Source organism: Clavibacter sp. CT19 (genome assembly GCF_027858075.1).
In the GTDB taxonomy this organism is placed as follows: domain Bacteria; phylum Actinomycetota; class Actinomycetes; order Actinomycetales; family Microbacteriaceae; genus Clavibacter; species Clavibacter tessellarius_A.
Window position 1 is genome coordinate 1 of record NZ_JAQHYR010000004.1, and the last position, 114,419, is coordinate 114,419.

At 73.7% G+C, this 114,419-nt stretch carries 102 protein-coding genes, 4 tRNA genes and 1 riboswitch (1 of these 107 running past the window's edge); of the genes, 44 read left to right on the forward strand and 62 right to left on the reverse strand.

Features of this window, described 5'->3' with window-relative positions:
• On the reverse strand, window positions 1–579 hold a 579-nt coding region (locus PED38_RS05860), incomplete at its 3' end, for a TetR/AcrR family transcriptional regulator (protein WP_270980311.1).
• Between the two features lie 103 nt (window positions 580–682).
• On the opposite strand from PED38_RS05860, the gene PED38_RS05865 reads away from it, so the two are divergent.
• The 4 genes from PED38_RS05865 to PED38_RS05880 all read left to right on the forward strand — a co-directional run bounded on the left by PED38_RS05865 (window position 683) and on the right by PED38_RS05880 (window position 5,983).
• Window positions 683–2,329: an ABC transporter substrate-binding protein gene (locus tag PED38_RS05865; RefSeq protein ID WP_270980312.1), complete on the forward strand. Its 1,647-nt coding sequence runs from the start codon at window positions 683–685 to the stop codon at window positions 2,327–2,329.
• Window positions 2,326–3,390, forward strand: a complete 1,065-nt coding sequence (locus PED38_RS05870; RefSeq protein WP_063072769.1) for an ABC transporter permease — start codon at window positions 2,326–2,328, stop codon at window positions 3,388–3,390. Before PED38_RS05865 ends, PED38_RS05870 begins: the two co-directional genes overlap by 4 nt.
• A complete protein-coding gene (locus tag PED38_RS05875) occupies window positions 3,387–4,247 on the forward strand; it encodes an ABC transporter permease (protein WP_063072768.1) in 861 nt (286 codons plus the stop codon). The genes PED38_RS05870 and PED38_RS05875 overlap by 4 nt, the downstream gene beginning before the upstream one ends.
• Before the next feature lie 113 nt (window positions 4,248–4,360).
• Entirely contained in the window at window positions 4,361–5,983 is a 1,623-nt protein-coding gene (locus tag PED38_RS05880; protein ID WP_442870654.1) for a dipeptide ABC transporter ATP-binding protein, read from the forward strand.
• Window positions 5,984–6,026: 43 nt separating this feature from the next.
• Here the strand turns inward: PED38_RS05880 and PED38_RS05885 are convergent, their stop codons facing one another.
• Window positions 6,027–7,454 (reverse strand): helix-turn-helix domain-containing protein, encoded by a 1,428-nt coding sequence (locus PED38_RS05885; RefSeq protein WP_063072767.1) that lies wholly within the window; start codon window positions 7,452–7,454, stop codon window positions 6,027–6,029.
• 111 nt (window positions 7,455–7,565) lie between these two features.
• Between PED38_RS05885 and PED38_RS05890 the strand changes: the two genes are divergently transcribed.
• The 4 genes from PED38_RS05890 (at window position 7,566) to PED38_RS05905 (ending at window position 13,014) form a co-directional block, all read left to right on the forward strand.
• Window positions 7,566–9,521 (forward strand): phosphoenolpyruvate carboxykinase (GTP), encoded by a 1,956-nt coding sequence (locus PED38_RS05890; protein ID WP_270980314.1) that lies wholly within the window; start codon window positions 7,566–7,568, stop codon window positions 9,519–9,521.
• A gap of 135 nt (window positions 9,522–9,656) precedes the next feature.
• Complete coding sequence (valS, locus tag PED38_RS05895) at window positions 9,657–12,302, forward strand: valine--tRNA ligase (RefSeq protein ID WP_270980315.1); 2,646 nt, start codon at window positions 9,657–9,659, stop codon at window positions 12,300–12,302.
• Window positions 12,299–12,751, forward strand: coding sequence for a GNAT family N-acetyltransferase (locus PED38_RS05900; RefSeq protein ID WP_063072765.1), 453 nt, complete (start codon window positions 12,299–12,301; stop codon window positions 12,749–12,751). Before valS ends, PED38_RS05900 begins: the two co-directional genes overlap by 4 nt.
• Window positions 12,751–13,014, forward strand: a complete 264-nt coding sequence (locus PED38_RS05905; RefSeq protein ID WP_063072764.1) for a hypothetical protein — start codon at window positions 12,751–12,753, stop codon at window positions 13,012–13,014. Before PED38_RS05900 ends, PED38_RS05905 begins: the two co-directional genes overlap by 1 nt.
• A gap of 116 nt (window positions 13,015–13,130) precedes the next feature.
• Here the strand turns inward: PED38_RS05905 and PED38_RS05910 are convergent, their stop codons facing one another.
• Complete coding sequence (locus PED38_RS05910) at window positions 13,131–13,934, reverse strand: methyltransferase domain-containing protein (RefSeq protein WP_063072763.1); 804 nt, start codon at window positions 13,932–13,934, stop codon at window positions 13,131–13,133.
• A 39-nt stretch (window positions 13,935–13,973) separates the two neighbouring features.
• Here PED38_RS05910 and PED38_RS05915 point away from each other — a divergent pair, with 39 nt between their 5' ends.
• A complete protein-coding gene (locus PED38_RS05915; RefSeq protein ID WP_270980316.1) occupies window positions 13,974–16,037 on the forward strand; it encodes a M3 family metallopeptidase in 2,064 nt (687 codons plus the stop codon).
• A gap of 82 nt (window positions 16,038–16,119) precedes the next feature.
• Here the strand turns inward: PED38_RS05915 and clpX are convergent, their stop codons facing one another.
• Complete coding sequence (gene clpX, locus PED38_RS05920) at window positions 16,120–17,400, reverse strand: ATP-dependent Clp protease ATP-binding subunit ClpX (protein ID WP_063072761.1); 1,281 nt, start codon at window positions 17,398–17,400, stop codon at window positions 16,120–16,122.
• A 156-nt stretch (window positions 17,401–17,556) separates the two neighbouring features.
• On the opposite strand from clpX, the gene sfnG reads away from it, so the two are divergent.
• On the forward strand, window positions 17,557–18,699 hold the full coding sequence (sfnG, locus tag PED38_RS05925) for a dimethylsulfone monooxygenase SfnG (protein WP_063072760.1): 1,143 nt from the start codon (window positions 17,557–17,559) through the stop codon (window positions 18,697–18,699).
• Between the two features lie 66 nt (window positions 18,700–18,765).
• Here sfnG and PED38_RS05930 read toward each other — a convergent pair whose 3' ends face one another.
• The 4 genes from PED38_RS05930 to PED38_RS05945 form a co-directional block, all read right to left on the reverse strand.
• The gene (locus tag PED38_RS05930; RefSeq protein WP_012038151.1) at window positions 18,766–19,446 is read right to left on the reverse strand and encodes an ATP-dependent Clp protease proteolytic subunit; all 681 of its coding nucleotides are present in this window, start codon (window positions 19,444–19,446) and stop codon (window positions 18,766–18,768) included.
• A 36-nt stretch (window positions 19,447–19,482) separates the two neighbouring features.
• Window positions 19,483–20,070 (reverse strand): ATP-dependent Clp protease proteolytic subunit, encoded by a 588-nt coding sequence (locus tag PED38_RS05935; RefSeq protein ID WP_012038150.1) that lies wholly within the window; start codon window positions 20,068–20,070, stop codon window positions 19,483–19,485.
• 285 nt (window positions 20,071–20,355) lie between these two features.
• Entirely contained in the window at window positions 20,356–21,810 is a 1,455-nt protein-coding gene (gene tig, locus PED38_RS05940; protein WP_270980317.1) for a trigger factor, read from the reverse strand.
• 65 nt (window positions 21,811–21,875) lie between these two features.
• A tRNA-Pro gene (locus PED38_RS05945) sits at window positions 21,876–21,951 on the reverse strand.
• Between the two features lie 191 nt (window positions 21,952–22,142).
• Here PED38_RS05945 and PED38_RS05950 point away from each other — a divergent pair.
• Both PED38_RS05950 and PED38_RS05955 read left to right on the forward strand, forming a co-directional pair.
• A tRNA-Gly gene (locus tag PED38_RS05950) sits at window positions 22,143–22,216 on the forward strand.
• A 250-nt stretch (window positions 22,217–22,466) separates the two neighbouring features.
• Complete coding sequence (locus PED38_RS05955; RefSeq protein ID WP_270980318.1) at window positions 22,467–22,952, forward strand: Dps family protein; 486 nt, start codon at window positions 22,467–22,469, stop codon at window positions 22,950–22,952.
• Window positions 22,953–23,052: 100 nt separating this feature from the next.
• On the opposite strand, the gene PED38_RS05960 is transcribed toward PED38_RS05955, so the two are convergent.
• The 3 genes from PED38_RS05960 to PED38_RS05970 form a co-directional block, all read right to left on the reverse strand.
• The gene (locus PED38_RS05960; protein ID WP_270980319.1) at window positions 23,053–24,042 is read right to left on the reverse strand and encodes an Fpg/Nei family DNA glycosylase; all 990 of its coding nucleotides are present in this window, start codon (window positions 24,040–24,042) and stop codon (window positions 23,053–23,055) included.
• Between the two features lie 6 nt (window positions 24,043–24,048).
• Complete coding sequence (locus PED38_RS05965; RefSeq protein WP_270980320.1) at window positions 24,049–24,537, reverse strand: ribose-5-phosphate isomerase; 489 nt, start codon at window positions 24,535–24,537, stop codon at window positions 24,049–24,051.
• Window positions 24,538–24,652: 115 nt separating this feature from the next.
• On the reverse strand, window positions 24,653–25,279 hold the full coding sequence (locus PED38_RS05970; RefSeq protein ID WP_063072755.1) for a mycothiol-dependent nitroreductase Rv2466c family protein: 627 nt from the start codon (window positions 25,277–25,279) through the stop codon (window positions 24,653–24,655).
• A 154-nt stretch (window positions 25,280–25,433) separates the two neighbouring features.
• Here PED38_RS05970 and pepN point away from each other — a divergent pair, with 154 nt between their 5' ends.
• The 3 genes from pepN (at window position 25,434) to PED38_RS05985 (ending at window position 29,847) form a co-directional block, all read left to right on the forward strand.
• A complete protein-coding gene (gene pepN, locus PED38_RS05975; protein ID WP_270980321.1) occupies window positions 25,434–27,977 on the forward strand; it encodes an aminopeptidase N in 2,544 nt (847 codons plus the stop codon).
• A 167-nt stretch (window positions 27,978–28,144) separates the two neighbouring features.
• A complete protein-coding gene (locus PED38_RS05980) occupies window positions 28,145–29,452 on the forward strand; it encodes a mechanosensitive ion channel family protein (RefSeq protein WP_270980322.1) in 1,308 nt (435 codons plus the stop codon).
• On the forward strand, window positions 29,452–29,847 hold the full coding sequence (locus PED38_RS05985; protein WP_063072752.1) for a globin: 396 nt from the start codon (window positions 29,452–29,454) through the stop codon (window positions 29,845–29,847). The genes PED38_RS05980 and PED38_RS05985 overlap by 1 nt, the downstream gene beginning before the upstream one ends.
• Before the next feature lie 46 nt (window positions 29,848–29,893).
• On the opposite strand, the gene PED38_RS05990 is transcribed toward PED38_RS05985, so the two are convergent.
• On the reverse strand, window positions 29,894–30,589 hold the full coding sequence (locus tag PED38_RS05990; protein WP_063072751.1) for a hypothetical protein: 696 nt from the start codon (window positions 30,587–30,589) through the stop codon (window positions 29,894–29,896).
• Window positions 30,590–30,672: 83 nt separating this feature from the next.
• Between PED38_RS05990 and PED38_RS05995 the strand changes: the two genes are divergently transcribed.
• Window positions 30,673–31,587, forward strand: coding sequence for an acyl-CoA thioesterase (locus tag PED38_RS05995; RefSeq protein WP_063072750.1), 915 nt, complete (start codon window positions 30,673–30,675; stop codon window positions 31,585–31,587).
• Window positions 31,588–31,630: 43 nt separating this feature from the next.
• Here PED38_RS05995 and PED38_RS06000 read toward each other — a convergent pair whose 3' ends face one another.
• The 7 genes from PED38_RS06000 to msrA form a co-directional block, all read right to left on the reverse strand.
• Window positions 31,631–32,110 carry an acyl-CoA thioesterase gene (locus tag PED38_RS06000; RefSeq protein ID WP_063072749.1) on the reverse strand — a complete coding sequence of 160 codons (480 nt, stop codon included), beginning with the start codon at window positions 32,108–32,110 and terminating at the stop codon, window positions 31,631–31,633.
• A 4-nt stretch (window positions 32,111–32,114) separates the two neighbouring features.
• A complete protein-coding gene (gene ettA, locus PED38_RS06005) occupies window positions 32,115–33,797 on the reverse strand; it encodes an energy-dependent translational throttle protein EttA (protein WP_063072748.1) in 1,683 nt (560 codons plus the stop codon).
• Window positions 33,798–33,857: 60 nt separating this feature from the next.
• The gene (locus tag PED38_RS06010; RefSeq protein WP_063072747.1) at window positions 33,858–34,340 is read right to left on the reverse strand and encodes a DUF6993 domain-containing protein; all 483 of its coding nucleotides are present in this window, start codon (window positions 34,338–34,340) and stop codon (window positions 33,858–33,860) included.
• Window positions 34,337–34,906, reverse strand: coding sequence for a MarR family winged helix-turn-helix transcriptional regulator (locus tag PED38_RS06015; RefSeq protein WP_063072746.1), 570 nt, complete (start codon window positions 34,904–34,906; stop codon window positions 34,337–34,339). The genes PED38_RS06010 and PED38_RS06015 overlap by 4 nt, the downstream gene beginning before the upstream one ends.
• Window positions 34,903–35,256: a hypothetical protein gene (locus PED38_RS06020; protein ID WP_270980323.1), complete on the reverse strand. Its 354-nt coding sequence runs from the start codon at window positions 35,254–35,256 to the stop codon at window positions 34,903–34,905. The genes PED38_RS06015 and PED38_RS06020 overlap by 4 nt, the downstream gene beginning before the upstream one ends.
• A 121-nt stretch (window positions 35,257–35,377) precedes the next feature.
• Window positions 35,378–35,608, reverse strand: coding sequence for a hypothetical protein (locus tag PED38_RS06025; protein ID WP_270980324.1), 231 nt, complete (start codon window positions 35,606–35,608; stop codon window positions 35,378–35,380).
• A 106-nt stretch (window positions 35,609–35,714) separates the two neighbouring features.
• Window positions 35,715–36,242 carry a peptide-methionine (S)-S-oxide reductase MsrA gene (gene msrA / locus PED38_RS06030; protein WP_270980325.1) on the reverse strand — a complete coding sequence of 176 codons (528 nt, stop codon included), beginning with the start codon at window positions 36,240–36,242 and terminating at the stop codon, window positions 35,715–35,717.
• 170 nt (window positions 36,243–36,412) lie between these two features.
• On the opposite strand from msrA, the gene PED38_RS06035 reads away from it, so the two are divergent.
• Together PED38_RS06035 and PED38_RS06040 are read left to right on the forward strand one after the other, a co-directional pair.
• Window positions 36,413–36,649 (forward strand): hypothetical protein, encoded by a 237-nt coding sequence (locus PED38_RS06035; RefSeq protein ID WP_063072744.1) that lies wholly within the window; start codon window positions 36,413–36,415, stop codon window positions 36,647–36,649.
• Between the two features lie 87 nt (window positions 36,650–36,736).
• Window positions 36,737–37,435, forward strand: a complete 699-nt coding sequence (locus tag PED38_RS06040) for a hypothetical protein (protein WP_270980326.1) — start codon at window positions 36,737–36,739, stop codon at window positions 37,433–37,435.
• Between the two features lie 73 nt (window positions 37,436–37,508).
• Here the strand turns inward: PED38_RS06040 and nadE are convergent, their stop codons facing one another.
• From nadE to PED38_RS06060, 4 genes are all read right to left on the reverse strand, one after another.
• Window positions 37,509–38,330 (reverse strand): ammonia-dependent NAD(+) synthetase, encoded by an 822-nt coding sequence (gene nadE, locus PED38_RS06045; protein ID WP_270980327.1) that lies wholly within the window; start codon window positions 38,328–38,330, stop codon window positions 37,509–37,511.
• 40 nt (window positions 38,331–38,370) lie between these two features.
• Window positions 38,371–38,446 (reverse strand) — tRNA-Arg (locus tag PED38_RS06050).
• 14 nt (window positions 38,447–38,460) lie between these two features.
• On the reverse strand, window positions 38,461–38,760 hold the full coding sequence (locus PED38_RS06055; RefSeq protein ID WP_063072741.1) for a thioredoxin family protein: 300 nt from the start codon (window positions 38,758–38,760) through the stop codon (window positions 38,461–38,463).
• 41 nt (window positions 38,761–38,801) lie between these two features.
• Window positions 38,802–39,017, reverse strand: a complete 216-nt coding sequence (locus PED38_RS06060) for an SCO4848 family membrane protein (protein WP_063072740.1) — start codon at window positions 39,015–39,017, stop codon at window positions 38,802–38,804.
• 56 nt (window positions 39,018–39,073) lie between these two features.
• Here PED38_RS06060 and orn point away from each other — a divergent pair, with 56 nt between their 5' ends.
• The 3 genes from orn to PED38_RS06075 all read left to right on the forward strand — a co-directional run bounded on the left by orn (window position 39,074) and on the right by PED38_RS06075 (window position 40,288).
• Complete coding sequence (orn, locus tag PED38_RS06065; RefSeq protein ID WP_063072739.1) at window positions 39,074–39,694, forward strand: oligoribonuclease; 621 nt, start codon at window positions 39,074–39,076, stop codon at window positions 39,692–39,694.
• 44 nt (window positions 39,695–39,738) lie between these two features.
• A tRNA-His gene (locus PED38_RS06070) sits at window positions 39,739–39,814 on the forward strand.
• A 123-nt stretch (window positions 39,815–39,937) separates the two neighbouring features.
• On the forward strand, window positions 39,938–40,288 hold the full coding sequence (locus tag PED38_RS06075) for a metallopeptidase family protein (RefSeq protein ID WP_063072738.1): 351 nt from the start codon (window positions 39,938–39,940) through the stop codon (window positions 40,286–40,288).
• A 110-nt stretch (window positions 40,289–40,398) separates the two neighbouring features.
• Here PED38_RS06075 and PED38_RS06080 read toward each other — a convergent pair whose 3' ends face one another.
• The 6 genes from PED38_RS06080 to PED38_RS06105 all read right to left on the reverse strand — a co-directional run bounded on the left by PED38_RS06080 (window position 40,399) and on the right by PED38_RS06105 (window position 44,828).
• Window positions 40,399–40,671, reverse strand: a complete 273-nt coding sequence (locus tag PED38_RS06080; protein ID WP_063072737.1) for a hypothetical protein — start codon at window positions 40,669–40,671, stop codon at window positions 40,399–40,401.
• A 9-nt stretch (window positions 40,672–40,680) separates the two neighbouring features.
• Window positions 40,681–41,229 (reverse strand): AAA family ATPase, encoded by a 549-nt coding sequence (locus PED38_RS06085; protein WP_063072736.1) that lies wholly within the window; start codon window positions 41,227–41,229, stop codon window positions 40,681–40,683.
• Complete coding sequence (locus tag PED38_RS06090; RefSeq protein WP_081235146.1) at window positions 41,219–42,013, reverse strand: energy-coupling factor transporter transmembrane component T family protein; 795 nt, start codon at window positions 42,011–42,013, stop codon at window positions 41,219–41,221. The genes PED38_RS06085 and PED38_RS06090 overlap by 11 nt, the downstream gene beginning before the upstream one ends.
• A complete protein-coding gene (locus PED38_RS06095; protein ID WP_270980328.1) occupies window positions 42,010–43,566 on the reverse strand; it encodes an ABC transporter ATP-binding protein in 1,557 nt (518 codons plus the stop codon). Before PED38_RS06095 ends, PED38_RS06090 begins: the two co-directional genes overlap by 4 nt.
• Window positions 43,567–43,568: 2 nt before the next feature.
• A complete protein-coding gene (locus PED38_RS06100; RefSeq protein WP_270980329.1) occupies window positions 43,569–44,222 on the reverse strand; it encodes an ECF transporter S component in 654 nt (217 codons plus the stop codon).
• A 35-nt stretch (window positions 44,223–44,257) separates the two neighbouring features.
• Window positions 44,258–44,369: riboswitch (TPP riboswitch) on the reverse strand.
• Between the two features lie 126 nt (window positions 44,370–44,495).
• Window positions 44,496–44,828, reverse strand: a complete 333-nt coding sequence (locus tag PED38_RS06105; protein ID WP_063072733.1) for a hypothetical protein — start codon at window positions 44,826–44,828, stop codon at window positions 44,496–44,498.
• A gap of 203 nt (window positions 44,829–45,031) precedes the next feature.
• Here PED38_RS06105 and glgX point away from each other — a divergent pair, with 203 nt between their 5' ends.
• From glgX to PED38_RS06125, 4 genes are all read left to right on the forward strand, one after another.
• Complete coding sequence (gene glgX, locus PED38_RS06110) at window positions 45,032–47,236, forward strand: glycogen debranching protein GlgX (RefSeq protein ID WP_063072732.1); 2,205 nt, start codon at window positions 45,032–45,034, stop codon at window positions 47,234–47,236.
• Window positions 47,233–49,578 carry a malto-oligosyltrehalose synthase gene (gene treY / locus PED38_RS06115; RefSeq protein ID WP_270980330.1) on the forward strand — a complete coding sequence of 782 codons (2,346 nt, stop codon included), beginning with the start codon at window positions 47,233–47,235 and terminating at the stop codon, window positions 49,576–49,578. The genes glgX and treY overlap by 4 nt, the downstream gene beginning before the upstream one ends.
• Window positions 49,579–49,580: 2 nt before the next feature.
• On the forward strand, window positions 49,581–51,383 hold the full coding sequence (gene treZ, locus PED38_RS06120; protein WP_270980331.1) for a malto-oligosyltrehalose trehalohydrolase: 1,803 nt from the start codon (window positions 49,581–49,583) through the stop codon (window positions 51,381–51,383).
• Between the two features lie 157 nt (window positions 51,384–51,540).
• Window positions 51,541–52,854, forward strand: a complete 1,314-nt coding sequence (locus PED38_RS06125) for a UDP-glucose dehydrogenase family protein (RefSeq protein WP_063072729.1) — start codon at window positions 51,541–51,543, stop codon at window positions 52,852–52,854.
• A 15-nt stretch (window positions 52,855–52,869) separates the two neighbouring features.
• Here PED38_RS06125 and PED38_RS06130 read toward each other — a convergent pair whose 3' ends face one another.
• The 7 genes from PED38_RS06130 to PED38_RS06160 form a co-directional block, all read right to left on the reverse strand.
• Window positions 52,870–53,196, reverse strand: a complete 327-nt coding sequence (locus PED38_RS06130; RefSeq protein WP_270980332.1) for a hypothetical protein — start codon at window positions 53,194–53,196, stop codon at window positions 52,870–52,872.
• Window positions 53,197–53,290: 94 nt separating this feature from the next.
• The gene (locus PED38_RS06135; protein WP_063072727.1) at window positions 53,291–53,737 is read right to left on the reverse strand and encodes a hypothetical protein; all 447 of its coding nucleotides are present in this window, start codon (window positions 53,735–53,737) and stop codon (window positions 53,291–53,293) included.
• Between the two features lie 26 nt (window positions 53,738–53,763).
• The gene (locus PED38_RS06140; protein ID WP_270980333.1) at window positions 53,764–55,041 is read right to left on the reverse strand and encodes a DNA polymerase IV; all 1,278 of its coding nucleotides are present in this window, start codon (window positions 55,039–55,041) and stop codon (window positions 53,764–53,766) included.
• A gap of 93 nt (window positions 55,042–55,134) precedes the next feature.
• Window positions 55,135–56,133: an oxygenase MpaB family protein gene (locus tag PED38_RS06145; RefSeq protein ID WP_270980334.1), complete on the reverse strand. Its 999-nt coding sequence runs from the start codon at window positions 56,131–56,133 to the stop codon at window positions 55,135–55,137.
• Window positions 56,134–56,256: 123 nt separating this feature from the next.
• Window positions 56,257–56,790 (reverse strand): DUF1697 domain-containing protein, encoded by a 534-nt coding sequence (locus PED38_RS06150; RefSeq protein WP_063072724.1) that lies wholly within the window; start codon window positions 56,788–56,790, stop codon window positions 56,257–56,259.
• A 103-nt stretch (window positions 56,791–56,893) separates the two neighbouring features.
• Complete coding sequence (locus tag PED38_RS06155) at window positions 56,894–57,622, reverse strand: FAD-binding oxidoreductase (protein ID WP_270980335.1); 729 nt, start codon at window positions 57,620–57,622, stop codon at window positions 56,894–56,896.
• Window positions 57,623–57,654: 32 nt separating this feature from the next.
• A complete protein-coding gene (locus PED38_RS06160) occupies window positions 57,655–58,269 on the reverse strand; it encodes a sulfite oxidase-like oxidoreductase (protein WP_270980336.1) in 615 nt (204 codons plus the stop codon).
• A gap of 112 nt (window positions 58,270–58,381) precedes the next feature.
• On the opposite strand from PED38_RS06160, the gene PED38_RS06165 reads away from it, so the two are divergent.
• Window positions 58,382–58,888, forward strand: coding sequence for a metallophosphoesterase family protein (locus PED38_RS06165; protein ID WP_270980337.1), 507 nt, complete (start codon window positions 58,382–58,384; stop codon window positions 58,886–58,888).
• Between the two features lie 39 nt (window positions 58,889–58,927).
• Here PED38_RS06165 and PED38_RS06170 read toward each other — a convergent pair whose 3' ends face one another.
• The gene (locus PED38_RS06170) at window positions 58,928–60,145 is read right to left on the reverse strand and encodes a M20/M25/M40 family metallo-hydrolase (RefSeq protein WP_270980338.1); all 1,218 of its coding nucleotides are present in this window, start codon (window positions 60,143–60,145) and stop codon (window positions 58,928–58,930) included.
• Window positions 60,142–60,510, reverse strand: coding sequence for a hypothetical protein (locus PED38_RS06175; protein ID WP_063072720.1), 369 nt, complete (start codon window positions 60,508–60,510; stop codon window positions 60,142–60,144). The genes PED38_RS06170 and PED38_RS06175 overlap by 4 nt, the downstream gene beginning before the upstream one ends.
• 167 nt (window positions 60,511–60,677) lie before the next feature.
• On the opposite strand from PED38_RS06175, the gene PED38_RS06180 reads away from it, so the two are divergent.
• Window positions 60,678–61,607, forward strand: a complete 930-nt coding sequence (locus PED38_RS06180; protein ID WP_063072719.1) for an oxidoreductase — start codon at window positions 60,678–60,680, stop codon at window positions 61,605–61,607.
• Here PED38_RS06180 and PED38_RS06185 read toward each other — a convergent pair.
• Complete coding sequence (locus tag PED38_RS06185; protein WP_270980339.1) at window positions 61,595–62,926, reverse strand: MFS transporter; 1,332 nt, start codon at window positions 62,924–62,926, stop codon at window positions 61,595–61,597. The genes PED38_RS06180 and PED38_RS06185 overlap by 13 nt on opposite strands.
• Window positions 62,927–63,078: 152 nt before the next feature.
• Between PED38_RS06185 and PED38_RS06190 the strand changes: the two genes are divergently transcribed.
• The 3 genes from PED38_RS06190 to PED38_RS06200 all read left to right on the forward strand — a co-directional run bounded on the left by PED38_RS06190 (window position 63,079) and on the right by PED38_RS06200 (window position 67,321).
• Window positions 63,079–64,767, forward strand: coding sequence for a long-chain-fatty-acid--CoA ligase (locus PED38_RS06190; protein WP_270980340.1), 1,689 nt, complete (start codon window positions 63,079–63,081; stop codon window positions 64,765–64,767).
• Window positions 64,768–64,864: 97 nt separating this feature from the next.
• Window positions 64,865–65,863: an SDR family oxidoreductase gene (locus tag PED38_RS06195; RefSeq protein ID WP_063072716.1), complete on the forward strand. Its 999-nt coding sequence runs from the start codon at window positions 64,865–64,867 to the stop codon at window positions 65,861–65,863.
• 9 nt (window positions 65,864–65,872) lie between these two features.
• Window positions 65,873–67,321: a phytoene desaturase family protein gene (locus tag PED38_RS06200; protein ID WP_270980341.1), complete on the forward strand. Its 1,449-nt coding sequence runs from the start codon at window positions 65,873–65,875 to the stop codon at window positions 67,319–67,321.
• A gap of 16 nt (window positions 67,322–67,337) precedes the next feature.
• Here PED38_RS06200 and PED38_RS06205 read toward each other — a convergent pair whose 3' ends face one another.
• The 10 genes from PED38_RS06205 to PED38_RS06250 all read right to left on the reverse strand — a co-directional run bounded on the left by PED38_RS06205 (window position 67,338) and on the right by PED38_RS06250 (window position 74,857).
• Window positions 67,338–67,880 carry a hypothetical protein gene (locus PED38_RS06205; RefSeq protein WP_270980343.1) on the reverse strand — a complete coding sequence of 181 codons (543 nt, stop codon included), beginning with the start codon at window positions 67,878–67,880 and terminating at the stop codon, window positions 67,338–67,340.
• On the reverse strand, window positions 67,855–68,439 hold the full coding sequence (locus PED38_RS06210; protein WP_270980344.1) for a hypothetical protein: 585 nt from the start codon (window positions 68,437–68,439) through the stop codon (window positions 67,855–67,857). The genes PED38_RS06205 and PED38_RS06210 overlap by 26 nt, the downstream gene beginning before the upstream one ends.
• 318 nt (window positions 68,440–68,757) lie before the next feature.
• Window positions 68,758–69,276 (reverse strand): hypothetical protein, encoded by a 519-nt coding sequence (locus tag PED38_RS06215; protein ID WP_270980345.1) that lies wholly within the window; start codon window positions 69,274–69,276, stop codon window positions 68,758–68,760.
• 302 nt (window positions 69,277–69,578) lie between these two features.
• Entirely contained in the window at window positions 69,579–70,019 is a 441-nt protein-coding gene (locus PED38_RS06220; protein WP_270980346.1) for a hypothetical protein, read from the reverse strand.
• 88 nt (window positions 70,020–70,107) lie between these two features.
• Window positions 70,108–72,444 (reverse strand): hypothetical protein, encoded by a 2,337-nt coding sequence (locus PED38_RS06225; protein WP_270980347.1) that lies wholly within the window; start codon window positions 72,442–72,444, stop codon window positions 70,108–70,110.
• A complete protein-coding gene (locus PED38_RS06230; protein WP_270980348.1) occupies window positions 72,441–72,812 on the reverse strand; it encodes a DUF6507 family protein in 372 nt (123 codons plus the stop codon). The genes PED38_RS06225 and PED38_RS06230 overlap by 4 nt, the downstream gene beginning before the upstream one ends.
• A complete protein-coding gene (locus tag PED38_RS06235; protein ID WP_270980349.1) occupies window positions 72,793–73,164 on the reverse strand; it encodes a hypothetical protein in 372 nt (123 codons plus the stop codon). The genes PED38_RS06230 and PED38_RS06235 overlap by 20 nt, the downstream gene beginning before the upstream one ends.
• A complete protein-coding gene (locus tag PED38_RS06240) occupies window positions 73,161–74,165 on the reverse strand; it encodes a DUF6177 family protein (RefSeq protein ID WP_270980350.1) in 1,005 nt (334 codons plus the stop codon). Before PED38_RS06240 ends, PED38_RS06235 begins: the two co-directional genes overlap by 4 nt.
• A 17-nt stretch (window positions 74,166–74,182) precedes the next feature.
• Window positions 74,183–74,497 carry a pore-forming ESAT-6 family protein gene (locus PED38_RS06245; RefSeq protein WP_063072706.1) on the reverse strand — a complete coding sequence of 105 codons (315 nt, stop codon included), beginning with the start codon at window positions 74,495–74,497 and terminating at the stop codon, window positions 74,183–74,185.
• Window positions 74,498–74,515: 18 nt separating this feature from the next.
• A complete protein-coding gene (locus PED38_RS06250) occupies window positions 74,516–74,857 on the reverse strand; it encodes a WXG100 family type VII secretion target (protein WP_414146362.1) in 342 nt (113 codons plus the stop codon).
• 186 nt (window positions 74,858–75,043) lie between these two features.
• Here PED38_RS06250 and PED38_RS06255 point away from each other — a divergent pair, with 186 nt between their 5' ends.
• From PED38_RS06255 to PED38_RS06290, 8 genes are all read left to right on the forward strand, one after another.
• The gene (locus PED38_RS06255; RefSeq protein WP_270980352.1) at window positions 75,044–76,183 is read left to right on the forward strand and encodes an RDD family protein; all 1,140 of its coding nucleotides are present in this window, start codon (window positions 75,044–75,046) and stop codon (window positions 76,181–76,183) included.
• A complete protein-coding gene (locus PED38_RS06260; RefSeq protein ID WP_063072704.1) occupies window positions 76,173–76,430 on the forward strand; it encodes a hypothetical protein in 258 nt (85 codons plus the stop codon). The genes PED38_RS06255 and PED38_RS06260 overlap by 11 nt, the downstream gene beginning before the upstream one ends.
• Window positions 76,427–77,737, forward strand: coding sequence for an EsaB/YukD family protein (locus tag PED38_RS06265; RefSeq protein ID WP_270980355.1), 1,311 nt, complete (start codon window positions 76,427–76,429; stop codon window positions 77,735–77,737). Before PED38_RS06260 ends, PED38_RS06265 begins: the two co-directional genes overlap by 4 nt.
• 2 nt (window positions 77,738–77,739) lie before the next feature.
• A complete protein-coding gene (locus PED38_RS06270; RefSeq protein ID WP_063072702.1) occupies window positions 77,740–78,651 on the forward strand; it encodes a hypothetical protein in 912 nt (303 codons plus the stop codon).
• Window positions 78,648–82,586 (forward strand): type VII secretion protein EccCa, encoded by a 3,939-nt coding sequence (gene eccCa / locus PED38_RS06275; RefSeq protein WP_063072701.1) that lies wholly within the window; start codon window positions 78,648–78,650, stop codon window positions 82,584–82,586. The genes PED38_RS06270 and eccCa overlap by 4 nt, the downstream gene beginning before the upstream one ends.
• Entirely contained in the window at window positions 82,579–83,214 is a 636-nt protein-coding gene (locus PED38_RS06280; RefSeq protein ID WP_270980356.1) for a hypothetical protein, read from the forward strand. Before eccCa ends, PED38_RS06280 begins: the two co-directional genes overlap by 8 nt.
• Window positions 83,215–83,278: 64 nt before the next feature.
• A complete protein-coding gene (locus tag PED38_RS06285; protein WP_063072699.1) occupies window positions 83,279–83,725 on the forward strand; it encodes an SRPBCC family protein in 447 nt (148 codons plus the stop codon).
• Between the two features lie 97 nt (window positions 83,726–83,822).
• Window positions 83,823–85,511, forward strand: a complete 1,689-nt coding sequence (locus PED38_RS06290) for a long-chain-fatty-acid--CoA ligase (RefSeq protein ID WP_063072698.1) — start codon at window positions 83,823–83,825, stop codon at window positions 85,509–85,511.
• Window positions 85,512–85,597: 86 nt separating this feature from the next.
• On the opposite strand, the gene PED38_RS06295 is transcribed toward PED38_RS06290, so the two are convergent.
• Both PED38_RS06295 and PED38_RS06300 read right to left on the reverse strand, forming a co-directional pair.
• Complete coding sequence (locus tag PED38_RS06295; protein ID WP_270980357.1) at window positions 85,598–86,302, reverse strand: hypothetical protein; 705 nt, start codon at window positions 86,300–86,302, stop codon at window positions 85,598–85,600.
• 110 nt (window positions 86,303–86,412) lie between these two features.
• Entirely contained in the window at window positions 86,413–87,123 is a 711-nt protein-coding gene (locus PED38_RS06300; RefSeq protein WP_414748029.1) for a DedA family protein, read from the reverse strand.
• 140 nt (window positions 87,124–87,263) lie between these two features.
• On the opposite strand from PED38_RS06300, the gene PED38_RS06305 reads away from it, so the two are divergent.
• Window positions 87,264–88,904, forward strand: a complete 1,641-nt coding sequence (locus tag PED38_RS06305; RefSeq protein ID WP_270980358.1) for a hypothetical protein — start codon at window positions 87,264–87,266, stop codon at window positions 88,902–88,904.
• A gap of 29 nt (window positions 88,905–88,933) precedes the next feature.
• Here PED38_RS06305 and PED38_RS06310 read toward each other — a convergent pair whose 3' ends face one another.
• From PED38_RS06310 to gatC, 4 genes are read right to left on the reverse strand one after another with little or no spacing between them, the layout of a single operon-like run.
• Window positions 88,934–90,571: an ABC-F family ATP-binding cassette domain-containing protein gene (locus PED38_RS06310; protein WP_270980359.1), complete on the reverse strand. Its 1,638-nt coding sequence runs from the start codon at window positions 90,569–90,571 to the stop codon at window positions 88,934–88,936.
• On the reverse strand, window positions 90,568–92,070 hold the full coding sequence (gene gatB, locus PED38_RS06315; protein ID WP_063072694.1) for an Asp-tRNA(Asn)/Glu-tRNA(Gln) amidotransferase subunit GatB: 1,503 nt from the start codon (window positions 92,068–92,070) through the stop codon (window positions 90,568–90,570). Before gatB ends, PED38_RS06310 begins: the two co-directional genes overlap by 4 nt.
• Window positions 92,070–93,617 (reverse strand): Asp-tRNA(Asn)/Glu-tRNA(Gln) amidotransferase subunit GatA, encoded by a 1,548-nt coding sequence (gene gatA, locus PED38_RS06320; protein ID WP_270980361.1) that lies wholly within the window; start codon window positions 93,615–93,617, stop codon window positions 92,070–92,072. Before gatA ends, gatB begins: the two co-directional genes overlap by 1 nt.
• 7 nt (window positions 93,618–93,624) lie before the next feature.
• Window positions 93,625–93,993: an Asp-tRNA(Asn)/Glu-tRNA(Gln) amidotransferase subunit GatC gene (gene gatC / locus PED38_RS06325; RefSeq protein ID WP_081235143.1), complete on the reverse strand. Its 369-nt coding sequence runs from the start codon at window positions 93,991–93,993 to the stop codon at window positions 93,625–93,627.
• A gap of 56 nt (window positions 93,994–94,049) precedes the next feature.
• Here gatC and PED38_RS06330 point away from each other — a divergent pair, with 56 nt between their 5' ends.
• Window positions 94,050–94,541 carry an META domain-containing protein gene (locus PED38_RS06330; RefSeq protein WP_270980362.1) on the forward strand — a complete coding sequence of 164 codons (492 nt, stop codon included), beginning with the start codon at window positions 94,050–94,052 and terminating at the stop codon, window positions 94,539–94,541.
• Window positions 94,542–94,551: 10 nt separating this feature from the next.
• Here the strand turns inward: PED38_RS06330 and PED38_RS06335 are convergent, their stop codons facing one another.
• The 4 genes from PED38_RS06335 to PED38_RS06350 form a co-directional block, all read right to left on the reverse strand.
• On the reverse strand, window positions 94,552–96,012 hold the full coding sequence (locus tag PED38_RS06335; RefSeq protein WP_270980363.1) for an alpha/beta hydrolase: 1,461 nt from the start codon (window positions 96,010–96,012) through the stop codon (window positions 94,552–94,554).
• A gap of 93 nt (window positions 96,013–96,105) precedes the next feature.
• Window positions 96,106–98,577: an NAD-dependent DNA ligase LigA gene (ligA, locus tag PED38_RS06340; RefSeq protein WP_270980365.1), complete on the reverse strand. Its 2,472-nt coding sequence runs from the start codon at window positions 98,575–98,577 to the stop codon at window positions 96,106–96,108.
• 7 nt (window positions 98,578–98,584) lie between these two features.
• On the reverse strand, window positions 98,585–99,748 hold the full coding sequence (gene mnmA, locus PED38_RS06345; protein ID WP_270980367.1) for a tRNA 2-thiouridine(34) synthase MnmA: 1,164 nt from the start codon (window positions 99,746–99,748) through the stop codon (window positions 98,585–98,587).
• A complete protein-coding gene (locus tag PED38_RS06350) occupies window positions 99,745–100,950 on the reverse strand; it encodes a cysteine desulfurase family protein (RefSeq protein ID WP_063072691.1) in 1,206 nt (401 codons plus the stop codon). The genes mnmA and PED38_RS06350 overlap by 4 nt, the downstream gene beginning before the upstream one ends.
• Window positions 100,951–100,969: 19 nt before the next feature.
• On the opposite strand from PED38_RS06350, the gene PED38_RS06355 reads away from it, so the two are divergent.
• Window positions 100,970–103,027: a glycogen debranching protein gene (locus PED38_RS06355; protein ID WP_270980369.1), complete on the forward strand. Its 2,058-nt coding sequence runs from the start codon at window positions 100,970–100,972 to the stop codon at window positions 103,025–103,027.
• Between the two features lie 60 nt (window positions 103,028–103,087).
• Here the strand turns inward: PED38_RS06355 and glgP are convergent, their stop codons facing one another.
• Window positions 103,088–105,643, reverse strand: a complete 2,556-nt coding sequence (glgP, locus tag PED38_RS06360; protein ID WP_270980371.1) for an alpha-glucan family phosphorylase — start codon at window positions 105,641–105,643, stop codon at window positions 103,088–103,090.
• A 590-nt stretch (window positions 105,644–106,233) separates the two neighbouring features.
• On the opposite strand from glgP, the gene PED38_RS06365 reads away from it, so the two are divergent.
• Both PED38_RS06365 and glgB read left to right on the forward strand, forming a co-directional pair.
• Window positions 106,234–108,339: an alpha-1,4-glucan--maltose-1-phosphate maltosyltransferase gene (locus tag PED38_RS06365; RefSeq protein ID WP_270980533.1), complete on the forward strand. Its 2,106-nt coding sequence runs from the start codon at window positions 106,234–106,236 to the stop codon at window positions 108,337–108,339.
• Window positions 108,336–110,924, forward strand: a complete 2,589-nt coding sequence (gene glgB, locus PED38_RS06370; RefSeq protein ID WP_270980373.1) for a 1,4-alpha-glucan branching protein GlgB — start codon at window positions 108,336–108,338, stop codon at window positions 110,922–110,924. Before PED38_RS06365 ends, glgB begins: the two co-directional genes overlap by 4 nt.
• A 77-nt stretch (window positions 110,925–111,001) precedes the next feature.
• Here the strand turns inward: glgB and PED38_RS06375 are convergent, their stop codons facing one another.
• Together PED38_RS06375 and PED38_RS06380 are read right to left on the reverse strand one after the other, a co-directional pair.
• Window positions 111,002–111,988 carry a tetratricopeptide repeat protein gene (locus PED38_RS06375; protein ID WP_270980375.1) on the reverse strand — a complete coding sequence of 329 codons (987 nt, stop codon included), beginning with the start codon at window positions 111,986–111,988 and terminating at the stop codon, window positions 111,002–111,004.
• Window positions 111,985–113,835, reverse strand: a complete 1,851-nt coding sequence (locus PED38_RS06380) for a hypothetical protein (RefSeq protein WP_270980376.1) — start codon at window positions 113,833–113,835, stop codon at window positions 111,985–111,987. Before PED38_RS06380 ends, PED38_RS06375 begins: the two co-directional genes overlap by 4 nt.
• Window positions 113,836–114,127: 292 nt before the next feature.
• Between PED38_RS06380 and PED38_RS06385 the strand changes: the two genes are divergently transcribed.
• On the forward strand, window positions 114,128–114,419 hold the beginning of the coding sequence (locus tag PED38_RS06385) for a hypothetical protein (protein WP_063072685.1). The gene runs 1,478 nt beyond the window's last position; only the first 292 of its 1,770 coding nucleotides appear in the window; the start codon lies at window positions 114,128–114,130; its stop codon lies off the right edge, out of view.

The following is a 114,419-nucleotide window of genomic DNA, read 5'->3' on the forward strand; positions in this document are numbered from 1 at the left end:
GGCGACGCCGGACGCCGCCACGCGCACGGGGCCGTCCGACGCGCGTCGGCCGGTCGCCCGGGCGAGGGCCTGGGCGACCGGATCCACGAGCGGCGCGGCCCGCGCGACGCCCTCCCCCGCGACGTCGGCGCCGAGCCCCATGACCTCGTGCTGCGTGAGCGCGAGCGGCAGCCACCCCTCGCCCCGGCTCCGGGCGGCCGTGGCGATCGCCTCGACCACCGCGTCGACAGGGGCCCCGCCAGCACCCGTCGCGATCGCCTCGACCACCGCGTCGACAGGGGCCCCGCCAGCACCCGTCGCGATCGCCTCGACCACCGCGTCGACAGGGGCCCCGCCAGCACCGACGCCGGCGACCGCCGCGCCCGCCTCGCGCAGGGTGTCATCGAGGCCCGCCCAGAGCAGGTCGGCCTTGGAGGCGAAGTAGTTGAAGAAGGTCGCGCGGCTGACCCCGGCGCGCTGGGCGATCTGCTCCACGGTGGTCGCCGCGTACGTGTGCTCGAGGAAGAGCTCGGCGGCCGCCTCCTCCAGGGTCGCGCGCGACGAGCGGCGCGGGCGGCCGGCGGGACGGGCGGAGGTCATGCGCCCATCCTCGCGCACCGTCGTCGGCGGCCTCGCGTATTGTTGGACGCGGTACAGAAACCACCCGCACCAGCGCCCGTCGGCGCGCACATCGGAAGCACCCATGATCCCCACCCCGCGCGCCCGCGCCCTCGCGGGTCTCGGCGCCCTCGCCGCGACCGCCCTCGTCCTCACCGGCTGCACGACCGGCACCCCCGAGGCGTCCACGACCCCGGTCTCCGGCGGCACCCTCGTCTACGCCTCCGGCGACGCGGAGCCCGACTGCCTCGATCCGCACGTCGGCGGCAACTACCCGCAGGCGCTCGTGTCCTCGCAGTTCCTCGAGCCGCTCGTCTCCCTCGACGGGAAGGGCGGGATCACGCCGTGGCTCGCCGACAGCTGGACCTGGAGCGACGACGGCCTCCGCCTCACGCTCGAGCTCCGCCCGGGCGTGTCCTTCACCGACGGCACGCCGTTCGACGCGGACGCCGTGGTCGCGAACATCCGGCACGTGCAGGATCCCGCCACGCTCTCCTCCACCGGGTACCTCGCGCTGCAGGCCGTGACGGACGCGACCGCGGTCGACGCCGACACGGTGCAGCTCACGCTCCAGACGCCCGACAGCGCGCTGCTCGAGTCGCTCTCGCAACCGTGGCTCGCCATGGAGTCGCCCGCCGGCATCGCCCGCGGCACGGACGCGAACTGCGCGCAGCCCATCGGCACGGGTCCGTTCTCCGTCGAGCGCTGGGACCGCCAGCAGTCGGTCTCGCTCGTGCGGAATGACGCCTACTCCTCGCCGCCCGCGGACGCCGCCCACACCGGCGCCGCCTACCTCGAGCGCATCGACTGGCGCTTCCTGCCCGACGCCGCCTCGCGCTACGCGGCCCTGCAGAGCGGCGAGGTCGACGTGATCGACAACGCCCAGCCCGACGCCATCGCCTCCGCGACCTCCGGCGGCACGCTCGGCGAGCTCGACGCGCCGCGACCGGGGGCGTCCAACCGCATCGAGCTGAACTCCGGCCGGGCCCCCTTCGACGACGAGCGCGTGCGCGAGGCGTTCATCCGCTCGGCCGACGTCGACGCGGGCATCACGGCGCTGTTCCAGGGCACCGCGCAGCGCTCGTACTCGCCGCTCGCGAGCACGGAGCCCGCGGCCGTCTCCGACCCCGACCTCTTCGGCATCGACGCCGACCGCGCCGCCGCGCTCCTCGACGAGGCGGGCTGGTCCACGAAGGACGCCGACGGGATCCGCACGAAGGACGGGAAGCGGCTCACGCTGCGCTTCCCCGTGAGCACCAACCAGTCGATCCCCGCCGAGCAGTCGCTGTTCGAGCAGATCCAGGCCACCACCAAGCAGGTCGGGTTCGACGTGCAGCTCGAGCCGATGGACCTCGGTCGCTGGTACGAGGCGCTGGGCGACGACGCGTACGAGCTCGTGAGCGCGCCGTACACGAAGGCGGGGCCGGACGTGCTGCGGATCCTCTACGACACCTCGGGCATCACGCCCGCGCCCAGCGGCTACTTCGCGAACCACGCCAAGGTCTCCGTGCCCGAGATCGACCGGGCGCTCGCCGAGGCCCGCTCCACCACCGAACTCGACCGCCGCAACGCGCTCTACGCCGACGTGCAGCGGCGTGTGATGGCCGGGCACTGGATCCTGCCGCTCTACGACCAGCAGAACCACTTCCTGCACGGGACGGCCGTGCAGGGCCTCCGCGCGCTGCCGTCGGTGGCGACGCCCACGCTGTACGACACCTGGCTCGCCCGGTGACGCGGGGCCGCAGCCGGCCCGTGTCCGCCGCCCGCGCGCCCGCGCTCCTGCGGGCCGCGGGCGCGCGGATCGGCGGCGCGGTTCTCGTGCTGTGGGCGGTCGCGACCGTGACGTTCCTCGCGGTGCGCCTGATCCCGGGCGACCCGGCGCAGGCGATCCTCGGCGGCCCCGGCTCGCAGGCCCCGCCCGAGGCCGTCGCCGCCGTGCGCGCCGAGTACGGGCTCGACCAGCCGCTCCTCGTGCAGTACCTCGCGCAGCTCGGCCGCCTCGCGCAGGGCGACCTCGGCCGGTCCTACGCGCTCCGCGAGGACGTGGTCGCGGTGCTCGCGCGGCAGCTGCCGGGCACGCTGCTGCTCGCGGTGCTGGCGCTCGCCGTGGCGTGGATCCTCGCGCTCGCCCTGGCGTTCGTCTCCACCGGGGCCGGGCGGGTCGCCGCGGCGCTCGGCGCGGGGATCGAGATCGTCGCGGCGTCGCTCCCGCACTTCTGGATCGGGGTGGTGCTCATCCTCGTCTTCTCCACCGGCCTCGGCTGGCTGCCGGCGGTGAGCGGATCCTCTCCGGCGGGCCTCGTGCTCCCCGTGCTGACGCTCGCGATCCCGCTGGCCGGGTTCCTCGGGCAGATCATGCGCGAGGCGCTCCTCGAGGCGCTCGACTCGCCGTTCGCGCTCGCGGCCCGGGCGCGCGGGGAGTCCGAGTCGGGCGTGCGGCTGCGGCACGCGCTCCGGCACGCCGCGGCCCCGGGCATCGCCCTCTCCGGCTGGGCGTTCGGGTTCCTCATCTCGGGCGCGGTGGTGGTCGAGCAGATCTTCGCCCGCCCGGGCCTCGGCCGCACGGCGCTGTCGGCCGTCACGAGCCGGGACGTCCCGGTGATCGTCGGCGTCGTGCTGGTGGTGGCGGTCGTCTACATCGTGCTCACCGCGGTCACCGACCTGCTGGCGCGCCTCGTGGATCCGCGCCTCGTCGACGCGCGCACCGGGCCCGTGCCATCCGCGGCCCCTGCACCCCCGCTCGACTCGTCGACTCCCGCCGGCGCGCCCGCCCCGCAGGCGGCCGCGCGATGAGCGACCCCCGCGCCGAGACGCTGCTCACCGCGGCGCCGTCGCGTCCGCCCGTCCGGATCCTCGCGATCGCCGGCACGGCGGGCGCCGCCCTCGTGGTCGCGCTCCTCGTGGCCGCCGCCCTCGCGCCCGGTCTCCTCGCGCCCGGCGACCCGCTCGCCATCGCCCCCGCGGAGGCCTTCCGCGCGCCGGGGCCCGGCCACCTCCTCGGCACCGACGAGTCCGGCCGCGACGTGCTCACGCGCGTCGTGCACGGCGCCGGCCCGAGCCTCGTGATCGGGGTGAGCGCGACCGCGATCGGCCTCGGCCTCGGCGCGGTCCTCGGCCTCGCCGCCGCGCTCCTCGGCCGTGTCGCCGACTTCGCGGTCAACCGCGTCATCGAGGTCGTCTTCGCGTTCCCCGGGCTCCTCCTCGCGCTCTTCCTCATCGTGATCCTCGGGCCCGGCATCGGCAGCGCCACCCTCGCCGTGGGCGTCTCGGCCGCGCCCGGATACGCGCGCATCATCCGCGGCCGCGTGATGTCGGTGCGGCGGTCGCCGTACGTGGAGGCCGCGACCGTGCTCGGCCGTCCTCCGCTCGTGGTGCTCGCGCGGCACATCCTGCCGAACACCGCAGCGCCGCTCTTCGTGCTCGGGACCCTGGGCGTCGGCCAGGCCATCGTGTGGGCGTCGTCGCTCAGCTACCTCGGGCTCGGCACGGTGCCGCCGGATCCCGAGTGGGGCGCCATGCTCGCCGCGGGCCGCACCTACATCGGCTCCGCGCCGTGGCTGACCGTGGTGCCGGGCCTGATGATCGTGCTCACGGCGACGGCCTCCACCGTGCTCGGCCGCGCGCTCGAGCGACGGGTGCGCGAGTCGTGAGCGGCGGCCCCCACCCATCGGCGGACTCGGCGCCCGGCGCGCGCGTCGCCTCCGAGGCGCCCGTCGCGTCCCTCGCGCTCCGCGTCGAGGACCTGCGCGTCTCCTTCGGCGGCGTGCCCGTCGTGCACGGCGTCTCGCTCCGCATCGCGCCGGGCGAGTGCCTCGCGCTCGTGGGCACCTCGGGATCCGGCAAGAGCGTCACCGCCCGGAGCCTCCTCGGCCTCGCCGGCGCGGGCGCCCACGTGGAGGCGGACGCCCTCGAGATCGGCGGCCGCGACCTCCGCGCCGCCACGCCCCGCGAGTGGCGGCGCGTCCGCGGATCCGGCGTGGGCCTCGTCCTGCAGGACGCGCTCTCGTCGCTCGACCCGCTCCGCCCCGTCGGCCGCGAGATCGGCGACGCCCTGCGCCTGCACGGCATGCGGGACGCCCGCGCGCGGCAGGCGCGCGTCCTGGAGCTGCTCGAGCGCGTCGGCATGCCGGATCCCGGGACGCGCGTCCGCCAGCGCGCCGGCGAGCTCTCCGGCGGCCTCCGCCAGCGCGCCCTGCTCGCGGCCGCCATCGCCCTCGACCCGCCGCTGCTCGTGGCCGACGAGCCGACGACGGCGCTCGACGCGACGGTGCAGGCACGGATCCTCGACCTCCTCGGCGAGCTGCGCGGCGCCGGCCAGGCGACGCTGCTGGTGAGCCACGACCTCGCCGTGGTCGCCCGGCTCGCGGACCGCGTCGCGGTCATGCACGACGGCCGCGTCGTCGAGGAGGGCCCCACCGCGGACGTCCTCCGCGCGCCCGCGCACAGGCGGACGCGCGCGCTGGTCGCCGCCGTGCCGACGGGCGTGCCGCGCGGGGTGCCGCTCTCGGAGGAGCGGATCGCGGCGGCGGCCCCCGGCGCCCCGGCATCCGCCGACCCGGGCCGCGACGACCGCCGCCCCGCGTCCACCTCGCCGGAGGACCGCGGCGTCGCCCTCCGCGCCGCCGGCCTCACCCGCTCCTACCGCGACCCCGGCGGATCCGTCCGCACGGCCGTCGACGACGTCTCCCTCGAGGTCCGCCGCGGGCGCACGCTCGGGCTGGTGGGCGGATCCGGCTCCGGCAAGACGACCGTCGCGCGCCTCCTGCTCGCGCTCGAGGAGCCCGACGCCGGCACCGTGACCCTCGACGGGGCGCCGTGGAGCGGCATCCCGGAGCGGGAGCGCCGCGCCCGCCGCCCCCGCGTCGGCGCCGTGTACCAGGATCCGCTGGCCTCGTTCGACCCGCGCTGGACGGTCGACCGCATCCTGCGCGACGCCCTCGCCGTCGCCGACCCGCGCGGGCCGGACGACCGCGACTCCCCCGCCACGCTGCTCGCGCAGGTGGGCCTCGAACCCGCGCTGCTGCGCCGCCGCCCCGCGCGTCTCTCCGGCGGGCAGCGCCAGCGCGTCGCCATCGCGCGGGCCCTGGCCGCGCGGCCGGACGTGCTCATCTGCGACGAGCCCGTCTCCGCGCTCGACATCGCCGTGCAGGCGCAGGTGCTCGACCTGCTCGACGAGCTGCAGCGCCGCCTCGGCCTCGGGCTGCTGCTCATCTCGCACGACCTGGGCGTCGTCGCGCACATGAGCGACGAGGTCGCCGTGATGAGCGAGGGCCGCGTCGTCGAGCGCGGATATGCCGAAGACGTGCTCCAGCGTCCGGCGCATCCGGTGACGCGGGCGCTCCTCGACGCCGTGCCGAAGCTGGATCCGGGCGCCGCGCCGCGCTGACGGCCACCCGCCCGGACCCGCGGACGACCGTCGCGCGCCGGCGTCAGACGCCCGCGTGCCGGTCGAGGAACGCGTACAGCTCCCGGTCGTCGACCCCGGGGAACGAGCCGCGCGGCAGGGGCGCGAGGATGTGCGCGTGCAGCCGCGCGCTCGGCCACGCGCGGTCGCGCCAACGGCCCGCGTCCTCCGGATCCGCCCGCCGGCAGCACGACTCGTCCGGGCACCGCGACACGCTCCGCGCCGTCGTCTCCCGCCCGCGGAACCACTTCGCGTGCGCGAACGGCACCCCGAAGGAGATCGAGTACTCGCCCTCGGCCGTCGACCCGGTCTGCGTCGAGCACCAGAAGGTGCCCGCGGGCGTGTCCGTGTACTGGTGGAACTCGGTCGTGCGGTTCGTGCGGTCGAAGGCCCCGCGCGCCGCCCACTCCCGGCACACCGGCTGCCCCTCCACCGCGCCCGTGACGTCGACCGGCAGCGGCAGCCCGTCGTTCTCGTACGCCTTGTAGACCGCGCCGTCGCCGCCGACCCGGAGGAAGTGCACGCGGAGGTCGAGATGCGTGGTGCTGATGTTCGTGAGCCGGAGCGCCGCCGCCTCGTGCGTCACGCCGAACGCGTCGCGGAAGTCCTCCACGGCGAGGTCGCGCCTGGCCTTGGCGTCGCCGAGGAACTCGACCGACTGCGTGAGCGGCATGAGGCAGGCCGCCGCGAAGTAGTTGATCTCCAGCCGCTGCCGCAGGAAGTCGGCGTAGCTCGCGGGCTCCTCGTGCCCGAGCACGCGGTGCGCCATCGCCTGCAGCGCCATCGAGCGGAGTCCGTGTCCGCCGGGGATGGACGCCGGCGGCAGGTAGATGCGCCCCTCCCCGAGGTCGGTGACCGAGCGCGTCGAGCGCGGCAGGTCGTCCACGTAGATGAGCTCGAAGCCGAGGCCCTCGGCCATCCGGCTGACGCTCCGGTGCGAGAGCGCCCCGGCACGGTGGCCGACGTCGGCGAGCATCCGCTCGGCCAGCTCCTCGATCTCGGGGATGTGGTTGTCGCGCCCGCGCATCATCAGCCGCTGCTCGGTGTTCGCGCGCCGGGCCTCCTCGGGCGTCGCGATCGACTCGCGGGCGCGGCGCGCGAGCTCGCGGTGCAGGCCGACGAGCGCCTCGAGCGTCTCCTGCGGCAGCGCGCGGCTGGCGGGCACGGCCGGCAGCCCGAGCGAGCCGTAGAGGGAGGAGCGCTGGGCCCGGTCGAGCTCGATCTCGAGGGCCGAGCGGGCGTCCGGCGCGTCGGCCGCGAGCAGGTGCGTGACGTCCACCCCGAGCGCCCCCGCGATGCGCCCGAGCGTCGAGAGGCGGGTCTCGCGCCGGCCGTTCTCGATCATGCTCAGCTGGCTCGGCAGGATCCCCGCCCGCTCCCCCAGCGCCTGGAGCGTGAGCCCGGCCCCCTTCCGCGCGTGCCGGATGCGGCGGCCGATGACGAGCTGGTCCATTCCTTCACCTCTCCGTGAACATCGGCGCTTCTTCACGCCGATTGATCCCCGAACCCCATCCTGACCGGTCGCAGGCTGGAACAACAGACCGATCGACGAGGACGGACCGACATGACCACCATCCAGGACGCACCCCCGCTCACCGCCGCCGGACCGCGCGCGGCCGATCCCGCCGCCGCGGACGCCGCGGCAGCGCCCGCCGCGGCAGCGCCCGATGCCGCTCCCCTGCCGCCCGGCACGGCCGCCCCCGGGCTCTGCCGCGATCCCCGGATCGCCGCCTGGGTCGCCGAGGTCGCCGCGCTCACGCTGCCGGACCAGGTCGTCTGGTGCACGGGCAGCGTCGCCGAGTACGACCGCATCACCCGGCAGATGGTCGACGCCGGCACGCTCATCCGGCTGAACCCGGAATGGCGCCCGCACAGCTTCCTCGCCCGCAGCGACCCGGCCGACGTCGCGCGCGTCGAGGACCGCACCTTCATCTGCTCCGCGCAGGAGTCCGACGCCGGCCCCACGAACAACTGGCGCGACCCGGCGGAGACGCGCGCCGAGCTCCGGGAGCTGTTCGCCGGATCCATGCGCGGACGCACCCTCTACGTCGTCCCGTTCTCCATGGGGCCGCTCGGCGGCGCGATCTCGCAGCTCGGCGTGCAGATCACCGACAGCCCCTACGTCGTCGCGAGCATGGCGCTCATGACCCGGATGGGCGACGACGCGCTCCGCCTCATCGGACCGGACACCGCGTGGGTCCGCGCGCTGCACGGCCTCGGCGCGCCCCTGGTGGACGACGCCGGGCGCCGCTCGGCCGACGTGCCGTGGCCGCACAACGCCGACAAGCGCATCTGCCACTTCCCCGAGGAGCGCGAGATCATGTCGTTCGGATCGGGCTACGGCGGCAACGCCCTGCTCGGCAAGAAGTGCTTCTCGCTCCGCATCGCCTCGGCCATGGCGCGCGACGAGGGCTGGCTCGCCGAGCACATGCTCCTCATCCGCGTGACGAGCCCCGAGGGCCGCCGCTTCCACATCGCCGCCGCGTTCCCGTCGGCGTGCGGCAAGACGAACCTCGCGATGCTGACGCCCACCATCCCCGGCTGGACGGTCGAGACGCTCGGCGACGACATCGCCTGGCTGCGCCCGGACGTGCAGGGCCGCCTCCGCGCCGTGAACCCCGAGCGCGGCCTCTTCGGCGTCGCGCCCGGCACCGGCGCGGCGACGAACCCCGTCGCCATGGACACGATCTGGGGCAACGCGATCTACACGAACGTCGCCCTCCGCCCCGACGGCGACGTGTGGTGGGAGGGCATGACCCCCACGCCGCCCGCCGGGCTCGTCGACTGGCAGGGGCAGCCGTGGTCACCCGCCTCCGGCACGCCCGCCGCGCACCCGAACGCGCGCTTCACCGTGGGGATCGAGCAGTGCCCGACGCTCGCCGACGACTGGGACGACCCCGACGGCGTGGTGGTGGACGCGATCCTCTTCGGCGGGCGCCGGGCGACCAACGTCCCGCTCGTGGCCGAGGCCGACGACTGGGAGCACGGCGTCTTCGTCGGCGCGACCATGGCCTCGGAGCGCACCGCCGCGGCGGAGGGCCGGGTGGGCGAGCTCCGCCACGACCCCTTCGCGATGCAGCCCTTCGTCGGCTACGACATGGCCGACCACTGGCGGCACTGGCTCGATGTCGGCGCGGGACTCGGCGCCGGCGCCCCGCGGGTCTTCCAGGTGAACTGGTTCCGCAGGGGCGACGACGGCTCCTTCCTCTGGCCGGGCTTCGGCGAGAACGCGCGCGTGCTCGAGTGGGTCGTCCGCCGCGTCGAGGGCCGCGTGGACGTCCGGCCGAGCCCGGTCGGCGGCCTGCCCCTCCCGGACGACCTGGACGTCGCCGGGCTCGACCTGGCGGAGGGCGCGCTCGACGAGCTGCTGGCGCTGGATCCGGGCTCCTGGCTGGAGGAGCTCGACGCCGTGGATGCGCACTTCGCGCGCTTCGGCGGCCGGGTCCCCGACGAGCTGACGGCCCGCATCGACGCCATGCGCCGGGCGTTCCGCGCCGCCCGGGAGGACGCCGACGCCTGATGCCCGCGCCGGATGCGGGGCCCGCGACGGTCCCCGCATCCGGCCGTCGCGCCCCCATCCGGTAGCCTGATCCCCGCACAGAAGGCACCTCACCATCGACACGGTGCCGTCCACATCGAGGGAACCGGAGCACGCATGGCTGACGAACGACGTCCGGACACCGCGCAGGAGGCGACCGGCCAGGTCGCCCGGGTCCCCGACAAGCCGGCCCTCGAGGGCCTCGAGGCCAAGTGGGGCGACCGCTGGCAGGCCGACGGCACGTACGACTTCCGCCGCGACGAGGCCGCCGCGGGCACCGTCTTCTCCATCGACACCCCGCCGCCCACGGCGAGCGGCTCCCTCCACATCGGCCACGTCTTCAGCTACACGCACACCGACGTGATCGCCCGGTACCGCCGGATGCGCGGCGAGAGCGTCTTCTACCCGCTCGGCTGGGACGACAACGGCCTCCCCACCGAGCGCCGCGTGCAGAACTTCTACGGCGTCCGCTGCGACCCCACGCTCCCCTACGACCCGTCCTTCCAGCCCGCCGAGACCGGCGGCACGTCCAAGCCGGGCGACCAGCGGCCGATCTCCCGCCGCAACTTCATCGAGCTGTGCGAGCGCCTCACCGAGGAGGACGAGAAGCAGTTCGAGGACCTCTTCCGCACGCTCGGCCTCAGCGTCGACTGGCGCCAGAGCTACCGCACCATCGGCCAGGAGGCGCAGGTCGCGTCGCAGCGCGCCTTCCTCCGCAACCTCGCCCGCGGCGAGGCGTACCAGGCCGACGCCCCCACGCTCTGGGACGTCACCTTCCGCACCGCGGTCGCGCAGGCCGAGCTGGAGGACCGCGAGCAGCCGAGCGCGTACCACCGCCTCGCGTTCCACCGCTCCGGCGGCGACGACGTGATCATCGACACCACGCGCCCCGAGCTCCTCGCGGCCTGCGTCGCCCTCGTCGCGCACCCCGACGACGAGCGCTACCAGGGCCTGTTCGGCACGAACGTCACGACACCCGTCTTCGGCGTCGAGGTGCCCGTGCTCGCGCACCACCTCGCGCAGCCCGACAAGGGATCCGGCATCGCCATGGTCTGCACCTTCGGCGACCTCAACGACGTCGTCTGGTGGCGCGAGCTGCAGCTCGAGAACCGCGCGATCGTGGGCTTCGACGGCCGCATCGTCTCCGAGGCGCCCGCCGCCATCACGTCCGAGGCGGGCCGCGAGGCGTACGCCGCCCTCGCCGGCAAGACCGTCTTCTCCGCGAAGGCCGCGATGGTCGAGCTCCTCACCGAGTCCGGCGAGCTCCTCGGCGAGCCGCGCAAGATCACACACCCCGTCAAGTTCTACGAGAAGGGCGACAAGCCCCTCGAGATCGTCTCGACCCGCCAGTGGTACATCCGCAACGGCGGCCGCGACGAGGAGCTGCGCGAGCGCCTCCTCGGCCGCGGCCGCGAGATCGGGTTCGTGCCCGACTTCATGCGCGTCCGGTACGAGAACTGGGTCGGCGGCCTCAACGGCGACTGGCTCGTCTCGCGCCAGCGCTTCTTCGGCGTGCCGCTGCCCGTGTGGTACCCGCTCGACGCCGACGGCAACCCGGAGTTCGACAAGGCGATCACCCCGACGGAGGACCAGCTTCCCGTCGACCCGTCGTCGGATCCCGCCCCCGGCTACACGGAGGACCAGCGCGGCGTCCCCGGCGGCTTCCAGGGCGAGCTCGACGTCATGGACACGTGGGCCACCTCGTCCCTCACCCCGCAGCTCGCGGGCGGCTGGGAGCGCGACCCGGAGCTGTTCGACCTCGTCTTCCCGTTCTCGATGCGCCCGCAGGGCCAGGACATCATCCGCACGTGGCTCTTCTCCACGGTGCTGCGCGCGGAGCTGGAGCACGGCCAGGCGCCGTGGAGGACGGCCGCGATCTCCGGCTGGATCCTCGACCCCGACCGCAAGAAGATGTCGAAGTCGAAGGGCAACGTCGTGACGCCCGCGGCCACGCTCGAGCAGTTCGGCTCCGATGCCGTGCGCTACTGGGCCGCGTCCGCGCGCCTCGGGGTGGACGCCGCGATGGACCCGCAGAACCCGACGCAGATCAAGATCGGCCGTCGCCTCGCGATCAAGGTCCTCAACGCGGCGAAGTTCATCCTCTCCTTCGAGGCGCCGGAGGGCGCCCGGGCCACGCACGCCATCGACGTGGGGATGCTCGCCGCCCTCGCCGAGGTCGTCGAGACCGCCACCACGGCGCTCGAGGAGTACGACCACGCCCGCGCGCTCGAGGTCACGGAGAGCTTCTTCTGGACCTTCTGCGACGACTACCTGGAGCTCGTCAAGGACCGCGCGTACTCGGCCGACGCCGACCCGGCCGACCGGGGATCCGCGGTCGCGGCCCTCCGCGAGGCGCTCGACGTGCTGCTGCGCCTGTTCGCGCCGTTCGTGCCGTTCGCGGCCGAGGAGGCGTGGAGCTGGTCGCACGACGGCTCGATCCACACCGCGTCCTGGCCGACCGCGCCGATCCCGGATGCGCCTGCGACCGGCGGCGCCGCCGACCCGCGCCTTCTCGCGCTCGCCGGCCGCGCGCTCGTGGGCATCCGCCGCGCCAAGACCGACGCGAAGGCCTCGCAGAAGACGCCGGTCGCCGAGGCCGTCGTGTCCGCGTCCGCCGACGACATCCGCTCGCTCGAGCTCGTGGCCGAGGACCTCCGCGCCGTGGGCCGCATCACCGACCTGACCTTCACCGAGGGGGACGGCCCCGCCGTCACCCGCATCACGCTCGCGACCGCCGAGCAGCACGAGGAGACCGACGCATGACCATCTCGATCCGCCCCGTCCGCGACGGCGACTTCTTCCCCTGGTTCGACCTGTTCGCCGGCTACGCCGAGTCCTACGGCACCGAGCTGACGGACGAGGCGGCCGTGCTCGCCTGGAGCCGCCTCATCGACGACGCGCACGCGAGCACCGCGCTCGTCGCCGTCGACGACGCGCACGAGGGCGCCCTCGTCGGCCTCGCGCACTTCCACCGCTTCGCGAGGCTCGCGCGCGGCACCGACGGCCTGCTGGTCGACGACCTCTACGTGCGCGAGATCTCGCGCCGCCAGGGCGTCGGCGAGCAGCTCATCGGCGCGGTCGCCGAGGTCGCGCGCCGCGACGGCGCGAGCATGCTCCGCTGGATCACCGCCGAGGACAACGCCGACGCGCAGCGCCTCTACGACCGGGTCGCCCGCCGCACCACGTGGGTCACCTACGAGCAGGACGTCTGATGCAGCTCGGCACGCGCTGGCCCGTCGGCGGCACCGCCCCGGCGGAGCTCCCCGAGGTCGTGCTCCTCGCCGTGAAGACCGTCGAGTCCGACGTCGTCGCGCTCGATGCGGACACGTCCCAGTGGCGCTGGACCCTCACCTGGCTCGAGCGGAAGCCCGTGGTCGAGCTCGACGACGGCACCGTGATCCGCTATGACCCGATCGAGGACGCGGCCACCATCACGATCCCCGGCGAGAGCACCGACGACCCGTTCGACGACTGACGCGTCGCCGCGACGCGGAGACGCCGCACGAGGAGGCCCGCCCGACCACGCGTCCGGCGGGCCTCCTCGCGTCCGGAGACGGGGACGGGGACGGGGGCGGCGGCGGCGGCGCCGGGTCAGCGGCGCGCGAGGATCTCCCCGTGCGGCATCGCCAGGAACCCGTCGGCGTCCGCCGCCCACTCCTGCCAGCCGGCCCGGATGGCCTGCAGGTCGTCGTCGGAGGCGAAGCCGCCCTCGAGCGCCTGACCGGCGAAGGAGGAGGCGACGGCGCGGTCGGCCCACGCGCCTCCCCACCACGCGCGCTCGTCGTCGGAGGAGAAGCACCACACGGACGCGCTGGACGCGACGTCGGTGAAGCCGGCCCGGTGCGCCCAGGCCTTGAGCCGGGATCCGGCGTCGGGCTCGCCGCCGTTGGCCCGGTGCACCGGGAGGTAGACGTCGGCCCAGAGCCGCAGCCCGTCCGTCTCGGGGAAGAGCGCGACCTTCGAGTAGACGACGTCGCGGGCGGCCACGAGCCCGCCGGGACGCGTGACGCGCCGCATCTCGGCCAGCGCCCGCACGGGGTCGCCGACGTGCTGGAGGACCTGGTGCGCGTGCACGACGTCGAACGACGCGTCGGCGTAGGGCAGCTCGTACACGGATCCGGAGACGAACTCGACGTTCGCCGTGCCCTGCTGCTCCGCGAGGGCGACGGCCTGCCGCACGACCTCCTCGGACATGTCGATCCCCACCACGCGCCCGGGAGCGACGATGCGCGCGAGCTCCACCGTGATGGTCCCGGGCCCGCTGCCCACGTCCAGCACGTCGAGCCCGGCCCGCAGATGCGGTTCGAGGTAGGCGGCGGAGTTCCGGACGGTGCGTGCGCTGTGCACGCGGAGGACGCTCTCGTGGTGGCCGTGGGTGTATCGCTCGCTGTTCACCCTCCGAGCCTAGGTCGGCGCCCGGCCTAGGCTCGCTGTATGACGACGCCCCCGAACCCCTTCCTCGAGCCGAGCCCCCTGCCCTCCGGAATGCCCCCCTTCGACGACATCCGGGAGGAGCACTTCCGCCCCGCGTTCGAGGCCGGGATCGCCGCGCACCTGGCGGAGGTGCGCGCCGTCGCCGACTCCCCCGGGGCGCCGACGTTCGAGAACACGCTCGTCGCCCTCGAGCGCGCGGGGAGGATCCTCGACCGCGTCTCCCACGTCTTCTTCACGCTCACCTCGTCCGACAGCTCCCCGTTCACCCGGGAGCTCGAGGCGGAGATCGCCCCCGAGCTCACGGCCCACGAGGACGCGATCCGCCTCGACGCCGCGCTCTACGCCCGCATCCGCGCCGTGCACGAGGGGCGTCACGACGCGGGCCTCGACGCCGAGTCCGTGTACCTGGTCGAGCGGTACCTCGCCGAGTTCACGATCGCCGGCGCCGGCCTCGACGACGACGCCAAGGGGCGCCTGCGCGACCTCAACCGCCGACTGTCGGTGCTCACGACGCGCTTCGAGTCGAACCTCCTCGAGGACACCAACGACCTCGCGGTCGTCGTCGACGACCCGGCCGAGCTCGACGGTCTCGGCGAGGGCGCGATCGCCGCCGCCGCGCAGGCCGCCGCCGACCGCGGGCTGGAAGGGAAGCACCTCATCACGCTCGTGCTGCCCACGGGCCACCCCTACCTCGCCCAGCTCACGGACCGGGGGCTGCGGCAGCGCATCATGGAGGCGTCGCTCGCACGCGGCGCCCGCGGGAACGCGCACGACAACCGTCCGCTCGTGCTCGAGATCACGCGCCTCCGCGCCGAGCGTGCCGCCCTCCTCGGCTTCCCGAGCCACGCCGCCGCCGTCACGGCCGATCAGACGGCCGGGACCCCGGAGGCCGTCGCCGAGATGCTCGGCCGCCTCGCCCCGGCCGCGGCCCGCAACGCCCGCGCCGAGGCCGTCGAGCTGCAGCGCGTGATCGACCGCACGCAGGAGGAGCGCGGCGAGCCGACCTTCGAGCTCGCCGCATGGGACTGGGCGTTCTACAGCGAGAGGGTCCGCACGGAGCGCTACGCCGTCGACACCGCGCGCATGCGCCCCTACCTCGAGTCCGAGCGCGTGCTGCACGACGGCGTCTTCCGCGCGGCCACGGAGCTCTACGGGGTGACGTTCGCCGAGCGGGACGACATCACCTCGTACCACCCGGACGCGCGCGTCTTCGAGGTGCGGGACGAGGACGGCTCCCCCGTCGGCCTCTACGTGCTCGACCTGCACACGCGCGACTCGAAGCGCGGCGGCGCGTGGATGAACCCGCTCATCTCGCAGAGCGACCTCCTCGGCACGCCTGCCGTGGTGCTCAACAACCTCAACGTGCCGAAGCCGCCCGCCGGCCAGCCGACCCTCCTCAGCTACGACGAGGCGAACACGCTGTTCCACGAGTTCGGCCACGCCCTGCACGGTCTCTTCGCGCGCGTCACGTACCCGCGCTTCGCCGGCACCAACGTCTTCCGCGACTTCGTCGAGTTCCCGAGCCAGGTGAACGAGATGTGGATGCTGTGGCCGGAGATCCTCGCGTCCTACGCCGTGCACCACGAGACGGGTGAGCGCATGCCCGAGGAGCTCGTCGCCGCGGTGCGGGCCTCCTCCGCCTTCAACGAGGGCTTCCTCACGAGCGAGTACCTGGGCGCCGCGCTCCTCGACCAGGCATGGCACCGTCTCGGCGTCGACGACGTCGTCGAGGACGTGGACGCGTTCCAGGCCGATGCCCTCGCGGCGGTCGGCCTCGACGTGCCCGCGGTCCTCCCCCGCTACGCGTCGAGCTACTTCCAGCACACGTTCGCGGGCGGCTACGACGCGGGGTACTACTCCTACATCTGGAGCGAGGTGCTGGACGCGGACACCGTCGAGTGGTTCCACGAGAACGGCGGACTCACACGCGCCAACGGCGACCGCTTCCGCTCCCGGCTCCTCGGCGTGGGCGGATCCCGGGACCCGCTCGAGGCCTACCGGGACTTCCGCGGCCGCGACGCCGTGATCGAGCCGCTCCTCGAGCGCCGCGGCCTCGCCGACTGATCCGCGTCCCCGGACGACGAGAGCGCCGCACCCCTGAGGGTGCGGCGCTCTCGTGTCGCGGTGCCGCGTGCCGCGGCACGGATCAGGCGGACTTCTCCGCGCGGAGCATGGACGCGCGCGGCACGATGGTGGGCGCCGCGTTCTGCACGACCGACTCGCGCGTGATGACCACGCGCCCCACCTCGTCGTCCGAGGGGATGTCGAACATGATCGGCCCGAGCACCTCCTCGAGGATGGCGCGGAGCCCGCGGGCTCCCGTCTGGCGGAGCACCGCGAGGTCGGCGATGGACTCCAGCGCGCCCTGCTCGAACTCCAGCTCCACGCCGTCGAGCTCGAACATCTTCTGGTACTGGCGCACGAGGGCGTTGCGCGGCTTGGTGAGGATCTCCATGAGCGCCCGCTGGTCGAGCTGCGTGACGGTCGTGACGACGGGCAGCCGGCCGATGAACTCGGGGATGAGGCCGAACTTGTGCAGGTCCTCCGGGAGCACCTCGCCGAACACGTCGGCGTTCACGTCCTTGCGGTGCAGCGGGGCGCCGAAGCCGATGCCCTTCTTGCCGGCGCGCTGGCTGATGATGTCCTCGAGGCCCGCGAAGGCGCCCGCCACGATGAAGAGCACGTTCGTGGTGTCGACCTGGATGAACTCCTGGTGCGGGTGCTTCCGTCCGCCCTGCGGCGGCACCGAGGCGACCGTGCCCTCGAGGATCTTCAGCAGCGCCTGCTGCACGCCCTCGCCCGACACGTCCCGCGTGATGCTCGGGTTCTCGGCCTTGCGCGCGATCTTGTCGACCTCGTCGATGTAGATGATGCCGGTCTCGGCGCGCTTCACGTCGTAGTCGGCGGCCTGGATGAGCTTCAGGAGGATGTTCTCCACGTCCTCGCCGACGTAGCCGGCCTCGGTGAGCGCCGTGGCGTCGGCGACCGCGAAGGGGACGTTGAGCCGCTTCGCCAGCGTCTGCGCGAGGTAGGTCTTGCCGCAGCCCGTGGGCCCGATGAGCAGGATGTTGCTCTTGGCGATCTCGATCTCCTCGCCCACGGCCTCCGCCGGGCCGATGGTGCCCACCGCGCGCACGCGCTTGTAGTGGTTGTAGACCGCGACGGACAGGGCGCGCTTGGCGGCCTCCTGCCCGATGACGTACTCGTCGAGGAAGCCGAAGATCTCCTTCGGCTTGGGGAGGTCGAACTCGCCCGTGGTCTCCTCGCTGGCCTCGGCCAGGCGCTCCTCGATGATCTCGTTGCAGAGCTCCACGCACTCGTCGCAGATGTAGACGCCCGGTCCCGCGATCAGCTGCTGGACCTGCTTCTGGCTCTTCCCGCAGAAGGAGCACTTGAGCAGATCCGCGCTCTCGCCGATGCGTGCCATGAATGCCTCCCCGGAAGTCGTGCGGTGTGCCACGAGCCTAACCCGTGCATGGGACATCGCCCGGACCCCTGGGAGGACGGCCCGTCGCGTGGTAGCGCGGCGTCACACGGCGCAACACGCGGGTGCGCCCCAGCCTCGGTCGCCCAGCATGTCCGCATGACCGAGAACTCCGCCACCGCATCCCCCGACGCGCTGTCCTTCGCCTACTGGGTCCCGAACGTCTCGGGCGGCCTCGTGACGAGCGACATCGAGCAGCGCACGCACTTCGACTTCGACTTCAACGTCCGGGTCGCCCAGCTCGCCGAGCGGAACGGCTTCGACTACGCCCTCAGCCAGGTCCGGTACGCCGCGTCCTACGGCGCCGACCAGCAGCACGAGTCCACGTCGTTCTCCCTCGGCCTCCTCCTCGCCACCGAGCGCCTCAAGGTGATCGCCGCCGTGCACCCGGGGCTCTGGCACCCGGGCGTGCTGGCCAAGTGGATCATCACGGCCGACCACATGTCGCACGGCCGCGCCGCGGTCAACGTCGTCTCCGGCTGGCTGAAGGACGAGTTCGTCGGATTCGGCGAGCCGTGGCTCGAGCACGGGGAGCGCTACCGCCGCACGGAGGAGTTCATCCGCGTGCTCCGCGGCCTCTGGACGGAGAAGGACTTCACGCACCTGGGCGACTTCTACCGGATCCACGACTTCACGCTCAAGCCGCCGCCCGTCGCCGTGCCCGGCCGCGCGCACCCGGAGATCTTCATGGGCGGCAACAGCACGGACGCGCGGGAGATGGGCGGCCGGGTCACCGACTGGTACTTCTCCAACGGCAAGGACTTCGCCGGCTTCGAGGAGCAGCGCGACGACGTGCTCGCCTCGGCCCGCGCCGCCGGACGGGCTGAGCGCGTCAGGTTCGGCCTCAACGGCTTCGTCATCGCGCGCGACACGGAGCAGGAGGCGCAGGACGTGCTCGAGGAGATCATCGCCAAGGCGAACCCGGACGCCGTGGAGGGCTTCCGGCAGGCGGTGAAGCAGGCGGGATCCTCCACGGGCGACGGGAAGGGCATGTGGTCGGACTCCACGTTCCGCGACCTCGTGCAGTACAACGACGGCTTCCGGACGGGCCTCATCGGCACGCCCGAGCAGATAGCGCGCCGCATGGTGGAGTACCGCAAGCGCGGGGTGGACCTGCTCCTGCTCGGCTTCCTGCACTACCTCGAGGACATCGAGGTGTTCGGCACGCAGGTGCTGCCGATCGTGCGGGAGCTGGAGCGCGAGGCCATCGAGCGCGGCGAGATCGCGGAGCCCGCGGCCTGACGCGTCCGGGCGAAAGGGAGAGGGGCGGTCGGCTGATGCCGACCGCCCCTCTCCCGCTGTGCGGGCCTAGCGGGCGGGGATCGCCGCCGTCAGGTTCTTGCGCGAGGTGAGGACCTGGTCGATCAGGCCGTACTCCAGCGCCTCGTCCGCGCCGAGGATCTTGTCGCGCTCGATGTCGCGATTGATCTGGTCGCGGTCGCGGTTGGTGTGCTTCGCGAGCGTGTCCTCGAGCCAGGAGCGCATGCGCATGATCTCCGCCGCCTGGATCTCGATGTCGGAGGCCTGGCCGCCGCTCGACTCGCCCGTGGCGGGCTGGTGGATGAGCACCCGCGCGTTGGGCAGCGCGAGGCGCTTGCCGGGTGCACCGCCCGCGAGCAGCACGGCCGCGGCGGACGCCGCCTGGCCGAGGCACACCGTCTGGATCTGCGGCGACACGTACTGCATCGTGTCGTAGATGGCCGTCATGGCCGTGAAGGAGCCGCCGGGCGAGTTGATGTACATCACGATGTCGCGGTCCGGGTCCATCGACTCGAGCACGAGCAGCTGGGCCATGACGTCATCCGCCGACGCGTCGTCCACCTGGACGCCGAGGAAGATGATGCGGTCCTCGAAGAGCTTCGCGTACGGGTCCTGGCGCTTGTAGCCGTAGGCCGTGCGCTCCTCGAAGCTGGGGAGGATGTACCGCGACGACGGGCTCGTGGCGGTGGAGCCGGCGCCGCGGGCGCCGCCGAAGGTGGGGAGTTCCATGTTCTCTTCTCTTACCTGTCTCGAAAGTCGCGGGCTCTAGGAGGTCTCGGTGCCGCCGCCGCCGACGACGTCGGTCGCGGACTCGCGGATGTGGTCGACGAAGCCGTACTCGAGCGCCTCCTGGGCCGTGAACCAGCGGTCGCGGTCGCCGTCCTCGTTGATCTGCTCGGCCGTCTTGCCGGTCTGACCGGCGGTGATCTCGGCGAGGCGCTGCTTCATCGAGAGGATGAGCTGGGCCTGCGTCTGGATGTCGCTCGACGTGCCGCCGAAGCCGCCGTGGGGCTGGTGCAGCAGCACGCGCGCGTTCGGCGTGATGTAGCGCTTGCCCTTCGTGCCGCTCGTGAGGAGCAGCTGGCCCATGGAGGCGGCCATGCCGATCCCGACGGTGACGATGTCGTTGGGGACGAACTGCATGGTGTCGTAGATGGCCATTCCCGCGGTGATGGAACCGCCGGGCGAGTTGATGTACAGGAAGATGTCCTTCTCGGAATCCTCCGCCGCCAGCAGCAGGATCTTCGCGCAGATCTCGTTCGCGTTGTCGTCGCGGACCTCGGATCCGAGCCAGATGATGCGGTCCTTCAGCAGTCGGTCAAAAACACCGGGTACCAGTGTCGGTTCGGCCATTGTTCGAGCTCCCATTCATTCGTCGCTTCGAGTGATGAATCTATCGGAGCGCATCCGCCGCTACGGCCGTGTTCGCCGCGGGCGGAGAGCGCAGCCGCCGCGGGCGGAGAGCACAGCCGCCGCGGGCGGAGAGCACAGCCGCCGCGGGCGGAGGGCACAGCCGCCGCGGGCGGAGAGCGCAGCCGCCGCGGGCGGAGAGCGCAGCCGCCGGACGCACGAGGGCCCGGGGAGCATCTGCTCCCCGGGCCCTGATGATGCCGGCCGCGCGAGCGGCGGCGGATGCGGCTACTCGGAGTCCGCGGCCTTCGCGGCGGCCTTCTTCTTGGGCGCCGCCTTCTTCTTCGGCTTCTCGGCCGGCGCCTCCTCGGCGGCGGGGGCCGAGGCCTCCTCCTCCGCGGGGGCGTCGGCGACGACGGCCTCGGCGTCCGCGTCCCCCGGCTCCTCGGTCACCGCGTCCGCGTCGCGCACGACGGGCTGCGTGAACTCGGTCACGTCGACGACCTTGCCGTCGGCGTCCACGACCTTCGCCTTGTCGAGCACGACCGCGAGGGCCTTGTTGCGCGCGACCTCGCCGACCATGGCGGGGATCTGGTTGTTCTGCTGCAGCACCTGGACGAACTCGTTCGGCTCCATGTTGTACTGCTGCGCACCCTGGATGAGGTACTGGGTCAGCTCGTCCTGGCTGACCTGCAGCTCCTCCTTCTCGGCGATGACGTCGAGGAGCAGCTGCTGGCGGAACGCCTTCTCGCTGGACTCCTTGACCTCGGCGCGGTGCACGTCGTCCTCGAGGCGGTTCTCGTTCTCGAGGTGGCGCTGCACCTCGTCCTCGACGAGCTTCTCGGGGACGGGGATCTCGACGGTCTCGAGGAGCTTGTCGACGATCTGGTCGCGCGCCTGGGTGACCTGGCCGAAGACCTTGGACTTGCCCAGCTGCACCTTGAGGTCGGCGCGCAGCTCGTCGATGGTGTCGAACTCGCTGGCGATCTGCGCGAAGTCGTCGTCGGCGTCGGGCAGCTCGCGCTCCTTGACGGACTGGACGGTCACGGCGATCTCGGCCGTCTCGCCCTCGTTGTCGCCGCCGAGCAGCTTCGACTCGAACGTGGTGCTCTCGCCGGCGGTGAGGGACTCGAGCGCCTCGTCGATGCCGTCGATGAGGTCGCCGGAGCCGAGCTCGTAGGAGATGCCGCTCGCGGTGTCGACGGCGTTGCCGGCGATCGTCGCGGTGAGGTCGATCTGGACGAAGTCGCCCGTCTTCGCGGGGCGGTCGACCGTGATCAACGTGCCGAAGCGGCTGCGCAGTCCGTCGAGCTCGGTGCCGACCTCGTCGTCGGTGACCTCGACGGCGTCGACCGTGAGCTCGAGGCCCTCGTAGGAGGGGAGGTCGAACTCGGGGCGCACGTCGACCTCGATCTCGAGGAGCAGGTCGCCGGTGAGGTCCTTGCCGGGCCACTCCTTGACGTCGGCCTCCGGGCGGCCGAGGGGACGGATGTCCGTCTCCTTGACGGCGGCCTGGTAGAAGCCGTCCATGCCGTCGTTGACGGCGTGCTCCAGCACGGCCTCCCGACCGACGCGCTGGTCGATGATGGGCGGCGGCACCTTGCCCTTGCGGAAGCCGGGGATCGCGACCTGCTCGGCGATGTGGCCGTAGGCGTGGTCGATGTGCGGCTTCAGGTCTTCGGGGGTCGCAGAGATCGCGAGCTTGACGCGCGTGGGGCTCAGCTTTTCGACCGTGGTCTTCACGTGTGGAGTTCTCCTGTAATCGCGGTACACGCCTCGGCTGAGACGGCATTTCGTCGTCGGGGATGTGGTCGGGGCGACAGGACTCGAACCTGCGGTCTTCCGCTCCCAAAGCGGACGCGCTAGCCACTACGCTACGCCCCGGCTGCCACGCATTCCCGTGCGGTCGAGGCGATGACCGCTCCCCTGACGTGCAGGCGCGCGGAAGCCGGATCGACCGTGGCACAGCCTATCCGACTCGTGCCTGGCGCTGGTCACCGCCGGGCGGGGGCTGCGCTACGCTGGATCCCGCGCATCCGGCTCGCGGCCCTTCGGGGCGGCGGTGCCGACGTCGCGGGGATGTAGCTCAATGGTAGAGCCTCAGTCTTCCAAACTGATCACGCGGGTTCGATTCCCGTCATCCCCTCCATCCGCGTCCACCGCTCCTCTCCCAGGGCAGGTGGGTCCGCCCCCCTCCCCGCACCCCGCTGCCCCGTGCCGCACCCGTCGGCCCGGCGCATCCGGGTCGCCACGGCGTGCCGGCACGCCTGCCGCGCGGCGCTGACCCCCTCGGAAGCCGGTAAGCCATGCCTCAGCTTGCTTGCGGGCGCCGCGGCGATGCGCGAGATTGACGGCATCGTCCGCAGCTCGCTGACCGCATCCACGCACGAGGAGACCCCATGACCGACACCGTCCACGTCCCCACCAGCTCCGCCTCCGCCGACGTCGCCGCCGGCGTCGCGCAGTTCCTCAGCCCCGTCGTCGTCAACCTCCAGGCGCTCGCCGTCAACGGCAAGCAGGCGCACTGGCACGTCCGCGGCGCCAACTTCATCGGCGTGCACGAGTTCCTCGACGTGCTCGTCTCCCACGCGCAGGTCTGGGCCGACACCGCGGCCGAGCGCGTCGTCGCCCTCGGGCTCCCGATCGACGCCCGCATCGAGACGGTGGCCGCCTCCACCACGACCGCGGCGCTGACGCCCGGCTTCCGCCCGTCCAGCGCGACCATCGCCGAGGTCATCGCCCAGATCGACGCGACGATGGAGCTCGTCAACCGCGCCGTGCAGGAGCTCGGGGAGATCGACGTGAACAGCCAGGACGTCGCCATCGAGATCGCCCGCGGTCTCGAGAAGGACCGCTGGTTCCTGTTCGCCCACATCAGCGAGTAGCCCGCCGCACGGCATCAGCCGCCGATGGTCGAGGGGCCCGGATCCGCCGAGGATCCGGGCCCCTCCGTCGTCTCGGCGCCGGATCAGCCCCGGCCCGGCATCAGGCCTGGCAGTACGGGCACCAGTAGAGCTTCCGTCCGGCGGCCTCCTCCATGACGATGTTCGTGCCGCACACCCGGCACGGCAGCCCCTCGCGGTGGTACACCCAGTGGCGGTCGGCGCGGTTGCGCAGCGCCGCCTCGAGCTTCCTGCCGCGCAGGCCGTCCATGGTCATCATCTGGCCGACCTCGACGCCCTTGCGGAGGAGCTTCGACCAGTCCTTCCAGAGGCCGCGGACCACGTCCTCGGGCACGTCGCGCCCCGGGGTGTGCGGGTTCTGCCGCGCGCGGAACAGCAGCTCCGCGCGGTAGACGTTGCCGATCCCGCTGACGACCGACTGGTCCATGAGCAGCAGCCCGATGGCGGTGGGCTTCTTCCGCACGGTGGCCGTGAAGCGGTCCTCGGAGCGCTTGCCGCCGTCGACGAGGGGATCGGGCCCGAGCTTGTCGATGGCCTCCCGCACCTCCTCGGGGTCGGCGACGACGCACGCGGTGGGGCCGCGGAGGTCCGCGACCGCGCGCTCGGTCAGCAGTCGCACGCGCACCTGGCCGACGGGCTCGGGCGGCCACGCATCGGCCGAGAACGGGTCGTGCACCTTCTCCTGCTCCGCCATCCGGAGCCGCGCACGGCGGGGCGCGCCGATGCTCGCGAGCGAGTCCTCGGCATCCGCGTCCACCGGCGCGTCGTCGACGCGATCGTCCACCGGCACGTCGCCCCGCATGCCGTTCTGGCCCATGCGGTTGAGCGTCGACACGTCGCCCGCGAAGTCCCACGCGCCGTAGAGGCCGAGGTGCACGCGCAGCCAGACGTCGCCGTCGAACTCGAGGAACATCTGCTTGCCGACGGCCTTCGCGGCGAGGAGCCGGCGGCCGTCGAGCACGGCGGCGCCCTCGGCGAAGCGGCCCTGGGGCGAGGACGCCTGCACCACGTCGCCCACGAAGTGCGCCTCGAACTGCTTCGCGATCCGGTGGATCGAATGCCCCTCGGGCACGGCGGCCTAGTCGGTGACGGGGTGACCGGCGATGGCCCCCGTCGTCTCGTACTCGGCGAGCTGCGCGATGCGGCGCGCGTGCCGCTCCTCCGCGGAGAACGGCTCGGCGATGAACGCGTCGATGAACGACACGGCCTTGTCGACGGTGTGCTGGCGCGCGCCGATCGAGATCACGTTGGCGTCGTTGTGCTGGCGGGCGAGCACCGCGGTCGACAGGTTCCAGACGAGCGCCGCGCGCACGCCCTCGACCTTGTTGGCGGCGATCTGCTCGCCGTTGCCGGATCCGCCGAAGACCACGCCGAGCGCGGTCGTGCCGCGGCGCTGGTCGGCGACGACCGCGCGGGCGGCACGGATGCAGAACGACGGGTAGTCGTCGAGCGCGTCGTACGCCGTCGGGCCGTGGTCGACGACCTCGTGCCCGGCGCCCGTCAGGTGCTCGGCGAGGTGCCTCGAGAAGTCGAGGCCCGCGTGGTCGGTCGCGATGTGGATGCGCATCGGGTGCACTCCTCCTGCCGCGCGTCGCGGCGTCGTGCCCGCACGGCGGGCGTACCGCGCGCGAGGCGGCCGGCACCCGCGGGCGCCGGCCGCCGCACGCGCGACGGGAACGGGGTCAGTCGAAGATCGGGCCGACGGTGCGCGAGCGCTTGATCTCGAAGAAGCCGGGGTACCCGGCCACCGCGACGACGCCGTCCCACAGCTTGACGGCCTCCTCGCCCTTCGGCGCGGGCGAGATGACGGGGCCGAAGAAGGCCACGCCGTCGACCGCGATGACGGGCGTGCCGACGTCCTGGCCGACGCGCTCGATGCCGTCGAAGTGGCTCGCGCGCATCGGCTCGTCGTACCGGTCGGTGCGGCTGGTCTCGGCGAGCCCCGCCGGGAGGCCGAGCTCCGCGAGGACCTCGGGGATGACGACGTCGGCGTCCTTCTGGTCGCGGAGGTGGATCCGCGTGCCCAGCGCGTCGTACAGCGGCTTGACGTGCTCGGCGCCGTGCTCGGCCTCGACGGCGGCGACGAGGCGCGTGAAGCGGAGCGCGCGCGGGAGGAACTCCGCGAACTTCGGGTCGTCGGCCTTGTCCTCGTTGAGGACGGCGAGGCTCATGACGCGCCAGGTGATGTCGAGGTCGCGGTGGCGGGCGACCTCGTCGACCCAGCGGGAGGTCATCCACGCCCACGGGCAGGAGGGGTCGAACCAGAACTCGACGGCGGTCGTGCGGGGGCTGCTCTGTACGTCGGACATGCCGCCAGCCTAGGTCAGCCGACGGAATAGGATCGGCGCTGAAGCGGCGCCGCTCCCGCCCCGGCATCCCCGGTCCCCGACCGCCCGATGGCCCGTCACGCGAGGCGCGGTCCGCATGCACGGCCCACCCACCTCACGGACGAGCAGGAGCACCATGCCAGGAGAGAACCTCACCCGCGTCGAGGCCGAGGAGCGCGCGGCGCTCCTCGACGTGACGGAGTACGACGTGACGCTCGACCTCACCCGGGGAGCGGAGGTGTTCGGATCCACCACGACCGTGCGCTTCACGGCCACGGCGGGCGCGTCCACGTTCATCGACGCGATCACGCGCACGGTGCACGCCGTGACCCTGAACGGCCGCGAACTCGACCCGGCCGACGTCAACGACGGCGTGCGCATCCGACTCGACGACCTCGCGCAGGAGAACGAGCTGACGGTCGTCGCCGACGCCATGTACACGAACACGGGCGAGGGCCTGCACCGCTTCGTGGATCCCGTCGACGACGAGGTCTACCTCTACTCGCAGTTCGAGGTGCCGGACTCCCGCCGCATGTTCGCGGTGTTCGAGCAGCCCGACCTGAAGGCCGTCTTCCGCTTCACGGTCACGGCGCCGTCGCACTGGGAGGTCGTGTCCAACTCCCCCACGCCCGAGCCCACGGCCGCCGCCGACGGCGCGTCCACCTGGACCTTCGAGCCCACGCTCCGCATGTCGAGCTACATCACCGCGCTCATCGCGGGCCCCTACGGCGTCGTCCGCAGCGAGCTGACCTCGAGCGACGGCCGCACGATCCCGCTCGGCGTCTTCGCACGCAAGTCGCTCATGGAGCACCTCGACGCCGACTACGTCTTCGAGAAGACCCGCGAGGGCTTCGCGTTCTACGAGGAGCGCTTCGCGTACCCCTACCCTTTCCCCAAGTACGACCAGCTCTTCGTCCCCGAGTTCAACGCGGGAGCGATGGAGAACGCGGGCGCCGTCACGTTCGTGGAGAGCTACGTCTTCCGCTCCAAGGTCACGGACGCCGTGAAGGAGCGCCGGGTCACGACGATCCTGCACGAGCTCGCGCACATGTGGTTCGGCGACCTCGTCACCATGAAGTGGTGGGACGACCTGTGGCTCAACGAGTCGTTCGCGACCTACATCTCGACCCTGGCGACCGCCGAGGCCACCGAGTGGACGGGCGCCTGGACCACGTTCAACGCCGGCGAGAAGTCCTGGGCCTACAACCAGGACCAGCTGCCGAGCACGCACCCCGTCTACGCGACCATCAACGACCTGGAGGACGTGCAGGTCAACTTCGACGGCATCACGTATGCCAAGGGCGCCTCGGTCCTCCGCCAGCTCGTGGCCTACGTCGGCCAGGACGAGTTCCTCGCGGGCGTCGCCGCCTACTTCCAGCGCCACGCCTTCGGCAACTCGACGCTCCGCGACTTCACCTCGGAGCTCGAGGGCACGAGCGGCCGCGACCTCGAGCGCTGGACCGACCTGTGGCTGAAGACCTCGGGCGTGAACACGCTGCGTCCCGAGATCGAGACCGACGAGGACGGCGTCATCACGTCCTTCGCCGTGCTGCAGGAGGCGGCGGCGGACTACCCGACGCTCCGCCCGCACCGCCTCGCGATCGGCTTCTACGAGCTGCGCGACGCGCACCTGGTGCGCACCGAGCGCTTCGAGCTCGACGTGGACGGCGACCGCACCGAGGTCGCCGAGCTCGTCGGCCGCCAGCGCCCGGCGCTCGTGCTGCTCAACGACGACGACCTCACCTACGCGAAGATCCGGCTGGATCCCGCGTCGCTCGAGGTCGCGATGCGCCACCTGGCCGCGTTCGAGGACTCGCTCGCCCGCTCGCTCGTCTTCGCCTCCGTGTGGGACGCGACGCGCGACGGCGAGATCCGGGCCCGCGACTACGCGCGCCTCGTGCTCGACAACGTCGCCACCGAGGACGAGTCCACGGCCCTCCGCTACGCGCTCGCGCAGCTCACGGTCGCGGCGTCCACGTACTCGGCGCCCGACCACCGGGACGAGCTGCTCGCGACGGTCGCGACCGAGCTGTGGGCGCTCACCGCGCAGGCGGCGCCCGGATCCGACAACCAGTTCCAGTTCCTGCGCACCTTCGCGCAGGTCGCGGCCGAGCCCGCGCAGCTGGACCACGTGCAGGCGCTCCTCGACGGCACCGAGACGCTCGAGGGCGTCGAGATCGACGCCGACCTCCGCTGGGAGCTGCTGACCGCGCTCGTCGCGGGCGGGCGCGCCGGCACCGCCGAGATCGACGCCGCGCTCGCGGCCGACCGCACGGCGACGGGCGCGCAGTCCGCCGCCCAGGCCCGCGCGGCGCTGCCCACGGCGGAGGGCAAGCAGGCGGCGTGGGCATCCGTGTGGGAGGCCGACACCGAGCCGAACACCATCGTGCGCACCACGGGCCTCGGCTTCCGCCGCGCAGCCGACACGGAGCTCCTGCGTCCGTACGTCGCCGCGTACTTCGACGCGCTGCAGGGCGTGTGGGAGTCGCGGAGCTACGCCATCGCGGCGGCGCTCATCGGCGGCTTCTACCCGTCGCCGCTCGCGGACGCCGAGCTGCGCGACGCGACCGTCGCCTGGCTCGACGCGAACCCCGAGCCGCCGGCGCTCCGCCGCCTCGTCAGCGAGCTGCTGTCGGGCGTCGAGCGGGCGCTGCGGGCGCAGGCGAAGGACGCCGAGTAACGACATCCGCACGACGGGAGGGGGCGGTCGCGCAGGCGGCCGCCCCCTCCCCATCCCGCCCCATCGCCCTCCGCGACCCGTGCGCACCCAGGACCGGCCCGGCACCCCGCCGGTACACTCGGGCGGATGACCACCCCTCTCCTCCTCCCCCTCGGAAGCGCGTCGCGATGGACCTGAGCATGGTGTGCTGCGGCGACGGCTCGTTCTTCTCCACCTGGGGCGTGCTGATCCAGGTCGTCTCGATCGTCATCGGCGCTTTCATCGCCCGGTGGATCCTCCTCGTCGTGATCCGCAACACGGTCGACCAGATCGTGTCCGGCGTCAAGAAGCGCCAGAACGTCGACGACACGCAGTCGATCCAGGCGTCACCCCTCACCGCCGTCCGCGTCGTGCAGCGCACACGCACCCTCGGCAGCGTCCTCAGCAACATCACCACTGTCGTGATCGTCGTGATCGCGATGTCGCTCGCCGTCACCGCGGTCAACCCCGACATCCTCAGCTCCCTCGCCCTCCTCACCGCCGCCCTCGGCGCGGGCCTCGGCTTCGGCGCGCAGAACATCGTCAAGGACATCCTCAACGGCCTGTTCATGGTCGTCGAGGACCAGCTCGGCGTCGGCGACGTGGTCGACGTGGGGCCGGCCACGGGCGTCGTCGAGACGGTCGGCATCCGCATCACCACGCTCCGCGACGTCAACGGCACGCTCTGGTTCGTGCGCAACGGCGAGATCCTCCGCGTCGGCAACATGTCGCAGGGCTGGGCCCGCGTCGTCATCGACCTCGCCGTCCCGTACGACACGGACGTGCAGGCCGTACAGGAGCGCATGCTCGCCACCGCCACCGAGCTCGCGACCACGCCCAAGTGGCGCTCGCGCATCGTCGAGAAGCCGGAGCTCTGGGGCATCGAGTCGATCGCGGAGTCGGCCGTGGTCATCCGCATCGTCGTGAAGACCCGGAGCAACGCCCGCGACGACGTCTCCCGGGAGCTCCGCGGTCGCCTCAAGGCCGCGCTCGACCGGATGGACGTCACCCTGCCGTCGCTGTCCGCCGTCGTCCTCACGGGCTTCGACAGCGCCGCCAGCGTGGGCGGCGCGCACCCGCCGCGCACCGTCCCGACCCCCGTGCAGCAGCCCGAGGCGCCGGCGCCCAAGAAGCGCGCCGCGCGCAAGGCGGCCCAGCGACCGCCGGCCGCGCGGATCTCCGCACCGGAGGGCCCCGCGTCCCCGGTCGTCCGCGGCGCCGCCGGCCCCCCGCAGGATCCGCGCGCCACGCGCGTGATCCCGACGCAGGATCCCGCGCCCGCCGCGCGCCCCGACGGCGAGGACGAGGTCACGGCCACCTGGACGGTGCTGCCCGAGGATCCGGAGCCCGCCGCCGACCCGTCGGCCGACGATGCGTCCGCCGACGCCGCTCCCCCGAGGCCGCCGCGCGCCCCTCGCGCCCCGCGGAAGCCCGCGACGCCGCCCGAGGGATCCTGATGGCCGACCTGCTCGGGAGCTCCTTCTACGGCGACGTCGGCGGCCGCCCCACCTTCGAGAGGCTCGTCCGCGAGTTCTACCGCGGCGTCGCCGACGATCCGGTGCTGGTCGCCATGTACCCGGAGGAGGACCTCGAGGGCGCCATCCAGCGCCTCACCGGGTTCCTCGAGCAGTACTGGGGCGGGCCGACGACCTACAGCGAGGAGCGCGGCCACCCGCGGCTCCGGATGCGGCACATGCCGTTCCGCGTGAACCCGGACGCCCGCGACCGGTGGCTCGCGCACATGCGGGTCGCGGTCGACTCCCTCGACCTGCCGCCGATGCACGAGGCGCAGCTCTGGGACTACCTCGAGCGCGCCGCCCACGCGATGGTCAACACCTTCGACGAGTCCTGAACCACCAGCGCCGCCCCCGTCCCGGAGGACGGGGGGCGGCGATCGCCTAGAGGCGGCGGATCAGCACGTGCCCGCGGGACGTCGTGAGTCGCATCCACGGCCCCGCGCGGAACACGGCCACCGGCGGCTCGTCGTCGTCCGCCTCCGCGTCCGGGGCGGGATCCGGCCCGAGGAACCCCAGGCTGTAGGCCGCGAACGCCCCGCCCGCGACCACGTCCGGCGCGCCGTCCACGGGGCGTCCCCAGACCTCTCCGCGCACGCGGGAGACGATCTGCTCGCCGATGCCGGAGGGCACGGCGGCCGCGACCTCGTCGATTCCGGCCCGTGCGGCCGCGCGCAGGGCGGCGGCGGCCACGTCGTCGACCCGCTCCCATCCGGCCCGCGGCGGGGAGATGCCCGCCCACGCGGCCGTCGCGGTGTCCGGCGGCACGAGCACGCCGACGGGCTCGCCGGGAGATCCGGTGGCGGGCCCCTCGAGCCGCGCGAGCCGGTCGAGCAGCGCGCGGATCGGCACGACGCTGTCGACGGGCGCCCGCGTGTCCGCGGCGAAGGTCCGCAGGCCGAGGACGGTGGGCGCCCGGTCGAGGAGGCCCGCCGGCTGCAGCACCGAGGTGTACACGGCGAGCACGCCCCCGGATCCGATGAGCCGCACGGCTCCGTCGTCGACGCGGGCCGAGCGCCCGAGGAAGGTCTGCAGGTCGCCGAGGGCGAGGGCGTCCCGGAGGGCGAAGGAGGGCGTCATGGCCTGTCTAAGCTACTGGATGCGCCCGGGCGACCCGCCCGGCAGCCCGGCCGCCCGAGGTCGGCCCGTACGCCGGAGGACCCATGACCGACCACGCATCCGACACCCCCGACGACACCGCGGGCGGCCCGCTCGCCGGGCTCCTCACCGCGCTCGACCTCACGGACACCGGCGCCCGCACGAGCGAGGACATCTCCACCGGCCCGTCGCAGTGGATGCCCATGGGCCGCGTCTTCGGCGGCCAGGTGCTCGCGCAGTCGCTCGTCGCGGCGATGCGCACGACCGAGGCCGACCGCCGCGTGCACAGCATGCACGGCTACTTCCTCCGCCCCGGCGACGTCACGAAGCCCATCACGTTCTCGGTGGACCGCATCCACGACGGGCGCTCCTTCTCCACGCGGCGCACGCAGGCCTACCAGGACGGCCGCCCGATCCTGTCGATGATCGCGTCGTTCCAGGACGGCGACGAGGGCCTCGAGCACCAGGCGCCCATGCCGGAGGGCATCCCCGAGCCGGAGTCCCTGCCGAGCGCGCACGACGTGCTGTCGCGCATCGAGCACCCCGTCGCGAAGCACTGGGCCAACGACCGTCCGTTCGACATGCGCCACGTCGAGCAGCCCGTGTACTTCGGCGCGGCCGAGGAGCGCGTCGCCCACCAGGCCGTCTGGATCCGCGCGATCGGCCGCCTGCCCGACGACCCGGCCGTACACCTCGCGTCCCTCGCCTACGCGAGCGACTACTCGATCCTCGAGTCGATCTACCGGCGCCACGGCCTCAGCTGGGCCACCCCCGGCATCAAGACCGCGAGCCTCGACCACGCCATGTGGTTCCACCGCTTCGGCCGCGCCGACGAGTGGATGCTCTACGTGCAGGAGTCCACGAGCGCGCAGGGCGGGCGCGGCCTCTCGCTCGGCCGCATCTACTCGCGCGACGGCGTGCTGCTGGCGAGCGTCGCGCAGGAGGGCATGGTGCGCGTCCCCGCCGACGCGCGCGGCTGACCCCGGCCCGGCACGGCGGCCGGCGCCCCGTGCGCCGCGCCGCTCACCCCCGTCGACTGAACGCCACGGGCTCCTCGAGGTACGCGCTCCACCCGGCTCGCTCGGCGTCGGTGATGCGGCGCGGACGGCCGGTGGCGGCGTCCACCAGCACGATGGTGGTCGAGGCGCGCGCGTACAGCGCCGCCGGCTCGACGCCCGCGGGCGTCCGCACCTCGTAGCAGGCCTCGAGGCTGGAGCCGCCGAGGCGCCCCAGCCACACCTGCACGTCGAGCGGCCTCCGCCCGTACGAGATGGGCAGCAGGTACTCGACCTCCTGCCGGGCGATCATCGTCATGGTGCTCGCACCCGCGGACGCGTGGATGAGCGCCATCCCCGGATCCACGCCCTCGCCGTCGTCGTCGCCCCGCCAGAAGGCGCGGACGCGCGCCTCCTCCAGCAGCCGGAGCACCTCCACGTTGTTCACGTGGTCGTAGGCGTCGAGGTCGGCCCACCGGAGGTGGACGGGGACGTGGACCCGGGTCACGGGATCAGTCGCGCGTCAGCTTGCGGTACGCCGAGCGGTGGGGCTTCGCGGCGTCCGCGCCGAGGCGCTCGATCTTGTTCTGCTCGTACGACTCGAAGTTGCCCTCGAACCAGTACCAGTTCGCCGGGTCATCCTCCGTGCCCTCGTACGACAGGATGTGCGTCGCGATCCGGTCGAGGAACCACCGGTCGTGGGTGATGACCACGGCGCAGCCGGGGAACTCGAGGAGCGCGTTCTCGAGGCTGCCGAGCGTCTCGACGTCCAGGTCGTTGGTGGGCTCGTCGAGCAGCAGGAGGTTGCCGCCCTGCTTGAGCGTGAGCGCGAGGTTCAGGCGGTTGCGCTCGCCACCGGAGAGGATGCCGGCCTTCTTCTGCTGGTCCGGCCCCTTGAACCCGAAGGTGGAGACGTAGGCGCGCGCCGGCACCTCCTGCTTGCCGACCTGGATGTAGTCCTGCCCGTCCGAGACGACCTCGAAGAGCGACTTCTCGGGGTCGATGCCGCCGCGGCTCTGGTCGACGTAGGAGATGTCGACCGTGTCGCCGACCTTGAGCTCACCGGAGTCGAGTGGCTCGAATCCCACGATCGTCTTGAACAGCGTGGTCTTGCCGACGCCGTTCGGGCCGATGACGCCGACGATGCCGTTGCGCGGCAGCGTGAACGAGAGGTCGTCGATGAGGACGCGCTCCCCGAACTGCTTGTGCAGCTTGTTCGCGTCGATGACCTGCGAGCCGAGGCGCGGGCCGACGGGGATCTGGATCTCCTCGAAGTCCAGCTTCCTCGTGCGCTCCGCCTCCGTCACCATCTCCTCGTAGCGGGCGAGGCGCGCCTTGGACTTCGCCTGGCGGCCCTTCGCGTTGCTGCGGACCCAGTCGAGCTCCTCGGCGAGGCGCTTGGAGAGCTTCGCGTCCTTCTTGCCCTGGACGCTGAGGCGCTCCTGCTTCTTCTCGAGGTACGTCGAGTAGTTGCCCTCGTAGGGGTAGAGGCGGCCGCGGTCGACCTCGGCGATCCACTCGGCCACGTGGTCGAGGAAGTACCGGTCGTGGGTCACGGCGAGGACGGCGCCCGGGTACTTGGAGAGGTGCTGCTCGAGCCAGAGCACGCTCTCGGCGTCGAGGTGGTTGGTGGGCTCGTCGAGGAGCAGGAGGTCGGGCTTCTGGAGCAGCAGCTTGCAGAGCGCCACGCGGCGCTTCTCGCCACCGGAGAGGTTCGCGACAGAGGCATCGCCCGGCGGGGTGCGGAGCGCGTCCATCGCCTGCTCGAGCTGCGAGTCGAGCTCCCAGCCGTCGGCGGCGTCGATGGCCTCCTGCAGCGTGCCCATCTCGGCGAGGAGCGTGTCGAAGTCGGCGTCGGGCTCGGCCATGGCCGCGGCGATCTCGTTGTAGCGGTCGACCTGCGCCTTGAGCGGGCCGACGCCCTCCTGGACGTTCTCGAGGACGGTCTTCGACTCGTCGAGCTCGGGCTCCTGCATGAGGATGCCGACCGAGTAGCCGGGCGACAGCTTGGCCTCGCCGTTGCTCGGGGTGTCGAGGCCCGCCATGATCTTGAGGATCGTGGACTTGCCCGCGCCGTTCGGTCCGACGACGCCGATCTTGGCACCCGGGATGAACGACATCGTGACGTCGTCGAGGATCAGCTTGTCGCCGACCGACTTCCGGGCGCGGACCATCGAGTAGATGTATTCAGCCATGGGGCGAGTCTATTCAGTGCCGCGGGCGGCCGGACGCCGCCGCCGCGTGCCGACCGTCGGTCACCAGTCGATCGCGCGGGTCTGCCCCACGAGGCAGCGGCCGGAGGACAGGGCGGGCTCGACGTGCGCGGAGAAGCCGTCCTGCGCGCGCTGGCCGATGAGGCAGCCGTCGCCCATCCGCACGGCCACGAGGATCGAGTCGACGGAGTTGCCCAGCGGCGTGGCGTCCGCCGTGACCTCCATCTTGTCCTTCGGGAACCCGACACCGACGAGCGCGTCGACCATGGCGCGGCCCTTGGCGTTCGGATCCGCGGAGACGACCGCGCCCGCCGTGGCCTCGAACACGGGCAGGTTGGCGTCGGCCGTCCCCGCCAGGTCGACGGTCGCCGCGGTGGGGGCGGCGGACGCCGCGTCGTCGGGCGTCGCGGGCGGGGCGGACGCCGGCACCGTCGGCTGCGTCGGAGTCGGCGTCTGCGTGCAGCCGCCCAGGACGAGCGCGGCGAGGAGCGCGGGAGCGGCCACGGCGGCGAAGCGGCCCCTCATGCGGCGGGCTCGTCCGCGCGGGCGGTGGCACCCGAGTCGCGTGCGCCGGGGGCCGGCGGGATGGCCAGGTCGTCGCCGCCGGCGCTCCCCCGGTCGTCGAAGGGGGAGGAAGCGGTCATGCTCGTGAGGATATCGCGGGCGATCGCCTCGAGCTGCGCGGTCTGCTCGGCGCTCAGCGGATCGAACACCGTGCGGAGCACCTCCTCGGCGTGCCCGGGAGCGGCGGACGCCAGCGTGCTGCGCCCCTCGTCCGTGAGCTCGGCGAGGAGGCTCCGGCCATCGCGCGGCGAGGGGACGCGGCGCACCCAGCCGAGCTGCTCGAGGCGCGTCACGGCATGCGAGGTGCGGCTCGCCGAGGCCTGCAGGGCGCGCGCGAGGACGCTCATCGGCAGCGCGTTGCCCTCGACCTCGGACAGCCGCACGAGGATCATGAAGTAGGCGTGGGGCATCGCGGCATCCCGGACCAGCTGCCGTTCGATGCGCTCGCTGACGTGGTTCAGCGCGACGATGACGGTCCGCCAGGCGCGCTGCTGATCCGGCTCGAGCCACCGGGGGGATCCGCTCATGATGCGATCCTAGGCCGCCGCGGCCGGGGCGCCATCGGGTGCGTCCCGGGCGGCCTCCGGACGGCGACCAGGGCCGCCTCGAGCTCCACGGAGTCGCCCTCCGGACGTCCCCCGCGGCGCGGGCGCAGCCGGCCCCGGACGACCACCTCGTCGCCCGCCTGGAGCGCGGAGAGGATGTCCGCCGCTCCCGTGCCCGTGCACGTCGCGAGGACGCCGCCGACGTGGAGGGCGGCCAGCTCCCAGCCGTCGACAGTCGTGATGCCGCGGACGCGCCCGCGGATCCGTCCGCGCAGGGCGACCTGCGGGCTCCCGTCGTCTCCGGCGTCGGGCACCGTCCCTCCGTCGCGCATGCCGCTCCCTCCGGCGGCACCGTGCCGCGCCTGCACGATGCCCGACCGCGCGCCTCGAGATCCGGCACGCGCCCGGACGGGAGGTCGCGCGCCGCCGTGCGCGCTGGGGAGGAGCCGAGGCTCAGTGTTCGGAGAAGTCCACGTCGCCGTCCTGACCCGCCCGGAGCGCGGACTTCGCGATCTCCAGCAACGGGTACGTGCCGGCGACGACACCGCGGTGCAGCGGCCGCACCTCGTAGCCGTCGTCGTGGGAGTGGATGGAGGCGAGCGCCCCCGTGGCCCCGAAGGCCACCCAGGTCTTGCCGGCGGTGCGCGGCAGCCGGGTCGTGTTCGTGGTCGTGCTGGTGGTCATCGACATCGTCGTCGCCTCTCCTCCCCGGGCGGTGTCGCCCGGACGTGCCGATGGTACGCCGACGCCCCGCGGCCGTACAGGCCGCGGGGCGTCAAGGGAGAACGGATCAGGCGGCGCGCACGTACTGCGCGAACGACTTCCGCACCTTGTTGACCTTGGGCACGGCGACCGCGTTGCAGTAGCCCTGGCCCGGGTTCTTCGCGAAGAAGTCCTGGTGGTAGTCCTCCGCGTCGTACCAGGTGCCGACCGGCTCGATGGTCGTGACGGCCGTGCCGTCCCACAGCTCGCCGGCCCGGGAGATCGCGTCGCGGAACAGGCGCTCCTGCTCGGCGTCCGCGGGGAACATGGCCGAGCGGTACTGGGTGCCGACGTCGGCGCCCTGGCGGTTGAGCTGGCGCGGGTCGTGCAGCGTGAAGAACACGTCGAGGATGACGTCCGCGGGGATGACCTCCTCGTCGAAGACCACCTTCACCGCCTCGGCGTGCCCGGTGGCGCCCGTGCACACGGCGTCGTAGGAGGGATGGGCGGTGTGACCGCCGATGTAGCCGGAGATGACGTCCTGGACGCCGTCGAGCGTGCGGTAGACCGCATCGAGGCACCAGAAGCAGCCGCCGGCGAGGATGAATGTCTGCATGAGAGATGAACCTACTTCCCGTCGTCGCGCACGAGGTCCGCGCGGGGCGACATGGGAGGGAACCGTCACCGGGCGCCGCCCATTCCTGCCGGTCGCGATGTCGGTGGTCCCCCGTAGCTTCGGGGACATCGAGACACCGCCGGGCCGGCGGCACGCGGACGGAGGACACCATGCCCAGCATCACCTACACCCCCCTGGCGCGCTCGGCGGCCCAGGTGCGCGAGCTGCACGACGGGCTGCTGCGCGTCACCCGGCCGGACGGCGCCGTGCTCGGCTACGTCGAGCGCATGCACGAGCCGCAGGGCGAGCGCTTCCGCGCCAAGCGCCTCCGACGGGACGCGCAGGGGTTCGTCCCCCTCGGCGACTTCTGGGCTCTGCAGGACGCGGTCGACTGCCTCCGGTTCTGAGTCGCGCCGCGGACGGCGCCCCGCGACGCGGCGACGCGCCCGCCCCGCCTCCCCGGTCGCAGCCGGAGCCCGGGGTACGGTCACCGCATGCAGTGGTGGAATGATCTCCTCGATGCCCTCGCGTCCGAGCGGGGCACTCAGCTCCTCTCCGGCGTCGTCGTCCCCTTCGTGGCCATCGTGGTGGCCGGCGTCCTCGCCGCGGTCATCGCGCGCGGGGCCACGCAGCGGATCCTCACGCGCCACGACCGCGAGGTGAAGGCGGCCGCCATCGGCGCGCTCGTCGACGCGGCGCGCCAGGCCTCCGTCTGGGACGGCCTCACCCCGCAGGAGCGCGTGCTCGCCGATCGCGCCGCCGGCGAGGCCGACATCCGCATCCGCCTCATGCCGGTCAAGGGCGCCGCGACGGCGGCCACGTGGGCGGCGCACGAGATCACCGAGTTCAAGCGCGGCAGCGGCAGCTTCGGGTTCCAGTTCGACACGCAGCTCGCCGAGTTCCGCGACCGCATCGTCGAGTGGCAGCACCACCCGGGTCGGGCCCGCAAGATCTTCCAGGGCGACATCGCGCGCTGGCAGTTCGAGGACGACTCCCCCGCCACGAAGGCGCCCGCCGCCCGCGCGTCGGAGGCCGCCCCGGCCGCCGCCCCCGTTCCGGAACCCTGGCGCCCCGGAGTCGACGACCGGACCGTCGCGGAGCGTCGCGTCGAGTCCCCGGACGAGCAGTACAGCCCTCCGGTGCCGTCGTCGGCCGCCGCCAACTCCCGCGCCGCGGAGGCCGAGCGCCGCTGACCCGGCCCCGTGCGACGACGCCCCGCATCCCCTCGAGGTGCGGGGCGTCGTCATGTCCGGGATGGCGCGGCGATCACCTCCACCAGTCGTCGAACATGGTCGCGGGGACGCGGCGCTTGTGCTCCGTGCTCACGTACCGCGCCTCGATCGCGTCGGCGACCTCGACGTCGACGTCGTGGCCCTCGAGGAAGTCGTCGATGTCGGCGTAGGTGAGGCCCAGGTTCGCCTCGTCCGTCTGCCCGGGCGTGTCGTCGAGGAGATCCGCGGTGGGGGCCTTCAGATAGAGCCGCTCGGGCGCGCCCAGGTGCTCGAGCAGGGCGCGGCCCTGGCGCTTGGTCAGGCCGGTGAGGGGCAGGACGTCGGCACCGCCGTCGCCGTACTTGGTGAAGAAGCCCGTGACCGCCTCGGCCGCGTGGTCCGTGCCGACGACGAGGAGGCGCGCCTGCCCGGCGAGGGCGTACTGGGCGACCATGCGCGAGCGCGCCTTGACGTTGCCCTTGGTGAAGTCGAGCATCCGGTGGCCCGCCGCGTCGGCGTACTCCGCCTCGAAGCCGTCCACCGCGCGCTTGATGTCGAAGACGACGCTCGCCTTCGGCTGGATGAACCGCAGCGCGAGCTGCGCGTCCTCCTCGTCGGCCTGGACGCCGTAGGGCAGCCGCACGGCGACGAAGTCGGCGCGCACGCCCTCGGCCGCCAGCTCCTCGACGGCCAGCTGGGCGAGCCGACCCGCGAGGGAGGAGTCCTGGCCGCCGCTGACGCCGAGGACGAAGCCCTCCGCGCCGGTCGACCGCAGGTAGGCCTTGAGGAAGTCGACGCGCTTCCGGACCTCGTCGGCGGGATCGATGGTGGGACGCACCTCGAGGGCGTCGATGATCTGTGACTGGATGTCGCGCATGCGCCCAAATCTACGGTGATCCGGCGGGCCGCGACAGCGCTGGTCCCCCCGGCGCGACTCGAACGCGCAACCGTCGGATTAGAAGGCCGATGCTCTATCCATTGAGCTACAGGGGGTCGTGACGAGGGTACTACGCGGGTCCCGCCGCTCCGGGGCCGCTGCCCGGCGTCGAGGCGGCTCCGTCGTCCAGCGCCCGCGCCACCGCCTGCAGCACCTGCGGCGCGGTCGGCACGCCCTCGGCGCGCAGGACCTGCCGGGCGCCGGCGAAGACGAGGATGGTCGGGGTCGAGCGGATCCGCTCCTCCTCCGCGCGGTCGGGGTGCGCCGCGACGTCGAGCTCCTCGACCGGGAGCCAGGGCAGCAGCCGATGCACCTCGGTGAGGACGCGGCGGGTGGCCTGGCACGGCACGCAGAACAGCGAGGAGTACATCACGACGCGGACGACGGACGCGCCCGTGTCCTCGGCGGAGGTCAGGACAGGAACGCGACGACGGCGGCCGCGATCGAGAGGGCCGCGAGGAGGAGCGACACCGACACCAGCACGAGGTGCACCGTGTAGAAGGGCGTGCGCGACCCGTCGGCGGCGCGAGCGCGCGGGTCCTTGGCGACGCGCTTCAGGAACTGCGGCCAGACGACGACGTTCCAGATGCCGTTGACGAGGAGGAGGACGGCGAGGAGGGTGATCACTCCCCCATGGTAGGCGGCGACGATGGTCCGTCCGGGGCCGCCGATAGGATCGGGGGATGGGCAACAACGCGGACCGGCTGGTGTGGATCGACTGCGAGATGACGGGGCTCGACCTCGCGATCGACGAGCTGGTGGAGGTCGCGGTCGTCGTCACCGACTTCGACCTCGTCCCCGTCGACGCGGGCTTCAGCATCGTCATCAACCCGGATCCCGCAGCCCTGGCGAACATGGGCGAGTTCGTCACCGACATGCACCGCTCCTCGGGGCTCCTCGAGGAGATTCCTGCGGGAGTCAGCCTCGCCGACGCCGAGTTCGCGGTGCTCGAGTACCTCCTGCAGCACGTCCCCAACGGCGGCAAGGCGCCCATCGCGGGCAACACGATCGGCACCGACCGCGCGTTCCTCGCCAAGTACATGCCGCGCGTGGACGCGCACCTGCACTACCGCAGCGTCGACGTCTCCTCCATCAAGGTGCTCGCCAAGGAGTGGTTCCCCCGGATCTACTTCAACTCCCCCGCCAAGAACGGCGGGCACCGCGCCCTCGCGGACATCCTCGAGTCCATCCGCGAGCTCGAGTACTACCGCCGCGCCGCCTTCGTGCCGGCGCCGGGACCGGCGACCGAGGACGTGCAGGCCATCTCCGCGGACGTGACGTCCGCGTGGGCTCCGCGGCTGTAGTATCCTCATTCATGGCCGTCCGCGAGAGCGGGATCGGCCGCATGGTGGGCGTAGCTCAGTTGGCAGAGCGCTGGCTTGTGGAGCCGGAAGTCGCGGGTTCGAGCCCCGTCGTCCACCCCACCGGGAAGGGCCGGGATCCGAGAGGGTCCCGGCCCTTTCGTCGTCTGGGCCCTTCCCTCGTCTGGGCCCTTCCGCCGTCCCCGTGCGGTCCAGCCGCGGCCCGCGGCGTGCGAGGCTGGCACCGTGCTGCACTGCGACCCCGAGGACTTCGAGCGACTGGTGGTCGACGAGCTCGACGCCCTGCCGGACGAGATGGTCGACGGCCTCGACAACGTCGTGTTCGTGGTGGAAGACCGGCCCGAGGACGGGTCCCTCGGCCTGCTCGGGCTCTACGACGGCGTCGCGATGACCGAGCGCGGGCAGTACGGGTTCGGCGAGATGCCGGATCGGATCGTCGTGTACCGGGAGCCCCACCTGCACGAGGTGGACGATCTCGAGGACCTCCGCGACCTGGTGCACGTGACGCTCGTGCACGAGATCGCCCACTTCCACGGCATCGACGACGACCGCCTGCACGAGCTGGGCTGGGCCTGACGCCGGACGCCGGACCTCTGACGCCGGACGCCGGACGCGCGACGGCCCCGGCCGCATCGCGCGGGCCGGGGCCGTCGGGATCGGCGCTCAGGCGCCGGCCGAGGTCCGGATCAGAGCTCGAGGGACTCGTCGTCGCCCTCGCCGAGGACGTCGTCGCTGCCGTCGGCCACGAACGAGTACGTCACGCGCTTCTCACCCGCGACCTCGGTCACCTCACCGGCGCGGTACTGGAAGAGGGCCTCCTTGCCCTCGACGGCGGACAGGGTGCTGATGGTCTCGTCGTGCCCGCCGTCCACGAGCACGCGCGTCTCGGTGGTGCCTTCGAGGGGGCCGTCGGCGAAGACGGCGAGGTAGCGGACGTCGGTGGGTGCGGAATCGGTCATGGCCTCAGGCTACCCGGGCGTCACGGCGGCGTCCGTCCGGACGACGACGTCGGCCAGGGCGCGCGGACCCTCCCGGGCGATGTGGTCGCGCCACTGGGCGTCCCAGCGCTCCCACTCGGCGGCGAAGGCCTCGCCGTCGCGCGCGATGGCGCGGGCCCGTCGGACGTCGTCGTCGGCCTCGACCCAGATGCGGTGCGTAGCCAGCGCCGCCGCGATCCGCGTGAGGGACCCGCAGCCCTCGACCACGAGCGGCCGGTCGGGGTCGAGGTCGTGCCACTCGGCGGGCGCGTCGGCCGCCCAGTCCCAGCGGCGCCACCGGGGGCGCCCGCCCGGCCGCATCTCCGGCAGGACGTGCCGCTCGAGGTGCCGTGACGCCCGCTCGAGACCGTCCCAGCCCGGGTAGACGTCGTCGAGGCGGAGCAGCTGCGCGCCCGGCGGGAGCTGCGCGGCCGGATCGCCGTCGCGGACGAGGGCGTCGGCGAGCGTCGACTTGCCGGATCCGCTCGGGCCGTCGACGAGGACCAGCGCGGGGCGCCGCTCCCCCGCGTCAGGCGGCAACGAAGTCCCACGTCCCGGCCGCGACGGCCGCGCCGACGGACACCGCGGCGACGAGCACAGCCACCACGACCACCAGGTGCTCGCGCCGACCGACGACGCTGGGGCGCGCCCAGGTCCGGGCGCCCGGTCCGCCGAAGCCGCGGGCCTCCATCGCGGTCGCGAGCTTGCTGCCGCGGCGGATGGAGAGGACCAGCAGCGCGAACGCCTGCCCCGCGAACCGACGCACGCGGCCCCGGTCGGCGACCCCGCGGGCCCGCCGGGCGAGCTCGAGCGAGCGCCAGTCGTCGAGCAGCAGCCCGACCAGGCGGACGCCCGCGAGGGCACCCAGGACGAACCGCGACGGGAGGCGCCACACCTGCGCGAGGCCGTCGGCGAGGTCGGTCGGGTCCACGTCCGAGAAGAGGATGAGCGACGCGATGCCGACCGCGAGCACGCGGAGCGTCGTCGCGAGGGCCAGCAGCACGGAACCCTCGCTCACCACCACGAGGAGGAACTGCGCGTAGACGTCTCCCGAGGTGCGCCCGTAGAGCAGGATCGTGAGGCCCGCGCCCGGGGCCGCGATCCAGATCGGGATGCCCCGGACGAGGAGGGACCGGACGCGGATCCCGGTGAGCGGGAGCAGCAGCAGCTCGAGCGCGAGCGCGGCACCGGCGGACACCACGTCGAGGCTGAGGACGAGCGCGAGGGTCAGGACGAGCGCGGCGGCGAGCCGGGCGACCGGGTTCACGGCGGCGAGGCCGGTCGCACGCGCGGCGGGCGCTGGCTCGCGGATCGCCGCGCTCACCGGACCACCCGGAGCCGCGCGGGTGCCGCGGCGGCGGGAGCCAGGCGGAGCACGTCGTCCGCGAGCGCCTCCACGAGGTCCTCGTCGTGCGTCACGGCGAGCACGCCGACGCCCTCGCGGTCGACGAGGTCGGCGAGCAGCGCGACGAGCTCCGCCCAGGTGCGGGCGTCCTGGCCGAAGGTCGGCTCGTCGAGGACGAGGAGGCGCGGGGCCGTCGCGAGCGCGGTGGCCACGGACAGCCGGCGCTTCTCGCCCCCGGACAGCGTGAAGGGGTTGGCCTGGGCGAGGCCGTCGAGCCGGAGGCGCACGAGGAGCTCGTCGACGCGTCGCGCGGACGTCGCCGGGTCGGCGCCGACGGCGCGGGGCCCCACCTCCAGCTCCGCGCGGACGGTCGCCGCGAGGAACTGGTGCTCCGGGTCCTGGAAGACGGTGCCGATGCGGGCGGCGAGCTCGCGCGAGCGCCAGGCGGACGGATCCGCGTCGAGGCCGTCCGCGAGCGGGCCCTCGGCGACCACCCGGCCGGAGACGGCGGGCAGGAGCCCGCCGAGCGTGAGCGCGAGCGTGCTCTTCCCGCCGCCGTTGGGTCCCGTGAGCGCCGCGACGCGTCCCGCGGACAGGGTCAGCGAGACATCCTCCGCCACGGCGACACCACGCCGTCGCCCCACCGCGAGGCCATCGGCCCGGAGCAGCGGGGAGGGCGCCGCCGGGGCGCGGACGGGCGCCGCCGGCTCCCGACCGGGGACCCACACGCCGGCCGCCGCGAGGGAGGCGCCCTGGTCGCGGAGCACGTCGTCGGGCGCGCCGTCGGCGAGGATCCCGCCGTCCGCCCCGAGGACGACCACCCGGTCGACCAGGTCCCGCCAGACGGCGACGCGGTGCTCGATGACCACGAGCGTCGTGCCCGTGGACGCGACCACGCGCTCCACCGCGCGGCGCACCTCGCCGACGCCCTCCGGATCGAGGTTGGCCGTGGGCTCGTCGAGGAGCAGGAGGCCGGGCCGCATGGCGAGGACGCCCGCGAGCGCGAGCCGCTGCTTCTGGCCGCCCGAGAGCGCGGTCGTCGACCGGTCGAGCTCGACGTCGAGGCCGACGGCGTCGAGGGCGTCGCGGACGCGGATCCAGATCTCGTCCCGCGGGACGCCCAGGTTCTCGCAGCCGAACGCGACGTCGTCGCCGACGCGGGAGAGGATCACCTGCGCGTCCGGGTCCTGCAGCACGAGGCCGGCACGACCACGCTGGCCGGCCGGATCCACGCCGTCGACGCGCAGCTCGCCCCGGCTCTCGCCCTCGTCGTCGCCCCCGAGGACGCCCGCGAGCGCATGCAGCAGCGTGGTCTTTCCCGCGCCGGATGCGCCGAGGAGCAGCACGCGCTCCCCCGGCTCGATGACGAGATCGACGTCGCGGACGGCCCAGGCGCTCCGGCCGGCGTGGCGCCAACCCCATCCGACGGCCTTGACGGCCGCACCGCCGCCGCCCGACCGCGACGCGGCGTCCGCGGGCCACCGGTCGGCGACAGGGGCGGCCGTCGAGCCGCGCCGGCCGGGTCGCCGCACGCTCAGACCCGGGCCGCGGTGTCGCGACCCGAGGCGAACCGCGACAGCGCGCCGGTGCGGGCGAGCGCCCGGGCGACCAGCCACGACAGCAGGCCGGCGATCACCGCGCCGGACACGAGCGCCGCGATCGTGTAGACGACGACGAAGACCGGCGAGGAGCCCGGGTAGTAGGTGATGAGGTCGGTCACGGCCATGCCGAGGCCCGCCCCCATGCCCGCGAGGACGGCGACGTAGGCGCGCCAGTTGGCGTAGAGGAAGACGAGGAGCACGAGCTCCGCGCCGAGGCCCTGCGTCAGGCCGGAGAGCAGCGTGCTCACGCCCCACACGTTGCCGACGAGCATGGAGACGAAGGCCGCCAGCAGCTCGCCGTACAGGGCGGCGCCGGGCTTGCGGATCACGATGCCGGTGAGGACGCCGGCGAACAGCCAGCCGCCTCCGGCGAGGGCCTGGAGCCCGGGCAGCAGCGGCTCGAACAGGCCGGCGACGGGCACCGACGCCGTGTTCCAGAGGACGAAGACGAGGCCGGAGGCGACGCCGAGGACGCTGGCCACGACGATGTCGATGACGCGCCAGCGGGCGCGGAGCCCCGAGCGGGGTGCGCGGGCGCCGGCGTCGCCGGGGAGCGCGGATGCGGTGGACGAGGGTGATGCGGTCATTGGACGTGCCCTTCGGATGAGTGTGAAGAGGGCACGGGTGCGAGATGGAAGCCTCCCTGCGCTGGCATGATCCAGATCAGGTTCTTACGGTCGAAGACTGGGTGTCTTCCTCTCAGCCCGGCTCACCGGACTCCCGTGTTCGAGGCGATCCTAGCGCGCGGTCGGGCGTCCGCCGCGCCCGGGATGCGCGGGCACCCCGGACGCACGGGAGCGCGGGCGCCCGAGGGCACCCGCGCTCCGCGGTGGTCGTGCGCGCCGGCCGGGCGCCCGTCGCTACCTGAGCGTCTTGATGAGCTTGACGAGGACCTTGCCCGAGATCCAGATGACGGGCGTGGCCACCGCGAGCAGCGCGATGACGTTCGGCTGGAAGCGCACCTCGCCGTCGGTGGCGATGTACGCGCCGATGGGCCAGGTGGCGCCGCCGCCCCCGCCGCCGCCCGCGACGTTGCCCTCGGAGTCGGGGAGGTCGCTGCCCCCGCCGAAGCCGTACCAGGCGAATGCCACGGGCACGATGGTCGAGCCGTCGATGTCGAGGGGGTCGCCGTAGACCGTCCCCACTCCGGCGTTCTTCACGTTCTCTGCGAGCTGTGCGACGAGGTTGGTCATGCGTCCCACCGTACCCCGCGAGCCCCGCCGGATGCCGGGCGATCCCGGTCCTCGCGGTAACCTCGCCCCTGGTGCGTCGTCGCGTCGCATCCGGCCTCCCCCGCCGCTGCGGCAGCTGCGGATCCACCGCCTGCCCCGCCCCCGACGGATCCGCGCCCGCGCGCGCGCCGCCGTGGGACGAGTCGACCCAACTGGAGGACCACTTGCACACCTGGCCCGGAAACCCGTACCCGCTCGGCGCGACCTTCGACGGGAGCGGCACGAACTTCGCGCTGTTCAGCGAGGTGGCCGAGCAGGTGCAGCTGTGCCTCATCGAGGAGGACGGCACCGAGACCCGCGTCGACGTCACCGAGGTCGACGCCCACGTCTGGCACTGCTACCTCCCGCACGTGCAGCCGGGCCAGCGCTACGGCTACCGGGTGACCGGTCCCTACGAGCCCGAGAACGGGCACCGCTCGAACCCCGCGAAGCTGCTGCTGGACCCCTACGCCAAGGCCACGTGCGGCGAGTTCGACTGGCACCCGTCCCTCTTCGCCTACGACTTCGGCGACCCGGCCAGCCGCAACGACGAGGACTCGGGCCCGCACATGATGCTCGGCGTCGTCGTGAACCCCTTCTTCGACTGGGACGGCGACCGCCTCCCCCGCACGCCCTACAGCGAGTCCGTCGTCTACGAGGCGCACGTGAAGGGCCTCACGCAGCTGCACCCGCGGATCCCCGAGGAGCTGCGCGGCACGTACGCGGGCATCGCGCACCCCGCCGTCATCGACCACCTGCAGCACCTCGGCGTCACCGCCATCGAGCTGATGCCCGTGCACCAGTTCGTGCAGGACAACACCCTGCTCGAGAAGGGCCTCCGCAACTACTGGGGCTACAACACCATCGGCTTCTTCGCGCCGCACAACGCGTACTCGTCCACGGGCGAGCTCGGCCAGCAGGTGCAGGAGTTCAAGTCCATGGTGCGGGCGCTGCACGCGGCCGGCATCGAGGTCATCCTCGACGTGGTCTACAACCACACGGCGGAGGGCAACCACCTCGGCCCGACGCTCTCGTTCAAGGGGATCGACAACCAGGCCTACTACCGGCTCATGGAGGACGACCCCACCTACTACATGGACTACACGGGCACGGGCAACTCGCTCAACGTGCGCCACCCGCACTCGCTCCAGCTGATCATGGACTCGCTGCGCTACTGGGTCACCGAGATGCACGTCGACGGCTTCCGCTTCGACCTCGCCTCCGCGCTCGCCCGCGAGTTCTACGACGTCGACAAGCTCGCCACCTTCTTCGAGCTCGTGCAGCAGGACCCGGTGGTGTCGCAGGTCAAGCTCATCGCCGAGCCGTGGGACGTGGGCCCCGGCGGCTACCAGGTGGGCAACTTCCCGCCGCAGTGGACCGAGTGGAACGGCAAGTACCGCGACACCGTGCGCGACTTCTGGCGCGGCGAGGCGTCGTCGCTCGGCGAGTTCGCGGCCCGGATCACCGGATCCGCCGACCTCTACGAGCACTCGGGCCGTCGCCCGGTGGCGTCGATCAACTTCATCACCGCGCACGACGGCTTCACCATCGCCGACCTCGTCTCCTACAACGAGAAGCACAACGAGGCGAACGGCGAGGACAACAAGGACGGCGAGAGCCACAACCGCTCCTGGAACATGGGCGTGGAGGGGCCGACGGACGACCCGGCGGTGCTCACGCTCCGCGGCCGGCAGCAGCGCAACATGCTCGCGACGATGATCCTGTCGCAGGGCGTGCCGATGATCCTGCACGGCGACGAGCTCGGCCGCACCCAGCAGGGCAACAACAACACGTACGCGCAGGACAACGAGATCAGCTGGGTGCACTGGGACCAGGCGGACCAGCCGCTGGCGGAGTTCACCGCCTCGGTGGTGCGCCTGCGCAAGGAGCACCCGACCTTCCGGCGCGGCCGCTTCTTCGACGGCCGGCCCGTGCGCCGCGGCGAGGGCGAACCGCTGCCCGACATCGTCTGGCTCGACGCCGACGCGACACCCATGGTGGACGACGACTGGGAGTCCGGCCTCCGGGCGATCGGCATGTTCCTCAACGGCAACGGGATCCGCGGGCGCGACCGCCGCGGCGAGGACATCTACGACACGCACTTCCTCCTCTACTTCAACGCCCACGACGAGCCCGTGTCGTTCACCCTCCCGTCGGACGAGTACGCGGACGCGTGGGAGACCGTGATCGACACCGCGGGCGTCGGAGCCGACTCGACGGCGCTCCGCGCGAGTAGCGTCGTGGACGTGGCGGCCAAGGCACTCGTGGTGCTGCGCGCCTACACGGAGCCCGAGGTGGAGCCCGACCACTCGGTCGCGGCGAGCCTCGCGGTCCTCACCCACGCGCAGGCCGACCGGCCCGCCGCAGACCCAAGGAGCGACATCAGTTGAGAACCCCCATCTCCACCTACCGGTTCCAGGTGCGGGAGTCCTTCGACCTCGCGGCCGTCGCGGCGCAGCTGCCGTACGTGAAGGACCTCGGCGCGGACTGGGTCTACCTCAGCCCGATCCTCACGGCGGAGCCCGGATCCGACCACGGCTACGACGTGGTCGACCACGCGCAGGTGGACCCGGCGCGGGGCGGGGCGGCGGGACTGAAGGCCGTCGCCGACCGCGCCCACGAGCTGGGGATGGGCGTGCTGGTGGACATCGTCCCGAACCACGTCGGCGTCGCCACCCCGGTGGAGAGCCTCTGGTGGTGGGACCTCCTGACCCACGGCACCGCGAGCCGCTACGCCGAGGCCTTCGACGTGGACTGGGACTTCGGGCGCGGCAAGGTGCGGATCCCCGTGCTCGGCGACGGCGAGTCCGAGCTCGACGAGCTGACGCTGGTCCGGGGCGACGACGGCACCGTCGAGCTGCGCTACTACGACCAGCGGTTCCCCGTCGCGCCCGGCACGGCCGAGGACGACGCGGACGCCCGCACGGTGCACGAGCGCCAGTCGTACGAGCTGATCAACTGGCGTCGCGCCGACGCCGAGCTCAACTACCGCCGCTTCTTCGCGGTGAACACGCTCGCGGGCATCCGCGTCGAGCTGCCTCGCGTGTTCGAGGAGTCGCACGCCGAGATCTCCCGCTGGTTCCGCGAGGGGCTCGCGGACGGCCTCCGGGTCGACCACCCGGACGGCCTGCTCGACCCGAAGGGCTACCTCGACGACCTGGCGCGGATCACGGACGGCGCGTACGTGCTCGTGGAGAAGATCCTCGAGCCCGGCGAGACGCTGCCCACCGACTGGGCCACCGCCGGGACCACCGGGTACGACGCGCTCGCCGAGATCGACCGCGTGCTCGTCGACCCCGACGGCCAGGTCGAGCTCGATCACCTCGAGGCGTCCCTCCGCGGCCTGCCCCAGGGTGAGCTCACGGACTGGGCCGACATGATCCGCGGCACCAAGCGCGGCATCGCCGACGGGATCCTCCGCAGCGAGGTGCTCCGCCTCGAGCGCCTCGTCGAGGACGCGCCCGCGGACGCCGCCGACGCGCTCGCCGAGCTGCTCGCCACCTTCCCCGTGTACCGCAGCTACCTCCCGGGCGGGCTCGCGCACCTCGAGGAGGCCGCCGAGGCCGCGCGTGCCAGCCGCCCCGACCTCGCCGCCACCATCGACGCGCTCATGCCGCAGCTGTCCGACCCGTCCACGCTCGTCGCGCAGCGCTTCCAGCAGACGAGCGGCATGGTCATGGCGAAGGGCGTCGAGGACACCGCGTTCTACCGCTACTCGCGGCTCGTCTCCCTCAACGAGGTCGGCGCCGACCCGTCGATCTTCGCCATCGACGTCGACGACTTCCACGCGCGCCAGCAGGAGCGCCAGCGCATCGCGCCGCACGCGATGACCACGCTGTCGACCCACGACACGAAGCGCGGCGAGGACGTGCGCGCGCGCATCGACGTGCTCTCCGAGACGCCCGAGGCGTGGCGCGACGCGCTCGAGCGGCTCCGCGAGGTCGCGCCCACCGGCGACGGCCCGTTCGAGAACCTGCTCTGGCAGACGCTCGTCGGCACCTGGCCCGCGTCGCGCGAGCGCCTGCACGCGTACGCCGAGAAGGCGTCGCGCGAGGCCGGCGACTCCACCACGTGGACCGCGCCCGACGAGGCGTTCGAGGAGCGCATGCACGCGCTCGTCGACGCGGCGTTCGACGACCCGCGCGCCCGCACCATCGTCGCCGGGCTCTACGACCGCCTCTCCGGCCCCGGCTGGTCGAACTCCCTGGCCGCCAAGGCCATCCAGCTGACGGCCCCCGGCATGCCCGACGTCTACCAGGGCAGCGAGCTGTGGGAGACGAGCCTGGTGGATCCCGACAACCGCCGCGAGGTCGACTTCGGCACGCGTCGCGCCGCCCTCGACGCCGTGCTCACGGGCGCCGAGCCCGCGATCGACGAGACGGGCGCCGCGAAGCTCCTCGTCACGGCGCGCGCGCTCCGCCTCCGCCGCGACCACCCGGAGCTGTTCACGGGCTACGACCCCCTGCACGCGGCGGGCGACGCCGCGGCGCACGTGATCGCCTTCGACCGCGGCGGCGCCATCACCGTGGCCACCCGCCTGCCCGTGGGGCTGGAGTCCGGCGGCGGATGGGGATCCACCACGATCACGCTGCCCGAGGGCGAGCTCGTCGACCACGTGAGCGGCCGCCGCCTCGACGGCGGACGCGTCTCCGTGGCCGCGCTCCTCGCCGACTACCCGGTCGCGATCCTCGCGCCCGCCTCCACCGCCGCCGACCTCACCCCCGGGAGCTGAGCATGACCGACGACCGCTTCGACATCTGGGCCCCGAAGGCCCGCACCCTCGCGCTGTCCGTGGGGGACGAGCGCCTGCCGCTCTCCCCCGTGGGCGACGGCTGGTGGACCCTCGACGCCGCGCGCGCCGAGGCCCTCCCCTCCGGCGACCTCGACTACGGCTACCTCGTGGACGACTCCGACACCCCGCTGCCGGACCCGCGCTCCCGCCGCCAGCCCGAGGGCGTCCACGGGCGCTCGCGCACGTACGACCCGTCGTCGTTCGCGTGGACCGACCAGGCGTGGACCGGCCGCCAGCTCGCCGGCGCCGTCGTCTACGAGATGCACATCGGCACCTTCACCCCCGAGGGCACGCTCGACTCCGCGATCGACCGGCTCGACCACCTCGTCGCGCTCGGCGTCGACCTGGTGGAGGTGCTGCCGGTCAACGGCTTCAACGGCACGCACAACTGGGGCTACGACGGCGTCCTCTGGTACACGGTGCAGGAGACCTACGGCGGCCCCGAGGCGTACCAGCGCTTCGTCGACGCCTGCCACGCGCGCGGCCTCGGCGTCGTGCAGGACGTCGTGTACAACCACCTCGGCCCCTCGGGCAACTACCTGCCCGCCTACGGCCCGTACCTGCACGAGGCGTCGGCGAACACGTGGGGCAGCAGCCTCAACCTCGACGGGGAGGACTCCGGTCCCGTCCGCGAGTACGTCATCGACAACGCGCTCATGTGGCTCGGCGACTACCACGTCGACGCGCTGCGCCTCGACGCGGTGCACGCGCTCGTCGACCACACGGCGACGCACCTCCTCGAGGAGCTCGCGGTGCAGGTGGACGTGCTCTCCGCGCACGTGGGCCGCCCGCTCACGCTCATCGCCGAGTCGGACCTCAACGACCCGAAGCTGATCACCTCGCGCGAGGCCCACGGCTACGGACTCGACGCGCAGTGGAGCGACGACTTCCACCACGCCGTCCACGTGGCGCTCACGGGCGAGACGACGGGCTACTACGAGGACTTCGCGTCGCTCGGGGCGCTCGCCAAGGTCATCACGCGCGGCTTCTTCCACGACGGCACGTGGTCGTCGTTCCGCGGCCGCGTGCACGGTCGGCCGCTGGACCTCGAGCGGATCCCCGCGCACCGCCTCGTGGTCGCGAACCAGAACCACGACCAGATCGGCAACCGGGCGACCGGCGACCGCCTGACGGCGACGCTCGACGAGGGCGGGCTCGCGCTGGCGGCCGTGCTCACGCTCACGTCGCCCTTCACGCCGATGCTCTTCATGGGCGAGGAATGGGGGGCGACCACCCCGTGGCAGTTCTTCACCTCGCACCCCGAGCACGACCTCGGCGAGGCGACCGCGAAGGGCCGCATCGAGGAGTTCGCGAGGATGGGCTGGGACGAGTCCGTCGTGCCGAACCCGCAGGACCCGTCCACCTTCCAGGACTCGAAGCTCGACTGGTCGGAGCTGTACGGCGCCGAGGCCGCCGCGTCGCAGCACGCGCGGCTGTTCGCGCTCTACAGCGAGCTGATCCGCCTCCGCCGCGCGCACCCCGACCTCACCGACCCCCGGTTCGCCGAGGTCGAGGTGGAGGTGCACGAGGAGGCGCGCCTGCTCGTGATGGACCGCGGCGAGCTGTCGATCGTGGTCAACCTCTCCGACGAGGAGCGCCGGGTGCCCGTCGTGGGCGAGCGTCCCGCGCTGCTGCTCGGGACCGCCCCGGGCGTCGAGCTCGGTGCGGACGAGGTCGTGCTCCCGGCGCGCACCGCCGCGATCCTCGGGCCGGTGGCGGACGCCGCGGAGGCGCTGCTCGCCTGAGCGACCGGGGCCCGGGCGGGCGGCGACGTGCTCCCGGGCCCTCCCCCTGCGCGGTCCCGCGCCCGTGCTAGGTTCGAAACAGGCCGGGCTGGGGGGCACGCCGACGTCGTTCCCGAGCGTCGGCAGCGGCGACATCCCTCGACGGAACGGACTCCCCTTGCGCATCTCAGTGATCGGCTGCGGCTACCTCGGAACCGTGCACGCGGCCTGCATGAGCCGGCTCGGGCACGACGTGGTGGCCATCGACGTGGACGCCGCCAAGATCGCCTCGCTCCAGCAGGGCGTCGCCCCCTTCTTCGAGCCGGGCCTCCCCGAGCTCCTCAGCGAGCAGCTGGCGACCGGGCGCCTGCGGTTCAGCACCGACGCGGCGGAGACCGCCGGGGCCCGCGTGCACTTCATCGCCGTGGGCACGCCCCAGAAGCGCGGCGAGAACGCGGCCGACCTCACGTACGTCGACGCGGCCGTCGAGGCGCTGATCCCGCACCTGGCCGACGGCGACGTCATCGCCGGCAAGTCGACCGTCCCCGTCGGCACGGCCCGCCGGCTCGCCGAGCGCGTCCACGCCCGCGTCCCCGGCGCCACGCTCATGTGGAACCCCGAGTTCCTGCGCGAGGGCTTCGCGGTGGAGGACACCCTCACGCCGGACCGCTTCGTCTACGGGCTCCCCGCGGGCGAGGAGGGCGAGGCCGCCCGCGCCGTGCTCGACGAGGTCTACGCCACCGCGATCGGCGCCGGCACGGCCCGGGTCACCACCGACTACGAGACCGCCGAGCTCGTCAAGGTCTCCGCCAACGCGTTCCTCGCGACCAAGATCTCGTTCATCAACGCCATGGCCGAGGTGTGCGAGGCGACGGGCGCCGACGTCACGCAGCTCGCGGACGCCATCGGGTACGACGACCGCATCGGGCGCCGCTTCCTCAACGCCGGCGTCGGCTTCGGCGGCGGCTGCCTGCCCAAGGACATCCGGGCCTTCATGGCCCGGGCCGGCGAGCTCGGGGCGGACCAGGCGCTGACGTTCCTCCGCGAGGTCGACTCCATCAACATGCGCCGCCGCGTCCGCGCGGTCGACGTGGCGCGCGAGGTGTGCGGGGGATCGCTGCTCGGCCGCAACGTCGCCGTCCTCGGCCTCGCGTTCAAGCCGGAGTCCGACGACGTGCGCGACTCCCCCGCGCTCAGCATCTCCGCGCAGCTGCAGCTGCAGGGTGCGCGCGTGCTGGCGACGGATCCGTACGCGAACGAGAACTCGCGCCGCCGCTTCCCGGAGCTCACCTACGTGGACACGTGGCAGGAGGCCGCACGCGACGCCGACGTGGTCATGCTGCTCACCGAGTGGAAGCAGTACCGCGCCATCGACCCCGCGGAGCTCAAGGCCATCGTGGCCACGCCCGTGATCGTCGACGGCCGCAACTGCCTGGATCCCGTCGCATGGCGCGCGGCCGGCTGGCGCTACCGCGGCATGGGCCGGCCCTAGTCCTCGCGGGTCGGATCACCCCTGGGCCAACGCCCCGACGATGATCGCGAACACGCTCACCAGGGCGGCGAGGACAGCGCCGTTCAGCAGGATCCCGGCGATCGCGCGGTCGTGCCCGTCGGGCTCGCTGCACAGGGCCATGATCCCCACGACGAGTCCCGCGAGCGGGCACACGACGGTGAACCCGGCGACGAGCGAGACGAGTCCGATGATCACCGAGGACGTCGCCAGCCCCTTCTGCTGAGGGACGAGCCCGCCCACGTCCACCGGAGCCGGCTGAGGCCAGCGTGGATCGGACGGGCGGGCGGCAGGCGGATCGGGATCGGGGCGGCGGACGTCCACGGCTCTCCTCGCGTCGGGTGGGTGACGCGGGAGAGTAGCCGATGTCGCGCTCCGGGGAGCGCGTCATCCACGCTTCCGTGGAGCGCGCGCCCGATCAGCGCGGAGTGGTCGCCGCGAAGCCCATGAGCGCGCCGCCCGCGACGATGATCGAGATCCCGATGGCCACGGGGATGAGCAGCAGCAGGCCGTTGAGGATGAGGCCGGTGATGGCGAACCCGCGGCCGGCCGGCTCCTTGCGGATGCCGATGACGCCGAAGACCAGGCCGATGAGCGGGCACAGGAACGTCCAGAAGAAGAAGACCGAGACGAGGCCGAGGATCATCGAGGTGAGGCTCATGCCCTTGGGGGGCGCGGCCGCGTAGACGGGCTGGCCCCAGGCCACCGCCGCCGGGGCGGGCGGCACCGGTGCGGGCGCGAGGCCGTACGGCGGGGCGGCCGGGGCGGACGCGCTCGGGTGCGGCTGCACGGACGGCGCCGCCGGTGCGGCAGGCGCGGGAGCTGCGGGCTGGTCGTCGGATGCGGGCGCGGCGGGATCGGTCACGGTGGTCCTCGTCAGTAGGGCGGATGTCACCGGAGGTTATCGCGTCCCGAGGGCGCGGAGCGCGGGTCCGACGCCGTGGTACCGTCCGCGCCGGGCCGCCGCAGGAGCGACGCCGGCCCGATGGCGCCCCGGCCGAAGCGCGCCGCTGCCTGGTCGACCGTGCGCTCGGCCTCGCGCCAGCCCTCGTCGGCGTCCCACAGCGCGACGGCCCGGTTGTCGGCGTCGTCGAGCTGCTCGGCCCGCACGCCCACGAGCCGGATCCGGTCGCCCGGGCGTGCGACCTGCTCGTAGACCTCGCGGATCTCGTCGTAGATGCGCCGCGCGACGTCCGTCGGCTCGGACAGCGTGCGCGAGCGCGTGATGGTGCGGAAGTCGGAGTAGCGGAGCTTGAGCGACACGGTGCGCGCGGTGAGCCCGGCACGCCGCAGCCGCTCCGCGACGCGCGTGGCCTGGCCGAGGAGCTCGCGGCGCACGATCGCCGGATCCGCCACGTCGTCGGAGAACGTGTTCTCGTGCCCCATGCTCTTCTCCTCGCGGTGCGTGCTGACGCGTCGCGGGTCGCGTCCCCAGGAGAGGTCGTGCAGCCGGGCGCCCGCGGACTCGCCGAGCATCGACTGCAGCGCGGGCAGGGGCGTGTCGGCGATGTCGGCCACCGTGCGGAGGCCACGGCGGAGGAGCGCCTCCTCGGTGGTCTTCCCCACGCCCCACAGCGCGCCGACCGGCAGCGCGTGGAGGAACGGGAGCGTCTCGGCGGCCGGGATGACGAGGAGGCCGTCCGGCTTGCAGCGGGTGCTCGCGAGCTTGGCGACGAACTTGGTGGACGCGGCGCCGACCGAGCAGGTGAGGCCGGTCTCCGCGTGGACGCGGCGGCGGATCATCGCGCCGATCTCCGCGGGCGAGCCGAACAGGTTCCGCGCCCCGGCCACGTCGAGGAACGCCTCGTCGATGGACAGCGGCTCCACGAGCGGCGTGACGTCGCGGAAGATCCCCATGACGACCTTCGACCAGTGCGCGTACTTCTCCATGTGCCCGCCGATGACCGTGGCCTGCGGGCAGAGACGGAGGGCCTGCGCCATGGGCATGGCCGACCGGACCCCGAACCGGCGCGCCTCGTACGTGGCGCTCGTGACGACGCCGCGCCCCGCCGAGCCGCCCACGATGACGGGCGTGCCGCGGAGCTCCGGCCGCTCGAGCAGCTCGACGGCGGCGAAGAACGCGTCCATGTCGATGTGGAGGATGGTCGCCTCGGAGTCGTCCGCGCTCGCGTCGGACGTGCGCCTCGTCGATCCGTCCTGCCTGCTCATGTCGTCCTCACGCTAGCCCGGGCCGCCGACATCGGTCGACGTCGGCGGAGCCGCGGCGCGGCGCGGGCGGAGGGTCGCGGCGCGCGGCGCGGATCAGGCGGCGGGCTGGGCGCGGTGCCCGGCGTCGTCGTCGCACTCCGCCTCCGCGGCGACGTCGACGCCGCCGCCGTCCCGCCGCCCGTCCCGCTCGTCCTCGAGCCGCGCGATGCGCTTGAGCGCCGCCTCGTGGCTCGTCGACTGCGCCCCCATGACGCGGCCGGCCACGCCCAGCATCACCCGCGTCGACGCCAGCGCCGGCAGCGGGAACGGGCCGAAGGAGGCACGGTCGAGGCCGAGCAGCTCGCGGTACCGCGGCTCGAGCGAGGCGACGGCTCCCGCGAAGAGCACCCGGTAGGCGGGGAGCATCGACGGGCGCAGCGGCGGCTCACGGAGGAACGAGATCGTCTCGCGCGTGCGCTCGTCCGCGCGGAGCAGGCCCTGGTCGTGGAAGGCGTCGATCTGCGCGTGCAGCTCGGCGTGCGAGCGCGGCGGCGCCTCGACGCCCATCAGCTCGCCCGCCTTGGCCCACTCGGCCACGTACCGGTCGGGGCCGCCCGGGATCGGCGGGCCCCACTGCATGTGCGTGCTGAGGAAGGCGTCGGTGAAGACGATGTGCACCCAGGACAGGAGGTCGGGGTCGTTCGCGCTGTAGGGGCGCTCGACGCCGTGTCCGTCCACGAAGGTGCCCTGGACCTTGCGGTGGTACCCGCGGACGCGCCGGCTGACGTCGACGGCCGTGTCGCGGTCGCCGAACGAGGTGGTGACCACCCAGCGCACGGTGCCGGCGAGTCGGCCGAGCGGATCCTCGCGGTACCGCGACCAGTCGTGCACGCCCGCCATGGCGCCCGGATGCAGGGTCTGCATGAGGAGCGCGCGGATCCCGGCGACGAGCGACGGCATGCCGCCGTGGACGGACCAGACGGCGGATCCCGGGCCGAACCAGCCCGCGTCGTCGCCCTTCTCCAGGTCCTGGATCCACTGGGGTCGCCCCTCGGAGTCGGCGGAGAAGGTCTCCAGGATGTGGGACTTCCAGCGGTCCGCGTATCTGCTCACGTCATCGAACCTATCCCGCGTTTCCCAGCCTGGGGAGGTCCCCGCGGCACGGATCCCGAACGGGGGCGTGACGGCTCCCTGGACGCGTCCCCCGTGCGGGGGCCATGTCGGCTGTACGGCGGATCAGCCGTCGAGGAGGGCGACGAGGGCCGCGACCGTGCGGGCGTTCCGCGCCGTGACGGAGGCTCCGAGGCCGCGCCAGAAGGAGGCGGGGATGCGCGAGCGCGAGACGCCGTCCGGGTGCCAGGAGTACACCGCGCGCTCGGCGACGCGCACCAGGTCGGGCGCGATGCCCTCCGCGGACGGGGGCGCGGGCGCCGGACGCAGCGGCCGGTCGAGGAAGGAGACGAGGAGCAGGGACGGGTCGTCCGCGACGCCGGCGAAGGGGATCGCCGAGGCGATGGCACGGAAGTCGACCGCGCCGACCACGTGCACGTCGGCGGTCACGCCCGTGGCGAGGCGCACCGCGTCCTCGATGGCGACCGCGGCGCCCCGCCCGGCCGGGCGCACGTGGTCGACGACGGCGTTCCCGCTGCGGAGGTGCGTCCGCACGCCGGTGTAGCCGAGGCCCTCGAGCGCCTGCGTGAGCGCGGACATGGGCACCTGCTTCGCCCGCCCGACGTTGATCCCGCGCAGCAGCACGACCGACCGCTCCATCCGGCACCCGCTCCCCCGGCGCCCTCGCCGTCCGGACCAGTGTGGCCCGGGATCGGCGCGGACGGAACGGCGGGACGCCACGCGGACGGGCGTCCGCGCGGGCTCAGTCGCCGGACGGGCCGAACTGCTCCACCCGGATCGCCTCCCGCGGGACGCCCGCGTCGAGGAGGAGGCGCGTCGCCCCGCCGGCGAAGGCGGTGGATCCGCAGACGAACGCCACGCGCGCTCCCGCCGCGAGATCGGCGACCTCCTCCGGCCGGAGCCGGCCGAAGCCCCGTTCCCCGTGCCGCTCGCGCGTCGTCGCGACGAGCGCGCCGGCCGCCTCGAGCTCCCCGCGGCACGGCACGTCGTGAGCGGTCCGCGCCGAGACGGCGGCGCGCACGAGCCCGGGGACGCCGAGGTGCCGCGCGTGGCGGATCATCGACACGATCGGCACCGCGCCCGTCCCGCCGCCGAGCGCGACCGCGGGCGTCGCGCCGTCCCAGACGAAGAAGCCGCCGATGGGGAGGCGCATCTCGATCTCGTCGCCGGCCCGCGCGATCTCGGCGAAGAAGCCGCTGACCTCGCCGTCCTCGTAGCGCTCCAGGAGCAGCTCGATCCCCCGCTCGTGCGGCGCCGACAGGATCGAGTACGAGCGCTGCGCGACGTAGCCGTCCTCCGCGCGCAGGCGCACGACGCAGTGCTGGCCGGGGAGGTGCGGGATCCGGTCGGGCACGTCGAACCGCAGCAGCACGGTGCCGGGCGTCGGGTGCTCGAGCGCCGTGATCGTCGCGGTGCGCCACTCGCCGCCGACGGAGGCGGGGACGGCGGGCAGGACGGGCTCGGCGGGCACGTGGTCGGCCGGGGACGCGCCCGCGAGCGCGCTCAGCGGTCGCCCTGGTAGCGCTGCTCGCGCCACGGGTCGCCGCGGTCGTGGTAGCCGTTGCGCTCCCAGAACCCCTGCCGGTCGCGGTCGAGCAGCGTGAGGCGCGCGATCCACTTGGCGCTCTTCCAGAAGTAGAGGTGCGGCACGAGGAGCCGCGCGGGTCCGCCGTGGTCGGCGGTGAGCGGGCGGCCGTCGGCCTCGAACGCGATCCAGGCGCGGCCGCCGCGGAGGTCCTCCAGCGGGAGGTTCGTCGTGTAGCCGGAGTGCGAGGTCGCGAGGACGAAGCGGGCCTCCGGCAGCGGGCCGGCGGCGTCGAGCAGGGTGTCGACGCTGACGCCGGCGAAGCGCGTGTCGAGCCGGGTCCAGGTGGTGACGCAGTGGATGTCGCCCGCGTACTCGGAGCGGGGCAGCGCGTGCGCCTGGTCCCAGTCCCACGTCGTCGGCCGTTCGACGAGGCCGTCGACGGCGATCGACCAGCGCGACTCCGGCAGGTTCGGCACGGCCTCCGCCGTGAGGACGGGCCAGCCGCCCCCGGTGTCGTATTGGCCGGGCGGGAGGCGGTCGGCCGGGCCCTTCCTGGGGCGGCCGACGAAGCCGCGGGTGATGCCGGTCATGCGCGCCTCCTGGAGGGCGGTCGGGGACGGGTCCCGTCCATCATGCCGCGCCCGTCCGCCCGGCGGCCGCCCGGTGACGCTCCCGACGACGCCCGGCGCGTAGCGTGGTCGCGTGACCGCATCGCTCGTCCTCCTCAGCGACACCCACCTCCCGAAGCGCGCGAAGGACCTCCCGGCGGCGCTGTGGCGGGCGGTCGAGGCCGCCGACCTCGTGATCCACGCCGGCGACTGGGTCGACGAGCCCGCGCTCGACGCGCTCGAGGCGCGCTCGCGGCGGCTGGTCGCGTGCTGGGGCAACAACGACCCCGCGGGGCTGCGGGCGCGTCTGCCCGAGACGGCGCGCGTGGTCGTGGAGGGGATCCGCATCGCCGTCACGCACGAGACGGGCGCGTCCACCGGACGCGAGCGGCGGATGGTCGCGGCCTTCCCCGAGACCGACGTGCTCGTGTTCGGCCACAGCCACATCCCGTGGGACACCGTGACGCCCGCCGGCCTCCGGCTGCTGAACCCCGGCTCCCCCACCGACCGGCGGCGCCAGCCCGACTTCACCTGGATGACCGCGACGGCCGACGCCGGGCGGCTCGACGTGGAGCTCGTCCGGTCGGCGACGCGGGACTGACGCGCCGCCGCCGCCGGGTCGGGCCCGGCGGGCGCGACCTCAGGCCGTCGGGTCCGCAGCGTCCGCTCGACCGCAGAAGTCGAGGATCGCGCCCTCGAGCACGTCCGCGAGCACGCGGACCGAGGCGACCTCGGCCCACTCCTCGGCCGCGTGCGCGCCGCCGCCGGTGACGCCGAGCAGGATGCACGGGATGCCGGCCTCCTGCACGAGCCCGGCGTCGGTCCAGAACGGCTCGCCGCGGTGCGCGACGGGTGCGCCGGTGACGCGCGCGCCGCTGTCGAGGACGGCGCGGGCCAGCGGTCCGTCGACGTCGGCCTCGAAGGCCGCGCGGGCGACGAGCGGCACCAGCTCGGCGTCCATATCGGGCGTGCGGGCGACGACGGCGTCGAGGATGCGCCGCAGCTCCGCCTCCACGCCCGCCGGGCTCTCGCCGGGCAGGTAGCGCCGCTCGACGGTGAGCGTGCAGGCCTCGGCGACGGTCGCGGCGTCCGTGCCGCCGTGGATGCGCGATACGCGCACCGCACCCGTGCCGAGCAGCGGGTGCCGCGGGCCCGCCGCGAGCCGCGCGCCGAGGGCGTCCAGCTCGCGGAGCACGAGGCCTGCGTGCGCGATGGCGTCGACGCCCTGCTCGGGCATGGAGCCGTGCGCGGCGCGTCCGCGCAGGCGGATCTCGTACCAGCCGAAGCCGCGGTGGGCGACGATCGCCTCGGACTGGCTGGGCTCCGAGATCACGGCGCCGTCGACGACCGTGCCGTCGGCGGCCAGGGTGCGGAGCGCCTCCTCGGTGCCGATGCTGCCGAACTCCTCGTCGGCGACCAGGGCGAGCACGATGCCGCCGCGCGTGCCGATCCGCCGGGCGCGGTCGGCGGCGACCATCATCGCCGCGAGCCCGGCCTTCATGTCGAACGCGCCGCGGCCGAGCAGGCGGCCGTCCTCGACGCGCGGCAGGAGGCCGCCGCGCTCGGGGTCGCCGGGCGGCACGGTGTCGAGGTGCCCGTCGAGCAGGATGGTGCGCCCGCCGCCCGTGCCCGCCGCGGTCGCGAGGACGGTCGGGCGGCCGGGGGCGTCCTCGAGGATCCGGACGGCGAATCCGCGGGCGCGGAGCCAGGCGGCGACGTGCGCGGCGACCGCGGCCTCCCCCGCGGCGCCCGGGACGAGGTCGGGGTTCGTGGAGTCGATGCGGATGAGGTCCGCGGCGAGGTCGACGGGGTCGACGGCGGACGGGTCCGCCGGGCCGGGGATGGCCGCCTCGCTCACGGGCGCGGCGGCAGGTCGTCGGCGGGCAGCACGGGCGCGCCCGCTCCGGCGTCGGCCGCGTCGGCGTCGTCCGCGAGACGCAGCGCGCTCTGCGGCACCACGACCCGGCGGCCGGGACTCTCGTCCTCGTCGGCGCCGAGCTCCACGAGCCAGGCGCGGCCGCGGGCGGTCGGCACCGGGCTGACGCTGCGGAGCCCGTCGGACGCGGATGCGACCACGAGGCCCACGGGCTCGCCCGCGAGCGTCGCGTCGCCGGTCGCGGCGGCGCCGTCGACGATGACGACCACGGCGCCCACGCCGATCGCGTGCGTGCCCTCACCGCCGCGCTCGTCCTCGGAACCGTCCCGGCCGCGTCTCATCCACATGCGCCCATCGTCCCATCGGACGCTCCCCGCCGCCGCCCGGCACGCGGCCCGCCGCGGTCACGGGGAGCCCGTCCGGCGCATCCGGCGCGCCCGGCCCCGCCCGCCGCACGGACGACGCCCGGCCGCGGCGGCTAGCGTGGGGGTCCCACCCGCAATGAGGAGTCCGCGTGCCCCGTCCCACCGACATCATCATCAGCCCGCTCGACGGGAAGCGCGCCGTCGTCACCGGCGGCAACAGCGGCCTCGGCCTCGAGACGGCACGCCGCCTCGCCGCGGCCGGCGCCTCCGTCGTGCTCACGTCGCGCGACCCGGAGCGCGGCGAGGACGCCGCGGGCGCGATCCGCGACCGCCACCCCGGCGTCCACGTGGAGGTCGGATCCCTCGACCTCGCCGACCTCGCCTCCGTGCGCGCCTTCGCGGCACGCGAGATCGAGGCCGGGCCGATCGACATCCTGGTCGACAACGCGGGCGTCATGGCGCCGCCGGACCGCCGCGAGACCCGCGACGGCTTCGAGCTCCAGCTCGGCACGAACCACCTCGGCCACTTCGCCCTGACGGGCCTCCTGCTGCCCGCGCTCCAGTCGGCCGACGCCCCGCGCGTCGTCGTCGTGTCGAGCCTCGCGCACTGGATGGGGCGCATCGCGTTCGGCGACCTCCAGTCGGAGGAGCGCTACAGCCCGTGGGCCGCGTACGGCCAGGCGAAGCTCGCCAACCTGCTGTTCATGCGCCGCCTGCAGGCGCTGTCCGACGAGCGCGGCTGGGGGCTCACCGCCGCGGCCGCGCACCCCGGCGTCACGTCGACCAACCTCGCGAAGAACGGCCCCGGGTCCGGCCCGCAGGGCGTGATGAGCGACCTCGCCGCGAAGTTCGGCCCGGCCGCCCTGGGCCAGGACGTGCGCGTGGGCGCCCTGCCGCAGATCCAGGCGGCGACGGGCCTCGGCGTGCACCCGGGCGACTACTACGGACCCGCGGGCGCCGGGGGCATGAGCGGCATGCCGCACCTCGCCGCGTCGAGCCCGTGGTCGAAGGACGCCGAGCTCGCCCGCCGGCTGTGGGACGCGTCCGAGCAGCTGACGGGCGTGGTCTACCCGGCCTGATCCGCGGAGCGGCCCGCCCGACGGCCGATCGACCGGGCGGCCACGCGGCGCACGACGAGCGGCTGCACGAGGGCGAGCGCGACTCCCCCGAGGCCGAGCGCGACCCAGGTGCCGGCCACGCCGATGCGCGCCAGCAGCTGGGTGCCGAGGAGCGGTCCGACCATCGCGGCGATGCCCCAGCTCACGCCGTACGCCGAGAGGTAGCGGGCCCGGGAGGCGACCGGCGCCAGGGCGACGACCAGCGCGGGCGCGCGTCCGAGCAGGAGCAGGTCGCCGACGCTCCACACGACGGCGGCGGCCGCCAGCCCGAGCGGACCGCCGGCGGAGCCGGTCACGGCGAAGCCGGTGCCCAGCAGCGCGAAGCCGAGCGCCATGGCGGGCCCCGGACGGAGACGCGACAGGGGCACGCTCCGGAGCAGCGGCTGGCCGAGCACCACGACGAGCGCGGAGAGCGCGAACAGCAGGCCGGCCCGCGACGGCTCCGTCCCCCGCGCCGCGAGGGTCAGGGGCAGGAGCACGTCGAGCTGGAGGTAGAGGATCGCGAAGCCGGTGCCCGAGGCGAGCATGCCGAGGAGGACCGGATCGCGCCATGGCGACCGCGCGGCGCTGTCGTCGGCCATCGCGCCGCCGTCGGCCGCCCCGCTGCGCGTGCGAGAGTCCGCAGCCCGATCCGCCGACCCCCTCGGTCCCGCGGCCGGGGCCGGCAGGCCGAGGCGCACCAGGGCAGCGCAGGCGAGGCAGCTCGCCGCGTCCGCCACGAAGAGGAGACGGAGGTCGACGCCGCCGACGGCCGTGGCGAGGACGCCCGCGACGACGCCCGCCGCGGCGAGGCACGCCGCCAGCATCCCGTACGCCGCGACCCGGTCCCCGTCCCCCTCGACGAGGTCCGCGACGAGGGCCTGGCTGGCCGGCTCGTAGAGCTCGAAGGACAGCCCGAGGAGCACCGCCGCCACGGCCGCCGTCCGCAGGTCGGGCGCTGCGGCCAGCGCCAGCTGGCAGACCGCCGTCAGCACGAGGCCCGTCACGATGGCGGTCCGCCGCCCCACGGCGTCCGCCAGCCGGCCGCCCAGCAGCCGGGACGGGATCGTCGCCGCGCCGAAGAGCGCCACCACGGCGCCCGCCGCGGCGACGGAGGCGCCCATCTGCCCGGTCAGCACGACCGCGAGGAACGGCAGGGTGGCCGCGCCGAGCCGGTTCACGCTCCGGGCCGCGATGAGGACGCGCACGGGCCGCGGCAGCGCGCTCCATGCGGCGAGGTGACCCGCGCCCACCGTCCGCAGGGCGCGGGCGATGCCGCTCCGCGCATCGCGTCCCGTCATCCCGCTCCCCGTCTCGCGGCTCCACGTCGGCGGCCGGTGCCACGGTAGGGGCATCCGCCGTCGTCGCCGCGGCCCGTCCCCCACCCTGGCGCGCCTGGCCGATCCGCGGTCGCGCCCGGGTCCCACCCGGCCGCATTCCCTATGGTGGGGACATGAGCCTCGACGCCGACCGCCCCTGGGTACGCAGCTACGCGGACGGGGTGTCGGCGGACATCCCGCACGTCGTCGGATCGCTCGTCGACATGGTCGAGCGCAGCATCCAGCGGCACGCCAAGGCCGTCGCGCTGGAGTTCTTCGGGCGCGAGACGACCTATCGGGAGCTCGGCGACTTGATCAGCCGCGCCGCGGAGGGACTGCGCAAGCTCGGCGTGAAGAAGGGCGACCGCGTCGCGCTCGTGCTGCCCAACTGCCCGCAGCACGTGATCGCGTTCTACGCGGTGCTGCGGCTCGGCGCCATCGTCGTCGAGCACAACCCGCTCTACACGCCGCGCGAGCTCCGCCACCAGTTCGAGGACCACGGCGCTCGCGTCGCGATCGCCTGGAACACCGTCGTGGGCACGATCCAGGACATGCCGCGCGACGTGCCCGTCGACACGATCGTCTCCGTCGACCTGCCGGCCGCCATGCCGCTCGCCATGCGCCTCAAGCTCCGCCTGCCGGTACCCGCGGCCCGACGCGCCCGGGCCGCGATCACCGCGCCCGTCACGGACACCGTCACGTGGGAGCAGCTCGTCGACCACCGCCGCATCGCCGCCTCCCGCCCCCGGCCGGCGCTCGACGACGTGGCGATCCTCCAGTACACGAGCGGCACCACGGCGAGCCCCAAGGGCGCGATCCTCACCCACCGCAACCTGCACGCCAACGCGATGCAGGGCCGCGCCTGGGTGCCGGGCCTCGCCGACGGCGGCGAGACCGTCTACGGCGTGCTGCCCATGTTCCACGCCTACGGCCTCACGCTCTGCCTCACCTTCGCCATGGCGATCGGCGCCCGGCTGGTGCTCTTCCCGAAGTTCGACGTGGACCTCGTGCTCGCCGCCGCGCGGAAGCACCCGCCGACGTTCCTGCCCGCCGTGCCGCCCATCTACGAGCGCCTGGCACGCGGAGCGAAGGAGAAGCGGGTCGACCTCACGGGCGTCCGCTTCGCGATCTCCGGGGCCATGAACCTGCCCGTCGCCACCGTCGAGCTGTGGGAGGGCCTCACGGGCGGCTACCTCGTCGAAGGCTACGGCCTCACGGAGACGTCGCCCGTCGCGCTCGGCAACCCCATCGGCCCGTCCCGGCGGCCCGGCACCGTGGGCGTCCCGTTCCCGAGCACCGAGGTGCGCGTCGTGGATCCCGAGGACCCGACGGTCGACCGCGCCCCCGGCGAGGAGGGCGAGCTGCTCATCCGCGGCCCGCAGGTGTTCCAGGGCTACTGGCGCCGCCCGGACGAGTCGCGCGCCGCGCTCCTCGAGGGCGGCTGGTTCCGCACGGGCGACATCGTGCGCGTCGACGCCGACGGCTTCACGACCATCGTCGACCGGATGAAGGAGCTCATCATCACGGGCGGCTTCAACGTCTCGCCCAGCGAGGTCGAGGACGTCGTGCGCGGCGCCCCCGGCGTGCAGGGCGTCGCCGTGGTCGGTCTCCCGTCGGCGGATGGCGGCGAGGACGTCACGGCCGCGGTCGTGCTGGATCCCGGCGCGACCCTCGACGAGGCCGCGATCCGCGCCTACTGCCGCGCGCACCTGACCGCCTACAAGGTCCCGCGCCGCGTCGTGCGGGTCGACGCGCTGCCGACCTCCCTCATCGGCAAGGTGCTCCGCCGCCAGGTGCGCGAGGAGCTGCAGCGCGAAGGCTGACCGCCGCCTGGCAGGTCCCGGCCGCGACGCCTCCGCGGGGCACCGCGGTCCTACGGTGGACAAGCACGTTTCGTGCACCAACCATCGAAGGAGCGCAATGACCAGAGGCATCGCCGTCGTCACGGGAGGATCCGCGGGACTGGGACGGGCCACCGTCCGGGAGCTCGCGGACCGCGGCTGGGACGTCGCCGTCCTCGCGCGCGGCGAGGACGGGCTCGCGGGAGCCGTCGCCGACATCGAGGCGCGCGGACGCCGCGGCCTCGGGATCTCCACCGACGTCGCCGACCGCCTGGCCGTCGAGGCCGCCGCCGACCGCGTGGAGGACGAGCTCGGCCCCATCGACCTCTGGGTCAACGACGCCATGGTCGGCGTCTTCGGCGAGTTCCTCACGACGGACCCCGCCGACTTCGAGCGGGCCACGGCGGTCAACTACTTCGGCTTCGTCAACGGCACGCGCGCCGCGCTCTCCCGGATGGTGCCGCGCGACCGGGGCCACGTGATCCAGGTCGGCTCCGCGCTCGCCCACCGCGGGATCCCGCTGCAGGCCGCGTACTGCGCCGCGAAGCACGCCGTGCAGGGCTTCACCGAGTCGGTGACGACCGAGCTGATCCACAACGAGAGCGCCGTGAAGATCTCCACGGTCGACATGCCCGCCCTCAACACGATCCAGTTCAACTGGGTCAAGTCGCAGCTGCCGCACCACCCGCAACCGGTGCCGCCCATCTTCGAGCCCGAGGTGGGCGCGCAGGCCATCGCCGCGGTCGCCGAGAAGCCGAAGCGCCGCAACTGGGTCGGCGAGCCCACCGTGATGACCGTGCTCGGGAACCGCTTCGTGGCGAACTGGCTCGACGGCTACCTCGCGAAGACGGGCTACTCCGGCCAGCAGGCCGAGGACAAGACGCAGCCCATGCTCACGACGAACCTCTACACGCCCACCGCGGGCGATCACGGAGCGCGCGGCATCTTCAGCGACCGGGCGCGGATGACGAGCCCGCAGGTCTGGATCATCCGCAACCGCGCCACGACCGTCGCGATCGGCGCGGGCGCCCTCCTCTCCGGCGTCGTCGCCGGGGTCGCCGCGCTCCGGCGCCGATAGCCTCGACGCATGGGTGACATCGACGCGATCGTGGTCGGATCGGGACCGAACGGCCTGGCCGCGGCCGTGACGATGGCCCGGGCCGGCCTCTCCGTGCAGGTGCACGAGCGGGCGGACACCGTCGGCGGCGGCAGCCGCACGGCCGAGCTCACTCTCCCCGGCTTCCACCACGACATCTGCTCGGCCGTGCACCCGATGGCGCTCGCCTCCGGGTTCTTCCGCGCCTTCCAGCTCGACCGGCGGATCGACCTCGTCGTGCCGGAGATCTCCTACGCGCATCCGCTCGACGGCGGTCGCTCGGGCATCGCCTACCGCGACATCGACCGCACCGCCGACGCGCTCGGCGTGGACGGCCGGGCGTGGCGGCAGCTGATGGGGCCGCTCGCCGCATCCGCCGACCGCGTCGCCCAGTTCACGAACGGCCCGCTGCTCCAGGTGCCGCGCCACCCGCCGACCGCGATCCGGCTCGGCCTCCGCGCGCTCGAGCAGGGCTCCCCCGTCTGGAATGCGCGGTTCCGCGGCGACGTCGCGCCGGCCATGTTCACCGGCGTGGCCGCCCATGCGATCCAGACCATGCCGAGCGTGTCGACCGCCGCCGCCGCGCTCTCCCTCGGCGCGTACGCCCACGCCCGCGGCTGGCCGGTGCCGGTCGGCGGCAGCCAGTCCATCGTCGACGCCATGATCGCCGACCTGCGTGCCCACGGCGGCGAGGTGATCACGGGATCCGAGGTCCGCCGGCTCCGCGAGCTGCCCGCCGCCCGCGCGGTGCTGTTCGACACCAGCGCGCGCGCCCTCGCGCGCATCGCGAGCGATCGCCTGCCCGCCGGCTACCTCCGCGCCCTCCGCCGCTTCCGCTACGGCAACGCGGCCTCCAAGGTCGACTTCGCGCTCTCCGGTCCCGTGCCGTGGACGGATCCCGAGCTCCGCCGCGCGGGCACGCTCCACGTCGGCGGCACGCGCGCGGAGATCCAGGCCGCCGAGCGCGACGTGGCCGCGGGGCGGCACAGCGACGATCCGTACGTGCTCGTGGCGCAGCCCTCCATCGACGATCCCGGCCGCGCGCCCGCGGGGAAGCACGTGCTGTGGGCGTACACGCACGTGCCCGCGGGATCGACGGTCGACCAGACCGAGGCGATCACGCGCCAGATCGAGCGCTTCGCCCCCGGATTCCGCGACCTCATCCTCGCCTCCTCCAGCATCGACGCGGTCGGCATGGAGGAGCACGACCCCAACTACATCGGCGGCGACATCGCGGCCGGCGCCGCGAGCGTCTGGCAGCTGCTGGCGCGTCCGGTGCTGTCGCCGGACCCGTGGCGCACGCCGACCGCGGGCGTCTACCTCGCGTCGAGCTCGGCGACGCCCGGCCCGGGCGTGCACGGCATGGCCGGGTACCAGGCGGCGCGGAGCGCGCTGCGGCACGAGTTCGGGATCACGCGGGGGCCGGACCTCTCGTCGTGATCCGCCGGCTCCCGGCCTAGCCGCGCCAGCGCCCCACGTGCTCCCACGCGCCGAACATCGGGACGATCTCGTACATCTCGTCGACCGGCACCTCCCGGTACTCCCGCACCTCGACGTCGTCGCGCACGCAGTCGGTGCGGGTCCAGCGCCCGCATTCGTCCTCGCGGTACTGGAACTTCTCGATGAGCACGGCGTCCTTCCGTCGCAGGTATCCCTCGACGGCCGGGTAGTGGTGCTCCACCACCTGGCTCTTGAACAGCTGGTCGCCAGTGCGCGTGAGGCTGAAGCTGTACCGGATCCGGTGCCATTCATCGAGGTAGCGCGCCTTGATGCACGCGGCGTAGGGCATCACCTCCAGCAGGAAGTCCGGCGGCGTCGTCACGTCACGGCCGTCGTGCCAGGCGGCCACGGTGAACCAGTTGGCGGGCCCGGGGACCCGCGCCGCGTACCGCAGCCAGGCCTCCTCCTCGGTCATCACGTCGATGGGCCGGCCCCTGCCGTGGTGCCACCGCGCGCAGTACACGTAGATCACGTCACCGCTCCCCCGGCTCGGGCTCATGGACCCTTCCTCGCGCGTCGCGCACGATGACGTCCTGCTCCCGCGCGTGCTCGAGGAACGCGGGCGGGAGGCGCCGACGTTGCACGGGGAGCTCCAGCACGAGGTCGCCGTCGAGCTCGCCCACGCGGTCGCCCGCCTGACCGGGGTGGTACAGGGCCACCAGATCGTCGATCAACGCCCGGGCCTTCTCCGCGGACAGCCGACCGATCTGCACGCGCGGCTTCGAGATGATCTCCTGATCCGACATGTAGGTGTTCACGACGAGCGTCGCCTGCAGGGCCCGCTGCCACGGCCGGCGGAAGCCGGCGGGGAGCGGCGGCACCAGCGACGGGGCCGGCGACGGCGCCATCACGCCGTCCTCGAGGAGCACCGAGTTGAGGATGCGGCCCTCGACCGTGCGGATGATCACGCGCTTCTCGGTCGCCTCATCGAGGAGGGGCTGGGGGACGACCTCCGCCTGGGCCGCGATCTCGAGGACGGGCCTGCCGCCGATCGGCGCCGCCTCCCGCGCGACCCCGAAGCCGGAGTGGTAGTCCTGCGCAGGGGGTGGGAAGTCCATGGTGATGAGCGCTCCTCGGTGGTCCGGGAGACGGGCGGGTCTCCGGTGCTCAGGGTGGCCGAAGCGCCGTGACGGCGTCGGTCGGATCCCCAGGAATGGACCGCATGCGGCCCTCGACTGCCTGCACACCGCGAGCGGCTCGGCTGGGTCACCGTCGGACCCCATCGCCCACGAACCTTTGAAGGGGATCGACTCGCATGACCGCAGCGATGCTCTAGCGCGACCTCACATCAGTGCTCGACGTGCACGCGGAGCCAGTCCGATCGGTTCGATCGCCCTTCACACCATGCGCCTTCGTCTACTCGCTGATGCGCGTGATCACCAGCGACCGAACTTCCCCAACGACTCCCAGGCACCGAACTCGGGTACCGGCTCCCAATGCTTCGACACGTCGACATCGCGGTATTCCGACACGTGCGTCAATGGATCAGAATCGTCCATCACGACCTCCTTGGCGTACCCATCGAGCTTATACAGGTATTGCGCGACGTAAATCGCCTCATCGAGGCCATGATGCTGAGGCTTTCCGGGATACCTGTGCTCCGTCCCGTGGCTCATGAAGAGCGAATCATGCAATGGCGTGAATCCGTAGCCATATCGCTCATTGCAGTACGGATCGAGGAACTTCACATTGATATACGACGCTCCGGGTAGAACTTCCAACAGATATTCGGGCGCCACTCCCTCTACGCCCGGATGCTTTGAAGCAAAGACCGAGAACCAGTGATGCGGTTCCGCGACCTCACCCCTGAAGCGCCGCTCCGCCTCTTCTTCAGAGATCGGATCATCCGGCGTTCGCGACGCGGTGTCCCATCGGTGGCAGTATTCGTAGTCCATGAATACACCACTCTCAATGTAAAAGCACGCTTGGCGTTGCACTCGGTGAATCTGGACCCATGGCAGCATAGGGCTCCTCGCCTGAGCCGACTGCGTGCCTTAAGTTTGGAATGCGTAACAGGCTCAGCACGCGCCACGACAATGGCGCTGAATCGCGCCATGACGGTGGGGACTTGTTTATTCCATTCATCGATCAGATGCAGCCATGCGCTGTAATATTCCGCGGTCGGGTGCAATTTATGCGCTCACGCGACACGTAACGCTTTCACCTGCTCGAGCACCGTGAGTGGCAATGTGACCGTTCAGCGAAGGCGAACCAATGCACTCCAGTGACCGAATTCGGGGATAGGCTCCCAGTTGGCCCGAAGATCCACATCCCGATATTCCATCGTCTCAACGGTGGCCTTTTGTAGATCACGAATCGCCCGCTTCATTGTATTATCCTTCGGGTCGAATTGGATAGTTTCTACTTGCACGGCTTCATTCAAGCCCATGTATCGATCCGCATCTGGATACCGGCGCTCTGAAACCTGAGCAAGAAAAAGACGTTCATCGAGATTCTTGAAATTGTACGTCAGGCAGCTCCTATTAAATTGGTCGAGAATTCTAGTACGCACATGTGCCGCAAACGGAAGCACTTCAAGAACGCCCATCAGCACATCTTCATCGCTAACTGCGCCGATGCTGAACCATCCCCCCATCCCCGGCTGCTCCCCGGTATAAATACTACGGGCCTCGCTCACAGTAAGTTCACCGTGTGGCGCTCGCCGCCTATCACTCCACCGGTTGCAGTAGATGTATCTCATGTGAATTTCCGATCTTCAGGCTCGCTCAATACACATATCCTAGTGTGTCACGGATGATAACAGGCGGCTCCAAGCCGGCCGCGTACTCGAGGACTTCCATAGGAACTGGATCGATCTGCGGCGGGATTTGCAGGATAAGGGCTCCGTCGATGTACTCATCGGTTCCGGCAATTCGCGTTCCTGGCGGGTACTTTATCACGGCTTCGCGAAGATACGCCTGCACGCTCCTGATGTTGATGCGACTAAGTTGTGTAAACTTACGGGAAATAATCTCGCTCTCTTTGAGGTACGAATCTACTATTACAATCTTTTCCCGGATATTCGTTACCACACCCTCAGACGAGGTGACCTGCTTCGCCTCCACATGAACCAGGCGCAACTCATTATCGCCATGCTCGAGGTGATTCAGGTAATTAAATTCCTGCCCCTTAAGCAAGGGTATTCGCCAGGGGTCCGTGTTGGGATCCGCTAGCTGCGCTCTCACTAATTCCAGACCCCTGAGCTTGGGTGTGGCGCCCACATCGTCAGTCGACTCCCCCGGTGGCAAGCTGTCTTTCTCCATCGGGCTGTCATGTCGCCCGGAATCTTCTACACCGTGTGCGCTTCGGTCCTCGGTGGACTCGATAGTTGAGTGATCGTCGCTGTGTGGCAAGTGCCCCTGAGTCGACCCGTCTGGACCCGCGAGCGCATGTTGCGCTCCGGAGAAGTCTTGTTGATGGCCAAATGTCGGAGAACTGAGCCGCCGCCCGCCCCCTGGACTCATATCTCCGAACACGTCAATGTTACCGCTCTTCGCGACCAGTTCACCATCCGAAACTTGGGGTTTCCAAGGCTCAGAAGATGAGTCAACCGTCTCGGCGGTGCGATCAATCCGTGGCCCCTTATCGGCCAGGGCAGCATCGATCGGTCCTCCGAAATCTCGAGACGATATTGAATCCTGCTTTTGGGGGCCACCATCACCGCCTACACCCCGTTGGGTAGATCGCGCTGCCTCGGAGACTGCTTCCGATGCCGCATCGTGATTTATATTGAGACGTACACCCGTCGGCACCCGCATCCCGTCCGGCGTCACCATGTGCTCTACGCGAACGCTCACCTTCGGCACCCGCGCCAGCAGATCCCGGAACCCCGTCACGGATCCCGACACCGACGACGCCGCACCCCGGGACATCGCCGCCACGAGATCCCCGACCCGTCCCGACACCGCGCCGGTGCCCCTGAGCACACGCCCTAGCCCCGATGATGCCTCCCCCGCACGAGCCGCATCGGCGGCACCCTCGGCACCCATCTCCGTGGCGCGCGCCCCGAACCGCAGACCGCGCGCACCGCTCGCCAGGACCTTCAGCCCCGCACCCGCCTCCGCGCCCGGCATGAGCACGCTCCCGACGTTGAACTCCAATCCGCCCAATGCCCGACCCGGGTTCGTCTTCCAGGCCTCCTCGCTTCCGAGGAACCCCTCCACCACCTGCCCCCTCTGCGCCCGGAATCTCGGCGCCAACGTCTTCAGTAGATCCGGAGCGCCCTCGCCGGGATCCGTGAGAGGCGAAGGCAGCACAAACGTCGTCACCAGGTAGACGGATGCCGCGGCTCCCCGCCACGAGTTGAGCGCGAGGTCCCCGTCGAATGCCTTTCGGGTGTGGGCGTTGAAGCCGACCATGGCCAGCCCACCCTTCACCGACTCTCGGAAGGCATCCTGCGCGCCGTGCGCCTGCGCCTCCTGGCAGGACCGCTCCTTCATCGTCCCGAAAGGCAGCACCGTCCCGATGCTCGTGTCCAAGGCGGCTGGCGCGGCCGGCCCTTGCCCTGCTCCGCGGGACAGCCAGTACATGGGGGAATCCAGCCCGGAGAGCGCGGCCACGCACGTGTCGCGGGCGTGCGCCAGCGCATCCACCTGCGCCGCGACGCGCCGCATCAGGTCGTTGTTCCTGTCCGCGAACTCCGGGATGTAGTCAAAGATCTTCGTGCCCTCAGCCGTGGTGCCGACGACACTCGTGATGAACTGCTCGGCCTCGCCCGTGAGCTGCAGCAGCTCCGGCTTGATCCGGTCCACCTCGTCCGCGAACGCGGTGAGCGCGTGGGACGCTGCGAGGAACACCGCGCTCAGCGACTCCGTGCCCGTCTTCACCGGCGCCATCGTCTCGATGAGGCTCGGGGCCTCGGGTGCCCGGTACGAGGCCGAGATGCCCGACCACTTCGACACCACGTCAGCGCCGTGCGTGGTCACCGCCGTGGATGCGGAGGTGAAGCTCGCAGCGGCACGGCGGATCAGATCCGCGTCGAGACCCGCGCCGGGGATCGCGAACGGGTCGATGTACCCGTCCGCACGGCGGCCGGAGTATCCGCCGGAGTCGCTCGGCATCATCGCTGGACGCCCGACCGTTCGGTGAACCAGCTGAAGTCGCCCGAGCCCGCGGATTCCACCGCGTGCGTCTGCGCCGCCCGCACGTCTTCCGACATGGTGTCGTCGGCCGCGACGTAGTCCGCCGTGGCGGTGGACACGCCGAGCAGGCACGCCGAGATGCGGTTGCCCACGGTCGTCATCCTCGGTGCCTCCCGTTGCAGGAGCGCCGAAACGGCGGTCGCGACCTCGACGCAGTCCGACGTGCCGTTCGTGACGTCCGTCTCCGCGGATTCCAGGCTCGAGAACGCCTCCACGAGCGCCCCGGCCGCGTCCTGCACGTCCTTCACGACGGCCGACACCCCCGCGGGGTCAATGCTGTAGCTCGACATCCGATCCACCGTGCCCTTCTGTGCTCAGTCGATGCGCGTGACCGTCCGCCGCGGCGGCGATCGCGGTGATGAGCGCCCCGGCGTCTCCCGGTCCCCAGCCGCGCGCGTGCGCCTCCGTCCAGTGCCTGTCCTGTTCGACGCCGACGCCGAGGATCCGCACGGCGTCGCCCGCGTGCTCGAGCGGCCGGGAGCCGGTCACGGTGAGCTGCCCGCCGCGCAGGTTCGAGAGGAGCACCGCTCCCCTGTCCCACAGCGAGGCGATCCGGAGGTCCGGATCCGTGGCAGCTGCCCCGACGACGCACTCGCCGACGGTGACGGGCCGGGGCGAGAGGATCACCCACTCGCCGTTCACGGGGTCTCCCCCGCCAGGGCCGAGACGACGGTCTCCGGCCCGAAGGCGCGGAGCGCGGTCTCGAGGTCGGCCCAGGCCGGCGCCGGTCCGCTCCCGAACTGCAGGAGCAGGGACGGCGTGCGCGGATGCCCGATGCGCGTCAGCACGCCGGCGGCCTCCAGGCCGGCCGTGGGGAAGGCCCAGTCGCGGACCGCGCGCGGGCCCACGAGGGCCGCGCGCGGCTCGACCGCGTGCGGGGGGTCGGCGGAGAAGGTCAGGTCCTCCGCCCCCTCCATGGCGACGGCGAAGGCGAACTGGATCTGGGCGACGCCGTGCAGACGTCGCATCAGCCGGGCAGCTCCCTCCCCGGGGATCGCGCCGCGTACCACCAGCTTCGTCTCCTCGTAGATCCCCGAGGGCGCCTGCCAGGCCCGGAGGGTGCCGCTGGCTCCCGACCCGTGGACGACGATCCGCGAGACGTCCGGCAACCGTCCGCGCACCCACTCGGTCATGCCCCGCGGCGACCAGTCCGACGCCGCGGGCTCGACCGCGCCCCAGCCCTCCAGCCGGGTTCCCGTCTCCGAGGCGACGACCTCGGCGACGCGTCCCGCCTCGAACGCGGACGCGTCCACGTACCGGGCGCTCACGGTGACCTGCGTCCAGGCGGCGGACGCGCCGTCGCGACGGCGCTCCCCCGCGGCCGCCGCCGCCGTCCACGCCTCCGACGGACCGGCGATCAGCGTGTCCGTGCCGGCGAGACGGAGCCCGTCGCCGGCGGAGACGGCCCATCGGCCGTCGAAGAGCCGCAGCGCCTGCAGCATCGCGAACGTGAGCCGCGTCTGCGGTGGCGTCACGATCAGCACGCGCTTCGCGGCTGCCCCCGCGTCGGCCAGGAGGCCGGACCGGAGGGCGCTGAGGTGCAGGATCCGCGCGGTGCTGCGGATGACGAGGAAGCCGTCACCCATCTCCTCGATGAGGGGATGGGTGACGGCCGGTGTCGCATCCGCGACGGTGTCGCTCATGCGGTGACGCTCGACGCCTAGCCGATGGCGTCGACCGCCGCCTTCCCGCGCGACATGGCCGTCTGCGCGGTCTCGTCGTTGCGTGCCATCGCCTGGCGGAGCGCGTGGATGATGTCCCGCACCTGCTGGGCGACCGCATTCCAGCGGGCCTCCTTGGCCGCGTACTCCGTGGAGACGCCGTCGGCCTGGTAGTCGGCCATGGCGGCCTTCACGTCGGAGTCGCGCTGGTCGAGCAGCGACTCCAGGTGGCTCGCGACGGCCTGGAACTCGTCCTGGGCCGACTGGGATGCCGCGATGTCGTAGTCGCGGCGGTCTGCGCTGTTCCCGCTCATGTTCGTCGGATCCCTTCTCTAAGCCCGGCCGGAGAAGCGGGCGGAGTCGAAGCCCGCCCCGCTCTGCGCCGCGCGCGTCTGGTCCGACATGTCGGAGTCGCCCTGCTGGAAGGCCGTGTCCTGGCCCTGGATGCCGCCGAGCACCGCGGCCAGCGCCGCGTTCAGCTCGGTGGCGATGGAGTCCGTGTGCGCCTTGAACTGGTCGAACGCCTGGCGCCCCGCGCCGTTGAAGCGGCCCTCGAGCGGTGCCGCCGACTGCTCCAGCCGGCGCACGAGCGCGCCGAGGTCCTCGTGCGACGAGCTGGTCCGCTGTCCCAGCTGCGTGAGGGTGGATGCCCCCATCGCGAATTTCATGCCCATGTACCGCTCCTCTCAGCCACGCGGATGCCGCGCGCTGCTCGCCGATGCGACCGGACGACAGCCGTCCGATCGCACCGGATGGTACCCCCGATCCGGGGGCGCGGGAACGGTTAACAGAGGTACGGATTCTTGACGCTAGGATCGCGCTGGCTCGGGCGTCGGGCCGGTACCCGCTGGGAGGCATCGATGGCGCATGCGCTCCTCGGCGCGGTCACCTGCGGACGGTGCGGTGCGCGCGTCGCCGTGGCCGTCTCCACCTGCGCCCGCTGCGCGTCACCCCGCCTCGACGCCGCGCCGGGCACGGCGACCGGCCCCTACCAGGGCATGCTCATCGGCGTCGTCCCCGCCCCGGCCGGACGGCGGTATGCCGCCCGGGCGATGGACGCGGTCCCGCCCGCGGCCCTCCTCGCGGCGGCCGTGATCGGCGCCGGCGACGCGCGCTGGCCGGTGCTCGTCGTGCTCCTCCTCGTCGGAGCGGCATTCGCCGTGCTGACCGCGAACGCCGCGTCCTCGCTCCGCAGCGGCCAGACGCTCGGGCGACGCCTCCTCCGGCTCCGGACGGTCGACGACCTCTCCGGCGCGCCGCTCACCGCCATGGACCGGTTCGGCCGGATCCCCCGGCTGCTGCGACAGCGCACGACCGTGACCGCCGACCTCCGTGCCGGACGGGACCCCCTCGGGGTCGCCCGGCCCCCCGCCGACGCGCTCGGCGACGACGTGGCAGACGACGACGCCGGTCCGACCGTGGACGAGGCCGTCCGCCGTGCCCATCGCCGGACGACGTCGATCCGGGTCGAGGCGCCCGCGCCGACGGGAGCCGCCCTCGTGCTGGACTCCGGCGAGCGGCTCGCCGTCACGGAGCCGCTGGTCGTGGGCAGGAAGCCCGAGGCGCAGGTCGACGGCGTGACGCACGTCGTGCACACGTGGACCGACCTGTCGCGCACCGTCGCCAAGTCCCACGCGCTGTTCGCGTGGTCCGGCTCGAGCATGTGGATCACCGACCTGGGCAGCCTCTCGGGCACCGCCGTCATCACCCCCGAGGGCGAACGCCGTCCTCTGGTCGCGGGCGTGCCGACCGCGGCGAGCGTCGGCTGGACCGTCGAGCTCGGCCGCCGCCGCATCGTCATCGAACCGGACGCCCCCGAGGCCACCGCCTCCGAGTCCCCGACGGCCGTCCCGGACGCGACCGACGCGAGCCCGGCGGACGCCGTGTCCGACCCCGGACTCCGCTCCCGCACCGGCTCCCGTCCCCCGACCGCGGCCCCGTCCCCGGCCGTCGCCCCCGCACCGACCCCCACCGAGAGGACGGCGCCCCGTGCCGACTGATCCCGACGTCATCCTCCTGGAGACGATCCGCACCCACCGCTCCCGGCTCCGGTCGGCGTTCATCTTCGGGGAGCTCACCGAGCGCCGAATCGTGGACGACAACTCGAAGCGGTTCATCGCCAGCGTCGTGGTCGCGGCCGTCGTCTGCGCGGGCTGCGTGGGCGTCTCGTTCGTGGGGCACCTGCTGGGCGCAGCACCCGCGGGCGGACTCGGCGGCGTCGTCTCCACCCCGGTGCCCAGCCCGTGAGCACCTTCACGCGCGTCACCGTCCTCGGCTCGCACCGCCGCGTCGACCTGGTCGCCCCGAGCGACGAGGCCGTCGCCGCCCTGATCGCGCAGCTCGTCGAGCTGCTGGGCGAGCGGACGGAGTCGGCGGCCCGGCCGATGACGCTCATCCGCGCCTCCGGCGACCAGCTCGGCGCGGAGGAGTCCCTCGACGACCAGGGCGTCCTCGCCGGCGACGTCCTCCGGCTCGTGCGCGTGGACGACGCGCCGGCGCCGCCCGAGGTCGCCGACGTGACCGACGTGGTCGCCGAGGCGCGCGACGACCAGGGCTCGCTGTGGGCGGACGTGCACCGCATCTCGGCGTGCTGCGTCGCGATCGCGCTGCTCGCGGGGGTCGCCGGTGCATCGCTCGTCTCCCCGGACGCCGTCCCGGAGCTCGGCGGCGGCGCGCTCCTCCTCGCGGTCGCGGCCGCGGTGCTCGGGCTCGTGGGGGCCGCGCGTCCCGCGCTCGTGCTCACGGCCGCGGCGGCCGGTCTGGCCGTGCCCGCCACCGTCGCGGCGGTGGACGCCTGGATGCCGGGGGGCGCCTCGCTGCCCGTGCTCGCGTTCGCGACCTCCGGAGCGGCCTGGCTCGTGGTCGGCGTCGGCATCGGGGTCGGCCTGCGTCGGCGCACGCTGCTGCGCGGGAGCGTCGTCGGGGTCGCCGCCAGCGCCGTCGCCCTCGGCGTCGACCTGCTCGGGATGACGGTGCCGCAGGAGTCCGCGGTCGTCGGCACGGCCGCCGTCGTGCTGATCGGCCTCCTCCCCTGGTACTCGATGACGGCATCCGGCCTCACGGGCCTCGACGACCTCGTCATCGCCGGCACGCTGTCCGACCGCGACACGCTCCGGAGCACGGTCGACGAGGCGTACCGGTCGCTCAGCTGGGCCAGCCTCGCCGCGGCGGTCCCGGCGGCCATCGCCGCCGGAGCGCTCGTCGGCACGACGGATCCGTGGCCGATCGCCCTCGGCGTGTGCCTCACCCTGGTCCTCGCCCTGCGCACGCGCGCCTTCCCGCTGGCCTGGCAGGCCCTGCCGCTGTGGGCCGCCGTCGCCGCGGTGATCGTGATCGCGGCCCTCGCCCACGGCTCCGAGCGCGACGCCGTCGCCGCGGGCCTCGGAGCGGTGATGCTCGCGTGCGCCGCGGTCTGCGTCGCGCGGCCGTCGCTCCAGACGCGCGCACGCCTCCGCCGGGTGGGCAACCGCGTCGAGACCCTCGCCGTCGTCGCGCTGGTGCCGTGCGTCATCGGCGTCTTCGGCGTGTACCCGTCCCTGCTCGGGACCTTCTGACGATGGGACGCCTGATCAGCTCGCTCGGCACCACGGCCCACATGCTCCTCACGAGCCCCGCCTCGGCCTTCCGCGAGGCGACGGAGGCGGACGCCGCCGTGCGCATCCCGCTGCCGGTCTCGCGCCGGGTGGGCTTCGCCCAGCTCGCCGGCGGGAGCGGCACCTCCGCCGCCGCCGCCGCGGTCGCCGCCGCCCTCGCCTCGCGTCGCGCCGGCGTCTCCCTCGCCGTCAACGCGTCGGGCGGATCCACGCACGTCCTGCGCCGCCTGCCGGCGGAGGACGCGGATCCCCGCGCCCGGCGCGACGCCCTCCCCACCACGCTGCGACAGGCCGCGGCCGACCTCGCGTTCCCCCTCCCCCGCCTCGCCGCCCTCGACCTGCAGCGCCGGGACCGGCCGACCACCGCCGCGGAGGCCCGCACCTGGTTCGACGAGGTGAACCCCATCTCGCGGTTCTTCGACCTCGTCGTCACCGACTGGGGCGTGCGACCGGCCGCCGCCGACCTCGCGCTCACGGCCCTCGCCAGCCACGTGCTGTGCCTCGTCTGCCGGGCGGAGCGACACGCGCTGGAAGATGTCGTGGCCATGGTCCCCGCCCTCCGCGCCGAGCCCGACCCTCCGCGCATCGTGATCGTGAGCGTCGACGTCGGCGCGCGCGGCCGGCACGACGCACGCGACGTGATCGCGCGCGAGGTCGGCGTCCCGCTCATCGGCATGCCCTACGACGCCGCCTGGTCCACCGCCATCCCCACGCCGAGCCGGCGCCTGTCGCTCGCCTCGCGCACCGCCGTGCTCCGGCTCGCGAGCACCGTCATGGGGGAGGCGGTCGCCTCGCTGCCGTCCAACCGGGCGCCGTCCAACGGCGCGCCGTCCGACCGACCGGCCGACGACGCGCGCTCGGCGGCCGTCGCGTGAACCGCCTCGTCCACCGGCCGAGCCGCGTCACGCGCCCGCTCGAGCAGCCCGAGCAGGAGGCGCTGGCCGCGCCGCCCGCCATGCAGGACGGACCGCAGGGCGGCTTCCCCATCCAGTCCCTCATCCCCATCCTCGGCGCCACGGTCAGCGTCACGATGATGACGCTGCTCCGCGGCCAGCAGATCTACATGGTCATCGGCGCGCTCGTGCTCGTCGTGGCCGCGGTCGGCGGGCTCGCGATGGCGTTCACCCAGCGGAGCAGCTCCGCCCGGACGCGACGCGTCCAGAGGGAGCGCTACCTCGACTACCTGGAGCGCGTGCGGTCCCGCACCCGGGCGCGCGCCTTCGAGGCCCGGGAGCAGGCCGCCCTGCTGGACCCTGCCCCCGTCGCGCTCACCGAGATCGTGCGCGACCCGGCCCGCCTGTGGGAGCGGCGTCGCAGCGACGCCGACTTCCTGCGCGTGCGCCTGGGATCCGGCACGCGGCGCTGGCTCGAGCTGGCGCTCCCCCCGGAGGCGAACCCCGTCGAGCCGTACGACCCGATCATGGCCGCGGAGGCCGAGCAGGTCGTGGCGCAGCACGAGGTGGTGCGCGGGATGCCCATCACCGTCGACCTCGCGGGAGCCGGGCACGTCTCCGTGATCGGGCCCCGGGACGACGTGCTGAACGCCGCGCGCGCCCTGATCGCGCAGCTCGCGGTCTTCCACGCGCCCGACGACATGGTGATGGCGCTCACGTTCCCCGAGCACGCCGCGTCGGACTGGCGCGGCGTCGACCGTCTCCCGCACCTCGTGGTGGAGGACGTCTTCGACGGCCCCGTGCCCGCGCGCCGCGTCGCCCCCACCCCGCAGGCGCTCCGCACGGTCATCGGCGAGGACCTCGCCGACCGCGCCCAGCTCGCCGCCACGGCCCGCCGCGGCGGTCTCGACCAGGGGCCCGCCGACATCCCGCGGCTCGTGGTGTTCATGGACGACTACGGCAGCATCGCGGGGTCCCTGCCCGTGCCCGACGCCGAGCTCGACCTCCGCGACCTGCGGATCACGATCGTCCACCTGCTGAGCGACCGGCTGCACGAGCCCTCGGACGTGACGCTCCGCATCCTCGTCGGCGACGGATCGGCCGTCATCTCGGACGCGCGGCTCGCGCACCCCGTCTCCGAGGTCACACCCGACCGGATGCCGGTGGCGCTCCTCGACGTGCTCACGCGCGCCCTCGCTCCGCTGCGCCTCAGCATGTCGCGCAAGGACGAGGCGGAGTCCGCGCGGGCCATCGACATCTCCGAGCTGCTCGGGATCGGCGAGGTGAGCGCGCTCGACCCCGCCGTCACGCAGGCCCCGCGCTCCCCGCGCGACTTCCTGCGCGTGCCGGTCGGCCTCGACGACTTCGGCGAGCCGCTCCTGCTCGACATCAAGGAGGCCTCGCAGCTCGGCATCGGGCCGCACGGCCTGTGCGTCGGGGCGACCGGATCCGGCAAGAGCGAGTTCCTCCGCACCTTCGTGCTCGCCCTCGCGTCCTCGCACAGCCCCGAGGACCTCGCGATGATCCTCGTCGACTACAAGGGCGGCGCCGCGTTCGCGCCGTTCGCGAGCCTCCCGCACGTCGCCGGCCTCATCGACAACCTCGCCGACGACCCCCAGCTCACCCAGCGCGCCCGCGCGAGCCTCGCGGGCGAGGTGGTCCGGCGGCAGAAGATGCTCAAGGACGCGGGCAACGTCCCCTCCATCACCCACTACGCCGAGCTCCGCACCACCCGTCCCGACCTGCCCGGCATGCCGCACCTGCTGCTGATCATCGACGAGTTCGGCGAGCTCCTCACGGCCGAGCCGGACCTCATCGACCTGCTCATCCAGATCGGGCGCATCGGCCGCACGCTCGGCATCCACATGCTCCTGTCGAGCCAGCGCCTGGAGGCCGGCAAGCTGCGCGGCCTCGACACCTACCTGTCGTACCGGATCGCGCTCCGCACGTTCTCGGAGGCCGAGAGCAGCATGATCATCGACACCAGCGACGCCTTCCGGCTGCCCGCGGTGCCCGGCTACGCGTACCTGAAGTTCGACACCACCCTCCGCCGCTTCCGCTCCGGGTACGTCTCCGGGGCCATCGCCGCGTCGGATCCCGACCCCCAGTCCACGGGTGCCGACGCGCCCCGCGGGATGATCAGGCTGCCCACCTACAACGGCATCGCGACGCGCGAGAGCAGCCAGAGCGCCGAGGAGGCGCTCGCCCGTCCGGTCGTCGGCCGCGTCCTCGTCGACCTCGCCGTGGAGCGCATCCGCACCCGCGGCGAGCCCGTCGCCCCCGTCTGGCTGCCGCCGCTGCCGGAGCGGCTCACCCTCGCCTCCCTCGTCGACCGCGCCGACCAGCACCGCGCGCTCGCGGTGCCCGTCGGCCTCCTCGACGAGCCCGATCGCCAGCGCCAGGAGCCGTGGATCCTCGACCTCACGCGCAGCGGCGGCCACGCGGCGATCTTCGGCGCGCCGCAGTCGGGCCGCACCACCTTCCTCCGCACGGTCGTGGCCGGGCTCGCGCTCACGCACTCCCCCGACCAGGTCGCCGTCTACGGCCTCGACTTCTCCGGCGGAGGCCTGTCGCGCGTCGAGGGGTTCCCGCACGTCGGCGGCATCGCCACCCGGACGAGCCGCGAGAAGCTGCAGCGCGTCGCCGAGGAGATGCGCCGCATGCTCACGGAACGCGAGGCGGTCTTCCCCCGCCACGCGATCGACTCCCTGGCGACGCTCCGCCGCCTGCACGCCGAGGGCCGCGTCCCGGAGCTCGACGCGGCCGACGTGGTGCTGGTCGTGGACGAGGCCGGCGCCCTGCGCGGCGACCACGAGGACCTGGAGCCGGTCGTGCAGGAGCTGCTCCAGCGCGGCGGGTCGTACGGCATCCACGTGGTGCTGGCGCTCACGCGCTGGAACGACCTCCGCACGACCCTGCAGCCGTTCATCGGCACGCGCATCGAGCTGCGGCTCAACGACGCGCTCGAGTCGCTCGCCGGGCGGCGCCTCTCGGAGACGCTGCGCGCCGAGCAGCCGGGACGGGCGATCACCGACGACCGGCGGTTCGCGCAGATCGCCCTGCCGGTCCTCGAGACCGAGCCCGGCCTCGACGTGGGCGACGCGCTCGAGCGGCTCGCCCGCGACACCGCCGCGCGGTGGCAGGGATCGGGGGCGCGCGCCATCCGCCTCCTCCCGGAGAACCTCCCCGCCGCGCTCCTGCCCGACGCCGTCGAGGTGCCCGTCGCCGTGCCCGTCGGCCTCGCGCAGGAGACCATGCAGCCCGCGCTGCTGGACCACCGCGGTCCGGATCCGCACCTGCTCGTCTTCGGCGACCCGGGCGCCGGCAAGAGCAACCTGCTCCGGGTGCTCATCGACGGTTCCGTGCAGCGCAGCAGCTCGGACGAGCTCGTCGTCGCGCTCGTCGACTTCCGCGGCGCGCTGGCCGACGCGTGCCCCGACGACTACCTCGGCGGCTACGCGGGGGACGCCACGCAGGCCGGCGAGCTCATCACGGCGATCGCCGGGGAGCTGACGCGTCGACGTGCGGAGCACGACACCGCGGCGGCCCGGATCCTGCTGGTGATCGACGACCACGACATCGTGGCCGCCTCCGGCGCCGACGCCCTGCGCCCGCTCCTGCCGTTCATCGCGAGCGCGCGCGACCTGCGGCTCACCGTCGCCCTGGCGCGGCCGGTCGCGGGCACGTCGCGGGCGTTCTTCGACATCGTGCTGCAGTCCCTCCGCGACAACGGGGCGACGGCGGTCGTCATGTCGGGCGAACGGTCGGAGGGGCAGATCGTGCCCGGCATCCACGCCGAGCGCATGGTGCCCGGACGCGCCCGGGTCGTGCGTCGCGGCGCCCGCGCGCAGCTGATCCAGATCGCCCTGCACGAGGTCGCCGCCCCGGCGGAGGAGGAGATGGCCGCGCATGGCTGAGACGCCGAGCCCCCTCCTCCGCCCCCGCGAGCGCGCGGCCGTGCGCGTCGTCTTCGCCGGCACCTCGGGCGGCGTCGGCACCACGACGACCGCGGCGCTGGTGTTCGCGGCCCTCCAGGGCGGCACCGCCGGCGCGCCGACCCTCACCGACCACACGGGCGGGACGCTCGGGGGGCGTCTGCCGCTCGGCGACGAGGCCGGTGCCGTCGATGCGCGGCTGGTCCTCCACGACCTCGGCCCGCACGCCCGCGGCGAGGGCATCGACCTGCTCGAGTCGCCCGCCACCCTGCTGGCCATCACGACCGCGTCGACCCCCACCGGGATCGCGGCGGCCACGGAGCTGCTCACGGACATCACCGCCCGGTACGGGATCGAGGCGATGGCGCGCGTCACGATCGTCGCGAGCCGCACCAACGGACGCCACGACGTGCAGTCGGAGTCGCGCCGCCTGTTCGCGACCCACGGGCGCACCATCGTCTACGACATCCCCGACGACCCGGGGCTCGCGGTCGGCGGTCGCATCCCGGTCGCGCGCCTCCGGCGGCGCACCCGCGAGGCCCAGGCCCGGCTCGCGAAGCACCTCGACGACGTGGCCCGCCGGTTCCACCAGGCGCGCTCGAGCACGTGAGCGCGCGCGGTACGGCGGCCTCGCGCGGGTCGTCGTCCTCGGGCCGCTCCGGCAGACTGGTCCCATGTCCGTGACCCGACGCCGCATGACGTGCTCCCCCTCCGACGTCGCGGAGGTGGTGTCCGACGGCTGGCTGTTCCCCGCATGGGTCGTCGGCGCCTCGCGGATGCGCGCGGTCGACGACGCCTGGCCCGCCGTCGGCGCGAAGCTGCACCACTCGTTCGGCTCCTGGCCCGTCCTCCTCGACGACGCCACCACGATGCTCGAGTGGGACCCGCCGCGCAGGATGGTGATGCAGCCCAAGGGCTGGCCCGTCGGAGAGGCCCGGGTGACCCTCGAGGTGCGGACCCTGCCGGACGGCTGCGAGGTGCGGATGACCGAGGTGGCCGTGCGCGGACCCGGCCGGCTCGTCCCCGCGCCGATCATGGACCTGATGCTGCACGCCCGCAACGTGGAGACGCTCCGCCGGCTCGCGTACCTGGCCGAGGGGCGGCGCGCCGGCCGTCGGTGAGCCCCTGGCGTGCGCGCCTCGAGGGACGATGCCGCCGACCCCACCCGGTCGCCCGCGCGTCGCCGGCCGCGCGACCCCCGCGGCCTAGGGTGGACGCGTGAGCACCCCCACCGACCGGCCCTGGCTGGCCAGCTACGCGCCCGACGTCCCGCACGAGATCGACCTGCCGCAGGGGTCGCTCGTCGACATCGTCGACCAGTCCGTGCTCCGCTTCCCCGGCGGCACCGCGCTCGACTTCCTCGGCGCCGAGACGAGCTACGCCGAGCTCGGCGACCTCATCGCGCGGGCCGCGCAGGGACTGCACGACCAGGGCGTCCGCGCGGGCGACCCCGTCGCGATCGTGCTCCCCAACTGCCCGCAGCACGTCGTCGCGTTCTACGCCGTCCTCCGCCTCGGCGCCGTGGTCGTCGAGCACAACCCGCTCTACACGCCGCGTGAGCTGCAGCACCAGTTCGAGGACCACCGCGCCCGCACCGTCATCGCGTGGGACCGGTCGGTCGCGACCATCCAGGCGCTCCCGGACGGCGTGCGCCCCGAGCGCATCGTCTCCGTCGACGTCACGCGCGCCATGCCCCGCCGGACGCGTCTGCTGCTCCGGCTCCCCGTCCCGAAGGCTCGCGCCGCGCGTGCCGCCATCGCCGCGAAGGTCACCGGCACGACCCCCTGGGAGCGGATCGCCGCCGCCGCACCGCTGCCGGTCGACCACCCGCGGCCCGCCGCCGACGACCTCGCGGTGATCCAGTACACGAGCGGCACCACCGGGGCCCCCAAGGGCGCCGAGCTCACGCACCTCAACCTCAGCGCGAACGCCGCCCAGTCTCGCGCGTGGGTGCCCACCGTGCCGCGCGGCACGAGCGTCGTGTACGCCGTGCTGCCGATGTTCCACGCGTACGGCCTCACCCTCTGCCTCACCTTCGCGATGAGCATGGGATCCCGCCTCGTGCTCTTCCCCCGCTTCGAGCCCGACCTCGTGCTGCAGGCGATCCGCCGGCACCCGCCCACGTTCCTCCCCGCGGTGCCGCCCATCTACGCGAAGCTCCGCCAGGCGGCCGAGACCGAGGGCGTGTCGCTCGCAGGCATCTCCATCTCCATCTCCGGCGCCATGGCGCTGCCGGAGTCCGTGGTCGTCCCGTGGGAGGAGCAGACCGGCGGCTGGCTCGTCGAGGGCTACGGCCTGTCGGAGTGCTCCCCGGTGCTGATGGCCAACCCCGTGGGCGATACGCGCCGCGCCGGGACCGTCGGCCTGCCGCTGCCGAACACCGAGGTGCGCGTGGTGGATCCGGACGACCCGTCGGTCGACCGGCCCGCGGGCGAGCCCGGCGAGCTGCTCGTGCGCGGGCCGCAGGTGTTCCGCGGATACCACGGCCGGCCCGAGGAGACGGCCTCGGTGCTGCTCGAGGGCGGCTGGTTCCGCACGGGCGACGTGGTGACGATCGACGCGGACGGCTTCGTCCGCATCGCCGACCGGATCAAGGAGCTCATCATCACCGGCGGCTTCAACGTCTCGCCGTCCGAGGTGGAGGACGCCGTGCGCGAGCTCGCCGGGGTGCGCGACGCGGCGGTCGTCGGGATCCCGCGCGACGGCGGCGACGAGGAGGTGGTCGCGGCCGTCGTGCTCGACGAGGGCGCGACGCTCGACGAGCAGGCCGCGCGCGCCGAGCTCCGCGGGCACCTCACGCCGTACAAGGTGCCGCGTCGGATCGTGGTGCTCGACGAGCTGCCGACCTCCCTGCTGGGGAAGGTGCTGCGCCGCGAGGTGCGCGAGGGGATCGTGGCCCGGGGCTGACGGCCGCGCGACGGCGGAGGGAGCGCGGCACCGCGACACGCGCCGCCGCGCCGCCGCATGTCGCCGTGCCGCTCCCGTCCGCGCCGCTAGAAGAAGTCGCCCCCGCCGAAGTCGGCTCCGCCGCCGAAGTCGCCACCGCCGAAGTCGCCGCCCCCGAAGTCACCGCTGCCCGCGTCGCCGCTGCCCGCGTCGCCGGCGCCCGCGTCCGTCCCGCCGGCGTCGGCCGCTCCCGCGTCCCCGCCCGCGTCCTGCGCGCCGGCGTCGCCCGCGCCGTCGGCCCCGTCGGCTCCGGCCTGGTCGCCTCCGACCGCATCCGGGATCAGCGCCTGCGCGATGGCCGACCCGACCACGACGCCCGCGACCGTGCCGAGCATGGATCCCGCGATCATGCCGCCCATGCCCATCCCGCCGCCAGCACCGCCGCCGGCGAGGCCGCCGCGGGGGCCGAGGGTGCGCTCGAGCGTGCCCGGGGCGCGCATCTCGGATCGGGTGGCCGAGCGCGCGAGAGACTCGGGACGGTCGTCCACGGGCGCGTCGCCCTCGGCGGCGTCCGAGCTCAGCTGGCGGAAGAGGATCTCGCGCTGCTCGGGGGTCAGCTTCCGGAAGGCCTCCAGGTGGACCTCCTCGATGCGCTCGGGCGGCGCCGTGCGGAGGAGGTAGCGGTAGCGCTCGACCGCGACCTCGTCGGCGCTGCGCTCACGCGGCGCGGGCGCCGATGCGGGGTCCGGCGCGGATCCGCGTCGGTCGTGGGGCTGCTCGTCGCGGCCCAGGAGCCTGTCCAGGAATCCCATGGTGGTGCCTCTCGCAGAGGGCCGGATCGGCGGGGTTCGCCGACCGCATCAGCCGCGGCCACCGTATTCCGTCCACCGGGGAGACCCGTGGGAGGGGCGTGGGGATCCGGTCAGCGCTCCGCGCGACCGCGCCGCGCACGACGGCGGACGGCGCGCCCGACCAGCAGGAGCAGCAGGGTCCCGAGCACCGCGTACACGGCGTAGTCGAGGTACCGGGCGTACCGGTCGATGAGCTCGTACTGGCTGCCGAGCGCGGCGCCCAGCCCGATGAGCGCCCCGTTCCAGAGCCCGCTGCCGGCGATCGTGTAGGAGCTGAACGTGCCGAGGTGCATGCCGGCGGCGCCGGCCGGGAGCGAGATGAGGCTGCGGACCCCGGGCACGAGCCGCCCGAAGAAGACCGCCGAGCGGCCGTGCCGGTGGAACCACGCTGCGGCGACCTCGAAGTCGTGGCGCTCCACCAGCGGCAGCCTCGAGAGCACGCGGATGGTGCGCTCCTCGCCCGCCTTCCGGCCGAGCCCGTAGAGCAGCAGGGCGCCGAGGTACGCGCCGAGGGTGCTCGCGACGATCACGAGGACGATGTTCATGCGCCCCGTGGCGGCCACGAAGCCCGCCAGCGGGAGCACGACCTCGCTGGGGATGGGCGGGAACACCGTCTCGACGAAGGTCATCGCGCCGACGCCGACCTCGCCGAGCGCCTCGATGACGCGGGCGGCGGCGCCCACGAGCCCGTCGAGGCCCTGGAGCGGATCCTCGCCCGTCGCGGCGGGGCGCACCCCGGCGATCGTCGTCGGCAGCAGGGTCGGCGGCAGGAGAGCGGTCACCCGACCACGGTACCGGCCGCCTCGCCCGAGGGGCCGGCGGGCGGACGGCGGCATCGACGCGAGACGGCGGGCGACCGGCGGGACGCGCCCGGGCACCGTGGACGGGGGCGCGCCGCGGGGGCGTCCCGTACCGTGGACGCGTGCCGTCCCCGATCCGACTCCCCCGGTCCCTCCGCACCTCCGTCTCCCTCCTCGTCGCGCTCGGTGTCGTCGCCGGCCTCGGCGCGTGCACGTCTGCGACCGATCCGGACGGGGTGCAGCGCCCCGTCACGGGCGCGCCCGACGCGGCCCTCACGGTGGTCGGCGACGCCGACGACTCCGGCGCGTCGGTCGCGATGAGCGGCAGCCTCTTCCGTTCCGCGCCCGTCGCCGTGCTGGCGCCGGCCGGCGACGTCGCCGCGCAGGAGCTCGGCGCCGCGGCCGCCGTCGCGCTGGGGGCGCCGCTCCTCGTGGACGGCGCCGGTGCCGTGCCCGAGATCGAGCGCCTCGGATCGGACGACGTGCTCGCCGTGGGCGGCGTCGGCGAGGGCGCGACACAGGCCCTGCCCGGATCCACCACCGTCGTGCGGGCGGCGCACGCCGAGGACGTGGCGCGCCTCACCGGGGCCGACGTCGGCGCCGCTCCCGACGCGGACGACGCGGCCGCCGCCGTCACACGCGCCGCCGCGCTCACGGCCCCCGCCGGCGCGCTCCCGTCGTCGGCGGATCCCGACGCGGGGCTCCCCCGCACGGCGCCCGCCGCCGCCCTCGACGCCGCGCACGCGCTCGCGACCGACGCCGCGTCCTCGCTCGCCGCCGTCGCCACGGCCCGTGCGGCCGGGGTCGGCGTCACCGTGCTGCCCGAGGCCTCGCCGGATCCGCGCTCCTCCGCCGACGCGATCACCGCCCTGCACGACGCCGGGGCCGCGCACACGCTCGCGATCGGCGCCCCGTACGCCGACGACGCGTCGCTCGAGGGCCGGATCCGCACCGCTGCCACCGGCGACCAGCTCCCGGGCGGCGGCCAGCTCGTCTTCCCGGACAAGCGCTACGTCGCCCTGTACGGCGCGGCCGGCTCGGGCGCGCTCGGGGTCCTCGGCGAGCAGGGCCCGGCCGACGCGGTGGCGCGCGCGAAGGCGCAGGCCGCCGAGTACCAGCCCTTCTCCGACGCGCCCGTGGTGCCGATGTTCGAGCTCATCGCCACCGTCGCCTCGGGCTCCGCGGGCACGGACGGCGACTACTCCTCCGAGGTCCCGGTCGAGACGCTGCAGCCGTGGCTGGACGCGGCCCGCGACGCCGGCGTCTACGTGGTGATCGACCTGCAGCCCGGCCGCACCGACTTCCTCACCCAGGCGAAGCGGTACGAGTCCGTCCTCGCGCAGCCGGGCGTGGGCCTGGCGCTCGACCCCGAGTGGCGGCTCGGCCCGGACCAGGTGCCGCTGAAGCAGATCGGCAGCGTCTCCGCCGCCGAGGTCGACGCCACCACCGACTGGCTGGCCGGCCTCGTCCGTGACCGGGGGCTCCCGCAGAAGATGCTCGTGCTGCACCAGTTCCGGCTGAACATGATCACCGACCGGGCGTCGCTCGACATGACCCACCCCGAGCTCGCGATGCTCATCCACGCCGACGGCCAGGGCGGCCAGCCCGACAAGCAGGCCACGTGGCGCGCACTGCACACCGACGCTCCCGCCGGGATGCGCTGGGGCTGGAAGGACTTCATCGACGAGGACAAGCCCATGCTCACGCCCGAGCAGACGATGCGGGACGTGTCCCCTACGCCGGACCTCGTCACCTACCAGTAGGGACGCGGCCGGCCGGGGGGCCCGCCGGCTCAGGACTCGGTGACGACGCCCGCGTCCACGTGCCAGTGCCGGTCGAGGCGCACCGCGTCGAGCATCCGCCGGTCGTGGGTGACGAGCAGGAGCGTGCCCTCGTAGGAGTCGAGCGCCTGCTCCAGCTGCTCGATGGCGGGCAGGTCGAGGTGGTTGGTCGGCTCGTCGAGCACGAGCAGGTTGACCCCGCGCGCCTGCAGGAGCGCGAGCCCCGCGCGCGTGCGCTCCCCCGGCGACAGGCCGTCGACGGGACGCGTGACGTGGTCGGCCCGCAGGCCGAACTTGGCGAGCAGCGTGCGGACCTCGGCGGGCGAGAGATCCGGCACCTGCTCGGCGAAGGACTCGGCGAGCGGCAGATCGCCACGGAGCGACGCGCGGGCCTGGTCGATCTCGCCCACCTGCACGCTGCGGCCGGGCGACGCGTCGCCGGAGTCGGGCGCGAGGCGGCCGAGGATCAGGCCGAGGAGCGTCGACTTGCCGGCGCCGTTCGGGCCGGTGATGCCGATGCGGTCGCCGCCGTCGACCTGGAGGGAGACGGGGCCGAGCGTGAACGCGCCGCGCGTCACGGTCGCCTCGCGGAGGGTCGCCACGACGGCGCTCGACCGGGGCGCGGACCCGATGGTGAACGCCAGCTCCCACTCCTTGCGGGGCTCCTCGACCTCCTCGAGGCGCGCGATGCGGCTCTCCATCTGGCGGACCTTCTGGCCCTGCTTCTCGCTCGACTCGGCGCTCGCCTTGCGCCGGATCTTGTCGTTGTCGGGCGCCTTCCGCATGGCGTTCCGGACGCCCTGCGACGACCACTCGCGCTGGGTGCGGGCGCGGGAGACGAGGTCGGCCTTGGTGTCGGCGAACTGCTCGTACGCCTCGCGCGCGTGGCGGCGGGCGACCTGCCGCTCCTCGAGGAACGCGTCGTAGCCGCCCTCGTAGACGCGGACGCTGTCCTGCGCGAGGTCGAGCTCGACGACGGTCGTGACGCAGCGGGCCAGGAACTCGCGGTCGTGCGACACGAGGACGACGCCGCCGCGGAGGCCGCGCACGAACGACTCCAGGCGCGCGAGGCCGTCCAGGTCGAGGTCGTTGGTGGGCTCGTCGAGGAGCACCACGTCGAAGCGGCTGAGCAGGAGCGCGGCGAGGGCGACGCGGGCCGCCTGCCCGCCGGACAGGCCCGCGGTGGGGAGCGCGGGATCGAGGTCGAGGCCCAGCTCCGCGAGCGTGACAGGAAGGCGCTCGTCGAGGTCGGCCGCGCCGCTCGCCATCCAGCGGTCGAGCGCCGTGCCGTACGCGTCGTCGGCGCCGGGCAGGCCCTCGCCGAGAGCGACCGCCGTACGATCCAGCTCGGCCGACGCCTCGGCGCACCCCGTGCGGCGGGCGACGTAGCCCGCGACGGTCTCGCCGGGAATCCGCTCGTGCTCCTGCGGCAGCCAGCCGATGAAGGCATCGGCGGGCGAGAGCAGCACGCGGCCGTCCTGCGGCGCGTCCACCCCCGCGAGGAGCCGCAGCAGCGTGCTCTTGCCCGCGCCGTTCGCGCCGACGAGCCCCACGACGTCCCCGGGCGCGACCGTGAGGTCGAGCCCGGAGAACAGCGTGCGGTGCCCGTGTCCTCCGGCGAGGCCACGGGCGACGAGGGTGGCGGTCACGAGGCCTGCGCGCGCTCCAGCACGAGCTCGCGGACGCGGGCCGCGTCCGCCTGGCCGCGCATGGCCTTCATCACGGCGCCGATGACGGCGCCGGCGGCCTGCACCTTGCCGTCGCGGATCTTCGCGAGCACGTCGGGCTGTGCCTGGAGCGCCTCGTCGATGGCCTGGATGAGCGGGCCGTCGTCGGACACGACCGCGAGGCCGCGGGCGTCCACGACCTCCTGCGCCGTGCCCTCGCCGTCGATGACGCCCTCGAGCACGTCACGCGCCAGGCGGTTCGTCAGCGTGCCGGCCTCGACCAGCTCGATGACGGACGCCACCTGCTGCGGGCTGATGAGCGTCGCCGCGTCCACGCCGCGCGCGTTGGCGATGCGGGCGATCTCGCCCGTCCACCACTTGCGCGCGGCCTGCGGGGCGGCCCCGGCCTCGACCGTGTCGACGAGCTCGGTGAGGAGCCCGGAGTTCACGACGTCCTGGAACTCCAGGTCGGTGAAGCCCCACTCGGCCTTCAGCCGACGGCGGCGGATCGCGGGCGCCTCGGGGAGCGCCGCCCGGAGCTCCGCGATCAGCTCGGCGCTCGGCTGCACGGGCAGCAGGTCGGGCTCCGGGAAGTAGCGGTAGTCGTCGGCGTCGCTCTTCGGGCGGCCGGCGGAGGTGCGGCCGGTGTCCTCGTGCCAGTGGCGCGTCTCCTGCGTGATCGTGCCGCCCGCGGCGAGGATCGCGGCCTGGCGCTGGATCTCGTAGCGGATGGCGCGCTCGACGCTGCGGAGCGAGTTGACGTTCTTCGTCTCCGTGCGGGTGCCGAGCTTCCCGGATCCGCGCGGGCTCAGCGAGATGTTCGCGTCGCAGCGGAGGTTGCCGCGCTCCATCTTCGCGTCGGAGATGCCGAGCGCCACGACGATGTCGCGGATCGTCGACACGTACGCCTTCGCGAGCTCGGGGGCCTCGCCTTCCGCGCCGTAGATGATGTCCGTGACGATCTCCACCAGCGGCACGCCCGCGCGGTTGTAGTCGACCAGCGAGTGGTCGGCGCCCTGGATCCGGCCCGTCGCGCCGCCCACGTGCGTGAGCTTCCCCGCGTCCTCCTCCATGTGCGCGCGCTCGATGGGCACCGTGACGATGCGGCCGTCGGGCATCTCCACCTCGACGGAGCCGCGGAACGCGATGGGCTCGTCGAACTGGCTGATCTGGTAGTTCTTCGCGAGGTCCGGGTAGAAGTAGTTCTTCCGGGCGAAGCGCGAGCTCTCCGCGATCGAGCAGCCGAGGGCGAGCCCGAGGCTGATCGAGTGCTTCACGGCCTGCTCGTTCACGACCGGCAGCGAGCCCGGGAGACCCAGGTCGACGGGAGTGATGTTGGTGTTGGGCTCGCCGCCGAAGAAGTTCGGGGCGTCGGAGAACATCTTCGTGCGCGTGTTCAGCTCCACGTGCACCTCGAACCCGAGCACGGGCTCGAACATCTCGATGGCCTCGTCGTAGTCCATCAGCTCGGCTTTGGCCATCAGTGCGTGTCTCCGTCCGTGGTGCGGCGCGCGGCGCGCGCGAGCTCGGGTGCCTGGGCGAGCAGGGGCCCGCCCCACTGCCGCTCGAGGATCTGCTCGAGGGCGGCGCCGACCGTGTAGAGGCGCGCGTCCTCGCGGGCGGGCGCCATGAACTGGATCCCGACGGGCAGGCCGTCCTCGGGCGCGAGCCCGATGGGGAGGCCGATGCCGGGGACGCCCGCGAGGTTCGCGGGGATCGTCGTGAGGTCGTTGAGGTACATCGCCAGCGGTTCGTCGAGCTTCTCGCCCAGCTTGAACGCCGTGGTGGGCGCGGACGGCGTGACGAGCACGTCGACCTGCTGGAACGCGGCGTCGAAGTCGCGCTGGATGAGCGTGCGGACCTTCTGCGCGCTGCCGTAGTAGGCGTCGTAGTAGCCGGCGCTCAGCGCGTAGGTGCCGAGGATGATGCGGCGCTTGACCTCGGGGCCGAAGCCGGCCTCGCGGGTCGCCGCCATGACGTCCTCGACGGTGCCGCCGCCGGGCGGGTTCACCCGGAGGCCGAAGCGCACCGAGTCGAACTTGGCGAGGTTGCTCGACGCCTCCGCGGGGAGGATCAGGTAGTACGCGGCGATGGCATGCTCGAAGTTCGGGGCGGACACCTCGACGATCTCGGCGCCGGCCTCCTCGAGGAGCGCGAGCGCCTCGCGGAAGCGCTGCGTGACGCCGGGCTGGAAGCCCTCGCCGTCGAGCTGCTTCACGACGCCGACGCGGACGCCCTTCAGGGCGCCCTCGCGCTGCCCGGCGCGGGCGGCGTCCGCGAAGGACGGCCACCGGTCGGTGAGCGAGGTGGAGTCGCGCGGGTCGTGCCCGCCGATGACGTCGTGCACGAGCGCCGAGTCGAGCACCGTGCGGGACACGGGGCCGACCTGGTCGAGGCTCGACGCGAGCGCGATGGCGCCGTACCGGCTGACGCCGCCGTAGGTGGGCTTGACGCCGACCGAGCCGGTGACGGCCGCGGGCTGGCGGATGGATCCGCCGGTGTCGGAGCCGAGCGCGACGGGTGCCTCGAACGCGGCGACCGCGGCCGCGGATCCACCGCCCGAGCCACCGGGGATGCGGTCGAGGTCCCACGGGTTGTGCGTGGCGCCGAACGCGGAGTGCTCGGTGGAGGAGCCCATCGCGAACTCGTCCATGTTGGTCTTGCCGAGCGGCACGAGGCCCGCGGCGCGGAGGCGCTGGACGACGGTCGCGTCGTAGGGCGGCGTCCAGCCCTCGAGCATGCGCGAGCCCGCGGTGGACGGCATGTCGATGGTGCAGAGCACGTCCTTGATGGCGATGGGCACGCCCGCGAGCGGCCCGAGGGCGGCGCCCTCGGCGCGCTGCGCGTCGATCTCCGCGGCGCGCCGGAGCGCCGCTTCACCGGATACGTGCAGGAACGCGTGGACGTCGCCGTCGACGTGGTCGATGCGGTCGAGGTGGGCGCGCACGGCGTCGACGCTGGAGACGTCGCCCGATGCGAGGCGGTCGGCGAGGGCGGACGCGCTGAGGCGCGTGAGGTCGTCGGTCATGGTGCTCCTACTGCTCTTCGCCGAGGATCGCGGACACCTTGAAGCGGGAGCCGTCGTGCTCGGGCGCGCCCTGGAGGGCCTGCTCCGTGGTCAGCGTCACGCCCGGGACGTCGGGGCGGTACACGTTGACCAGCGGGATCGGGTGGCTCGTCGCGGGCACGTCCGGCCCCGCGACCGCGGTGACCTTCGCGACCGACTCGACGATGAGGCCGAGCTCGGTCGTGAGCGTGTCGATCTCCGCGTCGCTCAGGCGGATGCGCGCGAGTCCCGCGAGGTGCTGCACCTGCTCCCGGCTGATCTGCTCCGTGGGGGTCGGCGCCGGGGGGTTCTCGTCCCCCCGCGTCGCGTCGGCGTGCTCGGGCCGGGTGTCGGACATGCGTCTCCAAAGGACTGTGTGCGGGGGTACCGGGAGATTCTATTAGCGTGACCCCCATGCCCACCGCAGCCCGGATCCCCGCCCCCCGTCGATCCGCTGCGCGCCGTGCCGCCCGCGCGGGCACCGGCCGCGTCGGCGGGACCCGTGTCCGCGCGGGTCTCGCGGCGTCCGCCGCCGCGCTCGCCCTGGTGCCCCTCGCGGGCTGCGCGCCCGTGAGCGACGTGCGCGGCAACTGGCACCTCGTCGCCGCACGCGACTCGGGCGGTGCGCTGGCGATCGGCGACACCCTCATCACCATGCGCGTGGGCGGCGGGGAGATCAGCGGGCGCGGTCCGTGCAACGACTACTCGGGCCCGATCCGGGACTCGGGCGAGGGGATGCTCGCCGCCGTGGCGCCGGGCGCCCTCCCCTGCGACGACGCCGGTGTCGAGGCGGAGTACTTCCACGACCTCGCGGAGGTCACCTCCTGGCGCGTGGACGACGGCCACCTCGTCGCGTCCGGCGCCGACGGCGTGCGGCTCGAGTACGCCGAGCGCAGCCGGGGCTGATCCCGCGCGCCTACCGGCCGCTCGCGTCGGTCGCGACCGCGTCGCGCACGGGGCGGTCGATCCCGATGAGCGCGAGGTTCCGGAACGACTCCGTGCCCCGGTCGAAGTACCCGTTGTGGCCCGCGACGCCGGCGAGGGCCCCGTCGGCCGACACGCCCGCCGCGCCGCCCGTGCCCCGCACGCCGAACGGCCGCGCGCCGAAGCCGGGGCTGCCGGGATCCGCGCCGAACCAGGACGACCCCGCGACCGGATCCCCCGGCGCCTCCCCCACGAACACCCGGTCGGCCGGCACGCTCAGCTCGGAGACGTCGCGGACGACGCCGCCCGGCGAGCCGACCAGCGCGAGCGCGTCGGCCGACGCCCGGCCGCTCGACAGCGCGAGGAGCGCGGCCGTCGAGCCGTACGAGTGCGCGATGACGGTGAGGCGCGGCGGCGCCTCGACGCGTGCCCCGCGGATGCCCTGGATCGCGGCCTCCAGACGCACGGCGCCCTCCTCCGCCAGGGCGAGCGAGCCGATGCCCGTGAGGTCGGGCGTGCGGTAGCCGAGCCACGCGATCGTCGCGACGCCGCCGCCTCGGCCCGGGCCGCCCAGGAGGCGCGTCTGCTCCTCCTGCAGGCGCGCGGCCACCTCCGTCCAGTCGACGAGGCGCTCGGAGACGGCGTAGAGCATGCCCGGCACGACGACGTCGACGTACGCGGCGGTCTCGAGGTCGCCCGTGACGACCGCGGCGCGACCCGGCCAGCGCGTGTCCAGCGCGAGCAGGGCGCGCTCGGGCCCGGCGCCGGGCGCGAGGGCGGCGCGGACCCCGGCGAGCATGCCCAGCTCCCGCCCGATCACCTGCTGCGCGCCGCGGCCCGGCGTCCTGCGCGCCACCTCGTGCAGGTGGTGTCGGCGCTCGGCGAGGTGGCGGCGGTTGGCGGAGTCCCGCACGTCGACAGGCAGGCCCTCGAGATTCCCGATCAGCTCGGGGACGCCGTCGGCCAGGTCGTCCCGGTCGTCGGGTGCCAGCGCGTCCCACCAGGCCCGGACGGTCGAGGCCGTCGGCGGGCGGCGCACGAGGTCGTGGATCAGGTCGGGGGTCGTGCGTGCGAGGCGCCGGAGCTCGGCGGCGTCGAGGGCGGGCAGGGCCGCCAGGAGCGCGACGGGCGGCATGCGGCGCAGTGCCGGATCGGTCGCGCGGCCGTGGCGGAGGAGCTGGAGCACGCGCGGCGGAGGCGGCGTGCGAGCGGCGAGGGTGGGATCCGCGGCGTCCGGCCCGGCGAGGAGGCCGGTGGATGACGGAGCCGCGAGCATGGACACCGCGTGCACGGCGGAGGTGGGCGGGGAAGCCGCGGGCCCGGCCGCCGCGGCGGACGCGGCGGTAGCGGCGGACGCGGCGGTGGCGGCCGACGCGGCGGGGACGCCGAGGGGGCCGACCGGGCCGAGGCACAGGGCCGCGGCGGTCAGCAGCGCGGGGACGCGAGGAGACACGGGTGGGAGCCCCCAGGAGAGCCGGCCGGGATGCGCCGGGATCCGGCCGACGCGCTCCCATGCTACCGACGGGATCGCGCGCCGCCCGACCCGTCAGGTGGTGGTGGTGGCGTCCGCGTCGCTCGCGGTGGAATCCCCGTCGGCGGCACCTGCGGCATCGGACCGGGCCCCCGCGTCCGGCTCGGCCGCGGGCTCCGGCTCCAGCTCCAGCTCCGACTCCGCCTCGGGCTCCGCCTCCAGCTCCGGCTCCGGAAGCGCGATGGCCTCCGGCCCCTGCTCCACGAGCAGGCGGAACTCCGCGGCGTCGATGATCCGCACGCCGAGCGCCTCGGCCTTGCCGAGCTTGGATCCCGCGCCCGGCCCGGCGGCGACGTAGTGCGTCTTCTTGCTCACGCTGGATCCGGCCTTGCCGCCGGCCGCCATGATCGCCTCGAGCGCCCCCTCGCGGGTGTACCCCTCGAGCGACCCGGTGGCGACGACAGTGAGGCCGGCGAGCACGCCGCCCGCGGCGGCCGCGGCGCCGGGCCCGGGGTGGCCGGGCACGGACGTGACGACGCCCGCCCGCTCCCAGCGCTCGACGATCTCCCGGTGCCAGTCGACCTCGAACCAGTCGAGCAGGGCATCGGCGATGATGCCGCCCACGCCGTCGACCGCGGCGAGCTCCTCGCGGCTGGCGGCGCGGATGGCGTCGAGCGAGCCGAACCAGCCCGCCAGGGCGCGCGCGGCGACCGGGCCGACGTGTCGGATGCTCAGGGCCACGAGGATCCGCCACAGGTCCTGCGTCTTCGCCTTCTCCAGGTTCTCGAGCAGCACCTCGGCGGACTTCGACGGCACCGACAGCTCGTCGCCCCAGGGCTCCGCCGGGTCGAACGCGCCGTCGCGCTTCGGGACGCGCTTGCGGCGGAACGGCGTGACGCGCTTGGCCTCGCCCGTCTTCTCGTCCACCTTGACCATGCCGGTCTCGGCGTCGCGGACCACCACGGTGATGGGCACGAGGTCGGCCATGGTCAGCTCGAAGAGGCCCGCCTCGGTCTCGAGCGGCGGGTCCTCCGGCTCGAGCGGCTGGGTGAGCGCGGCCGCGGCGACCTCGCCGAGGCCCTCGATGTCGAGCGCGCCGCGGGAGGCGACGTGCTCGACGCGCCCGCGGACCTGCGCCGGGCAGCTGCGCGCGTTCGGGCAGCGGAGGTCGATGTCGCCCTCCTTCGCCGGCTTCAGCGGCGTCTGGCACTCGGGGCAGAGAGTGGGCATGACGAACTCGCGCTCGGTACCGTCGCGGAGCTCGACGACCGGCCCGAGCACCTCGGGGATGACGTCGCCGGCCTTCCGCAGCACGACCGTGTCGCCGATGAGCACGCCCTTGGCCTTCACCACCTGCTGGTTGTGCAGCGTGGCCTGACGCACCTCGGATCCGGCGACCTCCACCTTCTCCATGACCGCGAACGGCGTGGCCCGGCCGGTGCGGCCGACGCTCACGACGATGTCGAGGAGCGTCGTGTTGACCTCCTCCGGCGGGTACTTGTACGCGGTGGCCCAGCGCGGCGCGCGGCTGGTGGCGCCGAGCTCCTCGTGCAGCCCCAGGTCGTCGACCTTGACGACGATGCCGTCGATCTGGTGCTCGACCTCGGCGCGGTGGGCGCCGTGGCGACGCACGAACTCCACCACCTCGGCGACGTCGTCGAACACGCGGAAGTGCGTGGAGATGGGCAGGCCCCACCCCTCGAGCAGCCCGTAGACCTCGGACTGCGCGGACACGTGCGCGTCGCGCTCGAGCTCGCGGACGGGCCAGGCGCCGATGCCGTGCACGAGCATGCGGAGGCGGCGGATGCGCGCGCGCATCAGGTCGAGGCGCGCGGGGGTCTTGCCCTCCTCCTTCTGGCGCAGGGATCCCGCGGCGGCGTTTCGCGGGTTCGCGAACACGCGCTCCCCCACCTCCAGCTGCCGGGCGTTGAGCTCGTCGAACTCGGCGACGGGGAAGAAGATCTCGCCGCGCACCTCGACGAGCGGCGGATGCCCGGATCCGGCGAGCCGCTCGGGCACGGTGCCCATGGTGAGCACGTTCTGCGTGACGTCCTCGCCGACGACGCCGTCGCCGCGGGTCGCCGCCGTGACGAGCACGCCGTGCTCGTAGCGGAGGTTGATGGCGAGCCCGTCGATCTTGAGCTCGCTGAGGTAGCGGACGCGCCCGCTCCCCGCGTCGCGCTCGACCTTGGCCGCCCACTCGGCGAGCTCCTCCTCGCTGAACACGTTGTCGAGGCTGAGCATGCGCTCGGCGTGCGTGACGGGCGCGAAGAGCGTGGTCTCGGCGCGGCCGCCGACCGTCTGCGTGGGGCTGTCCTGGCTGCGGAGGGTGGGGTGCGCCTCCTCGAGCGCCTCGAGCTCGTGCACGAGCGCGTCGTACTCGGCGTCGCTCAGGGTGCTCGCGTTCGACGCGTAGTACTCGTCGCGGTGGCGCTCGATCTCGGCGCGGAGCGCGTTCACGCGGGCGGACGCGGCCTCGAGGTCGGCGGGAGTGGTAGTGGGGACGGCGTCGGCGGCCGCGTCGGATCCGGTCGTCGTGTCGCTCACGGGACGCTCACTCCCCCGCGGCCGCGCCGGCGAGGGCCGCGTCGCGCATCGGCGGCCGCGCGTCGTCGACGGCGCTCACGGTGCGGTCGATGGTGACCTGGCCGAGCACGCGGGTGCCGGCGTAGACGACGGCGGTCTGCCCGGGGGCCACGCCGATGAGGTGCTCGCGGGGGGTGATCACGAGCTCGATCATGCCGTCGACCCCCGACACCCGGGCGCTGGCCGGCACCGGGTCGGCGTGCGCGCGGATCTGCACGTCGCAGTCGAACGGCTGGTCGGGTCGCGTGGGCGGCGTGCCCGCCCACGTGAAGGAGGATCCGGCGATCTCGCGGATCGCGAGCGCCTCCTGCGGGCCGACGACGACCGTGTTGTCCTTGGGCCGGATTTCCAGGACGAACCGCGGGCGGCCGTCGGGCGCCGGCGTGCCGATCGCGAGGCCCTTGCGCTGCCCGACCGTGAACGCCGCAGCGCCGGCGTGCGTGCCCACCACCGCGCCCCGGCCGTCGAGGATGTCGCCGGGCGCTGCTCCCACGCGGTCCGCGAGCCAGCCGCGGGTGTCGCCGTCGGGGATGAAGCAGATGTCGTGGCTGTCGGGCTTCTGCGCCACCTGGATCCCGCGCGCGGCGGCCTCGGCGCGCACCTCGGCCTTCGACGGCGTGGATCCCAGCGGGAAGTAGGAGTGCGCGATCTGCTCGGCCGTCAGCACGCCGAGCACGTACGACTGGTCCTTGGCCCACGCGGCCGCGCGATGCAGCTCGGGCTTCCCGTCCGGCCCCTCCAGCACGTCCGCGTAGTGGCCGGTGCAGACGGCGTCGAAGCCGAGGTCGAGGGCCTTCTCCAGGAGCGCGGCGAACTTGATCCGCTCGTTGCAGCGCATGCAGGGGTTCGGCGTGCGGCCGGCCTGGTACTCGGCCACGAAGTCGTCCACCACGTCGGCGGCGAAGCGCTCGGAGAAGTCCCACACGTAGAACGGGATGCCGAGGAGGTCGGCGGCGCGGCGCGCGTCCATGGAGTCCTCGATCGTGCAGCAGCCGCGGGATCCGGTGCGGAGCGTGCCCGGCATGCGGCTGAGGGCGAGGTGCACGCCCGTCACGTCGTGCCCGGCCTCGACGGCGCGGGCGGCGGCCACGGCGGAGTCGACTCCACCACTCATCGCTGCGAGGATCTTCACCCGCTGAGCCTACGCGCCGCGCGTCCCGCGAACCCCGCCCGGGAGGCCCGCGCGACGGCGTCGGGCAGGGCGGCCAGCAGCGCGTCGACGTCGGCGTCGGTCGTGGTGCGGCCGAGCGTGAAGCGGAGCGCTCCCCGGGCCTCGGACTCGGGGACGCCCATGCCGAGGAGCACGTGCGAGACCTCGGGGACGCCGGCCTGGCACGCGGATCCGGTGCTCACCGAGACGCCCGCCATGTCGAGGAGGAGCAGGAGCGAGTCGCCCTGGCAGCCGGCGAACGTGAGGTGCGCGTTGCCGGGGAGGCGGCCGGCCGGATCCGGGTCGCCGCGGAGGACGGCGCCCGGCACGTCGCGGAGCACCGTCTGCACGAGCCGGTCGCGGAGGGCGGCGAGGCGCACGCGCTCGGCGTCGAGCTCCGCGACCGCGAGCGTGACGGCGGCGGCGAACGCGACCGCGGAGGCGGCGTCCTGCGTGCCCGAGCGCACCTGCCGCTGCTGGCCGCCGCCGTGGATCTGCGCATCGACCGTCGCCTGCCGCGCGAGCACGAGCGCGCCGCTGCCGACGGGCCCGCCGACCTTGTGCGCCGAGACGCTGACCGCGGACACCCCCGCCTCGCGCCAGCGGCGGAACGGGACCGGCATGTGCCCGAGGGCGGCCACCGCGTCGACGTGCACCGGCACGCCGTGGGCAGCGGCGAGCGCCGCGAGCTCCTCCACGGGCTGGATCGTGCCGACCTCGTTGCTCGCGGCGAGGAGGGTGAGGAGGGAGACGGATCCGGGATCCGCGGCGAGCGCGGCGGCGACCGCGTCGACCCGGATGCGCCCGAGCGCGTCGATCGGCAGCCGCTCGACCACGGCGCCCCGCCGCTCGAGCCACTCCACCGTGTCGACCGTGGCGTGGTGCTCGCCGTCGGGCACGAGGATCCGCGTCCGCCGTGCGTCGGCGGCGACCCGGGCGCCGTGCAGCCCCTTGATCCCGAGGTTCACCGACTCGGTGCCGCCGGACGTGAGGATCACCTCGACCGCGTCGGCGTCGAGCGCGCGGGCGATGTCCTCGCGCGCCTGCTCGAGCACGCGTCGGGCCTCCTGGCCGTGCGAGTGGATGGAGGACGGGTTCCCCACGAGCGTGAGCGCGCCGGCGAGCGCCGCGATCGCCTCCGGCCGCATCGGGGTCGTCGCGGCGTGGTCGAGGTAGACCGTCATGCCCCCTACCCTAGGTCGCATGCCGCGCCCCGGACCGCCCGAGCCCCTGGGGCTGACGCTCCACGAGACCGGCGGCACGCTCCGCCTCGTGAGCCATGGCGCGTCCGCCGTGGAGCTCACCGTGTCCGCCGTCGACGACCCGCGCCGCGTCGCGCAGGTGGTCGCGATGGAGCGGGGCGATCACGGCGTCTGGACCGGGTGGAGCGATCGGCTCGTCCCCGGCACCGCCTACTCGGTGCGCGTCGACGGGGACCCCGCGCCGGGCGACTCCTTCGACCCCACGCGCCACCTCATCGACCCGTACGCGCGCGGCCTCGTGCAGGTGGGGCCGGCCGCGTGGCGCTCGGTCGTCACGCGCGAGGTGCCTGCGGAGGAGCGCGCCGCCCGTCGGGCCGCCCGGCCGGCCGTGCCGCGCGACCGCCAGGTCGTGTACGAGCTGCACGTGCGCGGCTTCTCCAAGCTCGACGAGCGCGTCCCGGAGGAGCTGCGCGGCACCTACGCGGGGCTCGGCCACGCGGCGTCCGTCGACCGGCTCGTGGAGCTCGGCATCACGACGGTCGAGCTCCTGCCCGTGCACGCCTCCACGAGCGAGGAGCGGCTGCGCGCGCAGGGGCGCATCAACCACTGGGGATACAACACGCTCGCCTACCTCGCGCCGCACGCGCCCTACGCCACGCGCCGGGCGCGGGACGCCGGGGCCGACGCGGTGGCGGACGAGTTCCGCGCGATGGTGGACGCGCTGCACGCCGCCGGCGTCCAGGTCGTGCTCGACGTCGTCTACAACCACACCGCGGAGGAGGGCGCCGACGGCCCCGTCACGAGCCTCCGCGGCATCGACGGGTCCCGCTACTACCGGCACACGCCGGACGGCACGCCCATCGACGTGACCGGATGCGGCAACACGGTCGACCTGTCCCGGCCGGACGCGCAGCGCCTCGTGCTCGACTCGCTCGAGCACTGGTCCGACGTGATGGGCGTCGACGGCTTCCGCTTCGACCTCGCGGTGACGCTCGGCCGCGACGAGCGCGTCGACTTCGATCCAGAGCACCCGCTGCTCCGCGCCATCGTCGAGGACGAGGCGCTCCAGGGGCTTCTGATGATCGCCGAGCCGTGGGACGTGGGCATGGGCGGCTGGCGCACGGGCGGGTTCGGCTCCGGCTGGAGCGAGTGGAACGACGGCTACCGCGACGTGGTGCGCGACTTCTGGTTGACGGACGTCGCGGAGGCGCGTCGCACGGGTGGCGCGCCGCACGGCGTGGGCGCGCTCGCGTCCTGCCTCGCCGGATCCTCGGGCACCTTCGCCGCCGACCGCGGGCCGCTCGCGTCCGTCTCGTTCGTCACGGCGCACGACGGGTTCACGCTCGCCGACCTCACCTCCTACGACCACAAGCACAACAGCGGCAACGGGGAGTCGAACCGCGACGGGACCGACGCCAACCGGTCCTGGAACCACGGCGTGGAGGGGCCGACGCGCGATCCGGCCGTCCTCGCCGCGCGTCGCCGCACGTCGCGGAACCTGCTCGGCACCCTCCTCGTCTCCGCCGGCATCCCCATGATCACGATGGGCGACGAGCGGGGCCGCACCCAGCGCGGCAACAACAACGGCTACTGCCTCGACAACGCGGCGACCTGGCTGCATCGCGACGAGGACGCCTGGCGGCTCGACCTCGAGGCGACCACACGGCACCTCATCCGCATCCGCCGCGAGAACCCGGCGCTCCGTCCCGTCCGGTACGCCCAGCCCGACGTGCGCGTGCCGAGCGCGTCGGTGCTCGCCTGGCGCGACGCAGACGGCGCGCCCATGACGGACGCGGCCTGGGAGTCCGCGGGCACGCGCACGCTGCAGTGGATCACCACCTCGACGCCCGAGACCGAGGAGCCGAACACCGTCCTCGTCGTGGTGCACGGGCTGGAGACGACGGCGACCGTCACGCTGCCGGAGCACGACGGCGTCACGGCGTGGCGCCTCCTGTGGTCGAGCGCGTGGGAGCGCCCGGAGGCCGTCTCCGCGGACGATGCGCCCGGCGACCGCATCGAGGTGCGCGGCCCGGCGATGCGCATCTACCGCGCGGCCTGAGGCGGACGTCCGCCCGGACGGGGCCGCCTGCCGGGCGGCGACGGCCCCGCCCCCGCGTGCTCAGCCCGCGACCGCGACCAGCCCCGGCTCCGCGCTCGACGCGAGGAGCTCGTGCCGCGGCACCACGCGCACGGTGTAGCCGAAGGGACCCGCGGAGCGGAGCGGCACCGTGCCCACGTGCTCCTGCTGCCCTCCGGATCCGCCGACGGGTGCGAGCGCGTGCCGCACGACGTCCGTGAGCACGTCCCCCTCGCCGGTGCGCCCGTGCACGACCTCGACCGTCACGTCGTCCGCGTGGAGCCCGCCGAGGGCGACCCACGCGCGCACGCGCAGCTCGTCGCCGACCTGCGCCTGGGGACCCACGCCCTCCGACTCCACGTGCGCGACCTGCACCGACGGCCAGGCCGCCACGATGCGCCGTCGCCAGGCCGCGAGCTCCCGGGCCCGGGCGTGGTCGTCGGCCGCGACCATCCGCTGGGCGCGCCACGCCGGGACGTACAGCCGCTCCACGTACTGCCGCACCATGCGGTCGGCGCTGAGCTCGGGCGAGAGCGTCTGCAGCGTGTGGCGGATGTCGTGCACCCAGCCCGCGGGCACGCCGTCCGCGTCGCGCTCGTAGAAGCGCGGCGCGATGCGGTTCTCGATGAGGTCGTACAGCGCCGTCGCCTCCATCGCGTCGCGCTCGGCGCCGTCGTGCGCGCGGTCCGCGGACGGGATCGCCCAGCCGTTGCCGCCGTCGAAGTACTCGTTCCACCAGCCGTCGAGGATCGACAGGTTGAGCGCCCCGTTGAGCGCCGCCTTCATCCCCGACGTGCCGCACGCCTCGAGCGGCCGCAGCGGGTTGTTGAGCCACACGTCGGTGCCCGGGTAGAGGAGCTGCGCCATGCCGATGTCGTAGTCGGGCAGGAACACGAGGCGCCCGCGGATCTCGGGCTCGGCCGCGAACCGCACCAGCTCCTGGATGAGGCGCTTGCCCTCGTCGTCCGCCGGGTGCGACTTGCCGGCCACCACGATCTGCACGGGCCGGTCGGGGTCGGTGAGGATGCGACGGAGGCGCTCCCGGTCGTGGAGCATGAGCGTCAGGCGCTTGTAGGTGGGCACGCGGCGGGCGAAGCCGATGGTGAGGACCTCGGGGTCGAGCACGTCCTCGAGCCACGACGGCTCGACGCCGCCCGGGTTCTGCTCGCGCCAGGCGCGCACGACGCGGCGGCGGGCGTCGGCGACGAGCTGGCGGCGCATCCGGCCGCGGACGTCCCACAGGTCTCCGTCGCTGACGGCCGGGGAGGACCAGTCGGCGCCCGTCGTGTCCGTGGTGCCGAGGCGCTCGCCCGCGAGCGACATGAGCATCGGATCCGTCCACGTGGGCGCGTGCACGCCGTTCGTGACGCTCGTGATCGGCACCTCCTCGGTGTCGAACCCCGGCCAGAGACCGGCGAACATGCCCCTGCTCACCTCGCCGTGCAGCTGCGAGACGCCGTTCGCGCGCTGCGCGAGGCGCAAGCCCATGAGCGCCATGTTGAACACGCCCGGATCGCCGCCGTCGTGCGCCTCCGCGCCGAGCTCCAGCACGCGGTCGCGGGGCACGCCGGGCAGGAGGGCCTCGGTCACGTGCGCGCGGACCAGCTCGACGTCGAAGCGGTCGATGCCGGCGGGCACGGGAGTGTGCGTCGTGAACACGGTGCCCGCGCGCACGACCTGCAGCGCTTCGTCGAAGTCGAGGCCGTCGCCCATGAGCGCGGAGATCCGCTCGAGCCCGAGGAAGCCCGCGTGGCCCTCGTTCGTGTGGAAGACGCGCGGCACGGGCGATCCGGTGATGCGCGCGTGGGCGGCGATGGCGCGCACGCCGCCGATGCCGAGCAGCAGCTCCTGGTGCAGCCGGTGCTCGCCGCCGCCGCCGTAGAGCCGGTCCGTCACGCCGCGGAGGTCGTCGTCGTTCTCGGGCACGTCCGTGTCGAGGAGCAGCAGCGGGATCCGGCCGACGCGCGCCTGCCAGATCCGCGCGTGCAGCGTGCGGTCGGCCGGCAGACCGAGGGCGATCTGGACGGGCCGCCCGTCGGCGTCGCGGAGCACCTGGAGCGGCAGGCCGTCCGGGTCGAAGACGGGGTAGGTCTCCTGCTGCCAACCGTCGGAGGAGATCCCCTGGCGGAAGTAGCCGGAGCGGTAGAAGAGGCCGACGCCCACGAGCGGCACGCCGAGGTCGGATGCGCTCTTCAGGTGATCGCCCGCGAGGATGCCGAGGCCGCCCGAGTACTGCGGCAGCGCCGCGGCGATCCCGAACTCCGGCGAGAAGTAGCCGACGGCCTCGGGCACGTCGCCCGCGAGCGACTGGTACCACCGCGGCTGCTCGCAGTACGCGCGGAGGTCGGCCCTCTGCTCCTCCGCCCACGCGACGAAGCCCTCGTCGGCCGCGAGCTCGCGCAGCCGCTCCTGGTCGACCGCGCCGAGGAGCGCCACCGGGTCGTGCCCCGTGCCCTCCCACAGCTCCGGGCTGACATGCGCGAACACGCGACGCGTCGGCTCGTACCAGGACCACCGGAGGTTCCCGGCGAGCTCGTCCAGCGCGGACAGCTCCTCCGGGAGGACGGCACGGACGGTGAATCTGCGGATGGCCTTCACGGGACTCCCTCGGACCGGATCGGCGGCGAGAGGCACCCGCGCGCTCGGCCCCGAGCCTAGGGGCGCGGGGTGGACCGCACCAGGGTCCGCCGCCCGCGTGGACGGCGGCCGGACGCCGGGTGACGGGTCGGCGTCGGGCGTCCCTCCGGCGTCCTCCGGCGCCACGGCGAGCGACAGCCGGAGGGCGCACGGGCTACGGTCGAACAGTGACCACACCCCAGGACGGACCCGATCCCCTCCCCCGCCCGGTGCGCGGCCGTGCGGCCCGCAAGGCCGCCAAGGCCCAGAAGGCCCAGGACGCCCAGCGCCCGCCCGCCCCGCGACCCCCGCTGATCCCCGAGGCGCCTGCCACGCCTGCCACGCCTGCCACGCCTGCCACGGTGCAGCCCGCCGCGGCCGAGGCCGCCGCCGTGCAGCCCGCCGCCGCCGAGGCCGCCGCCGTGCCCGCATCCGCTCCCGCCCCGCGTCACGCCGCCCCGGACGCCGAGGTCGACGCCAAGCCGGTCGCCGACGCCGAGCAGCTCGACCCGTCGGAGCCGCACGACCCGGCGGACCCGCACGACCCGGCGGAGCACGTCGCGACGACGGTCGTGGAGGCCCCGGCCGCCGAGCCCGCGACCACCCCCGAGACGGCCGAGCCCGCGGCGCCGGCCACCACCCCCGAGACGGCCGAGCCCACGGACGACTACGTCCCCGTCATCGGCCGCATCCCGATCCTGTCGCTCACCCCGCAGATCGAGGACGACCTCTGGCCCGCCAAGAGCTTCGTCCACGACGTCGTGCCCTTCGGCGCGACGGTCTTCCGCGAGGGCCACGATCTCATCGGCGCCGACGTCCTGCTCACCGACCCGTCGGGCGCCGTGACCGCGCACCGCATGTCGCTCGACGCCACGAAGCCCGGTCTCGACCGCTGGGTCACGACCGCCCAGCTCGAGACGCAGGGCGTCTGGACCTGGCGCGTCAGCGCGTGGTCCGACGACTTCGGCACCTGGCTGCACAACGCGGAGATCAAGGTCCCCGCGGGCCTCGACGTCGACGTGATGCTCGCCCTCGGCGCCGAGCTCCTCGAGCGCGCCGCCGCGGACGCCGAGCGCGCCGACGACGACCGCGCGGTCCTCCGGGAGGCGCTCGCGGGGATCGCCGACGCCGGCCTCTCCCCCGCCGAGCGCCTCGCCGCCGCCACCTCCCCCGAGGTGCACGCCGCGATCGACCGGATCCCGGTCCGCAGCCTCATCACCCTCTCGCCCGAGCGCACGATCGTCGTCGAGCGCGAGCGCGCCGCCGTCGGCTCCTGGTACGAGTTCTTCCCGCGCTCCGAGGGCGCCGTCCAGCACGAGGACGGCTCCTGGACGAGCGGCACGTTCGCCACCGCCGCGCGCCGCCTCCCCGCGATCCGCGACATGGGCTTCGACGTGGTCTACATCCCGCCGGTGCACCCCATCGGCCGCACCAACCGCAAGGGCCCGAACAACACCCTCACCGCGGGGCCCCACGACCCCGGATCGCCGTACGGCATCGGCTCGGAGGACGGCGGGCACGACAGCATCCACCCCGAGCTCGGCACCGCGGACGACTTCCGCGGGTTCGTCGCGGCCGTGGCCGAGCACGGCATGGAGCTCGCGATCGACATCGCGCTGCAGGCCTCGCCCGACCACCCGTGGGTCACGACGCACCCGGAGCTGTTCACGACGCTCCCCGACGGCTCGATCGCGTTCGCGGAGAACCCGCCGAAGAAGTACCAGGACATCTACCCCCTGAACTTCGACAACGACCCGGAGGGGTCGTACCGGGAGATGCTCCGCGTCATGCGCGTGTGGCTCGGGCTCGGCGTGAAGATCTTCCGCGTCGACAACCCGCACACCAAGCCGCTCGTGTTCTGGGAGCGCCTCATCCACCAGGTGATGCGCGACGAGCCCGACGCCATTTTCCTCAGCGAGGCCTTCACGCGCCCCGCGATGATGCGCACGCTCGCCAAGATCGGGTTCCAGCAGTCGTACACGTACTTCACCTGGCGGAACACGAAGCAGGAGCTCGAGGAGTACCTCACCGAGGTCAGCCACGAGACGAGCGACTACCTGCGCCCGAACTTCTTCGCGAACACGCACGACATCCTCACTCCCTACCTGCAGTTCGGCGGGCGTGCCGCGTACCGGATCCGCGCCGCCATCGCCGCGACCGCGTCGCCCTCGTGGGGCATCTACTCGGGCTACGAGCTGATCGAGAACGTCGCGCGCCCCGGTGCCGAGGAGAACATCGACAACGAGAAGTACGAGTACAAGCCGCGCGACTGGGCCCGCCAGGAGGAGCTCGGCGGCTCCATCGCGCCGGAGATCACGCGCCTCAACGAGATCCGCCGCCAGCACCCCGCCCTCCGCCAGCTGCGGAACCTCGACGTGCACTGGAGCGACGACGACTCGATCCTCGTCTACTCCAAGCACCTCGCGGCCGAGCACACCGGCACGGGCGAGGCCGACACGATCCTCGTGGTGGCCAACGTCGACCCGCACTCCGCGCGCGAGACCCAGGTGCACCTCGACCCCACCCGCTGGGGCCTCGCCGAGGACGCCGTCTTCGACGTCGAGGACCTCCTCACGGGCGACGTCTACACGTGGTCGACCTCCAACTTCGTCCGGCTCGACGCGTTCACGCACCCCGTGCACGTGTTCCGGGTCCACCCGACCGCATCGAAGGGATGACGGACATGACCGACACCACCCCCCAGCAGGACCCGAGGGACGGCGCCGACGTCGCCGTGCCGACCGCCGCCGAGCCGCACCCCGAGGCCGGTGCCGACGTGGTCGTGCCCCCGGCCGGAGGCGACGCGCCCGCCGCGGACGCGCCTGCCGCATCCGACGCGGGCACCCCCGCGGCCGCGTCCGACCCGATCCGCCTGCCCGAGGTCTCCGGCCTCGACCTGCGCGCGATCGCCGAGGGCGTCCACTCCGGACCGCACTCGGTCCTCGGCCAGCACCCCGTCTCCGTCGACGGCGTCTCGGACGACCTCGTGGTCGTCCGGGCCCTCCGCCCGCTCGCCGAGGGCGTCTCCGTCATCCTCTCCACCGGGGCCCGCGTGGAGCTCGCCCACCTCGGCAACGGCGTCTGGCAGGGCGCGCACGTGCTCGGCCTGCAGGACTACCGGGTCGAGGCACGGTACGGCGACGGCGGCACCTGGACCGCCGAGGACCCGTACCGGTTCCTGCCGACGGTCGGCGACCTCGACCTGTACCTCTTCGGCGAGGGCCGCCACGAGCGCCTCTGGGACGTCCTCGGCGCGCAGCACCGCGAGCACTGGGGCGTCGCGCGCACCTACGTCGGCGTCTCCTTCGCCGTGTGGGCGCCGCACGCGCGCGCCGTCCGCGTCATCGGCGGGTTCAACGGCTGGGACGGCGTGCAGCACGCGATGCGCCGCCTCGACGGCAACGGCGTCTGGGAGCTCTTCGTGCCGGGCGTCGAGCCCGGCGTCTCGTACAAGTTCGAGATCCTCACGCAGGCCGGGCACTGGATCGAGAAGGCCGATCCCATGGCCCGCATGACCGAGGTCCCGCCGGCCACCGCATCGCGCGTCGAGACCAGCCACCACGTCTGGGACGACGCCGCCTGGCTGGAGGAGCGCGCCGCGCGCGACCCGCACGACTCCCCCATGAGCGTGTACGAGATGCACCTCGGATCCTGGCGCCCGGGCCTCGGCTACCGCGAGGTCGCCGGCGAGCTCGTCGCCTACCTGCAGGAGCTGCACTACACGCACGTGGAGTTCCTGCCGCTCGCGGAGCACCCGTTCGGCGGGTCCTGGGGCTACCAGGTGTCCGGCTACTACGCGCCCACCTCGCGCTTCGGCAGCCCGGACGACCTCAAGTTCCTCATCGACTCGCTGCACCAGGCCGGCATCGGCGTCATCGTGGACTGGGTCCCGGCGCACTTCCCCAAGGACGCGTTCGCGCTGGCGCAGTTCGACGGCCAGCCGCTCTACGAGCACACCGACCCGCGGCGCGGCGAGCAGCAGGACTGGGGCACCCTCGTCTTCGACTTCGGCCACTCGCAGGTCCGCAACTTCCTCGTCGCGAACGCGCTGTACTGGTTCGAGGAGTTCCACATCGACGGCCTCCGGGTCGACGCCGTGGCCTCGATGCTGTACCTCGACTACTCCCGCGAGGAGGGCCAGTGGCTGCCGAACGTGCACGGCGGCCGCGAGAACCTCGAGGCGATCTCGTTCCTCCAGGAGGTCAACGCCACCGCGTACCGCACGCACCCCGGCATCGTGATGATCGCCGAGGAGTCGACGAGCTTCCCCGGCGTCACGCGCCCCACGAGCGACGGCGGCCTCGGCTTCGGGCTCAAGTGGAACATGGGCTGGATGCACGACTCGCTCGACTACGCGGCCGTCGACCCGATGTACCGCGCTCACCACCACGGCCAGATCACGTTCTCGATGGTCTACGCGTACACGGAGAACTTCCTCCTCCCCATCAGCCACGACGAGGTCGTGCACGGGAAGGGCTCGCTCGTCGGCAAGATGCCGGGCGACCACTGGCAGAAGCTCGCCAACGTGCGCGCCTACCTCAGCTTCATGTGGTCGCACCCCGGCAAGCAGCTGCTGTTCATGGGCCAGGAGTTCGGCCAGCCGTCCGAGTGGAGCGAGGAGCGCGGGCTCGACTGGTGGATCCTCGACCAGCCCGTGCACCGCGCCCTGTTCGACCTCGTCGGCTCCCTCAACCGCACCTACGTCGACACCCCCGCGCTCTGGGCGCTCGACAACGACCCGGCGGGCTTCGAGTGGATCGACGCGGGCGACGCCGAGCGCAACGTGCTCGCGTTCCTCCGCCGCGACCGGGAGGGCAACCAGGTCGCCGTCGTGCACAACTTCTCCGGTGCGCCCATCTCGGGCTATCGGCTGGGGCTGCCGCAGGCGGGCGTGTGGGAGGAGATCCTCAACACGGACGCCGAGCAGTTCGGCGGATCCGGCGTGGGCAACCTCGGCGCCGTCCACGCGGGCGACGACGGCTGGCACGGCCGGCCCGCCTCGGCGGAGCTGACGCTGCCGCCGCTGGCCGGCCTCTGGCTGCGGCTCGAGCAGGATCCGGAAGACCTCACGCCCGTCGAGGTGCCCGCGCACCACGCGCCGGACGCGGACGAGTCGCGCGTCGACGGCACGCCGTTCGGGGACGCGGCCGACGTGCCCGTGCTCCCGCAGTCGCCCGACGCGCAGCCGCCCGCGGAGGGGCTGTCCGCGACCGACGACGCGCCCGGCTCCGACGACGGCACGCCGCGGGTGCCCACGGTCTGATCCCGACCCGACCCGCACGACGACGACGGCGCCGCCCCCTCGGGGTGCGGCGCCGTCGTGGTCCGTGCGGATGCGCGTCAGTAGAGCAGGCGCGTGAGCCGGCGGCGGGCGACCGCGACGCGCGGATCCTCGAGCCCGACGACCTCGAAGTGCTCCAGGAGGCGCTGGCGGATGGCCTCGCGCCCCGCGGCGTCCGCGGACGGGAAGAGCTCGAGCAGGCGCGCGAACGCGTCCTCCACGTGCCCGCCGGACAGGTCGAGGTCGGCGACGAGCAGCTGCGCGTCGACGTCGCCCGGGGCGGCCGCGGCGGCGCTGCGGATCTCGTCCGCGGTCGTCCCGTCGAGGCGGTGCAGGAGGTTGACCTGCGCGAGGCCGGCGACCGCGAGCGCGTCGCGCGGGTTCTGCGCGATGGCGGTGCGGTACTCCGCAGCCGCCGACGCGTAGTCGCCCTGCTCGATGAACGCGTAGGCCTCCGCGTGGTGCGGGGGCAGCGGCTCCTCGACCGGCGCCGCCGGGGCGGCGGACGCGTCGGGCGCGACGGCCGTGCCGGTCACCCCGTTCTGCTGCGCGAGCTCCAGCACCTGCTGGAGGACGTCGCGCACCTGGTCCTCGGGGATCACGCCGGCGAACAGGCCAACGGGCCGACCGCCGATGAGCGCCGCGACCGTGGGCACGGACTGCGCCTGGAACGCCTGGCCCAGCTGCGGGCTCTGGTCGACGTCGATCCGGACGAGCAGCACGCGCCCCGCCTGCTCGGTGATGATCCGCTCGAGCACGGGCGAGAGCTCGCGGCTGCTCGCGAGCCCCGTCGACACCAGCTCGACGACGACGGGCACGATCGACGAGATGTCGAGGAACTGCGTGAACGACGCGTCGTCCGCGGCGAGCACGAGGCCCGGGACGTCCACCGTCTGCGGCGAGGCCGGCGCACCGGCAGGAGCACCGGGTGCGCCGGGTGCGCCACCGGCGGGCGCGGCACCCGCCGGGGCCTGCGCGCGGTTCACGAGGGACGAGAGGTCGACGGCGCCGCGGAGGCTGGCGGCGGAGGGGGGCACGTTCGTCATGGGAGCTCCTTGGCCGAGGTGATGTGGGTGCTGGAGGCGTAGAGGCGGATCTTCTCCCCCGAGTTCACGGGGGGCACGTACATGAGCATCTGCGCCGTGCGGACGGTGTCGAAGCCCTTCGCGGAGTCGGTGAGCCCGGTGATGGCCTGCACCTCCGGGTTCGCGTTGACCTTGGCGCCCTGGGCGGTCGGCTTCGCGACGATGCCGAGCTTCACGGTGACGCTCACGAGCGCGCCGGACTCGACGGTCGACATGGCGACGGGCGTCGCGGAGTCGGCCGCGGCCGAGAACTCCACCGAGCCGGTCTCGCCGATCGAGGCCGGGAAGTCGACCTTGCGCTTGGCGTCCTGCGCGCGGACGCCGTCGTCTGTCGCGTCGAAGAGGGACGCGAACTCGCTCTGGTCGCCCTTGTTCAGCAGGTCCGCGTAGGCGGCGGAGAGCTGGTCCGGCTGGACCGCGAGCAGCTTCACGTCGGGCGCGAGCCGTGCGGCGCCGATCGCGGCGGGCGCCACGTCCGGCAGCGCCGCCGTGGTGGAGATGGGCATGGCGTACAGCACGCGGTAGTTCTCCCGCGGGCTCGTCTGCACGAGCGTGAGCGAGAGGGTCGGCGCGTCGTCCGCGTCCGGGTTCTTCACCACGGCGGCGATCGTGCGGGGCCAGGCGACGGTCGCCTGCGGCAGCGTGAGCTGGAGGTCGCCGGCGGGGATGGCGGGGACGGCCGCGATGTCGGGCTTCGCCTTCCGCACCTGGTAGTCGGACGTGCGCTCCTGGAGGGCGGGGCCCGCGAAGCGCGGGGACAGCTGGCCGGCGTCGAGCGCCTGGTCGGCCGCGGTGGCGACCGCGGAGACGCGCGAGACGATGCGCGCGGCCTGGTCGTCGGTGACGACGGGCGGATCCGCGTCCTCGGCCTCGCGCGCGGCGTCGAGCGACGACGTGGGGGTCGGCGTCGGGGTGGACGCGGCACCGGCCGTGAGCGCGGCGGGCGCCCCCGTGGTCGTGCAGCCGCTCAGAGCGAGGCCGGTGACGACGAGGACGGGCAGGGCGATCATGCTGCGACGACCGCGTCGCGGGGCGGGCGGGGCGGCGCCCGTGCCGGCGGTGAGCGCGGCACGGCGGGCGGCCGGGCCGATGCGCGGGATGCGGGGGCCGCCGCGCGGCGGCAGGTTGCGGCGCGGGCCGCGGCTGCGGCGGAGGTGGCGGATGGCGAGGAGGTAGAGCACGAGGCCCACGATCAGCAGGACGATGCCGCCGATCACGAGCGGGAGGACCCACGGCGACTCGCCCTCGGAGGGCCAGGACAGCGTGACCTCCGCGGGGGCCGCCGCCGTGCCGTCCGCGGCGAGCAGGACGCTGACGTCGTCGGGGAGGCGCGTGCTGAGCGACAGCTCGCCCTCGCCGGTCTCCTCGGAGAGCCAGAGGTCGGATCCGCGCGGGTCCGTGACGGCGGAGGTGACGGTCGCGGGCGTGCCCGAGCCGCCCTCCGGCGCGGGCGAGCTGCTGGGCGCGGGCGTCGGAGTGGCGGCCGCGGGTTCGACGACCTCGCTGGTCAGGGCCCCGGTCTCGTCCATCGCGATGCGCGTGTAGGGGCTGGTGCCCACCCACGCCTCGACGTCGGTCGTGGGGCCGTACGCGGCGAAGACCTCGCCGTCGCCGCGGGCGACGGTGTCCTGCAGGCCGGGGTGCGCGTTGAGCGTCTTCCCGCTGATGACCGTGTAGGCCGCGCCCCCGGCGGAGGACGTCGACGCGGTGATGCGGTCGGGTCCGGCCAGGAAGGTGTGCTGGGCGACCCCCAGGCCGATCATGAGGGCGGCGACCACGAAGGTCGCGATCGCCAGGACGAATCGCACGGGTGTCTCCTCTCGTGTCGTCGCGGGCGGCTGCGGTGATGGGCGGCGGCCGGCTCGGCGACCGCGGCGGCCGACGAGCGCGATGCCCGGGCGACGCTCCGCCGACATGCGGGCGGGCGGCGGCGGACGACGACATCGAAGGATACCGGACGACCCTGGGAGCGCCTCCCCTCCCCGCCCGCGACCCGGAGGCGGCCCGGGGGCGTACCGCGGACCGGGAACGCCGGTCTCGGTAGGATCGGCACCTGCCGTGCCCGCCACCGCGTGCGCGGACGCCCGACAAGGAGTCCCCGTGCCCCACGACGACACCCCGTTCAGCCCTGCCATGCGCGGCTACAACCGCGACGAGGTCGACCGGGCGGTCGGCGACCTGCGCCGCGAGCTGATCCGCTCGAACCAGCTGGCGGCGGAGGCCCGCGCCGAGGCCGAGCGCCTGCGCCGCGTCGAGGGGGAGCTGCGCGACGAGCTGGAGGAGGTGGGCAGCCCCACGTTCGCCGGGCTGGGATCCCGCCTCGAGGCGACCCTCCGCGTCGCCGAGGAGCAGTCCACGCGGCTCGTCGCGCAGGCCGACGCGGACGCCGCGC

Excerpts from the sequence above, each read along its gene's own strand:
- PED38_RS05865 (WP_270980312.1), top strand. The coding sequence starts at position 683 with ATGATCCCCACCCCGCGCGCCCGCGCCCTCGCGGGTCTCGGCGCCCTC.
- PED38_RS05875 (WP_063072768.1), top strand. The coding sequence starts at position 3,387 with ATGAGCGACCCCCGCGCCGAGACGCTGCTCACCGCGGCGCCGTCGCGT.
- PED38_RS05885 (WP_063072767.1), bottom strand. The coding sequence starts at position 7,454 with ATGGACCAGCTCGTCATCGGCCGCCGCATCCGGCACGCGCGGAAGGGG.
- PED38_RS05890 (WP_270980314.1), top strand. The coding sequence starts at position 7,566 with ATGACCACCATCCAGGACGCACCCCCGCTCACCGCCGCCGGACCGCGC.
- valS (WP_270980315.1), top strand. The coding sequence starts at position 9,657 with ATGGCTGACGAACGACGTCCGGACACCGCGCAGGAGGCGACCGGCCAG.
- PED38_RS05900 (WP_063072765.1), top strand. The coding sequence starts at position 12,299 with ATGACCATCTCGATCCGCCCCGTCCGCGACGGCGACTTCTTCCCCTGG.
- PED38_RS05905 (WP_063072764.1), top strand. The coding sequence starts at position 12,751 with ATGCAGCTCGGCACGCGCTGGCCCGTCGGCGGCACCGCCCCGGCGGAG.
- PED38_RS05915 (WP_270980316.1), top strand. The coding sequence starts at position 13,974 with ATGACGACGCCCCCGAACCCCTTCCTCGAGCCGAGCCCCCTGCCCTCC.
- clpX (WP_063072761.1), bottom strand. The coding sequence starts at position 17,400 with ATGGCACGCATCGGCGAGAGCGCGGATCTGCTCAAGTGCTCCTTCTGC.
- sfnG (WP_063072760.1), top strand. The coding sequence starts at position 17,557 with ATGACCGAGAACTCCGCCACCGCATCCCCCGACGCGCTGTCCTTCGCC.
- PED38_RS05930 (WP_012038151.1), bottom strand. The coding sequence starts at position 19,446 with ATGGAACTCCCCACCTTCGGCGGCGCCCGCGGCGCCGGCTCCACCGCC.
- PED38_RS05935 (WP_012038150.1), bottom strand. The coding sequence starts at position 20,070 with ATGGCCGAACCGACACTGGTACCCGGTGTTTTTGACCGACTGCTGAAG.
- PED38_RS05955 (WP_270980318.1), top strand. The coding sequence starts at position 22,467 with ATGACCGACACCGTCCACGTCCCCACCAGCTCCGCCTCCGCCGACGTC.
- PED38_RS05965 (WP_270980320.1), bottom strand. The coding sequence starts at position 24,537 with ATGCGCATCCACATCGCGACCGACCACGCGGGCCTCGACTTCTCGAGG.
- PED38_RS05970 (WP_063072755.1), bottom strand. The coding sequence starts at position 25,279 with ATGTCCGACGTACAGAGCAGCCCCCGCACGACCGCCGTCGAGTTCTGG.
- pepN (WP_270980321.1), top strand. The coding sequence starts at position 25,434 with ATGCCAGGAGAGAACCTCACCCGCGTCGAGGCCGAGGAGCGCGCGGCG.
- PED38_RS05980 (WP_270980322.1), top strand. The coding sequence starts at position 28,145 with ATGGACCTGAGCATGGTGTGCTGCGGCGACGGCTCGTTCTTCTCCACC.
- PED38_RS05985 (WP_063072752.1), top strand. The coding sequence starts at position 29,452 with ATGGCCGACCTGCTCGGGAGCTCCTTCTACGGCGACGTCGGCGGCCGC.
- PED38_RS05990 (WP_063072751.1), bottom strand. The coding sequence starts at position 30,589 with ATGACGCCCTCCTTCGCCCTCCGGGACGCCCTCGCCCTCGGCGACCTG.
- PED38_RS05995 (WP_063072750.1), top strand. The coding sequence starts at position 30,673 with ATGACCGACCACGCATCCGACACCCCCGACGACACCGCGGGCGGCCCG.
- ettA (WP_063072748.1), bottom strand. The coding sequence starts at position 33,797 with ATGGCTGAATACATCTACTCGATGGTCCGCGCCCGGAAGTCGGTCGGC.
- PED38_RS06010 (WP_063072747.1), bottom strand. The coding sequence starts at position 34,340 with ATGAGGGGCCGCTTCGCCGCCGTGGCCGCTCCCGCGCTCCTCGCCGCG.
- PED38_RS06015 (WP_063072746.1), bottom strand. The coding sequence starts at position 34,906 with ATGAGCGGATCCCCCCGGTGGCTCGAGCCGGATCAGCAGCGCGCCTGG.
- PED38_RS06020 (WP_270980323.1), bottom strand. The coding sequence starts at position 35,256 with ATGCGCGACGGAGGGACGGTGCCCGACGCCGGAGACGACGGGAGCCCG.
- PED38_RS06025 (WP_270980324.1), bottom strand. The coding sequence starts at position 35,608 with ATGACCACCAGCACGACCACGAACACGACCCGGCTGCCGCGCACCGCC.
- msrA (WP_270980325.1), bottom strand. The coding sequence starts at position 36,242 with ATGCAGACATTCATCCTCGCCGGCGGCTGCTTCTGGTGCCTCGATGCG.
- PED38_RS06035 (WP_063072744.1), top strand. The coding sequence starts at position 36,413 with ATGCCCAGCATCACCTACACCCCCCTGGCGCGCTCGGCGGCCCAGGTG.
- PED38_RS06040 (WP_270980326.1), top strand. The coding sequence starts at position 36,737 with ATGCAGTGGTGGAATGATCTCCTCGATGCCCTCGCGTCCGAGCGGGGC.
- nadE (WP_270980327.1), bottom strand. The coding sequence starts at position 38,330 with ATGCGCGACATCCAGTCACAGATCATCGACGCCCTCGAGGTGCGTCCC.
- PED38_RS06055 (WP_063072741.1), bottom strand. The coding sequence starts at position 38,760 with ATGTACTCCTCGCTGTTCTGCGTGCCGTGCCAGGCCACCCGCCGCGTC.
- orn (WP_063072739.1), top strand. The coding sequence starts at position 39,074 with ATGGGCAACAACGCGGACCGGCTGGTGTGGATCGACTGCGAGATGACG.
- PED38_RS06080 (WP_063072737.1), bottom strand. The coding sequence starts at position 40,671 with ATGACCGATTCCGCACCCACCGACGTCCGCTACCTCGCCGTCTTCGCC.
- PED38_RS06100 (WP_270980329.1), bottom strand. The coding sequence starts at position 44,222 with ATGACCGCATCACCCTCGTCCACCGCATCCGCGCTCCCCGGCGACGCC.
- PED38_RS06105 (WP_063072733.1), bottom strand. The coding sequence starts at position 44,828 with ATGACCAACCTCGTCGCACAGCTCGCAGAGAACGTGAAGAACGCCGGA.
- treZ (WP_270980331.1), top strand. The coding sequence starts at position 49,581 with ATGACCGACGACCGCTTCGACATCTGGGCCCCGAAGGCCCGCACCCTC.
- PED38_RS06140 (WP_270980333.1), bottom strand. The coding sequence starts at position 55,041 with ATGAGCAGGCAGGACGGATCGACGAGGCGCACGTCCGACGCGAGCGCG.
- PED38_RS06150 (WP_063072724.1), bottom strand. The coding sequence starts at position 56,790 with ATGGAGCGGTCGGTCGTGCTGCTGCGCGGGATCAACGTCGGGCGGGCG.
- PED38_RS06160 (WP_270980336.1), bottom strand. The coding sequence starts at position 58,269 with ATGACCGGCATCACCCGCGGCTTCGTCGGCCGCCCCAGGAAGGGCCCG.
- PED38_RS06175 (WP_063072720.1), bottom strand. The coding sequence starts at position 60,510 with ATGTGGATGAGACGCGGCCGGGACGGTTCCGAGGACGAGCGCGGCGGT.
- PED38_RS06185 (WP_270980339.1), bottom strand. The coding sequence starts at position 62,926 with ATGACGGGACGCGATGCGCGGAGCGGCATCGCCCGCGCCCTGCGGACG.
- PED38_RS06190 (WP_270980340.1), top strand. The coding sequence starts at position 63,079 with ATGAGCCTCGACGCCGACCGCCCCTGGGTACGCAGCTACGCGGACGGG.
- PED38_RS06195 (WP_063072716.1), top strand. The coding sequence starts at position 64,865 with ATGACCAGAGGCATCGCCGTCGTCACGGGAGGATCCGCGGGACTGGGA.
- PED38_RS06200 (WP_270980341.1), top strand. The coding sequence starts at position 65,873 with ATGGGTGACATCGACGCGATCGTGGTCGGATCGGGACCGAACGGCCTG.
- PED38_RS06205 (WP_270980343.1), bottom strand. The coding sequence starts at position 67,880 with ATGAGCCCGAGCCGGGGGAGCGGTGACGTGATCTACGTGTACTGCGCG.
- PED38_RS06210 (WP_270980344.1), bottom strand. The coding sequence starts at position 68,439 with ATGGACTTCCCACCCCCTGCGCAGGACTACCACTCCGGCTTCGGGGTC.
- PED38_RS06215 (WP_270980345.1), bottom strand. The coding sequence starts at position 69,276 with ATGGACTACGAATACTGCCACCGATGGGACACCGCGTCGCGAACGCCG.
- PED38_RS06225 (WP_270980347.1), bottom strand. The coding sequence starts at position 72,444 with ATGATGCCGAGCGACTCCGGCGGATACTCCGGCCGCCGTGCGGACGGG.
- PED38_RS06230 (WP_270980348.1), bottom strand. The coding sequence starts at position 72,812 with ATGTCGAGCTACAGCATTGACCCCGCGGGGGTGTCGGCCGTCGTGAAG.
- PED38_RS06240 (WP_270980350.1), bottom strand. The coding sequence starts at position 74,165 with ATGAGCGACACCGTCGCGGATGCGACACCGGCCGTCACCCATCCCCTC.
- PED38_RS06245 (WP_063072706.1), bottom strand. The coding sequence starts at position 74,497 with ATGAGCGGGAACAGCGCAGACCGCCGCGACTACGACATCGCGGCATCC.
- PED38_RS06250 (WP_414146362.1), bottom strand. The coding sequence starts at position 74,857 with ATGGGCATGAAATTCGCGATGGGGGCATCCACCCTCACGCAGCTGGGA.
- PED38_RS06255 (WP_270980352.1), top strand. The coding sequence starts at position 75,044 with ATGGCGCATGCGCTCCTCGGCGCGGTCACCTGCGGACGGTGCGGTGCG.
- PED38_RS06270 (WP_063072702.1), top strand. The coding sequence starts at position 77,740 with ATGGGACGCCTGATCAGCTCGCTCGGCACCACGGCCCACATGCTCCTC.
- PED38_RS06280 (WP_270980356.1), top strand. The coding sequence starts at position 82,579 with ATGGCTGAGACGCCGAGCCCCCTCCTCCGCCCCCGCGAGCGCGCGGCC.
- PED38_RS06285 (WP_063072699.1), top strand. The coding sequence starts at position 83,279 with ATGTCCGTGACCCGACGCCGCATGACGTGCTCCCCCTCCGACGTCGCG.
- PED38_RS06295 (WP_270980357.1), bottom strand. The coding sequence starts at position 86,302 with ATGGGATTCCTGGACAGGCTCCTGGGCCGCGACGAGCAGCCCCACGAC.
- gatB (WP_063072694.1), bottom strand. The coding sequence starts at position 92,070 with ATGGCCAAAGCCGAGCTGATGGACTACGACGAGGCCATCGAGATGTTC.
- gatA (WP_270980361.1), bottom strand. The coding sequence starts at position 93,617 with ATGACCGACGACCTCACGCGCCTCAGCGCGTCCGCCCTCGCCGACCGC.
- gatC (WP_081235143.1), bottom strand. The coding sequence starts at position 93,993 with ATGTCCGACACCCGGCCCGAGCACGCCGACGCGACGCGGGGGGACGAG.
- PED38_RS06330 (WP_270980362.1), top strand. The coding sequence starts at position 94,050 with ATGCCCACCGCAGCCCGGATCCCCGCCCCCCGTCGATCCGCTGCGCGC.
- PED38_RS06350 (WP_063072691.1), bottom strand. The coding sequence starts at position 100,950 with ATGACGGTCTACCTCGACCACGCCGCGACGACCCCGATGCGGCCGGAG.
- PED38_RS06355 (WP_270980369.1), top strand. The coding sequence starts at position 100,970 with ATGCCGCGCCCCGGACCGCCCGAGCCCCTGGGGCTGACGCTCCACGAG.
- glgB (WP_270980373.1), top strand. The coding sequence starts at position 108,336 with ATGACGGACATGACCGACACCACCCCCCAGCAGGACCCGAGGGACGGC.
- PED38_RS06375 (WP_270980375.1), bottom strand. The coding sequence starts at position 111,988 with ATGACGAACGTGCCCCCCTCCGCCGCCAGCCTCCGCGGCGCCGTCGAC.